Raw genomic sequence first — 113,739 nt, 5'->3', positions numbered from 1 at the left:
AACTGGTAATAATGCCGCCGAATTCGCGGCCGCTTCGCCGCGATCCCGCCGGCGTTTCAAGCCGGCGGATTGGTTCGGGAGGAAAGTGAAGAAATGTCAGAGGTTCATGTCCATCGCGTCCAGCCGGCGTGGAAGAAAAACGCGCTGATCGACAATGACACCTACCTGAAATGGTATGCCGACAGCGTCAAGAATCCGGACAAGTTCTGGGGCAAGCACGGCAAGCGCATCGACTGGTTCAAACCCTTCAGCAAGGTCAAGAACACCTCCTTTGACGGCAAGGTCTCGATCAAGTGGTTCGAGGACGGGCTGACCAACGTTTCCTACAACTGCATCGACCGGCACCTGAAGAAGCGAGGTGACCAGACCGCCATCATCTGGGAAGGCGACAATCCCTACGACGACAAGAAGATCACCTACAACGAGCTTTACGAGCATGTCTGCCGGCTCGCCAATGTGATGAAGAAGCACGGCGTCAAGAAGGGCGACCGCGTCACCATCTACATGCCGATGATCCCCGAAGCCGCCTACGCGATGCTCGCCTGTACGCGCATCGGCGCCATCCACTCGATCGTCTTCGGCGGCTTCTCGCCGGACGCGCTGGCCGGCCGCATCGACGACTGCAAGTCGACCTTCGTCATCACCGCCGACGAGGGCCTGCGTGGCGGCAAGCCGATCCCGTTGAAGGACAACACCGACAAGGCGATCGAGATCGCCGCCAAGGCCGGAACGAAAGTCGAAAAGGTGGTGGTCGTGCGCCGCACCGGCGGCAAGACCGGCTGGGTGGCAGGCCGCGACGTCTGGTATCACGACGAAGTCGCGACGGTGAAGGCCGAATGCAAGCCGGAGAAGATGAAGGCGGAGGATCCGCTGTTCATCCTCTACACCTCGGGCTCGACCGGCAAGCCGAAGGGCGTCCTCCACACCACCGCCGGCTATCTCGTCTATGCCTCGATGACGCACCAATATGTCTTCGATTACCATGATGGCGACATTTACTGGTGCACCGCCGATGTCGGTTGGGTCACTGGCCACAGCTACATCGTCTACGGGCCGCTCGCCAACGGCGCCACCACTCTGATGTTCGAAGGCGTGCCGAACTATCCGTCGCAGTCGCGCTTCTGGGAAGTCATCGACAAGCACAAGGTCAACATCTTCTACACCGCGCCGACGGCTTTGCGCGCGCTGATGGGCGCCGGCGATGCGCATGTCACCAAAACATCGCGCAAGTCGCTGCGCGTGCTGGGCTCGGTCGGCGAGCCGATCAACCCGGAAGCGTGGGAGTGGTACTTCAACGTCGTCGGCAACGGCAAGGTTCCGATCGTCGACACCTGGTGGCAGACCGAGACCGGCGGCATCCTGATCACGCCGTTGCCCGGCGCCACCGACCTCAAGGCGGGTTCGGCGACGCGGCCCTTCTTCGGCATCAAGCCGCAACTGGTCGACGGCGAAGGCAAGGTGCTGGAGGGTGCGGCCGACGGCAACCTCTGCATCACCGATTCCTGGCCTGGCCAGATGCGCACCGTCTATGGCGACCATGACCGTTTCATCCAGACCTATTTCTCGACCTACAAGGGCAAGTACTTCACCGGCGACGGCTGCCGCCGCGACGCCGATGGTTACTACTGGATCACCGGCCGCGTCGACGACGTCATCAACGTCTCCGGCCATCGCATGGGCACGGCCGAAGTCGAATCCGCGCTGGTCAGCCACGACAAGGTTTCGGAGGCCGCCGTCGTCGGCTACCCCCACGACATCAAGGGCCAGGGCATCTACTGCTATGTCACGCTGATGGCCGGCGAACAGGCGAGCGAGGAGTTGCGCAAGGAACTCGTCGCCCATGTCCGCAAGGAGATCGGCGCCATCGCTTCGCCCGACAAGCTCCAGTTCGCGCCCGGCCTGCCGAAGACACGCTCGGGCAAGATCATGCGCCGCATCCTGCGCAAGATCGCCGAGGACGATTTTTCGGCCCTCGGCGACACCTCGACGCTGGCCGATCCGGCCGTCGTCGAAGACCTGATCGCCAACCGGCAGAACAAGAAAAGCTGATGCAATCAACTGTCGCGGTCGGTTCGGTCACCGAGCTTTGGCGCTATCCGGCGAGTTCGCTCGCCGGCGAACGCCTCGACGCGATTTCGGTGGATCAGCAAAGCATCGACGGCGACCGCATGTTCGGTCTCGTTGATGTCTCCGACAACGAAATAGCGCGGCCGGACCGCGACGTGAAATGGCACAAGGTGCCGCACATCAAGACCCGGTTGTCGCCAACCCGCGAACTGGAGGTTGCCATCCCGGATGGCGACTGGCTGCCGGCACCCGGCGCCGAAAGCGATCGCGCCGTGTCCGCTTATCTCGGCTTCGCGGCCTCGATCCGGCCGTTTCGGAGGGAAAACGCGGCGCCCGGCTATTCAGGGCCGTTGACCGCCGAGCGTTACCGCAAGGCCCCGATCCACCTGCTGACAACGGCTTCGCTGGCACGGTTGAAGGCATTGCACCCAGATGGTATCGCCGACCCGCGCCGCTTCCGCCCCAACATCGTCGTCGACATGGCAGCGATCGAAGGCTCGTTTCCTGAAACGGAATGGATCGGCCGCAAGCTGGCGATCGGCGACCTGCTCCTGACCATCTCCGAGCCATGCCGCCGCTGCGGCTTCACCATCATCGCCCAGGATGGTTTCGACCACGACCCCGCCATCCTGCGCAATCTGGTCCGCCACAACGCGCACAATCTCGGCGTCTACTGCACGGTCGACCAGCCCGCCCGCGTCGAAATCGGCGCAGCGATGCGATTCGTCTGATCACCCGTACAGATCCGCCCGCGTCGGCGGCAGGCCGCTCGGTCCGCGCGCCCGTCTGGTGACGACAGTCTGGAAAATCTGCGCCGAGGCGCGTTCGAAGGTGATCGAACAGCCCGTCAGGTAAAGCAGCCACAACCGCGCCTTGGCTTCGCCGACCTCGGCAATCGCCTCGTCGAAGCGGGCATGCAGGCCTTCCGCCCACAGCCTGCAGGTACGGGCATAGTGCTCGCGCAGGTTTTCGACATCATAGACGAGGAAGCCATGCGCTTCGAAATTGCCGAGCGTCATGCCGATCGTGTCGAGTTCACCGCCGGGGAAGATGTATTTGATCAGCGCCTTGTATTCCGGTCCCTTGCGCAGGGTTTTCTTGATGTCGCCCTTGCTGCGCCTGGTGATGGCGTGGTGCAGATAGATGCCGCCCGGTTTCAGCAACCGGTGGATGGTGGAGAAGTAGGCGGCATGGTTGGCGAGCCCCAGATGCTCGAACATGCCGATCGACGATATCTTGTCGAAGCTACCGGTAAGCTCGGCGTAGGATTTTATCTCGATGGTGATCCTGTCCTCCAGTCCCTCGGCGCGAATGCGCTCCCGGGCGAGTTTCGTCTGGGCTTCCGACAGCGAGACACCGTGGCCGACGACGCCATAGTTCTTCACGGCATGGATCAGCATCGCTCCCCAGCCGCAGCCGATGTCGAGCAGTCTTTCGCCGGGCTTCAGCCGCAGCTTGCGGCAGATATGGTCGAGCTTGTCGATTTGCGCCTGATCAATGCCGTTGGCGAAATCCTTGAAGTAGCCGCAGCTGTAGACCATGCGCTCGTCAAGGAAGAGCCTATAGAAGGCGTTCGAGATGTCATAGTGATGCTGGATCGCTTCCTGGCTCGAACCGCTGACGAAGGGATTGCGCCCTGAAAGGTCGGTCCGCGCCGTCATCTGCTTCCTTGAAAACAGCACGGCAGGCAGGTCACGCAGGATCGCCAGCTTGGGCAATGCCTTGAGTTTCGACCTGAGCTTGCCTTGCGAAGGCAGGGCGTAGAAATCAAACAGCGATCCGTCTTCGACATCGACCGCCTTGGAAATCCACATCTCGATCAGCGTCGAAAATGAAGGGCGGCGAACCATCTGCCAGACAATGTCCGCGTCGTTGACGGTAAGCACAGGGCCGGTGGCCGGGCCAATCCGCTCGCCGGTCCAGAGCTTGACGGCAAAGCCCGGCTTCAGTGTCTCAACTACCGTCCGAACGATTCGCGCGGCCTTGTCGGTGGCGTCCATGCTCCCTCCCGAAGCCAGGGCAACAATGTTGTCCGTTTGCCCCTGGACTGCAAGCCGCCCGTCTGGCTGGCCTGACTGAAAAGACACACCGCCGGCTTTTTGGGAGTGATGCCTTGCCATTTGCCAAATCAGACCCCATCATCTCTGTGTTGTTCAACAAATCGAAAGGAGGTGATCCGATGTCGAGTGATTTCGTTTTCCAGAACGTGGCCTCAGCGGATTGCACTTTCGGGAAGCAGTCTTCCCGTTAAGGCGCGAGATGCGCGGCGGGTGACCTGACAGGTCGCCGCCATTGGCCGCGCCACGGACGGAAACACGGAAGGCCGCCGGCTTCGAAAGAAGCGGCGGCCTTTTCCTTTTGGGCCTATTTGGTCAGCGCCAGGGTTTCGATGTTGCGGGCAATGGTCTGAAAAGCGTTGTCGAGTTCCGCACCGGTGGCTGCTTTGTAGAAATGCTTGATCGAACCGCTGTCGGCGCTGGCACAGTCCTTCAGGGTCGCTTCGGCATTGGCTTCATTCAGATCGAAGCCGATCGTGAAGATTTCGATGCCCTTGCCTCGCATGGCGGCACAGAGCTTCTTTGCAGCTGTGCGGGTCGGTTCCTTGCCGGCGTCATTGTAGACCTCGTCAACGCTGCTGGCGTCGAAATAGGACAGGTTGAATTCGCCATCGGTCATCAGGATCGCATATTTGGCGACTCGCTTCGGGTCCATCCTGGCCGGCCGCTCGGAGGCTTTCATCACGCTGCCCCAGTTCTCCGAGAGCATGTACCAGGTCCATTGCACGCCGATATGACCGGCGGTGCCGCCCGATGCGACAAAATCCTTGATGACGTTCTTGAGTGCGTCGGCGTTGGCCGTCAACGGCACGAGCCCGGCGGCCGGGCAAGGGGCGGTACGGCTGTTTGCGGCAAAGGTCGACAACAGATAGTCGCGATTGACCATGCTGGAACCGGGGCCTGCGTCAGAATATTGATCGGCACCCTTGCGTTCGGTGGCGCAATTGTCCGGACGCACTGATGCCGAAGCAGGCTGCGCGCTGGTGTTGCCGGGCGCCTGCTTGCGCTGGCTGGCATCGGTTTCAACATAGATGCTGCTGGCGGCAAGCGCCCCTGTATTGACCGAATTGGCGTAGGGCACGATGGAAACGCGCACCCTTGGCCTGGTCGGATCCTGTTTGCCCAGGAAACTGTCCACCGCATTGCTCGCGGCCGCCTTCAGATCCTTGATCTTCTGACCTGCCATGGATCCGGTCACATCGAGCATCATTGCCACTTCGATGTTCCTGTCCGAATAGAGTGCCGTTGTGGAAGCGGTGACGCGTTTCATGTCACCCATGCTGAAGATCGGGAAATACAGGGCGACATCGACATGGGCGTCCGCCTGGACCGTGTTGGCGGTCCTGTCGACAATCAGCCTGTCCATGACGATCTGGTTGGCCTGCAGGATGCCCGCCTGGCTGTTGGCGTCGAGAAAGACCTGCACCGATTTGTTGGCATCGGCCTCCCTGGTGACACCGGTCGACAGGTCGCGTGCCGTCGACGTCACCGCGGCGTCAACCACGCCCTGCAGGCTCGATCTGGCATTGTAGAGCTGCGATACGTTGACGGAAAAGCCAACGGTCAGCGCCAGGACCGAGGCGGTAAGGCCGAACAGGACTGCGAAATTTCCACCGCGATGTCTGGCGAAAGCGCCGACCGCGTGAACAAGGCCCCCGTAATTCCGCATCCTATTGCCTCCACTCGCCTCGGCCTCGTCGCCGCGGGAAGGGCAATGCAGGATTCCAGCCGGATGACGCCTGGCACCGGGCAGACGACCAGCCATTCGCCAACAACCCGTTGTTTTTGTTTGGTTTCGAGCTGCGTGAAGGTGAATGACTGGTAAACAGAAAAACACTTTTGCGACTTTGTTTACGAGCCGCTTACCATGATCGGAGCAAAGGATTCCGCAAAGCCCGATGACGTCCTGTTGCGCTACAGGGCTTCTGTGCCGAAGCGGACCAGTTGTCCCGCAGTGCGCGAAGCGGCCGGACTAGGCCAGCATCTGCGCGCTGACCGTCCTGTCGATGCCGTGATAGGGCGGATTGAACAGATTGCCTTCCTGTTCGTAGGTCCACACCTTGAACAGGCTGAGCCGATGCGGGCCGAAACTGTGCAGCAACGGCACGTCGGTGGCGTCGCGGCCGCGCGCGATCACGACGCGGCCAATTCTTGGCGTGTTGTGGCGGGGATCGAATGTGTACCATTTGCCGTCGAGGAACACTTCCAGCCACGCCGAGAAATCCATCGGCGCCGGATCGACCGGCACGCCGATGTCGCCGAGATAGCCGTTCACGTAGCGCGCCGGAATGTTCATGCAGCGGCAGAGCGTGATCGCCAGATGGGCGAAGTCGCGGCACACGCCGACGCGCTCCTCATGCGCCTGTGCCGCAGTGCGGGTCGACCGCGCATAGCCATAGCCGAAGGACAGCCGGTTGTGGACATAGTCGACGATCGCTTGCGCCCGCGCCCAACCCGAGGGGAGATGGCCGAAAAGCTGCCACGCCAGCCCGCTCAGATGATCGGTCTCGCAATAGCGGCTGCCGAGGAGATAACCGAGCACTTCGTCGGGCAGTTCCGGCACCGGCACTTCCCTGGCCAGCGTGTTGACCGCATCGGTCTCGCCGCTGTCCTCGACGACCGCATCATATAGGATACGAAAGCCGCCGGCGGGCGCGGTGAAGCGGCGGCAGGCATTGCCATGCAGATCGTGGTAGAGCCTTGTCGGCACGGCGGGCGATGTCAGCACCCGCGTCTGCCGCTTGATGTCGGCCTGCCTGTCACTGTGGATCTCAAGCAGTGAAATCACCGGGGTGGCCGCGGTGCATTCAATGGCGATTTCGTAGCCGAGCCGGATCAGCATCGCAGTCCCCCTTCGAACGTCGTGGAAAACAGTTTTGCTCAAACGCGGAAGGAAGGGGCGAAGTTCCCTGGGGCCATCGAAAAGGTGGCGCTTGCGCCTTCCCATAAAGACGCCGCGACGTTAGGTTCGGCGATCGCCAGAAGCGCTCCCCGACTCAAGGAAAACCATGTTCGCAGGCAAGAAATTCGCTGCCTTCCTCTTCGATATGGACGGCACGCTGCTCAATTCGACCGCCGCCGCGGAGCGCGTCTGGAGCAATTGGGCGATGGGGCACGGCCTCGACGTGGCGGCTTTCCTGCCAACCATGCATGGCAGGCGGGCCATCGAGACCGTCCGCAGGCTGGCACTTCCCGGGGTCGACCCACAGCACGAGGCGAACGAGATTACACGGGCCGAGATCGCCGATGTCGAAGGGATCAATGCCATCGCCGGCGCCGCGCCGTTCTTGAGTGCGCTGCCGCCGGATCGCTGGGCCATCGTGACATCATCGCCGCGCGCGCTTGCGCTGGTGCGGATCGCAGCGGCGGGCATCCCGCGTCCGGCGACAATGGTCACGGCGGAAGACGTGGTTCACGGCAAGCCTGCCCCCGACTGCTTCCTGTTGGCGGCCGAACGGCTTGGCTTCGACGCCCACGACTGCGTGGTTTTCGAGGACGCAACGCCGGGCATCCAGGCTGGCGAGGCGGCCGGCGCCACGGTGGTGGTCGTCACAGCGACGCATCAGCACAAGATGGAAACGCCGCACGCCACCATTCTTGACTATGACAACCTGACGGCGGTCACCGACGCGCAGGGCCGGCTGGGTCTGGAGCGAACACAAAGCGCGGCGGCGTCCTGATGCATGTCGCCCAAAAGTGCACAGCGGTTTTGGAAGGAAATGCATAAAGCAAAGACCTGAAGCGCGTCGCCTGATCCCGTTCGAACGCTACGCGCTTCAGACCCTGGCAACGGCTAGAAATCGCTGGTCAGGCCCTTGACCTCCCAGTCGCCATAGCGGCCGGGCTCCTTGCCGCCACGGCCGCCGACTTCCTTCGGCGCCGCGGCTTCCTTCTCCAGATATTTCACGCGTCTTGCTTCGGCTTCCGCGAGCGCACGGCTGGCTTCCGGCGTCAACACCTTTGGCTGGACGTCATCGCCAAGCTCGGCATTGGTTTTACTGGTTTCATCGTTCATGCGATATTTCCGGCGGATTGAAACGGGGACTGGCATTTCCCATCATATAGCGATGAGCCCACAGGGATCGACCCCCCTTCACGATCAGTTGGACAGGAGCAGACGATGAACACACTTCGCACCGCCATGCTTCTTGCCGCAATGACGGCGCTGTTCATGGGCGTCGGCTTTTTGATCGGCGGAACCGGCGGCATGATGATCGCCCTGCTGATTGCGGCCGGCACCAATCTGTTCAGCTACTGGAACGCCGACAAGATGGTGCTGTCGATGAACCGCGCCGTCGAGGTCGACGAAAAGAACGCGCCCGAATATTACGCCATCGTTCAGTCACTGGCCCAACAGGCCGGCCTGCCGATGCCGAAGACCTATCTGATCGACAATCCGCAGCCGAACGCCTTCGCCACCGGCCGCAACCCGCAGAACGCCGCCGTTGCCGCCTCCACCGGCCTGCTACAGCGGCTGAGCCATGAGGAAGTCGCCGCGGTGATGGCCCACGAACTCGCCCATGTGCAGCATCGCGACACGCTGACCATGACGATCGTCGCCACCTTTGCCGGCGCCATCTCGATGCTTGGCAATTTCGCCTTCTTCCTCGGCGGCAATCGCAACAACAATCCGTTTGGCTTTGTCGGCGTGCTGGCGGCGATGATCGTCGCGCCCTTCGCGGCGATGGTCGTGCAGATGGCGGTCAGCCGCACCCGCGAATACGAGGCCGACCGGCGCGGCGCCGAAATCTGTGGACACCCGCTCTGGCTGGCGTCGGCCCTTGACAAGATCGCCCGCGGCGCCGAACGCATTCCCAACCCCGATGCCGAGCGCAATCCCGCGATGGCGCATCTCTTCATCATCAATCCTCTTTCCGGCGAGCGCATGGACAGTCTGTTTTCCACCCACCCCAGCACCGAGAACCGCATCGCCGCCCTGCAAGCGATGGCGCGCGAGATGGAAAGCGGCGGCACAGGGGTTGCACCACGCCAGGCGCCGATGCCGCAGGCAGACGAACAGCGGCCATCGGGCCCGTGGGACCAGTCAGCACGGCCCGAGCAGCCGGCAGAACCGGCCAAGCCGAAGCCCGGTCCGTGGGGGCGCAATCCGACCGGGCCCAAAGGCCGGTGGTCGTGAGCGTGTCGGACAGAGGACCTCGGCGCACCGTTTCAGGCGATCAGGAACACAAGAACGGCGGCGACTTCGTTGCCGGTCTCGCCGCCCGCAAGGCGGCGGCGCGCCTGCTTGCCGCCGTCATCGACGCCAGGACGCCGCTCGACGGACTGACCGACCACGAGAACGGCCACCCGCAATACAAGGCGCTCGACCTGCGCGACCGTAGCCTGGTCCGCGCCATCCTGGTTACAGCGCTGCGCTATCGTATGACCATCACGGGGCTGCTCGCCCGCCGGCTCGAGAAGCCGCTGCCGCCCAACGCCACCGCGCTGTCGCACATATTGCATGTCGCGGCCGCACAGATCCTGTTCCTCGACATTCCCGACAGCGCCGCCGTCGACCTGGCCGTGACCCACGCCAAGTCCGATCCGCGCACGCTGCGCTTTTCCGGCTTGGTCAATGGCGTGCTGCGCACCCTGGCGCGCGCCAAGGAAACGGAGCTGCCTGCTGCCCTTGCCGCCACCGACGAAGCGCCGAAATGGTTCTCCGATCGGCTGAAAACCGCCTATGGATCCGAGCAGGCCAGGCTGATCCTCGCCGCCCATCGGCACGAGGCGCCAGTCGATTTCTCGGTCAAGACCGACCCAAAGCTGTGGGCCGAAAAGCTCGGCGGCATCGTCCTGCCGACCGGCACAATTCGGGTGGAGAAGCTTGCCAATGCCGTCATCGAATTGCCCGGCTTCACCGAGGGCGCCTGGTGGGTCCAGGACGCCGCGGCCAGCCTGCCGGCGCGGCTGTTCGGCGATGTCAGAGGCTTGCGCGTCGCCGATCTCTGCGCCGCCCCCGGCGGCAAGACCGCTCAGTTGATTCTCGCTGGCGCCAACGTCACCGCCGTCGACACCTCGAAGAACCGGCTGGCGCGGCTGACGCAAAACCTTGAACGTCTCGGCCTGTCGGCCGACATCGTCCAGGCCGACCTGCTCAAATACCAGCCGGAAGAGCTGTTCGACGCCGTGCTCCTCGACGCCCCCTGCTCGTCGACCGGCACGGTGCGGCGGCATCCCGACGTGCCGTGGACAAAGACGGCGGCCGACGTCGAGAAGCTGGCCGACCTGCAACGGAGGTTGCTCGCCCGCGCCGTCACGCTGGTAAAACCCGGCGGCAGGATCGTCTTTTCCAACTGCTCGCTCGACCCGCTCGAGGGCGAAGACCTCTATAGCGCCTTTCTGGCCGGCACAGCGGGAGTAGCCAACGATCCGCTGCGACAAGGCGAGATCGCCGGCATCGATCCATTCCTGACGCCGCAGGGCATGCTGCGCACCACGCCCGCCGATATGGACCTCGGCGCGCCGGAACGCTCGGGTCTCGATGGCTTCTTCGCCGCGCGCATGCGTAGAGCCGGCTAAGGATTTTAACCGACCGGATTTACTGACTTTTTCAGGGAGAGTCGGGAGCAAAACCGGGTGAGCCGGGGCCGTCCGATGGAATTCGCCTTCGCACGAGTCATGCAATCATGTAAACTTGCGCCGGGGTAGAGGACGATCAGGAGGGGTTTTGGCACTCGCTGCCAGCAGCACGACGCGTCTATGGACGCTTGTCGCGAGGGAGTTCTGGCGCAAAACGCGCCGGCGCCTGCGTGCCGGGCCGATCTATCGCTGGCGCTATTCCGGACGCACGCCGGAACGTGTGCTGATCGCACCGCCGGACCTGCGCCTCGCCGACCCGCAAATCGCGCTCGAGATCTACTATGGCCGCTATCCCTTGTCGGGGCATCTGGTCGAGACCGGCGGCAAGTCGCCTTTCCAGATCAACGTGCCCAACCATGGCTGGCAGAAGACGCTGCATGGCTTTCGCTGGCTGCGCCACATGCGGGCCGCCGGCACTGAGCTCGCCGCCGCCAACGCCCGCGCCCTGGTCTCCGACTGGCTCGCCATGCACGGCAGCCATATTTCCGGTATCGCCTGGGAGTCCGGAACCACAGCCAAGCGCATCATCGCCTGGCTGCAGCACTCCTCTGTCGTGCTGCAGGGCGCCGAGTTCCCCTTCTACCGCGCCTTCCTGAAATCGCTCGCCATCCAGATCCGCTACCTCAGGTCGATGGCGCGCGAAATGCCTGACGGCAAGGACAGGCTGCGCGCCCGCATCGCGCTCGCCTTCGCCGCCCTGTCGCTGCCGGCGCCAGCATCAGCGCTGCGCGGCGCGACCCGCAACCTTGCAGACGAACTCGACCGCCAGATCCTTGCCGACGGCGGTCACATTTCGCGCAATCCGATGGCCGTCCTGGAAATCCTCGCCGACCTTTTGCCGCTGCGCCAGACCTATGCCAACCAGGCGGAAACGCCGCCGCAGGCCCTCATCGGCGCCATCGACCGCATGCTGCCGGCGCTGCGCTTCTTCCGCCACCAGGACGGCAGCCTCGCCCGCTTCAACGGCATGGGCGCCACCATCCATGACCGCATCGCCACCATCCTGCGTCACGACGATACCGCCGGCGCGCCGCTGCTGCATGCGCCGCATTCCGGCTATGAGCGCCTGTCGATGGGCGGCGCTACGATTATCGCCGACACCGGCCTGCCGCCGCCGATCGACGTGTCCAACGCCGCACATGCCAGCTGCCTGGCCTTCGAACTGTCGTCCGGCCGCCAGCATTACATCGTCAACGCCGGCATCGACACCTACGGCGCCGCCGAGTTCCGGCCGCTGGCGCGCGCCACCGCGGCGCACTCGACCGCCACCATCAACGACACCTCGTCGGCGCGTTTCAGCCATTCGCTGCGCGTCAACGACCTCCTCGGCTCGCCGCTGATCGGCGGCCCGCAGCAGGTGCAGTGCAAGCGCACCGACCAGAAGGGCGCTCAGGGTTTTATCGCCCGCCATGACGGCTATGTCCCGCGCTTCGGCTTCCTGCATGAGCGCGAGCTGAGTTTGTCGGCGAACGGCAACGTGCTGGCCGGCAGGGACCGCTTCCTGCGGCCCGGCAATGCGGAAATCCGCAACAACGGCCGCGACTTCGTCACCATACGCTTCCACGTCCATCCCGACATCAACCTGCTACAGGACGAGCACGATCGACTGGTCCTGGCCGGCGATCAGGCCGACACCTGGGTGTTCACCTCCAGCGAAGTGGTGCCGGAGGTCGAGGAATCGATCTATTTCGCCGGTCTTGGCGGCCCGCGCCGCAGCCGCCAGATCGTGCTTGCCTTCAAGGCCTCTGAAGTCGCCGAAGTCCACTGGCAGCTGACGCGTACCAGCATCGCCGGTTACCCGGAAAACAACTGACCGTATCTGCCTCGAGCATGAGGCCGAAAGTTACAGACTTTTCGGAACATCATGCGGCAAAACAAAGAGCCAACCAGCGCTTCCGGTTTGATTTCCCGATGTCATGTGCTACGGCGCGGGCATCCACCACACCAGCCGTGAAAGGCCGCCAGCCCATGGCCGTCGCCGCCAAGAACATTCCCGCACCAGACCTCGTTGCCGTGCGTCGCGCCCTGCTCTCGGTCTTCGACAAGACCGGCCTGATCGATTTCGCCAGGGCGTTGGCCTCGGCCGGCGTCGAGCTGGTCTCGACCGGCGGCACGGCAAAGGCGATAGCCGAGGCAGGCCTCGCGGTGCGCGACGTCTCCGAGCTCACCGGTTTTCCCGAGATCATGGATGGCCGCGTCAAGACCTTGCATCCGGCGGTGCATGGCGCGCTGCTCGGCGTGCGCGACGACCCGGAGCATTCGGCTGCGATGCGCAAATACGGCATCGAGCCGATCGATCTGGTCGTCTCCAATCTCTATCCGTTCGAGGAAGTCCGCCGCTCCGGCGCCGACTATGCCGCGATCGTCGAGAACATCGACATTGGCGGCCCGGCGATGATCCGCGCCTCGGCCAAGAACCATGCCTATGTCGCCATCGTCACCGACCCCGGCGACTACGCCTCGGTGCTGAACGCGCTGGAGATGAACATCGGCTCGCTGTCGCTGGATTTCCGCAAGAAGCTGGCGGCCAAGGCCTTTGCCCGCACCGCCAGCTATGACGCCGCGATCTCCGGCTGGTTCGCCGAGGCGCTCGAGATCGAACATCCGACATGGCGCGCCTTTGGCGGCAGGCTGGTCGAGGTGATGCGCTACGGCGAGAACCCGCACCAGAGCGCCGGCTTCTACGTCAATGGCGACAAGCGGCCGGGCGTCGCCACGGCGCGCCAGCTGCAAGGCAAGCAGCTGTCCTACAACAACATCAACGACACCGACGCCGCTTTCGAACTGGTCGGCGAATTCGATCCCGGTCGCTCGGCCGCGGTCGCCATCATCAAGCACGCCAACCCGTGCGGCGTCGCCGAAGGCACTTCGCTGAAGGCAGCCTACGCCAAGGCGCTCGCCTGCGATCCCGTCTCGGCCTTCGGCGGCATCGTCGCTGTGAATCGCATCCTCGATGCCGAGGCCGCGGAGGAGATCGTCAAGACCTTTACCGAAGTGATCATCGCGCCCGACGCGACTGACGAGGCAGCGGCAATCGTCGCGGCGAAGAAAAACCTGCGTCTCTTGGTCACCGGCGGCCTGCCGGACCCGCGCACGCTTGGCACGTCGGTCAAATCCGTCGCCGGTGGCATGCTCGTCCAAGGCAGGGACAATGCCGTGGTCGACGACCTCGAGCTGAAGGTGGTGACCAAGCGCGCACCGACACCGGCCGAAATGGCCGACCTCAAATTCGCCTTCCGCATCGCCAAGCACGTCAAGTCCAACGCCATCGTCTACGTCAGGGATGGCGCCACCGTCGGCATCGGGGCCGGCCAGATGAGCCGCGTCGATTCCTCACGCATCGCCGCCCGCAAGGCGCTCGACGCGGCCGAGGCTGCAGGCCTTGCCGAACCGCTGACCAGGGGTTCGGTCGTCGCCTCCGACGCCTTCTTCCCCTTCGCCGACGGATTGCTGGCGGCGATCGGAGCCGGCGCCACCGCCGTCATCCAGCCCGGCGGCTCGATGAACGACAAGGACGTCATCGCCGCCGCCGACGAACACGGCATCGCCATGGTGTTTACCGGCGTGAGACACTTCCGGCATTAGCTCCGGCATAGAGGCGTTCCGAGAATTCGCTCCGCTGAGTCGGATGGCGTGGGTTTCGAGAACCGGAGCGGAGCGGACATTCAAGTCCGTGAGCACCGGAAGCGCAGAAAACCGCGTCAGGCGGCCAGCGGAGTAGAATTATCGAACGTCTCTCACTCCACCGGCTGGTCCGCCGGATAGGGCGTCCTGATCAGGATCGCCATTCCGATGGCCAGGAACAGGATGATCACGGCCATGCCGAGCCGCGCCGAGTCGCTGACGGCGGTGATGGTCGCCACCATGAACGGCGCCAGGAAACTGGTCGCCCGTCCGGCCAGCGCGTAGATGCCGAAATAGCGGCCGGATTCTGCCGCCGTGACGCTGCGCGCCATGTAGGAGCGTGACGACGCCTGCACCGGCCCGAAGGCCAGGCCGATCAACAGGCCATACATGATGTAGGCCTTTTCGGCGGCCGTGCCGAACAGGCCGCCTGAATCGACGGTCGAAAGCTGTATCAGGCCGAGCAACGTGAAGCCCGGACCAGTCGAAACGACGCCGATCGTGGCGATCGACAGCATCACCAGCGCAATCATCACCACCGCCTTCGAGCCGAGCGCGGTGTCGAGGCGCGCCGCGACCCAGCAGCCGAAGATGGCGACGACATTGAGGATGATGCCGAACATGCCGATCTCGGTGATCGACCAGTGGAACATCGCCGCCGCAAAGGTTCCGCCCAGCGCCAGCAGCGCGTTGACGCCATCCTGATAGATCATGCGGGCGACGAGGAAGCGGAAGATGCCGCCACGCTGGCGCACCTCGGCCAGCGTCGATTTCAGTTCCGACAGGCCTTCGCGCACCGCCGGCCCGATCGGAATTCCCTTGATCGCATCCGGCGTGAAGAAGAACATCGGCAGGATGAACAGGAAGTACCAGCCCGCCGACAGCGGCCCCGTTGCCCGCGCGTCCTCGCCGAGCTTCGGGTCGAGCCCGAACAGCGGGTCGATGCCGATGATCGTCTTGCCGGTCTCCGGCGAGCCGGCCAGGCAGGTAACGACGAAGATCAGCGCGATCATGCCGCCGAGATAGCCGAGGCCCCAGGCAATGTTGGAAATCCGGCCGATTTCGCTTTTCGGCACCAGCCGCGGCATCATCGAATCGTTGAACACGGTCGAGAATTCCGCCGCCACCGACGCCAGCGAGAACAAGGCCACGATGAGGAACAGGTTCGAGCCGGGGGCGGCGAACCACAACAGGCAAAGGCTGGTGATCTTGATCGCGGCGAAAAACGCGATCCATGGTTTGCGCGGTCCGGTTTGATCGGCGATCGAGCCGAGGATCGGCGACAGCACGGCGATGACCAGCCCTGCAGCGGCGATGCCATAGCCCCAGACCGCCTGGCCGGTATTGGGATCGCTCGCCATGCGCGAAACGAAATAGGGGCCGAAGATGAAGGTGGTGACGACGGTGAAGAACGGCTGCGCCGCCCAGTCGAAGAACATCCATCCCCAGATGCCGCGCCCAGACGCACGCTGCACTGTTACCTCGGTCATGTCCCCTCCCAGCATCCGCGCGGCGCATCGCGCGCCATGTCTGCATGTTTTTCATGACGGCGCAAACGAACAAGCATGGCGCCGCCCCTCATTGCCGTTGGCTTCCTCGCCCCGGCGAAGCCGAGACGGAGGCGGGGAAATGCGCCGTCCCATGGTTCAGGTAATCGTTCAAGGAAGGGCTTCACCCTACGAAGCCCCCTCTCCGATCGCTTCTCGGCCACCTCTCCCCCGCTCTGGCGGGGGCGAAGACTCCAAGCTTGCGAGGCCTTACATCCCCGTCAGATCGCTCATCAACCCGGACGCTACCGACAGCCGCGACACGGTGATGTCGCCGCCTTCGGTCAGCGCCTGCAGCCGCTCGCGGATGCGTGCCACCCGCTCGCCGCCGGCTTCCAGCCAGGCCGCCACCGGATCGGCTGCCTTTGCATGACCGGTGAGTGCCGCGACCGCAATGCCGCGCCGTGCCGCACCGATCGTGTCGGTGGCGCGCGACAGCGCCAGCTGATCGTAGTAGTCGGAGGGCGTGATCGAGCGCGCCGCGTCTTCGACACGCGGGATGCGGAAGGCATCGCTGACCGCGAAGAACGCCTTGGCCGCGGCGACGATGTCGGCATTGGCCGTGCGGGCCGTGAGCGCAATGTCGGGGATGAGTTCCGCCACCTCGCTCAGCGCCAATTGCTCGGCCAGCCTTTCCGGCGCGCCGCTCTTGAACAGCCCGTGCCGCTTCTCCTCGATCCGCTCGCGCGAAAAGGCCGGCAGCAGCGAAACGATCTTGGGCTCCAGTGCCTTGCGTGCGTCCTGCAGTTCGGCGATGCGCAGGCCAAGCGGTGCCGTGCCGGCATCGTTCTTGAGATACCAGCCGCTGGTCACGTAGATCAGCCGGCTGACCGCCTGGTAGAGATCGAGCTGCACCTGGCCATCGATCAGGTTGTCGAGCGCGTCGATCTCGCGATAGAGCGCCGGCAGCGCAAAGCCGTCGCGCACCACGGCGAAGGTCCGCACCACCGCGGCGGCGGTGCGGCCGGTCGCCTCCTGCAGGCGGTTGACGAAGGACGGGCCGCCGCGATTGACCAGGTCATTGGCGACGACTCGGGCGATGATCTCACGACGCAGCCGGTGGCCGTGGATCTCGGCGGCGTATTTCTTCGCCATCCGGTCCGGGAAATAGCCCATCAGGTCGCGATCGAAATGCGCGTCGTCCGGCACGTCGCTGGCGACGATATCGGAAAACAGCACGATCTTGGCATAGGCGAGCAACACGCCGAGCTCGGCCCTGGTCAGCGGCTCACCGCGCGCTTCGCGCTCGGCGAGTGCTGCCGGCGACGGCAGTGTCTCGACCACGCGATCGAGCAGGCCGCGTGCCTCCAGCGCCGTCATGAAGCGGCTCTGATGCGCGATGTCGGCGAGGCCGCGCTTGCGGGCGATCGAAAGCGCCAGCGTCTGTTCGTAATTGTTGGACAGCACCAGTCCGCCAACCTCGCCAGTCATTTCGGCCAGCAGCTTGTTGCGCGCCGGGCGAGTCAACGATCCCTTGCGCATGGCGGACGCCAGCGCGATCTTGATGTTGACCTCGACGTCGGAGCAGTTGACGCCGCCCGAATTGTCGATGGCATCGGAATTGCAGCGGCCGCCATTCATGCCGAACTCGATGCGCGCCCGCTGCGTCACGCCGAGATTGGCGCCCTCGCCGATCACCTTGGCGCGCACGTCGAGCGCGGTGATGCGGATGGCATCATTGGCGCGGTCGCCGACCTCGGCGTTGGTTTCGCTGGATGCCCTCAAATACGTGCCGATGCCGCCGAACCACAAAAGGTCGACCGGCGCCTTGAGGATGGCGCTCATGATCTCGACCGGCGTGGCGGTCGTCTTGCTGAGGCCGATCGCCGCCGCCGCCGCCGCCGGCAAGGTGATCGACTTCTGGTTGCGCGACACGATGATGCCGCCTTCCGACAGTTTCGTCTTGTCGTAGTCCTGCCAGCTCGAACGCGGCAGGGCGAACATGCGCTCGCGCTCGGCCATCGAAGCGGTCATGTCGGGATCGGGATCGATGAAGATGTCGCGATGGTCGAAGGCGGCGATCAGCCGGGTCTTCGGCGACAACAGCATGCCGTTGCCGAACACGTCGCCAGACATGTCGCCGACACCGACGACGGTGAACGACGAGGTCTGGATGTCGCGGTTGATCTCACGGAAATGCCGCTTGACCGCTTCCCAGGCGCCCTTGGCGGTGATGCCCATCTTCTTGTGGTCGTAGCCGGCCGACCCGCCGCTGGCGAAGGCATCGTCGAGCCAGAAGCCGTGCTTCTCGCTGATCGCGTTGGCTGTGTCGGAGAAGGTCGCCGTGCCCTTGTCGGCGGCAACGACGAAATACGGATCGTCCGGGTCGCGGCGCACGACGCCGGCCGGCGGGATGACACCGTCGAGGCCGATATTGTCGGTGATCGACAGCAGGCTGGAGACAAAGTTCTTGTAGGCCGACGTGCCGGCCTCGAAGATCGCGTCGCGGCTGCCGCCCACCGGCAGGCGCTTGGGAAAGAAGCCGCCCTTGGCGCCGACCGGCACGATGACGGCGTTCTTGACCTGTTGCGCCTTGACCAGGCCGAGCACCTCGGTGCGGTAGTCCTGGGCGCGGTCCGACCAGCGCAGGCCGCCACGCGCCACCGGGCCAAAGCGCAGATGCAGCCCCTCGACCTCGGAGCCATAGACGAAGATCTCCCGCCACGGCCGCGGCGCCGGCAGTCCCTCGACCGCATGCGAATCGAGCTTGATCGCCAGCGACTGGCCTTTCTCTTTCGTATCGGCAACGAAATGATTGGTGCGCAGCGACGCTTCGATCAGATTGAGGTAGCGGCGGATGATGGTGTCGTCATCGATGTTCGGCACATCTTCCAGCGCATCCTTGATCTTGGCCTTGAGGTGCTTCGCCGCCACCACGCCTTCGGTCTCGGCTGTCGGGCCAAGCCGGGCGATGAACAGCGCATGCAGGCCCCGCGCGATGTCGGGATAGCGGTTGAGCGCGGCGGCGATGAAATCCTGGCTCTGCGGAATGCCGACCTGCTGCAGATAGCGGCCATAGGCGCGCAGGATGGTGATCTCGCCCGACCACAGGCCGGCGGTCTGGGCGAGGCCGTTATAGCCGTCATTGTCCACGTCGCCGCGCCAGACGGACAGGAACGCGTCCTCGAACAGCGCGCCGCCATCGCCAAGGTCGATCGGCTTGCCGTAGCTGTTCTCCAATTCCATGTCGTGGATGAAGACCATACCGGACTGGTCGTCGTCGACCTCGAAAGTGCGCTCGCTGATGACGCGGAAGCCGATGTTTTCGAGCACCGGCACCCGCCGCGACAGCGCCACCGGGCTGCCGTGGTGATAGATCTTCAACGACGCCTGATGCGGCTTCTGCTCAACATCACGATAATAGTCGATGGCGATCGGATTGCCGGCGCTGATCCTGGCAATGCGCCCGGCATCGGCCAGCGCCACCGCCGCGCTGAACGAATCGCGGTAGCTTTCCGGCAGCCGCGCGGCAATTGCCTTTAACCCCTGGTCGCCTCCAGTGGCGTCCGCCGCATCGGAAAGAGCATCCTCCCAGGTGCGCACGATGTCGCGGATCGCCGCCTCGATCGTCGCTTGCTCGACCTTTGGCGTCTTGCCGCCGGAACGGCCGATGATGAAGTGCACACGCGCCAGCCCGCCTTCGGGGAAGGCTGGGTAATAGGCCGACAGCCGGCCTTCGAACACGGTCTTGAGATAGCTGCCGATCTTCTCGCGCACCACGCTGTCGTAGCGGTCGCGCGGCACGAAGACGAGGATCGAGACGAAGCGGTCGAACTGGTCGGCGCGCACCAGCGCCCGAACGCGCGGCCGCTCGACCAGGCCGAGAATGGCGGCGGCATGCTTCCTCAGGATCGGCACAGGCACCTGGAACAATTCGTCGCGCGGATAGCTCTCCAAAACGTTGATCAGCGCCTTGCCGGAGTGGTCGTGCCGGTCGAAGCCGGACTTGGCGATGATGGTTTCGGCCTTCGACCGGAGATAGGGGATCTTCATCACCGAGCGCGTGTAGGCGGTCGAGGTGAACAGGCCGACGATGCGCAATTCGCCCGCCAGCGTGCCCTTGGGAGTGTAGGTCTTGACGCCGATGTAATCGAGATAGATGCGGCGGTGCACGGAAGACTTGGCATTGGCCTTGGTGACGATCAGCGGCTCCGGCCCGTGTAGGAAGGCGCGGATCTCCGGCGTTGTCGTCACGGCCTCCGTGCCGCGCCTCAGGACCAGCACGTCGGGATCGGCCAGGATGCCAAGACCGGGCTTGTCGGCGCGCTCCAGCGTACCGCTTTCCTCGCCGCCGGTGTATTTGAATTCGCGCATGCCGAGGAAGGTGAAATTGTCGTCGCGCAGCCATTCCAGGAAGGCGATCGCTTCGGCAACGCTCTTCTTGTCGAGCGGCACCGCGGTATAGCGGAACTCCGAGATCGCCTGGTCGAGGCGGGCCAGCATCGGCCTCCAATCATGGACGGCAGCATGAACCTGGCCGAGCATCTTGCGCAGCCGCTCGGTCAAGCCGGTCGCCTGTTCGGCGGTCAGCCGCGGGATGTGGACATGGATGACGCTCAGCCGGTCGTGATTGCCGTCGTCCTTGGCGAAATTGCCGTCGCCGAGGATTTCATCGACGCCTGTCTTGCCGTGGCGCACGGTGATCACCGGGTGGGTGACCAGGGTCGGCTCGCCGGCGCTCTCGGTGATCTCGCCGAGGATGGAATCGAACAGGAACGGCATGTTGTCATTGACGACGGTGATGATCGTCACCGGGCGACCCTCGCGGACAACGCCCGAATCGGCATCGACGGCAACGACGCACTCGCCCTTTTTGTGGCTGGCGACTGCCTGGCCGGCGAGATCGGCTGCGCGTTCGAGATCGGCCGCTTCGTAGGTTGCGATGTCTTCAGCCGGCGCGCGGGCGAGCAGATAGTCGGCAAGCCTGGCTGGTCTTTCCTCCGTTTTCGTCGCTGCCGTGGCCTTTTTCTTCGACTTGCTTGCGGATTTCACGCTGGCCATGATGCCATTCCCTCCCGTCGCATGCTTTTGCGACTATGGTAGCAGATGACCGCTGTTTGGCGACAAAGGTTTGACGGCTTGCCAAGAATTATCGCAATTCTGCGGCAATCCGCCGCCACCGAGGAGAAATGACCCATGACCGGCAAGATCACCGCGCTTGACCTTGGCCCGGGAGAGCTGAGCGAGGCGACAAAAGCCTATTTCGCCAAATGCGAGGAGAAGCTCGGCCTCGTCCCCAACGTGCTGCGCGCCTACGCCTTCGACGACAAGAAACTGCGCGCTTTCACCGACATGTACAACGACCTGATGCTGGGCGAGTCCGGCCTGTCGAAACTGGAACGCGAGATGATCGCGGTCGCCGTCTCCTCGATCAACGATTGCTATTACTGCCTGACCGCGCATGGCGCGGCGGTGCGCCAGTTGTCCGGCGACCCGGCGCTTGGCGAGATGATGGTGATGAATTTCCGCGCCGCCGACCTTTCGCCGAAGCAGACCGCAATGCTCGAATTCGCCGTCAAGCTGACCGAAGAGCCGGCCAAGATCGTCGAGGCCGATCGGGCAGCACTTCGCCAGGCCGGCTTCACCGATCGCGACATCTGGGACATCGCCTCGACCGCCGCCTTCTTCAACATGTCGAACCGGGTGGCGGCGGCAATCGACATGCGGCCGAACGACGAATACCACGCCATGGCGCGGTGAGGCTCGGCGGCTGGAACACAACCACGCCTATATTAGCTGTTTCGCATTCTCGTTGCATGTTCGCCGCTTTGGTCCGATGATCGCCAGGCGGCGTGACCGCATGCCGGTGCCATGCCGCTGATCAAGGGAGGAGAACATGGCGAAGTTTCTCTACGTCTATCACGGCTCGGGCAAGATGCCGACCGAGGAGGCCGAACGGAAAGCGGCAATGGACGCCTGGACGGACTGGTACGGCAAGCTCGGCTCGGCCGTGGTCGACGGCGGCAATCCGGTCGGCATGTCGAGGATGTTGCTGCCCGGTGGCAAGGTCGAGAACAATGGCGGCAGCAATCCAACCGCCTGACATCGACGATGCCGTCGGCAAGGCCAGGGACTGCCCTATCCTGATGGACCCGGGTTTCAGCGTCGAGATCGCACCAATCATTGAAATGATGTGACGCGGCATTTGTTTAAGCATGATCTCTCCTGCCGAAGGTCAGCGAAGCAAAAAACGGTTCCCGCTTTTAGCTGACGCAGTCCTTCGGTCCGGATTTATGCTCTGTCAACGCGCCGCGATCGCCGCGGCAGCGCCGGCGATCGTCGTGGCGCTGACGCGGTTGGCGATCTTCATGGTGAGCTTGCTCTTCAACAGCTTGCGCGCCTGCGAGGCGGCAAGCACCCAGGCGAGGTCGATGGCGACCAGCACCACGGCCATGGTCGCCGTCAATTCGACCCAGCCGACGATGCTGACCGACGCAAGGTCGATGATCGTTGGCAGCAGCGCCAGATAGAACATCATGATCTTGGGGTTGCCGAGCGTCACCGCCATGCCGGCGAAGAACAGTTTTGCGGGCGAATCCTCGCGCGGCATTTCGCCTGCGTTTGCCTCGACCGGCGCGGTCCACATCTTGAAGGCAAGATAAGCGAGATAGGCGACGCCGATCCATTTCACGACGACGAAAGCGAAGTGAAAACTCTGCGCCACGACAGCCAGACCGAACACCGCCAGCGACAGCCAGATGCCCTCGCCAATCCACATGGCGAGCAGGAACGGGAACACGTCGCGAAACCCTTTCGAGACGACGCGAGCGACGAGTGCAGCTATCGACGGGCCGGGCGAGCCGGCGGCGACGAACAAAGCGGCGGCAAAGATCAGGAGCGAGGTGAGGTGCATGGCCAGGATCTCTGTTGAAACCTTCGTTGCCCGACACTAGAGCAACTCTAGGAAAGTGCGTAACGGTTTCCGTCCGGCATTGCGTCAAAACAAAGAGATGGAGCGGTTCTGCGTTTCCATGAAACGATGAACCGCTCTAGAGAAATCGACTGAGCGGCGGTAGCACCGACAAAGATACGCTTGCCCGTCCGGCATCTCGCGGCTAGAAGAGCCGCCGCGAAACAAATTCGAGCTTCACTTTGCCTCAGTAACCGCCGGTCTCGTCAACTCCCCCGACACACTGCATGGCGCCGCAATCGCGGAGCCAGTTTTCATTTTCATGTGTTCCTCTGGGCGGCGGTTCGAGACCGGTTTGGCACTGCTGAACCGCTGTCGCGCGCCGTCCGCCCGTGACACCTGATTCCGATCATAGCTCGCTATCGCCACGCCGTGCCCGCATGGGCATCTCGACATCGCCGGCCTGATGAACTTCCCGACGGGAAGGGCTTATCGGCATGTCCGCACTATCGCGTATCCACTGGGCCATCGTGCCCAAGACCGCACCTCGACCGCTTATCAACTGCAATCGCTGCGGCACCGTGAAGGCCTATCGTTGCAGCGGCAAATTCCGCGTCAACGCCAATGGCAAGCGCATCGACGTCTGGCTGATCTACCGCTGCGTCGACTGCGACAATTCCTGGAATTTCGGCATTCTGGAGCGTTGCAACCGCCGCGACCTCGAGCCGGCGCGGCTGGCGGCGCTTGAAAGCAACGATCCGGCGCTCGCCAAGCGCCATGCTTTCGATGTCGTTGCGCTACGCAACCGGGTGGGGCGTGTCGAAGAGTTTCCCGATGTCGCCGTCCACAAGCAGAGGCTTGGCGACACGAGGGAAAGCGCAACCGGATTGGAACTCCAGCTCCGGCTCGAAATGCCGACATCGCTGCGGCTGGACCGCTTGCTTGCCAACGAACTCGGCGTCTCGCGATCGCGGCTTCAGGCGCTGGAAGAGCGGCGATTGTTGATCGTTGATCCGGAAGGCGCCAAAGCCTTGCGCAAACCGGCCCGGCAGGGAACGACGATCCGGATCGACCTGGCTGGCGAGCCGGATCGGGAGCACATCATCTTGGCTGCCGGTGGATAAACGAAGAGGGGCGAAGCATGCTTCGCCCCTCTCGACTTTGGGAAGAGGATTAGGCCGCGCCGACCGCCTTGGCCGACTTCTCGAAGCGCTTGCGCTCATTGGGGTCGAGATAGAGCTTGCGCAGCCGGATGGTCTTCGGCGTCACCTCGACCAGTTCGTCGTCCTGGATCCAGGCCAGCGCGCGCTCCAGCGTCATGCGGATCGGCGGCGTCAGCTTGACCGCCTCGTCCTTGCCGGCGGCGCGGATGTTGGTGAGCTTCTTGCCCTTCAGCACGTTCACTTCCAGGTCGTTGTCTCTGGAGTGGATGCCGATGATCATGCCCTGATAGACTTTGACGCCGGGATCGATGACCATCGGGCCACGGTCTTCCAGGTTCCACATGGCGTAGGCCACCGCCTCGCCCTGCTCGTTGGAGATCAGCACGCCATTGGTGCGGCCCGGCAATTCGCCCCTGTAGGGCTCATAGGCATGGAACAGCCGGTTCATCACGGCGGTGCCGCGCGTGTCGGTCAACAGTTCCGACTGGTAGCCGATCAGGCCGCGCGTCGGCGCGTGGAAGACGATGCGCTGGCGGTTGCCGCCCGACGGGCGCAGCTCGACCATCTCGGCCTTGCGCTCCGACATCTTCTGCACGACGATGCCGGCATGCTCCTCGTCGACGTCGATGACTACTTCCTCGACCGGCTCCAGCAATTCGCCGTTCTCGCCCTTCTGCATGACGACACGCGGACGCGACACGGCGATCTCGAAACCTTCGCGGCGCATCGTCTCGATCAGCACGGCCAGCTGCAGTTCGCCGCGGCCGGAGACGAAGAACGAATCCTTGTCGGGCGATTCCTCGATCTTCAGCGCGACATTGCCTTCGGCCTCGCGCAGCAGGCGGTCACGGATGACACGGCTGGTCACTTTGTCGCCTTCGGTGCCGGCCAGCGGGCTGTCGTTGACCAGGAAGGACATGGTCACGGTCGGCGGATCGATCGGCTGCGCATGCAGCGGTTCGGTCACCGCCGGATCGCAGAACGTATCGGCGACGGTGCCCTTCGACAGGCCGGCGATGGCGACGATGTCGCCCGCTTGGGCTTCCTCGATCGGCTGGCGCTCGAGGCCACGGAAAGCCAGGATCTTGGAGATACGGCCGGTCTCGACCAGCGTGCCGTCATGGTGCAGCACCTTGACCGGCTGGTTGGACTTCAGCGTGCCGCTCTCGATGCGGCCGGTGATGATGCGGCCAAGGAACGGATTGGCTTCCAGGATGGTGCCGATCATGCGGAACGGACCGGGATGCACGGTCGGCGCCGGCACATGCTTGATGACGAGATCGAACAGCGGCGCCAGGCCCTGGTCCTTGGGGCCTTCCGGATTTTCGGAAACCCAGCCGTCGCGGCCTGAACCGTAGAGGATCGGGAAGTCGAGCTGCTCGTCGGTGGCGTCGAGCGCCGCGAACAGGTCGAACACCTCGTTGACCACTTCGACATGGCGCGCGTCCGGACGGTCGATCTTGTTGATGACGACGATCGGCTTCAGGCCGACCTTGAGCGCCTTGCCGACGACGAACTTGGTCTGCGGCATCGGTCCCTCGGCGGCGTCGACCAGCACGATGGCCGAATCCACCATCGACAGGATGCGCTCGACCTCCCCGCCGAAATCGGCGTGGCCGGGGGTGTCGACGATGTTGATGCGGGTGTCCTTCCAGTCGACCGAGGTCGCCTTGGCCAGGATAGTGATGCCGCGTTCCTTTTCGAGGTCGTTGGAATCCATGGCGCGTTCGGCGACGCGCTGATTGTCGCGGAACGACCCGGATTGCCGGAGCAATTGGTCGACGAGGGTGGTTTTTCCATGGTCGACGTGCGCGATGATCGCGATATTACGAATTTTCATGTTCTGGTCTCGGAAGCGTTGCGGGCAGCAGGCCAAAAGGCGCTGCCTCTTTCGGTTGCGCGGCTCATACAGGGTTTTTCGCAGTTGCGAAAGAGGCGGCGCGACACCAAATACTCATCAAATCTTAAGCATCTGCGTGTGAGATGATTTTGTTAACCAAGGCGGGAACCTTTCGGGTCCCGGACAGTTCGAACGTCATGACCGATAAACTCAACCGATTTTGGCCGCTCATCGCGTCCGCTGCCTTTGCCGTCCTGCTGGCGGTCAACGCCGCGCAGTCGGCTGCGGCGCTGAAAGAGGCACGGCCTGCCTTGCCGTCCGATGCGCCGTCTGCCGAGCAGGTTTTCGCCGACGCCCCCGACGGCGTCGACCCGATGGTGACCGGGCCGGTCAGCGCCTCCTTCAAGCAGAGGCAGGACGCCGCCAACTGCGACAGCGCCGTCTGGCCCAACATCCCGATGGTTTGCTACCCCGATTGACGACCGCCGGCAGCGGTCGTCATTGCAGAGATGACGAAGGTCGGCTTAGGCAGACCGCACAGGGTCGAGCGTGACCTTGTAGAGTTCATTGTCGTCGCGATCCATCAGCCGCACCGTCATCTGCTCGCTGGCGCCGTTGATATCGACCAGCCCGAAGAATTGCAGGCCGGCCGACGGCGGCAGGTTCTGGCCTTGCTCGGCGGTCGGCGCCTTGATGAACTTCAGCTCCGGACCGAAGGTCATGTCGAAATCGTTCGGGCCGAACGTGCCGGCATGGATCGGACCCGAGACGAACTCCCAGAACGGATTGAAATCCTGGAACTGCGCCTTGTCGGGATTGTAGTAATGCGCGGCGGTGTAATGCACGTCGGCGGTCAGCCAGACAGTGTTGCTGATGCCGGCGTTCTTGATGAAGCGCAGCAGGTCGGCGATCTCCAGTTCGCGCCCCTTGGCCGGGCCGTTGTCGCCGTTGCTGACCGCTTCCGCGCCGGCCTTCTTGGTGGCATCGTCCCAGACGACGAGGCCGAGCGGCATGTCGGCGGCGATGATTTTCCAGGTTGCCTTCGAGTTGGCCAGTTCGCGCTTCAGCCACTTCGTCTGCTGTTCGCCCAGCATCCGCGATTGCGGCGTCATTTCGGTCTGCATGTCCGGACCGTTGGGGCCGCGATAGGACCGCATGTCGAGGAAGAACACGTCGAGCAGCGGCCCGTAAGCAATCTTGCGATAGACGCGGCCGGGCTCGGACGGTTCGTAGCGGATCGTCGTCATTTCATGGAAGGCGCGCGCCGCACGTGCCGCCAGCACATGGATGGATTTCTCGGTGTAGCGGGTGTCGGCGCTGAGATCCTTCGAGTCCGACCAGTTGTTGAGCACCTCGTGGTCGTCCCACTGGTAGAAGGTCGGGCAGATGGCGCTCAGGCCGAGCACGTTCCTGTCCATCATGTTGTATTTCCACTGGTCCCGGTATTCGTCCAGCGTCTCGGCGACCTTGCGCTTGCCATCGATCAGCACGACGTTCTTCCACTTGCCACCGCCGGGTAGTTCGACCTCGTCCTTCATGGCGCCGTCGGCATAGATGGTGTCGCCCGAGTGCAGAAAGAAATCAGGCGTGTGCTTGCCGATCGTGGCGTAGGTCTTCATGCCGGTCTCGTCGATGCCCCAGCCCTGGCCGGCGGTATCGCCCGACCATGCGAACTTGATGTCGCGCCTGGAGGCGGGCGCGGTGCGGAAACGGCCGGTGATCGGTTCGGAGAGGGCGTTGATATCGGCAAGATCGGCGGCCGTCATGCGGTAGAAGATGTCCTGGTCGGAAGCGAGGTCGGTGAGCAGCCGCTTGGCCGTATAGTCGCTGGCCGGCGAGGTATCGAGCGGCGCCAGGCGGACGGCATCGGTGAAACTTTCGGTCGATGACACTTCGAACATGACGCGCGATGGGCGATCGGTACGCGTCCACACCATGCCGCTGGTGGCATCGACATCGCCTGACTGGACGCCATGGGTAAAGCCCGGGCGCTGGTTGGCGCGTGAATAGTAAGGCAGCGCCAGGCTGGAAGCACCGACCAGGCCAACGGCGCTGGCGGAGGTGACGAAAGCGCGACGGGTCATCGAGAGCTTGTTCATGGCTGTCTCCTGGATGGCTTGAAAATTGCCACCAAAGTCCAGCGTCAATGTTTCAGGCGCATCTCGAAATCATGAAAGTTTTCTGACGATCAACAGCGCGTGGTGGCTCGCCCGGACGGCGAAGCTCCGATCCCCCACGTGGGGGAGATCGGCAGCTTGACCGATAGCACCTACGCCGTTTGCGGTTCCGGATCGAACGCCGGGCGGCTGGTGTTGATCAGCAGTGAGATACAGGCAGCGGCGATCGCCGTCATGCCGGCGATCAGGAAGGCCAGCTCATAATTGCCCTGCAGCTCGCGCATCGTGCCGCCGAAGGCAGCCGCGGTGGCTGCACCGATCTGGTGGCCGGCGACGATCCAGCCGAACACGATCGGCCCGCTACGGTCGCCGAACGCCTCGTTGGCGAGCCTCAGCGTCGGCGGCACGGTCGCGATCCAGTCGAGGCCGTAGAGCACGGCGAAGATGATCAGGCTGGTCGCCGAGAAGCCGGAATAGGGCAGGTAGATCAGCGACAGGCCACGGATGCCATAATAGACGCCGAGCAGCTTGCGCGGATCGAAACGGTCGGTGAGCCAGCCCGACAGCGTTGTGCCGATCAAGTCGAAAATGCCCATCATCGACAGCAGGCCGGCCGCCTCCACCTCGCCGATGCCCATGTCGCCGCAAAACGCGATCAGATGCGTGCCGACCAGTCCGTTGGTGGTGAAGCCGCAGACGAAGAAGGTGGCGAACAGGTACCAGAACACCCGTGTGCCGGCGGCGCGGCGCAGCGTCGAGAACGTATGCGCGAGGAAATTGCCTTGCGATGCTGGCGGCGTCGGCGGCTTGTCGTCGGCCTCGGCGCCATAGCGCACCATGCCGATCGAAGCCGGCCGCTCCGGCACCAGCAGCCAGACCAGCGGTATCAGCGCCGCTGTGGCGATCGCAACCGCGATGGCGACCGGCTGCCAGCCACCCGACTGCGCCAGCGCGGCGATCAGCGGCAGGAACACCAGCATGCCTGAGGCACTGGAGGCTGACATCAACCCCATGACAAGACCGCGATTGGTCTTGAACCATCGATTGACGATAGTGGCCCCAAGCACGCTGGCGACGGCGCCGGAACCAATGCCCGAGAACACGCCCCACGTGATGAACAGATGCCAGGGCTTGGTCATCAAGAGGCTGAGCGCGGTCGAGCCCGACATCACCACCAGCGAGGCAAGCAACGTGCGGCGCAACCCGATGCGCTCCATCAGGGCTGCGGCAAATGGACCGGTGAGGCCGTAGAGCAGGATGCCGACGCCGGCGGCCAGCGAGATGATGTCGCGCCGCCAGCCGAAACTGTTCTCCAGCGGCAGCATCATGACGGCAGGCGCCGAGCGCAAGCCGGCCGCGACCAGCAAACAAAGAAAGATGACGCCGACCACGACAAAGGCGTAGCGCTGGCCAAAGGGACGGAATTGAGCTATCATGTTACTGACCGGTACGTTGCAGGGGTGTGAACATCAATACGTACCGATCGGTAACACGTCAATCGAGTTCCATGATGCCAACGGACAAAAATATTGAACTGACCATCAGCGACGGTCATGCATCGGCGCCGCCGAAAGCCGCCAAGAAGATCCTCGATGTCGCCTACGACCTGTTCTACCGGCGCGGCATCCGGGCGATCGGCGTCGACGAGATCGTCCGGCGCGCGGGCGTCACCAAGCCCAGCCTCTATCGCAGCTTTCCGTCCAAGGATGAGCTGGCGGCCTCCTATCTCAGGCAATACGACCAGGAATACTGGGAGCGTTTCGATGAGGCGGTCGCCGCTCATCCCGGCGACCCGCGCGCCCAGATCAAGGCTTTCCTGACCCGCATCGGCAAACGCACGCAGATGGCGGAATATCGCGGCTGCGGCATGACCAATGCGGCGGTCGAATATCCCGAACACGGCCATCCGGCCCGTGTGGTCAGCGAGGCCAACAAGCAGGAGCTGCGCCGACGGCTGCGCGCCATGGCGGTTGTGATGGGAGCGCAAGACCCTGACACGCTGGGCGACGGCCTGCTGCTCCTGATCGAAGGCGCCTATATCAGCGGCCAGTTGTTCGGGCTCGGCGGCCCGGCGCAGTCGGTCGCCCGCAACGCCGACCTGCTGATCGAAGCGAGCTTGAAGAAATAGCGTTTGGCGCTACGCTGCGTTGGCTTGCAACGGAGATCGGCCGCCATGCGTGCCATTCTGATCGCGCTTGCCCTCGCCGGCCTGTGTCAGGCGGCTCATGCCGACGGCATTGCGAGCGCCTACACCGATCTCGACTGGAAGAAGGACTGCGTGACCTACGCGCAGGCCGAGGAAGGCGACGGCGACTGGGCCGATCTCGCCTGTTCCGGCTATCGCGGCTATCCCGTGCTGGTCGCCTATGACGACGCCCGTGAATCGCTTTTCTATGGGTTTCCGCCGGGCGGCGACTTGACATCCGTCTGGGAGAGTTTTTCCGGCTTCAATTCCTCCGGAGCCAAGGTCGAGTGGCGCATCGAGACCAACGGCGACAAGGCTGTGCCGTTTGCCGCCATCCACCGCCGCTCGATCAGCAATCCCGAGGACCAGAACAAGCCGACCGAGGTGCTGCTCGTCGCCAAGGTCGGCCAGATGGAGGCCCGCGACGGCTGCACGGTCGGCCTGGTGCTCGCCACCGGCAATCCCGCCGCCAACGATCAGGCGCGCAAACTCGCCGACGAGAAAGCCCGCACGTTCGCCTGCGGCAAGGACAAGCACACCGTCATCGGCGACGTGCCGGCTTTCGGCCGCGTCGATAACTGACCAGTCGGGCTACTTGCTCGCCTTGGCCCGCTCGATCGCGTCGACGATCATCTTCTTGGCATATTTGGAATCGTGCCAGCCTTCGATCTTGACCCATTTGCCGGGCTCGAGATCCTTGTAGTGCTCGAAGAAGTGCTGCACCTGCTGGCGCGTGATGTCGGGCAGCTGGGTGTATTCGGTGACGTTCTCGTAGCGCAGCGTCAGCTTCGGCGACGGCACGGCAATGATCTTTTCGTCCTGGCCGGCATTGTCTTCCATGATCAGCACGCCGATCGGCCTGACATTGATGACGCAGCCCGGCACCAGCGCGCGCGTATTGCAGATCAGCACGTCTATGGGATCGCCATCTCCCGACAGCGTGTGCGGCACGAAGCCGTAATTGCCGGGGTAGCGCATCGAGGTGTGCAGGAAGCGATCGACGAACAGCGTGCCGGCCTCCTTGTCCATCTCGTACTTGATCGGCTCGCCACCGATCGGCACCTCGATGATGACGTTGACGTCCTCTGGCGGATTCTTTCCGCTGGCTATGGCTTCAATGCGCATGGCTTTGTCCCTCTTATCGATGAAACGATCGATAGCGGGCGCTGCGGCGCTGCGCAATGCGGCGAATGGTGCTGGATACGGTCGACGAACGCAGTGGCCGGAAGGCCGGGCTGTCACTCCCAGACGAAAGCGACCTTCTTCAGCGCCTTCTGCTCGAAGATTTCGACACCCTCGGCAACATCACGGCCGCCGGCGCCAGCATAGAAGGCGAGCGCGTTCTGGTTGTCTTCCAGCGCCCATACCACCATGCCCTTCAGCCCGTGATCGGCCAGACGCGCCCTGGCTGCCGCGAACAAACGGCTGCCGAGCCCGATGCCCTGATATTCCGGGCGCAGGTACAATTCGTAGATTTCGCCTTGCTGCCGCAGTTCCCGGGCGCGGTTCTTGCCGATCGTCGCATAGCCGGCGATCTGGCCGCCGATCTCGACGACCAGAACGGTGGCGGCGCGGCGAATGGCATTCGCCCACCAGTCGGCGCCGCGGCGGTTGATCATCGACGTCAGGGTACGGTGCGGAATGATGCCTGAATAGGCGCCGCGCCAAGCCTGCAGGTGCACCTCGGCGATGTCACCAGCGTCGCGCGGCTCGGCCTTCCGGATGTCGATCGTGAGCGTATTCATGATTTGTTAACCATAAACCCGCATCGCCCGATTGCAAGAGTCAGGGCGACCTGCCGATCGCTTTCTCACAGGCGATCATCGCCTCAATGAGGTGCCTTCGATGCCGTCTTGGAAAGGCTCATATCTCGACGAGATGGTCGTCGAGCTCGTTGGCGTCGCCCGATGTGACCGGGAAATGCTCGGCCAGCACCGCCCCCACCGAGTCGACCGCCTTGACGAAGCCATCGGCAAGCCGGTCGTCGCCGGCATGCGCGGTCAAGTCGCGGACGACACCATCCCAGACATGCTGGCCGACCTTGGCATCGATGCCCGAGTCGGCGACCACCTCGGCGTAGCGCTCCGCGATCGAGACGAAGACCAGCACGCCGGTGCGCGCCGTGGTGCGGTGGACGTTGCGGGCAAGGAACTGCTTGATCGCATTGGCGTGCGCCGACTGATAGCGCAGCCGCCTCGGCACCAGATGGATGCGCAGGCCGGGCAGCGCCCACAACAACGCCAGCACGCAGACCAGCGCCAGCAGCTGGGCGATGACGAAATGCGGCAGCCGGATCGACAGCCACCAGGCCTCCAGTCCGTAGCCGACGGCAAGGCTGACGATCAGCATGCCTGCAGTCGCCATGAAGGCGGCCGGGAAGAAGAAGCCGTCGCTGGCATGCGCCACGACGCAATAGATCTCGCCATCGGTCCCGGCTTCGGCAGCGCGGATCGCCGCGGCGATGCGCTCATGGTCTTGCGGGCTGATCGGTCGTGTCACCATGATCTTGTCTCACCAGCTTCCTGAGGAACCACCACCACCGGACGAACCGCCGCCGCCGGAAAACCCGCCGCCACTGCCGCTCGAACCCGACCAGCCACTGCCCGAACTGCCCGACGACCACCCGCTGCCCGACGAAGAACCCGTCGTCCAACCGCTGCCCGACGATCCGCTTGGTCCGCGGCCGTAACGGAATGTCATGCCCAGCCATTTGTACACCCCCGGCGACAGCTTCGTGCCGAACATCGGCGGCAGGAACGCCATTGCCAAGCCGCCGAAGAACATCGTCCCCCACAGGATCAGGAACACCGCGACGATGGGGTCGATAGGAGTGCTGTTATCAGTGGGATTGCGGTGACCGCGCGCTTCCAGCTCCTCCGGATTGCCTTCCAGCACCATGACCATGTCGTCGACGGCCTTGCTGATGCCACCGGAGAAATCACCGGCGCGGAACGCCGGCACCATGTCGTTTTCGATGATCAGCTTGGTGTGCAGGTCGGTCAGCGTGCCTTCCAGCCCGTAACCGACCTCGATGCGCATCTTGCGGTCGTTCTTGGCCACCAGCAGCAGGACGCCGTTGTTCTCGCCGGCCTGGCCGAGTTTCCAGAAGCGGAACAGCCGGTTGGCGTAGGGTTCGATCTCTTCGCCGTCGAGGCTATTGATGGTGGCGACGACGATCTGGTCGGAGCCCTTGGTCTCGAAATCGGCGAGTTTTTGCGTCAGCGCCGCCTTGGTGGCGGGGTCGATGATGCCGGCATTGTCGACGACACGGCCCGTCAGCGCCGGCAGTTCGGCGGCAAAGGCCGTGAGGCAGCACAACAGCACGGCAGCCAATACGATCAAGGCAGCGCCGATCGCCGCTGCCGGACGGCAGGGTGTCGTGGGATCGATGCTGCGTATCGTCATGCCGTCACCAGCTTCCCGACGAGCCGCCACCGCCGGACGAACCTCCGCCGCCGGAAAAGCCGCCACCGCCGCCACCCGAAGACCAGCCACCGCCGGAACTTCCCGACGACCAGCCGCCACCGGACGACCGCCGGTGTGGTTCGAAGGTCATGCCGAGCCAGCGATAGCGGCCGGGACCAAGCTTCTGGCCGAAGATCGGCGGTAGGACGGAAACCGCCATGCTGCCGAAGAAGATGATCGCCCAGATGCCGATGAACACCGCAAAGAACAGATCGTCGGTGTTAAAGGGCGGCTGCTGGTTGCGCTCACCCCGCGCCACCAGCTCCTCCGGATTGCCTTCCAGCACCATGACCATGTCGTCGACGGCTTTACTGATGCCACCGGAGAAATCGCCGGCGCGGAACGCCGGCACCATGTCATTTTCGATGATCAGCTTGGTGTGCAGGTCGGTCAGCGTGCCTTCCAGCCCATAGCCGACTTCGATGCGCATCTTGCGGTCGTTCTTCGCCACCAGCAGCAGCACGCCGTTGTTTTCCTTCGCCTGGCCAAGTTTCCAGAAGCGGAACAGCCGGTTGGCGTAGGGCTCGATCTCCTCGCCGTCGAGGCTGGGAATCGTCGCGACGACGATCTGGTCGGAACCCTTGGTCTCGAAATCGGCGAGCTTTTGCGTCAGCGCCGCCTTGGTGGCGGGGTCGATGATGCCGGCATTGTCGACGACACGGCCCGTCAGCGCCGGCAGTTCGGCGGCGAAGGCGAGCGGCAGCAAGAGAAAGCTTAGAATGGCATACAGCAAGGCAAGGTTGGCGATCCGTCGCGCCCCCCAAGATTGGCGAAAGCGGATGCGACAGCCAATCTCCCCCCTTGAGGGGGAGATGTCCGGCAGGACAGAGGGGGGTGTGGACACGCCTGCGGTCCGTCTCGTCAGGATGCGATACTAGGAGATTCGCCGGCTTCGCCGCTCACCCGCCCTGCTTCGTGCCGAAATCGACCTTCGGCGTCTGCAGCTTGTCGTCGTCGATGGTGAAGTTGGCGAACGGCTGATTGCTGCGGAACCAGAAAGTCGCCCACAGCACCGAGGGGAAGGTCCTCAGCGTCAGATTGTAGTCCTTCACCGCCTGGATGTAATCGCGCCGCGCCACCGCGATGCGGTTTTCGGTGCCCTCGAGCTGCGCCTGCAGCGCCAGGAAATTCTGGTTGGCCTTGAGATCCGGATAGGCTTCCGACACCGCGATAAGCCGCGACAATGCGCTTGTCAGCCCCGCCTGGGCATCCTGGAACTTCTTAAGGGCTTCCGGGTCTTTCAGCGTTTCCGGCGTCACCGTTATCTGCGTTGCCTTGGCGCGCGCCTCGACCACCGCGTCGAGCGTGTCCTTCTCATGCGCGGCATAGCCCTTGACCGTCTCGACCAGGTTGGGGATGAGGTCGGCGCGGCGCTGATACTGGTTCAGCACCTCGCTCCATGCCGCCTTGGCGTTTTCCTCCGCCGTCGGGATGGTGTTGTAGCCGCAGCCGGCAAGCAGCGGCAGCACGATCGCCATCATCAGGAAGGCGGGCAGCGTGCGGAACATGGTCGGTGGAGCAAGGCGCTGGGCAAACATGATGGGTCCCTCGGTAGAAGTTGCATGCGAAGCATTACCACAATCGGCGCGCAAGAAAACGGCCTCGGCCGCGCAGCCCACCTGGCATGCCGCATACCATCGCAAGGCCCTGTGATTGGCCGCGCGAACGCGATAAGGTCCGAGTAAAACAGGACATCATCATGGCGGAACGCCAGGACAGCGATAGGGAATCGCGACGTATCCTCGAGCGCATCGCGCGAGAGACGGATCCGGCCGGCAATTCGTTTGTGGCGCGAGCCACGAAGGGCGTGCGCGACCACGTCACCGCGACCGATGCCGACCGTGCCGACCCGATCGAAATTTGGGGCACGCGCATTGGCCGGACAATCGGCCTGCTCCTGGTGCTGGGCCTGATGGTCTGGCTCGTGCTTTACCTCATCCGGGGCAACTAGGAATCAACGAACAATGAGCGCCGAACAAACCGACGCGCCGCGTGCGGTCATCGTCATTTCCAGCCATGTCGCGCGCGGCTCGGTCGGCAACCGTGCCGCTGTCTTTGCGCTGGAGACGCTGGGCTTTCCGGTATGGGCCGTACCCACGGTCATCCTGCCCTGGCACCCCGGCCATGGGCGGGCAACCCGGATCGTGCCGCCGCTCGACCAGTTCAAGGCGCTGATGGCCGATCTCGAGCGCGCGCCATGGCTGGGCGAAGTCGGCGCCGTGCTCTCAGGTTATCTCGGCGAGGCCGGCCAGGCCGAGGCCGTTGCTTCCTTGGTTGCCGCCGTGAAAGCAAGGACGCCTGATGCCGTCTATATTTGTGATCCGGTGATGGGCGATTCGGGTGGCCTCTACGTGCCGGAACCGACTGCTGCTGCCCTGCGCGACCGGCTGATGCCGATTGCCGACATCGCCACGCCCAACCGCTATGAACTGGAATGGATGGCCGGCGCCCCTTTGCCGGACCTCAAATCGGTGATCGCGGCGGCGCTCCACGCCGGCCCATCGACCATGCTGGTCACCTCGGCGCCGTCGATGATGACCGGCGGCACCGGCAATCTTCTGCTCGACGGCAACCAGGTACTGCTGGCCGAGCACCGCCTGATCGACAAGCCGCCGAATGGTCTCGGCGACCTGACGGCCGCCGTCTATCTGGCGCGCATCCTCTCCGGCCAGCCGCCGATCAAGGCACTGCAGTCGACGACGGCGGCGGTCTACGAGATCCTGGCGCGCACCGCCAAGCGCGGCGGCGACGAACTGCAGCTCGAAACCGATGCGCAGAGCCTGTCGCACCCGATGGCGATGGTACAGCTTCGCCACCTCACGCATCCGGGGCGGGACCGCCGGGCGTGACTCCAGCCGCGGCCGCCGTGCTTGTCGGCGTCGATGGCTGCAAGGCCGGCTGGATTGTGGTGCGGCGCGATACCGGTTCGACACCTCGTAACCCCGGCTCGATACCTCGAAGCCCTGGCTCGATACCTCGTAGCCCCGGCATGCCACCTTCCGTCTCCGTCTTTGCAAGCTTCGCCGCGCTGCTTGCCGCACTTCCCGACGATTCGGTCATCGCTGTCGACATGCCGATCGGCCTGCCCGAGTTTTCGAGCAAGGGCGGACGCGGGCCGGAGGCGCTGGTGCGGCCACTGCTCGGGCAACGTCAATCCAGCGTCTTCTCGATCCCGTCCCGCGCCGCGCTTTATGCCGACACCAACGACTTCACCACCGTCGAAGCGTGGTACGCCGCGCATCGCCGGGCAAGCGAGGTGGCCAAAATCACATCCGACCCGCCGCGCGGCGTTTCGATCCAGGCGTTCGGCATTTTTGCCAAGATCCGCGAGATCGACGCGCTGCTGGTCGCGCAGCCTGCGTTGCGCAGCCGCGTCTTCGAATCGCATCCGGAAGTCGCTTTCTGCCGGCTGAACGGCGATCAGGCCATGCAGCTGCCCAAGAAGATCAAGGGTAGCATCAATCCGGCCGGCATGGCGGAACGCAAGGCGCTGCTAGGCCGGCACGGCTATGAGATGGGCTTTCTCGATCAGGCGCTGCCGCGCGGTGCCGCCGCCGACGATTTTCTTGACGCAGCAGCGATGATGCTGATTGCCGGTCGCATCGCCAACGGTGAGGCACGGCCTTTTCCCGACCCGCCGGGCAGCGACAGTTTTGGCATCCCCGTCGCCATCTGGGCGTGAGCAAGTCCAGGACGAGTGTGAGACGGTTTTCCGTCGGGTGTTGCGTCAAAGAAGTCCAACGATGCATCTTGCATGGCGATTGCCGGGCAGCCATCTGCAATTCGGCATTGCCCGCAACAGGCTTTTGCCGTTAGAGCCTCTTTGGAGCAATTCTAGGAAAAGTGTGAAACGGTTTTCCGTCCGGAATTGCGTCAAGCAAACAGATAGAGCGGTTCGGCTTTTCCGTGAAACGGTGAACCGCTCTACACCGCAACGAGCTGCCGCATCCAACCCGGAAAGGCTCCAGACGCCGCCCATGCCTCATCTCCCCGACCACCTTCTCGCCGGCTACCGCAATTTCATGACCGGCCGCTATCTCACCGAGAGCGGACGCTATCGCGAGCTTGCCCGCGAAGGCCAGGCGCCGGAAACGATGATCGTCGCCTGTTGCGACTCCCGCACGGCCCCCGAGGCGATCTTCGACGCCGGGCCCGGCGAACTCTTCGTGCTGCGCAATGTCGGCAATCTGGTGCCGCCCTACGCGCCGGACGGGGAGTTCCATTCAACCTCTGCCGCACTCGAATTCGCCGTGCAGAGTCTCAAGGTGAAGAACATCGTCGTCATGGGCCATGGTCGCTGCGGGGGCATCCGCGCCGCGCTCGACACCAATTCCGCACCGCTGTCTCCCGGCGACTTCATCGGCAAATGGATGAGCCTGATCGCGCCAGCGGCCGAGACCGTGTCCTCCAGCACCTTCATGACGGCGTCGGAGCGCCAGACCGCGCTGGAGCGCATTTCGATCCGCTATTCCATCGCGAATCTCAGGACCTTTCCTTGCGTCTCGATCCTCGAAGGCAAGGGGCGGTTGTCGCTGCACGGCGCCTGGTTCGACATCTCGACCGGCGAACTCTGGGTGATGAACAAGGAGACCGGCGATTTCGAACGGCCGGAGATGACATAGACGATGATCCCCAGCCGAAGGACCGCGCCGGCGAAAAGCGGGGACCGGTTTTTCGGGAAAGATCACGGTCAAACGGGAAGATGGAGGCACATGATGGGAGATCGCCGTTCGGTCACTTTCGTCGCGGCAGCGTTGCTGTTTTCCATCATTCCTGTCCGCGCCGACGATGGCGCCCTCATCAGCCGCTGGTATTCGGCACTACTGGTCGCCGACCGAACCGAACTGTCCGACCTGCTCGCCGATGATGTCCGCATAAAGCTCGAAGACCTCGGCATCGTGCAAAGCAAGCAGGAATTCATCGCCTCGATCGACGAATGGCAGGGCGCCGTCGCGGGTGCGGAGATCCGGCACCGGATCGAAAAGAGCGAAGGCGGCGTCACCACCGTGATCGCCTGCTACGACTTCCCCAACAACGACATGCTGATGCAGGAAACCTTCGCGGTGACTGACAACCGCATCACCGCCAGCTCGCAGGCGGCGATCGCCGAAAATTGCGACGGCTATTGACGAAAACCTGACCGGCAGCCCTGTTGCGCGCGGCAACCCTGCGCCCTACATCGGGAACGCCCCGCCCTTTCCTTCGCCGCCAACATTCGAAAGACTGTCCATGCCTTCCACGAAAGCCGTCGACCTCGCCGCCCATCCGCTGACCGCGTGGCAAGGACCGCTGGATCTGCCCGATTTCACCCGCATCGGCGACGACGACTTCTCCCCGGTCTTCGACGCGGCACTAAAGGCACATGAAGCCGAAATCGAAGCGATTGCCGGCAACAAGGATGCGCCGACCGTCGAAAACACCCTGCAGGCGCTGGAACTCGGCGGCGAAGCGCTCGATCGTGTCTCGTCGATCTTCTGGTGCCGCGCCGGCGCCTACACCAATGAGACGATCCAGGCGCTGGAGCGCGACATCTCGCCAAAGATGTCCAGGCATTTCTCGGCGATCTCGATGAACGAGAGGCTGTTCGCCCGCATCGACGATCTCTACCAGCGCCGCGACAGCCTGAAACTCGACGCCGAGACGCTGCGGGTGCTGGAGAAGACCTGGAAGGGGTTCGTCCGTTCCGGCGCCAAGCTTGACGCCGACGGCAAGAAGCGGCTGGCAAAGATCAGCGAGGACCTGTCTTCGCTTGGCACGACTTTCGGCCAGAATGTCCTTGCCGACGAGCGCGACTGGGCGCTGTTCCTCGACGAGGCCGACCTCACCGGCCTGCCGGGCTTCCTGAAGAGCTCGATGGCCGAGGCCGCCGAGATGCGTGGCCACAAGGGGCGCTATGCCGTCACTTTGTCGCGCTCGATCTACGAGCCGTTCTCGACCTTTTCCGAACGCCGCGACCTGCGCGAGGTCGCCTTCCGCGCCTTCACCATGCGCGGCCAGAACGGTGGCGCCTCCGACAATACATCCGTGGTGCGCGACATGCTGAAGCTGCGCGCCGAAAAGGCAAAACTGCTCGGGTACGGCTCCTTCGCAGCTTTGAAGCTCGACGACACCATGGCCAAGACGCCGAAGGCGGTGCATGCGTTGCTTGATCCGGTCTGGGAAAAGGCGCTGGAAAAGGCGGCGGCCGACCAGACCGAACTGCAGCGGCTGGCGACGGAAGCCGGCAGCAATGAAAAATTCGCCGCCTGGGACTGGCGCTTCTACCAGGAGAAACTGCGCGCCGAAAAATTCGCCTTCGACGAGGCCGAACTGAAGCCTTACCTGCAGCTCGACCGGATCATCGAAGCCTGCTTCGACGTGGCAACCAAACTGTTCGGCGTCACCTTCGAGGAGAAAAAGGGCATTGCCGTATGGCATCCCGACGCGCGCGTGTTCGTGGTGAAAAATGCCGACGGCAGCGAGCGCGGCCTGTTCCTCGCCGACTATTTCGCACGGCCGTCCAAGCGCTCCGGCGCCTGGATGAGCGCGCTCAAGTCCGGCTACAAGCTTGGCCACGGCTCGAAGCCGGTGATCTACAACGTCATGAACTTCGCCAAGCCACCGGCGGGCGAGCCGGCTCTGCTGTCGGTCGATGAGGCAAAAACACTGTTCCACGAGTTCGGCCATGCTCTGCACGGCATGCTGACCGACGTCACCTGGCCATCGGTTTCCGGCACTTCGGTGAGCCGCGATTTCGTCGAACTGCCCTCGCAGCTCTACGAACACTGGCTGACCGTACCGGCGGTGCTGGAAAAGCATGCGCTGCATGTCAAGACCGGCAAGCCGATGCCGAAGGCGTTGCTCGACAAGATGCTGGCGGCGCGGACTTTCGGCGCCGGCTTCGCCACGGTCGAATTCACCGCTTCGGCGCTGATCGACATGGCCTATCACGCGCGGCCGGATGCACCAGAAGCGCCACTTCGTTTCGAAGCCGAAACGCTTGAAAAGCTCGACATGCCGGACACCATCGCGATGCGCCATCGCACCCCGCATTTCGGCCATGTGTTTTCCGGCGACGGCTATTCGGCCGGCTACTACTCCTACATGTGGTCGGAAGTGCTCGACGCCGACGCCTTCGCCGCCTTCGAGGAGACCGGCGACCCCTTCAACCCGGCGCTGGCAGAGCGGCTGCGCAAGAACATCTACGCCGCCGGTGGCTCGAAGGACCCGGAAGAGCTCTACACCGCCTTCCGTGGCAAGATGCCTTCGCCGGAAGCGATGATGGTCAAGCGCGGGCTGGTGTAATCCAGCCTCACACCTTCCACGGATCAGCCACCCGCGGCCAGATCGGCCGCGTCAGCTTGGTGTAATTGGTCACCGCCGGATTGCTCGGATATGAACTCGGCGCCGAGACATAGATGATCTCGGCGGCGATCGGCTCGAAGCCGGCGTAGAAATGATTGGTCGACTTGATCAGCAGCACGTCCTTGCTCATCGGATCGATGCCGATATTGGAAAAGATATCCGGTTCGAAGGTCTGCGTGCGATTGGTGTTGAGGATGATGTCGACCTCGGTGCCTTCGATGCGCACCTGCGCTGTTGGCCCGAGTGTTACCCGGCTCGGCCCGAAACTCTGCCAGCCCTCGGCAACAGCCTTCAACACCCGCACGCGGGCGTCGATCGGCTCGCCGGCCTGAGGGCCGGCCTTGCCGCCGAAGCGCAGGTCGATGACGGCGCCCTCGCCTGCCGCCAGGCAGAAGGTGACCGCGATCGGATCCCAGATCGTCGCAACGCCGATAGTGTTCAGGCCGCGCGCCAGCATCTGGCGCAGCACAACGGTGCCGTCGCCGGGCACGCCGCCGCCGGGATTGTCCCAGATATCGGCGATGACCACCGGCTTGCCCGGATTGTCGGCGCGCACGGCGAGCGCCCGATCAATGCCGTCGGCGGCACTCAGCATCGTCATCGCCGTCTTTTCGCGCAGCGCGTAGAGTTCCCGCCCCAGCCGCTCCGCCAGCGCATCGCCCTTGGCCTTGTCGTCGTCGGTGACGACCAGGATGCGCGTGCCCATTTCGGCCACGTCGGCCGCCATGAAGCCATGGATGACCGAGATCGACAGCACGCCGTCCTTGCCGTGCAGCGCCTTGATGCGGTCGACAAAGGAGCGCATCGGCTCGCGGCTGGTCGGCAGCACCTGGATCATGCGGCAGTCGAAGGTCGAGATGACAGGCTTGATCTCACCACGGGCCGCGGCGAGGCCAAGCGCGACGACATGTTCACCGCGTTCGTAGAAATCGGTGTGCGGGAACTCGAGGAAGTAGGCCATGATGTCTGACGCCGCCACACGCTTCGGCGTCAGATGGCTGTGCGGATCGAATTCCGACGCGATGACGACCTTCGGGCCGACCATCTCGCGGACGCGCGCGAGCAGGTCGCCTTCGCAATCGTCATAGCCTTGCGCCACCATGGCGCCGTGCAGGCCGAGGATGACGGCGTCGACCGGCAGCGCCGCCTTGAGCTGGCCGAGTATCTCGTCGCGCAGCGCCTCATAGGTCTGCCGCTGCACCAGGCCGCCTGGCTCCGCCCAGGTGGCGGTGCCCTCGATGACGGTCAGGCCTTCGGCCGCCGCGCGCCGGCGCAGGGCGACCATCGGCGACGAGCACAGCGTCGGCGTTTCCGGATGTTTGCCGGGTCCGGCATAGAAGGCCATTTCGAACGAGGCCCGGTCGGTCGGCACCGGCGAGAAGGTGTTGGTTTCCGTCGCCAGCGAGGCGGTGAAGATGCGCATGAAAGCTCCGTGGGCCTAGAGCAATTCCAGGAAAAGTGTGAAGCGGTTTTCCGTCCAGAATTGCGTCAAAACAAAGAGATAGAGCGGCTATTTGACCGCCCCGAGCGCCAGCCCCCTGACGAGGTAGCGCTGCAGCCAGATGAACAGGATGGCCACCGGCAAGGTCGCCAGCAGCGTCGCCGCCATGACGTGGTGCCATTCGATGGTGTAGCGGCCGGCGACAAGCGAAAACACCTGGATCGGCAGCGTGTAGCTTTCCTGGCTGCGCAGCATGGTCAGCGCCACGACGAATTCGTTCCAGGCATTGATGAAGGTGAAGATCGCGGTCACCGCGATTGCCGGCAGGCAGAGCGGCAGGAACACCTTGCGCAGGGTCAGCCAGCGGCCGGCACCCTCCATCCAGGCCGCCTCTTCGAGATCACGCGGGATGGTGTCGAAATAGCTCTGCAGCATCCACACCGTGAAGGCGACGTTGAAGGCCATGTAGATCAAGCCGAGCGCCGTGGTGCTCTCGACCAGGCCCCAGGCCGCCATCAGCCGAAACAGGCCAAGCACCAGCACGATCGGCGAGATCATCTGCGAGATCAGCAGAAACTGGCGCAAGGCGCCGTAGCCGGCAAATCGGAAGCGCGACATCGCATAGGCGGCCGGAACCGAGATCAGGATGGCGCCGACGGTGGCAATGACAGACACGTAGAGCGAATTGAGCAGTGCCCGGCCGAAGCCGGTCGCCACCCACATGTCGGAAAAATTCGACCAGCGGAATTCGCTCGGCCACCAGGTTGGCGACAGCACTTCCTGCCTTGGCTTGACCGCTGTCAGGAACATCACCGCGAAGGGAAAGATCGTCACCACGATCAGCGGCGCCAGCAGCAGCCATGCAATGATCGAACGCCTCAGCTTACTCGTCATGCGCGTTGCTCCCTCATTGCCAGCCGCACATAGATCATGGTGAAGACCAGCAATATGGCGAACATCACCAGCGACACCGCCGATGCCTCGCCCAGTTTGCCGATGCGAAAGGCCAGCTTGTAGAGGTGGGTGACCAGGATGTCGGTCGAATTGGCCGGCCCGCCCTGCGTCATCACCCAAATGATCGGGAAGGAATTGAAGACGTAGATGGTGTTGAGCACGATGGCGATGTTGATGAACGGCTTCAGCAGCGGAAAGGTGATCTCGCGGAACTGCTGCAGCGGTGTCGCGCCTTCGAGCGCCGCGGCCTCGTAGAGGTCGTCCGGGATCGACGACAGGCCGCCGAGGAAGATCGTCGTCGTGAACGGCACCGTCACAAGGATGCCGATCAGCACCTGCATCGGAAAGGCGGTCTCCGCGCTCGCCAGCCACTGGATGTTGTGGTCGATGAGGCCGAGGCCGATCAGCGCCGAATTCAACATGCCGCTTTCGCCGCTCAGTGCCCAGCGCCAGACCACAGCGGTCATGGTCAGCGACACCGCCCAGGGCAGCATGATGATGACACGGGCAATGCCGCGGCCATAGAAATCGCTGTTGAGGATCATCGCCACCGGAATTGACAGCAGCAGCGCGCCGCCGACGACCAGCACCGTCCACTGGCCGGTGCGCCAGAGCGCGGCCATGAAGTCGGGATCGGCAAGCAGTGCCGCGAAATTGGCAAAGTCGTTGAATTCGCGAAGCTGGCCGAAGCGGCTGACTTCATGCGTCGAGATCTGGATCAGGTCCCAAACCGGCCAGAAGATGACGACAGCCGCCAGGAACAGGCTGGGCAAGGTCAGGACATAGGGCAAGAAGCGATTTTGCATCGGCTGACCTGCGCCTCGGCGCGGTGGATCTGAAGGTTCTGCTTGAGCGACGCCGCTATCGGCCGCTCTAAAGCATGATGCCGAAAAGTGTGAAGCGGTTTTCGGACGACATCATGCTCTATCTCTTGATTTAGAGGCGGATTCAGATTTCAGGTCGATTCGATCTGAAATCATCCCGCGCCAGGCGGAAATCAAGGTGTGGCGCGCCCCGCCTGAGTGGGGCGCGCCACGGGCGCAGGGAGATACGCCCTATTTCTTGAGCACGGCATTGGCCTTGGCCGCCGCGTCTTTCAACCCCGCCTCGGGGTCGCCGCCGAGATAGATCTTCTGCATGGCGTCGGAGGTGATCTGGGCGACTTCTTCCCAGCCGGGGATGATCGGCGCAAAGCGGGCGTCGGGCAGCAGCGCGGTGAACGCCGCCAGATCGGCGTTGTTCACATAATAGTCCATTTTGGCTTCTTCCTTGTTCACCGGCAGGAAGCCTTCGCCTTGCGTGAACTTGGCGCGCTGCTCGGTGGTGAACAGGAAATCGAGCAACTTCCAGGCCTCGTCCTTGTTCTTGGAATTCTTGAACATGATGATGGAATCGGTGACGCCATACGTGCCGCGCGCACCGGTCGGTCCGGCCGGAATGGCCGCCACGCCATATTTCAGGTTCGGCGCCTCGTCCTTGATCTGGTTCGACAGGAACGGTGCGGTGATCATCATGCCGACCTTGCCCTGCTTGAACAGGTTCTGCACATCCTCGCGGTTGTTGGAAGTGACGCCAGGCTCGGTGAGGCCTTCGTCGATCATCGACTTGTAGAGCTTGGCGGCTTCAAGCGCGCCCGGCGTGCCGAGGCCGGAGGTGCCGTCCTTGTTGAGGATCTCGGTGCCCTGGGACCACATCGCATAATAGTAGTAGACGTCGGTCTCGATCTCCTTGCCCTGCAGGCCGAAACCGAAGGTGCCGGACCCGAGCGCCTTGATCTTGCGCGCGTCTTCCTGCAGCTCGGTCCAGTTGGCCGGTGGATTGGCGATCCCGGCCTTCTCGAACAGCTCCTTGTTGTAGTACAGCGCGCGCGCCGAGGCCGCGATCGGCAGGCCGTAGGTCTTGCCCTCCATGATCGAGGGCGACAGGAAGGTGTCGATGAAGCGGCCCTTGAAGTCCGGCGTGATGTAGCTGTCGAGCGGCTCGGCGACATCCTGCTGGACGAAGTCGATCAGCCAGCGCGTGCCGATGATGGACAGGTCGGCATTGGTGCCGGCGGTGATGTCGGTGGTCAGCTTCTGCAGCAGCACCTCCCACGGCACGACTTCGAATTTGACGGTGATGCCGGGGTTGGCCGCCTCGAATTCCTTCTTGACGCTTTCGAAATATGGGCCAGTCTTGGCGCTGTACTCGGCGACGGTGACGCGCACCTCGCCCGCATTCGCCTGCGCCGCCAATGCCAACATGCTCATTCCGGCCATCAGGCCGACAGTCCATTTTGCAAGGCTCATTTGATGTCTCCCATTTTGATTTTGCGCTTGCGCGCCTCTTCGCGACCAGCGCAGAAGATTTATGTGACTTTCCTACATTATCGATGATTTGAAGCCTTGCAAGCAGATTATTCTGTTGCTTAATTACATTTCGTGGACTAGGCCTGATACGGCAGTCAGAGCTCCCGGAGGATGACGCACGGTGGTTTCGCGACCCAAGTTCGAAGGCAGGGCCGAGTTCGAAGGCAAGACCGTCGTGGTGACCGGTGCCGGCGGCGGCCTCGGCACGGCCATCGTGGCGCTGATGGCGCAGAGGGGCGCCAGGGTCATCGGCTGCGACCAGTCCAGCGAAGCGCTGAAGAGCCCGCATCTTGCCTCCCGCCACGTCTTCGACCTTCTCGACCGGGCTTCGATAGACGCGGCAATCGCAGCGATCCTCGACAGGGATGGCGTGCCCGACATCCTTATCAACAATGCCGGCTGGACACGCGCCGAGACGCTTTCCGCCCTCAATCCCGACAAGATCGAACACGAACTCGACCTCAACCTGACCGGCGTGATGACTTTCGCCGATCCGCTGGTCAAGGCGATGGCTGACCAAGGCTCCGGCAGCGTCGTCTTCATCTCGTCGGTCAATGCCATCGCGCATTTCGGCAATCCCGCCTATGCGGCGGCCAAGGCGGGAATCAACGCCTATGCCAAGGCTATCGCCGTCGAGCTCGGCCGCAGCGGCCTGCGCGCCAATGTCGTCTGCCCCGGATCGATCCGCACCGCCGCCTGGGATCACCGCCTTGCCAAGGATCCAGAAATCCTCGGCAAGCTGCAACGGCTCTATCCGCTCGGCCGCATCGTCAACGCTTCGGAAGTGGCCGAAGCCGTCGCCTTCCTTGCCTCCGATCGCGCATCGGGCGTAACAGGCGTGGTGATGCCGGTGGACGCTGGCCTGACGGCCGGTTGCCTGCCATTCATCGACGACATATTGGGAGCGTGACCATGACCGACGTCGAGTTCCGCGACCTGTCGAAATCCTTCGGGCAGCACAAGATCCTCGAAAACATCAGCCTCGACATCAAGAGCGGTGAGTTCGTCGTGCTGGTCGGGCCATCCGGCTGCGGCAAGTCGACCCTGCTGCGCATGCTGGCTGGGCTGGAGACAATCACCTCCGGCGACCTGTTGATCGGCGGCGTGCGCGCCAACGCGCTGCCACCGCAGCAGCGCAACATCGCCATGGTGTTCCAGTCCTATGCCCTGTTCCCGCATCTGAAGGCATCGGACAATATCGGCTTTGGCCCAAAGATCCGCGGCGAAGCGCGCGCCACGGTCGACGCAAAGGTCAAGAAGGCGTCGGGCGTCCTCAATCTGTTCTCCTATCTCGACCGCTATCCCCGCCAGCTGTCGGGCGGCCAGCGCCAGCGCGTCGCCATGGGCCGCGCCATCGTGCGCGAACCGTCGGTGTTCCTGTTCGACGAGCCCTTGTCCAACCTCGACGCGCAATTGCGCGTGCAGATGCGCGTCGAGATCAAGGCGCTGCACCAGCGGCTGAAATCGACGATCGTCTATGTTACCCACGACCAGATCGAAGCCATGACCATGGCCGACCGCATCGTGGTGATGGACCGCGGCAGGATCCAGCAGGTCGGCGCGCCGCTGGAGCTCTATGACCGGCCGGCCAACAAGTTCGTCGCCAGCTTCCTCGGTTCGCCGTCGATGAGTTTTGTTTCCGGTTCTGTAAAGGCAACGCCTGAGAAGACCTGGTTCGAGTCGGCCGGCGGCGGGCGGCTTGTGCTTGCCGCCAAACAGGTGTCGTCGGGCAGCGCTGTAGAAGCCGGCATCCGGCCCGAACATTTTGTGATCGGCGAGGCTGCCGACGCGATGACGATCAAGGTGGATGTCGTCGAGCCAACCGGCTCCGAAACCCATGTCTATGGCGCCATCGGCACCGACACGGTGCGCGCCGTGTTCCGCGACAGGGTGCCGGTCAGGCCGGGCGACGTGCTCCCGGTGAGCGTCGATCCCGGCAACATCCACCTGTTCGACAAGGCGACGGGCCTGCCCGTATGAAAACACGGATATGAAGACGCCGGCCGACATCATCACGCGCCTGCAACTGATGTCGCAGGACGGCACCAAGTCGGATCGCAAGCTGGCAGCCTTCGTGCTGGCCGACCTCGATCTCGTCTCCAAGGCGGCGATTTCGGAAATTGCCGCGCGCGTCGGTGTCAGCGAGCCGACGGTGACGCGGTTCTGTCGCAATCTCGGTTGCGAGGGCCTGCGCGATTTCAAATTCTATCTGGCGCAGGCGATCGCCATCGGCGGCCAGTATCTGTCGCCGGAGCCGTTGAGCCGCGACGCCCGCGAACAGCGCATCGCTTCCGCCATCACCGAAGCGGCAATAACCGCCATCCAGCGCGCCAGCGAAAACCTCGACATGACGACTCTGGTCGCCGTCGCCGCGCGGATCGCCGTTTCCGGCAATGTCCTGTGCATCGGGTCGGGCGGCATTTCGTCGATGATGGCGACCGAAATGCAGAACCGGCTGTTCAGGTTGGGCGTGTCGGTGTTGGCACAGATCGACGGACAGCTGCAGCGCATGTATGCCGCAGTTGCCACTACAGACACCACGCTGGTCGCCTTTTCGGTTTCCGGCTATGCGCGATCGGTCATCGATGCGGTGCAGGTCGCCCAGCAATATGGCGCCACCACCATCGCCATCACCCCGCCGGACTCGGCACTCGCCAAAGCCGCAGACACGGTCATCCATTTCCAGTCGCTAGAGGATGGCAACATCTACAAGCCGACATCGTCGCGCTATGCGCTGCTGTCGATCGTCGACATGATCGTCACATCGGTCGCCGAAACGCGCGGACCAAAGGTTCTCGAAAACCTGCGCCGCATCAAGCAGAGCGTGAACACGTTGAAGGTCGACGATCCCCGCCTGCCGCTGGGGGATTGAACCTCCATCGAAGACATCAGGACTGCTGGTCGAGCGCCTCGATGCCTTTCGCCAGCATCGCCGGATCGCCTGCAACGCGCACGGTCTTCAGCCGGGCGGTGCCACCGGCGACAATCGACACGGCGGACGCCGGCACGCCTAGCGCCTTGGCGATCAGCTTTTCGAGCGCTTTGTTGGCTGCTCCGTTTTCCGGCACGGCGCGGACGCGGGCCTTCAGGTGACTTCGCCCGTCTGCAGCGGTTTCGACGCCTTCGAGCCTGTCCAGCGCAGCCTTTGGCGTCAGCCGCACAAACAGATCGACGCCGTTTTCGCGCGGGCGAAACGGCGCGCTCACAGGTTGGCTGCCTCAGACGACCAGCGACAGCACGGTGGTGAGCAGGAACTGCCGAAGGAAAAACAGGATCAGCAGCAGGATGATCGGCGAAATGTCGATGCCGCCAAGGTCCGGCATGAAACGGCGAATCGGCCGCAACGCCGGCTCGGTCAGCCGGTAGAGCATGTTGCCGATGCTGCCGACGAACTGATTGCGCGAGTTGACGACGTTGAAGGCGTAGAGCCAGGAGAAGATCGCCGAGGCGATGATGACCCACCAGTAGAGGTCAAGCGCCATGACGATTGTTTGAATGAGGGCGATCATGCCGGTCTCCGATTGTTGCCGACATGTAGCCATTGCGGGCTAAACCGGCAAGGGCCGCCGTCCTGCGCGCGCCGGCCCGACGTCTGGCGACCACGGATTTCGGCAAAACGCCGCCTTGACAGGAAAGCGCGGCGCCCGATAAATGCGCCCATCCGCTGGACGGGGCTGTAGCTCAGCTGGGAGAGCGCGTCGTTCGCAATGACGAGGTCAGGAGTTCGATCCTCCTCAGCTCCACCAGTGGAATAATCGATTATCTGCTCTCCACGCCAAGAGGAAAGCGCGACGTTCGCCAAGGCTCGCCTGCGGGCAATATTTGTTGTGCCAGCGCGCCTTCGAATGCCGCGGCGCAATACTGCACCCTTGTCTGGCGTTATCCGGCGAAAACTGTTGTCAATTGGACTTATGGCCGAAGCCGCCCGGCGATTGTTTTCATTTTCTTTGGAAGCTGCCCCATTAGATTGACGTTACCAAATCAGTTTTTCTGTGCGTTGCGACAAGGGCGTTTCGGCGGGGGCGACCGAAGACGCTATATGGATTTTCGAATCGAAATGAAAATTCGCCTGCGGAAGCAAAGACGTGTCAATTCGCGAGAATCTCGCTGCCAACCTTAGACGCCTCTGCAAGGACCATGCCTCGGTAAGTGCGGTATGTCGTGAGCTGGGCATCAACCGCACGCAATTTGAACGCTACCTGCAAGGGCAGACGGTCCCGAACAAGGCGACCGCCAAGCTCATATGCCACTACTTCCGGATCGACGAAGCCGAATTGTACCGTGATCCCGGTGTTCCCGAACCCAGGGGGCGCGGGTTGCCGCCGGTTTCCGAGAGTCTGTTCAACCAGATGATCCGCCCTCCAAGTCCATCGATCGCGGGAGGCACCTATTTCACCTATTTTTCAATCCCGGACCGCCCCGATCTGCTGATGCGATCGGTGACCTTCGTGCGGCGCGAAGCCGAGTTGGTCACATTCAGAAGGGTCACCGGCTGGTCGGAACGGCGGGGATCGACCTGGGCGCGGGCGCGCGGCAACCACTATGGAGTGGCGATCTCGCGTCTGAACTGGATCTATTTCAGCGGCATCAATCGCCGCCAGACCGGCGAGCCGTCGCTGATCTCCGTGCAATGGGCTCCCATCTCCGAACCGGTGCTGACAGGCAAGGCCATGCTTCTGACGGAAGCCGGGCCGGCATTCGTGTCCGTCATCATGCGGCGCGACATTACCAACATCCGCCCCAGGGATGCCATCGGCATGGCACATGTCATCAGGCTCGACGATCCTGATGTCGACCAACTGGTGATCAGCCTCACCCGGGACGGGCTGGGCTAACCCCCTTGGCCATGGGCCCGCTTACGCTAAATAAGAATAAGAATATACCGAAAGAGCGTATGACAACGATTGTCTACTCCGTATATGATTAAAATCGATATTTTACACTTTAGCGTCAGGAAAGATAATCCACCAGGCCGCCTTTAGAAGGCAGATTTACTACAATTTTAACAAAGCATTAACTCTTTCGACCTTACCTTTCTTGTCGTGGATCCCGTTTTTGGGGGTCTTTAAACGGATCCCGATGGGGTCAGGAAAGGGATGAAATATGGCCAAGAAAGCGAACACCGCTCCGAAGCTGACGATTGCCGCCGGCACGCAGACCGTCTTCTTTTCGCAGGGCATGCACTACAACAAGCGCTGAAATCGTTCCGCGTCGGCGAGCGGTTCGCTTGTCGGCGCCTCGGCTCCCCAGGCGGCATTCAGCATCATGAAAATGCGCTCTTCAAAAACGCTCGTTTTCTACCCCGGACCGAACAAGGTCACGGCATGCAACTTCCTGACCAGAAGCGTGTTTGAATGCAGCCCCGAGGTGATCGGTCTTCTCGCATCGTGGGACAAATGGGCCTCGACGGCGGATATCGCCCGCGCCCAAGGACGGTCGAAGTCCGAACTGAAGGCTATCGTTCCGCAGTTGCTCGATTTTTCCGCCCTGGTGACCGCAGGATCGCCGCTCGCCGAACAGGAGGAGCAGTTTTCCGGACAATGGAAGTGGGGCCTTCCGACCGCGCTGATGCATTTCTGCGTCCAGGACAGCGAGTTCATGACCATCGAGCAAGCCGAAGAGCGGCAGACCGAACGCGCCGGTCATACGCCGCAGCCTGACCTCCTGCTCAAGAACTCTCCGGGCGCCATTCAGTTGCCGAACGCACTGGAAGACAATGAGCTTCTCGCCCTGATGGCGCGGCGCCGCACCAACCGCACGACGGCCAAGCCCGGCATCACGGCGAAGCAGCTTTCCGATTGCCTGTTCGCCGGCATGGGCATTACCGGCGAGACCACCAACTGCGTCGGCGCCCTGCCGCTTGGCATGACCCCTTCGGGCGGCGCTCGAAATCCTTATGAAGCCTATGTGGTCGCGCTTGCCGTCGATGGCCTCGAGCCCGGCGTCTATCACTATTCCGCCGCCGATCACGACCTTGGCCGGATTTCCGCAAACCATCTGCCGAAAATCTCCGAACTGGTCGGCGGGCAGGAATGGGCGGACGCCATGCCGTGCCTAGTCCTGCTTTGCGCGAAGCTCGATCGCACGATGTGGAAATACGAGGATGCCAATGCCTATCGTGTCGTGCTGATCGAAGCCGGCCATATCGGCCAGAACATCATGCTGGCGGCCACCAACCATGGCCTGTCCGCATGCCCCACCGCCGCACTCAGCCATTCGGCGATCAAGCGCCTGCTTGGTCTCGATCGCCTCACCGATGCGCCGATCTATGCCTTGACCATCTCAACCCCGCAAACAAGCCCGTCTTCGGCGGGCCAATCGATCAATTAGTCGGCTCAGCATGTTCAGTAACGCCTTTCTTGGGGCCAACCAGAAGACAGGAGCAGCACGTGCCAAATCAATCCTTACGTCAGTCCGAGATCGATAGCCTTCAATACATTTCGTCGATGACCAATGAGCTCGTGCAGATGGCCGAAGCAAGCCGTTTTCCCATGATCTCCTATCTGCTGGGCATGGCCTATGCCGAAGCCTTCGACGTCCTTCGCGGCGCACGGCCGGCCAGGCATGCGCAGCTCAGCGGCAATCCGCTGCACCCCAAGACGCAGGCGAAAGACCATCGCGCTCATGCGAGGAGAGCGTAGCGACATGCAATCGTCAGCCGCATACGCGGCTGCAGGCTCGACCTTCCGGCCAAACCGCTGGGAGACACTGTGCGCGTTGCAAAGCCTGCTGCCGCTGCTGAAAAAGGCCGCCACGGATCTTGGCCGCCCCGACATGGTCTACTGGTTCGAACAGGCCGATGCCGAGGTCGCCAACATCATCAAGGGCAGGCCGTCCGATACGACCGCCATTCCGGCCTTGATCACATCCTGCCCGCAGGACCGGCATCCGGTCGCATAGGCCCAAGGCGTTAGGTTTGATTGGATCGCCGGACTCGCTCTAACCGTTTGTTTTTACGCAATTTCAGGCGGAAAACCGCCACGCACTTTTTCCGGCAATTGCCCGAGGGGGACCTTGCAATGAACATGATCGCCAACATCAAGAGCGTCGACGCCAGGGAAAGCCTTTTCAGCCGACTCGACACCTTGATTGCAAGGCGACCGTCCTCGCCTGACACCGCGCGGGTCGAGGCCCGCCAGCTCGTCTCGATGGCGATTGCCGACAGCTGCCAGGCCGACAGTCTATGGGGCGCTGTGGATGCCTTTCACGCTCACTTCGATTTCATGATGCAGACCATCGAGATCAACGGCGCCGATGATCCGAACCTCAGGATCCTGCGCACGAAATGCCGATTCTATCTCGATGAGGTCGAGGCTCTGTGCCAGTCGCTGAGTTATTGATGGACCGAGTCTGCTCCAAGGTCTGTTCAGATTCAGGCCGAGCCGAGAATGGCGGGTTCCGAGAAGGGGGCGGAGCGTGCTTTTGGGTACGTGAGCACCGGAAGCGCAGGTATCAGCCGTTCGTAGGCCGGCCTCTCCTGAATCTGAACAGACTTAGTTGCGCAGGCTGAACACGAATGGTGCCGTGCGGCTTTGGCGCGCGCCGAGTTCCGGCGGCGGTGCCGGTACGGTGGCACCTTGCAGCACGGCCAGTGCCGCATGATCGAGGTCCGCATCCCCGGAGGAACGAGTGAGCCTGGCAGACAGGACCCGGCCGGACGAGTCGACCGTGAAGGCGACATACGGCTTGCCTTCCACGCCTCGAGCCTTGGCCGAACTGGGATAGCGCGTGTGCCGCTTGATCCAGGCCCCCAGACGGGAATCCCATTTGCTGGAGTCGCCGGATCGCGACGTCGATTCCGCCGACTTCGGCGCGGCCGTCTTCACAGCCGGCTTTGCATCGGTGCTGGCAACGCTAGCCGTCTTCGGCGGCGCTGCCTTCTCCTTCTTGGGCCGCGGCTTGGGCTTGTCGACAGGCTTCTTCGCCTTGGCTTCGACCGGTTTCCTGTCCTTGGGCGGCTCGACTGGTTTCGACTGCGGCAACGGAATGACCACGTCGGGTGCAACAGCCTTGACAATATCCGGGACGACCTCGTCCGGCGGCGGCTGGTCGACCTGTTGAGCCATCTCGGTCCGGGTGGGTTCGGTCTCGTCAGGTGGGACGGCTTCCGGCAGGTCGACAACCGGCTCCGCCTTCTCGACTTGGTCTTCGGGCGTCGGCTCGGTCGCCGGTATCGGCTCGATCTGATCTGATGTCATCGCGTCCAGGGTGGCAACCTGTTCCTGGACGGCCGGCATCACCATCATCGGCGCCATCTCGATCACCTGGGCCGGCGGCGGGCCGCCGTCGGCTTCGTTGACCATGCTGAAGTTCTGCACGGCATAGGCGACCGCGACATGCGCTCCAAGGACCAGCGCTGCCGCACCCGCCCACAAGCCGAGATCGCGCCGGCTGAAGCGCGACAACTCGGCTGAGGGCAAGGCGGCTGCCGGCGTCATGGTGCCGCCGCTCCGCTGGTGGCGGGCGCCGGAGCATCTGCGGCAGGAACCGTCTCGAGGCCAACCAGCGCGATCTTCAGATAGCCCGCACCGCGCAGCAGGTTCATCGCCTCCATCAGGTCGCCATAGGCCACGGCCTTGTCGGCGCGCAGGAAGATGCGCGTCTGCTTGTCGCCCTTTGTCCTGCCGTCCAGCGTCGCGGCAAAAATCGGGCGTGGCACCGTATCGTTGCCGATTGCCAGCGTCAGATCGTCCTTCAGCGTCAGGAACAACGGTGTCTCCGGCCGCGGCGCGGGCGTTGCGGTCGAGCCCGGAAGATCGACATTGACATCCACCGTCGCCAGCGGTGCGGCGACCATGAAGATGATCAGCAGCACCAGGATGACATCGATGAACGGTGTGACGTTGATCTCGTGGCTTTCCTCGAGATCGTCGTCCATGGTCTGTCGGATTCTGCTTGCCATGGCCTTGCTCCGCTAGTCCGCCGCCATTATTCCGCGGCCATCGCCGTTGCCGGCGCGACGGTGCGGAAGTCGAGGTCACGGCTGACCAGCCGCTCGACGCCCGCCGAGGCATCGGCGAGGATCTGCCGGTAGCCGGCTATCGAGCGGGCAAAGACGTTGTAGATGACGACAGCCGGTATCGCCGCGACAAGGCCCATCGCCGTGGCAAGCAGTGCTTCGGCGATGCCAGGCGCCACCACGGCGAGATTGGTGGTCTGCGCCTGCGAGATGCCGATAAAGGCGTTCATGATGCCCCAGACGGTGCCGAACAGGCCGACGAAGGGCGCGGTCGAGCCGATCGTTGCCAGCACGCCGGTGCCGCGCGACATCCGCCGCGACGCCCCCGCCTCGATGCGTGACAGGCGCGAGGTGACCCTCTCCTTCAGCCCGTCGCCCGAGACATGATCGAGCGCTCCGGCTGAAAGTGCGGTCTCCTCCTCGGCCGCCCGCACCAGAAGCGCGCCAGGGCCGCCGCTGCGGTCGAGCGCACGGCTGGCCTGCTTCAGCGTGGCGGCATCGCCGATCGCGTGCACGGCGCGACGGATGCGCAACTTGCCAGCGAAAATCTCCAGCGATTTGGCCAGCCATATCGTCCAGGTGACGAGGGAGGCGAAGGCCAGTCCGATCATCACCGCCTTGACGATGATATCGGCCGCCATGAACATGCCCCACGGCGACAGATCATGTGGCAAGGTCAGTTCCATCGCCCTCGAAGGTCCGGCCTCGGCCGGCGCTGTCGTGTTCGGCTGGGTGCCGGGTTGCTGTTGCGCGGGCGGGGCGACTGCCGGCGCGGCGGGAGCAGCGGGTGCCGACATGGCGGGCGCGGCACCGGTTGGTTGCTCCTGGGCCGTCGCACTGCCGGCCGACAGGATCACGGATGCGACCAACGCCGCCAACAAACCATTTCTCGACAACAGCTTTTTCCTTGTTCTCACAGCGGCCAGCCGCTTCTATTCCCCGCCACATCTCGTCACTGCACATAGCCGACGGGTTGGCCGGTGACGGGGTGCGCGAACACGCCCATCTCCACGCCGAAAATGCCTTTCAGTACATCGCTGCGCATGATTTCGCCGGGCGTGCCGCGTGTCAGCAGCTTGCCGTCCTTCAGCGCGATTAGCTCGTCGCAATAGCGCGCAGCCATGTTGGGATCGTGCAGCACAACGACGACGCAAAGGTCACGCTTGCGGCTGAGATCTCTGACCAGCCCGAGCACCTCGACCTGATGGGCGATGTCGAGTGCCGAGATCGGCTCGTCGAGCAGCATGACGCCGGCGTTCTGCGCCACCAGCATGGCGAGCCAGGCGCGCTGGCGCTCGCCGCCGGACAATTCATCCACCAGCCTGTCCGCGAAACCCTCCATGTCGGTCAGGACCAGCGCCTCATCGACATGCTGCCTGTCCTCCGCGCGGAAACGGCCAAGCGCGCCATGCCAGGGATAGCGCCCGAGCGTCGCCAGTTCGCGCACCGTAAGACCGGTCGCTGCCGGTGTCGTCTGCGGCAGATAGGCCAGCGCACGGGCGAGTTCGCGGGCGCCCCATTGCAGCAGCGGGCGCTTGGCGAAGGTGATGGCGCCAGAGCTTGCCGGTTGCTGGCGCGCCATCAGCTTGATCAGCGTCGACTTGCCCGATCCGTTATGGCCGATCAGCCCGTAGACGCGCGAGCGCTCCAGTTCGAGCGAAACCGGACCGAGCAGCGTCCGCTCGCCGACGGCAAAGCGCGCCGCTTCGATATGGAAGGCAGTCTGGGCATCAACTCCCGCCGCGGTCATGGCTTCTCTCCAGTGCGGCCGCTCGTATTTCCAGATTCTGGTTCCGGCAGCCCGATGCCCGGTTGACTATGAAACATGACCTTAATAGTCAACATTGAAGATGACTGCAATAATCAACAATTAGTCGCGGCGGCCAATATCGGCGCGACATTCGGATCCGCGCCGCGGCATATACTGGCGGCTGCACGACGCCCAGCATCTGGGGTCGTCGCGTTGATGCAAAGTGGCTGGAGCAATTCCAGGAAAAGTGTGAAACGGTTTTCCCGGGAAAAGCGCACGGCGCTTTCCCTAGGAAATTGCGTCAGGCAAACTCGACTGCCGGTCGAGAACTGGGAGCCAAAGATGATCAAGGCGACGCCCTTCGACTTTCCCTATGACGGCAGGCTGGTGGCCGAAAACACCGCGCTTGTCGTCATCGACCTGCAGCAGGATTTCCTGTCGACGACGGGCTATTTCGCCAGGCAGGGATATGACCCCTCGCCGCTGAGGGCGATCCTGCCGACCGTGGGCCGGCTGATCGCCGCCGCGCGCAAGGCCGGCATCAGGATCATCCACACAAGGCAGGGCTATCGGGCCGACATGGCCGACATGACGCCTTACGAGAAATGGCGCCGCAAGCGCGCCGGTCTCGAAGGCACCGAAATCCTGCTTCGCTCGGGCCCTGGGTTTCAGATCGTTCCGGAGATCGATGTCGCGCCGCAGGACATCATCGTCGACAAGACCTGCAACAGCGCCTTCACCTATACGGATTTCGAGCTTGTCCTGCGCGCGCAAGGCATCACGCATCTGCTGTTTTCCGGATGCACGACCGATGTCTGCGTCCACACCACGCTGCGCGAGGCCTGCGACCGCAACTTTCAGTGCCTGACGATTTCCGATGCCTGTGCCAGCGGTGACAGACAAGCGCACGAGGCGGCGCTGCACATGGTGACGGTCGAGGAGGGCGTGTTCGGCACATTGGCCGAGTCCGCCGCCGTCATCGAAGCCCTGTCGCGGCTTGGCGACATGCCGGAAACAGCAAAAGGCTGACGGAACCTCAGCCCGCGGCGCGCGTCTCCAGACCCGAGCGAGATGCAAACGCCCCGGGCTGGAAAGCGTCGGTTTCGCGACGCGCCAGCGAATTGCGCAGCAGGGCGATCGTTTCACGGCCGACGGTCGCGATCTCGCGCGGCGAGTCGACGCCGACAATCATGAATTCATCGATCCCGAGAGCCGCATAGGCAAGCAGCGAGAGGGCGGCCTGGGCCGGCGGTCCGGCAACATCGACCGCCTTGTGGCTGGTGGCGGAAGCACCCTGGTGGATCCTGACCGGAAGCGCAAAGCGCAGCTTGCCGGCCCGGCCGTGTTCGGCGGCAGCGCCGCGCACCCGCTCCATCAGCTGCCGGACCTCGTCGATCGAGCCTGGCGCCAGTTCGAAGATATCGGCATGCCGGCCGGCCACCTTGAGTGCCGTTCCAGACTGCCCGCCCATGCGGATGACCAGGTCGGCGCCGTGCGGACCCTTGCGCGGCACATAGCCGCCCTTGATGCTGTAGAACGCGCCTTCATGGTCGAACGGCCGGTCGTTCGACCACAACCGCTTCAGCAGCACCAGATATTCATCGATGCGCTGCCAGATGACGGTGTGCCCGACCGGGCGCGTTTCGGCATCGTCGTCGTTCAGCGGTTCGCTGATCATCCTGAGCGCCAGCCGTCCACCGCTTTTCCTGTCGATCGACGCCAATTGGCGGGCCGCCACCGTCGGTTCGATCACGCCGGCCCAGTGGGTAAGCACGACTTCCAGCGACGAGGTGCGGTCGAGCACCTGGGCAGCGAGATCCATATTGGTCAGCAGCCCGGCCGTATCGTCGACGACGATCTTGCGGAAGCCGCCATCCTCGATCAGCCCGAGCTTGGTCGCGGTCTCGGCAAAGTCGTAGAAAAAGGGAACGGCGGCCCCAGCGGGATGAGTCTTTCCGGGAACATGCGTGAACTCGATCGGCATTGCCATCTCCTCCATCACTGGAATCATTGATGCGGTGAAATTCGGATCACCAGCCGCGCGCAAGCGCACCGGCGGTCCGGTTCATTCAACTCCGATTACCTGAAAGCTGCGCGCGCTAACCCCGGTCGATCTGACGACTCAGGGAATGAGGCCCAGAACAACTGCCCCGGTGAACACGAACGCAAGGGCAAAGACGAGATAGGCGAAGGCACCGGCATAGGCCGGGCGGAAGGCCTGGGCATTGGCCAGCTTCTGGCCGCTGCGATCCGTCTGGGCGTTCTGGATATAGGACATATCGACCTCCGTCTCGCTGGTTAATCTATAAAACTTGTAGACTTTGTCGATTGCTATTTTTAAGCGATAGGCAGAAAGATTTTCTGACATCGAGCCGAAAATTGGCAACAGATTGCTTAGGTGGCGTGTCTTGGCCACCGATCCACATGGCCTGCCCACGTTGCTCCCGGCCTTCAATGGACCTGTGGCCTTGTGCCCGCTGCACCCAATTCGTGCATTGGCCGGCCGGAGCGGGCGGGATAGCATCGCCCCTGAGCGCATCCAAAATCGTCCAACAGGGAAGCAGAAAAATGGGCACGAGACTGGCCGGCAAGGTTGCCATCATTTCAGGCGGTGCAACGGGAATGGGCGGCGCGGCCTCGGAGCTGTTCGCCGCGGAAGGCGCCAAAGTGGCGATCGTCGACCGCAATGAGGAAGCAGCCGCCGCAACCGCGGCGGCGATCCGCGCGCGGGGACACATAGCCGAACATTGGGTGGCCGACGTGTCCGACGAAGCCCAGGTCGAGGCCGCAGTGAAGGGCGCGACCGAAAAACTCGGCCCGGTCACCGTGCTGTTCAATCATGCCGGCACCATCGTCATCAAACCCTTCCTGGAGACGACGGTGCAGGAATGGGACTGGCTGCATGCCGTCAATGTGCGTTCGATGTTCCTGATGACGCGCGCCGTGCTGCCCGGCATGATATCGGCCGGCGGCGGTTCGATCGTCTGCACCTCGTCGATCTCGGCGGTGGCGGCGACGCCGATGGAGGTGCTCTACGACACCACCAAGGGCGCCTGCCACATGTTCGCCCGCGCCATCGCCGTCGAGTTCCGCGACCGCAACATCCGCTGCAATGCGGTCTGCCCGGGCTTCATCCGCACGCCGCACGGCCTGCGCGAGGTTGCCGATCTCGGCCGGCTCGGCGTCGACGTCTCCGACGCGGCACTGGCGGCGCAGCAGGGCCGCATCGGCGAGCCGGAAGAGGTGGCCAAGGCAGCGCTCTACCTGGCCAGCGACGAGGCCAGCTTCGTCAATGGCACGCATCTGTTCGTCGACAATGGCTTTACCGCGATGTGATCATCGGGACGCTGACAGCCCTGGCCGTCAGCGCTCCTCGCGTCGAAACGGCTTGAGCAGCGCTGATGGCGCCACCGCATTGCGCGACATCACGGCCATGGCGACTATGGTGAAGATGAAGGGCAGCATCAGGAACGCCTCGTAGGGGATGTGGCCGAGCCCGCTCGCCTGCATCCGCAACTGCAGGGCATCGACAAAGGCGAACAGCAGCGCCGCCCCAGCCGAGCGCCACGGATCCCAGCGGCCGAAGACGACCAGCGCGATCGCCACCCAGCCGCGGCCGGACACCACGCCGAAGGTGAAGGCATTGAACTGCGCCATCGACAGGAAGGCGCCGGCCAGCCCCATCAGTGCACCGCCGAGGATCACCGCCTGGAAGCGGGTCGCGATGACGCTGACGCCGGCTGAATCGGCGGCGCGCGGATTCTCGCCGACTATGCGCACCGACAGGCCCCATGGCGTGCGGTAGAGGACGAAGGCTGCCAGCGGAATGGCCAGGATCGCCATGTAGACCAGCGCAAACTGGTTGAACACCGACGGCCCCAGCACCGGAATGCTGGAGAGGACCGGGATCGGCAGCGTCTCGAACCCCTTGATGCTAGGCGGCACCGATTGCTGGCCGAAGATCAGGCGGTAGAGAAAATAGGCGAGCCCCGACGAGAACAGCGTGACACCAATGCCGCAGACATGCTGGCTGAGGCCCAGCGCCACCGTGAACAGCGCGTGCAGCCCGCCCATCAGCATGCCGGTCAGCACCGCCGCCAGCACGCCGAGCCACAGGCTGCCGCTGAGGCTGGTGGCGGTGAAGCCGGTCATCGCCGAGAGCAGCATGATGCCTTCGATGCCGAGATTGAGCACGCCGGCCCGCTCGGAGAACATTTCGCCGAGCGTCGCAAACGCCAGCGGCGTGGCGATGCGGATGATGGCAGCCAGGAAGCCGACCTGAAATATCTGTTCGAACACCGCGCTCATCGGGCGGCTCCGACCCGGCGGATGCGATAGGCGGTGAACAGCAGCCCCACCAGCATGGCGAGCAGCGCCGTGCCCTGGATGACATCGCTGAGGAAGGCCGGAACGCCGGTCGCCCGCGACATCGCCTCGGCGCCGGTCATCACCGCGGCGAGGAAGACCGCCGCCGGCACCACACCAAGCGGATTGAGACGCGCCAGCATGGCGACGACGATGCCGGAATAGCCGTAGCCCGGCGAGATGTCGCTCATCACCTGGAAATGCACGCCGCCGACTTCGCCGACCCCGGCCAGCCCGGCCAGCGCCCCGGACAGCAGCGCGGTCGAGATCAGCACGCGCTCGACATGGATACCGCCATATCTAGCGGCTTCGGGATTCTCACCGGTGACCCTGATCCGGAAGCCGAGCGTCGTGCGCACGATCAGGAACCAGATGACCGGTGCTGCGATCAGCGCCACGACCACGCCGAGATGCAGGCGCGTGCCTTCGAGCAGCACCGGGAAATTGGCCGAATCCTCGATCGGTGGCGAGATCGGATAGCCGCTGAAACTGTCTTTCCACGGCCCTTCGATCAGCGCCATCAGCGCATAGTAGATGACCGAGTTGAGCAGCAGCGAGCTGACCACGTCATCGACCTTGAATTTGACCCGCAGCGTTGCTGGCACCAGAGCGACGGCAGCGCCTGCGGCGGCCCCGGCCACCGCCATCAACAGCATGGCGAGCGGCCCCGGCATCGGGATCGCGCCGACGAAGCAGCTGGCCACCGCCCCTGCCAGCAACTGTCCCTCGGCGCCGATGTTCCAGAATTTTGCCCGGAAGGCGACGGCCACCGCCAGCCCGGTGAAGATCATCGGCGCGGCACGCACCATCGTTTCGGTGATGGCGTAGCTGTCGCCGAGCGAAGCGGTGAACATCACACCATAGGCTTCGAGGACGCCGGCCCCGGCCAGCGCGATCAGGCCGCTGCACAGGACAAGCGTCGCCGCGATCGCCAGCAGCGGCAAGGCCAGATTGAACCAGGCGGGCGTCGAGGTGCGGACTTCCAGGCGGAACATCAGCTGTGGCCCTCCGCGCCCGTCATCATCAGCCCGAGCCGTGCCACCGTCGCATCGGCGCTGTCGAGCGTGCCGGCGATGCGGCCCTCATACATCACCGCGATGCGGTCGCAGAGCACCAGCAGCTCTTCGAGATCCTCGCCGATGACGATGATGCCGCAGCCCTTGGCGCGCATGTCGAGGAACTTTTCGTGGATGAAGCGGGCAGCGCCGATGTCGAGCCCGCGCGTCGGCTGAGACACGATCAGCACCTTCGGATCGAAAGCCAGCTCGCGCGCCAGCAGCGCCTTCTGCAGATTGCCGCCGGACAGCGCCCCGGCGCGGGTCATCGGCCCGGGGCAGCGAATGTCATAGGCCTTGATCTGCGCCTCGGCGAAGGCGCGGATCGCATCCGGCTTGAGCAGGCCCTTGCTGCTGAACGCCGCCGTGCCGATGCGCGGCAGCACCATCGAATCGGCGAGCGGCAGGTTGGTGACCAGACCCGTCGTCATCCGGTCTTCCGGAATGCGTCCGAGGCCGAGCGCCTGAACCTCGCGTGGCGAAAACCGCGACACTTTTAGGCCGGCGATCGTCATCCGGCCGGCATCGGGCACACGCGTGCCCGAGATCACCTCGGCAAGCGCCCGCTGGCCATTGCCCGAGACACCGGCAATGCCGAGGATCTCGCCGGCGCGGACGGAAAGCGACACGTCGCGCAGCGCCGTGCCCGAATGCTGCGACGTCGAAATGCCATCGAGCGTCAACACCGCCGCGCCGGGTGTCGATGGCCCCCTTGCCGGCGGCACGATCTCGTGGCCGCACATCAGTTGCGCCATTGCGGCCGACGTCGTGTTGGCCGGGTCGTCGACACGACCGGCGACGCGGCCGAGCCGCAGCACCGTGCAGCGATGCGTCAGCGCCCGCACTTCGTTGAGCTTGTGCGAGATGAAGATGATGCCGAGACCCTGCGCCGCCATCGACCGCAAAGCCGAAAACAGTCCTTCGACTTCGCTCGGCGCCAGTACCGCCGTCGGCTCGTCGAGGATCAAGAGCCTGGCACCGCGAAACAGCGCCTTGACGATCTCAAGCCGCTGCTGCTCGCCAACCGACAGCGCCGATACCGGCAAGTCGGGATCGAGCGTCAGCCCATGTTGGCGGCCGATTTCCAACAGCCGGACCAGCCCGCCGGCCCGGTCGATCCGCCCCGATCTACCGGGAATGCCGATGAGCAGGTTCTCCAGCACCGTCAGCCTTGGCGCCAGATGGAAATGCTGGTGCACCATGCCGATGCCGGCGGCCAGCGCATCGGCCGAACTGGTGATCCGCACCGGCTGGCCCTGGATGAGAATCTCACCGGCATCGGGCGCATAGGCACCGAACAACACGTTCATCAGCGTCGTCTTGCCGGCGCCATTCTCGCCCAGCAGGCCGAGGATCTCGCCCGGCGCGACGGTAAGATCGACAGCCTCGTTCGCCTTGACGGCGCCGAAGCTCTTGGTGATGCCGCGCATTTCGATGAGTGGGGCGGGCAAGGCGGGATCCTGGTGAGGTTGCGTCGGCGCGGCTCTTCACGCTCCCCCTTGTCGGGTGAGAAGCGATCCGCGCAGCGGACGAAAAGCCAATTGCTTGGCTTTTCGAGCTTCGAACGCCCTTAGCCTGCGAAGGGCCGGGCGGTGAGTTGCCGGGTCCACGCTGGTTCGCAGCGTCCCGGCGTTCACTGGCCTTTCATCGTGCCCCGGCACGATGAATTCGCATGCGGCGAACCGGCTGCTCACCCCCGCAAGGGGGAGGGTTAAAGAACTCAATCCGAAACCGGCGTGTTCTCGTCGACATCGACGCGGAAATTGCCTTCGAGGATTTCGGCTTTCTTCTTCTCGACCAGATCCTTGACGTCGGCCGGCAACGTCTTGTCGAACTTGTGGTAGGGCGCGAGATGCGAGCCGCCCTTGGCCATGCGCGAGAAATCGCCATAGTCCTGCGCCGTGAAGACGCCGGCCTTGACCAGCTTGATCGCCTGTTCGACCGTCGGATACATGTCCCAGACCGGGCCGGTGATGACCGTGTCGGGGCCGAGGCTCGACTGGTCGGACATGTTGGAGATGGCGAGGATCTTCTTGTCCACCGCCGCTTCGATGACGCCGAAACGTTCGGCATAGATGACGTCGACACCGGCGTCGATCTGGGCGACGGCCGCTTCCTTGGCCTTCGGCGGATCGAAGAACGAGCCGATGAAGGCGACCTTCTTCTTGATGTTGGGGTTGACCTCCTTTGCGCCGGCAAAGAAGGCGTTGACCAGCCGGTTCACTTCCGGAATGCCCATCGCCGCGACGGCGCCGATCGTGCCCGACTTCGACATCTTGCCGGCGATCATGCCGGACAGATAGGCCGGTTCGTGGATCCAGTTGTCGAAGACGCCGAAATTGGGTTCTGCCGGACCGGCGCCGGAGCCGAACAGGAAGGCGGTCTTCGGGAACTGCTTGGCGGTGCGGCGCGATTCACGCTCGGCCGCGAAGGCATCGCCCAGCACCAGTTGGTAGCCGCCTTGCGCATATTCGCGCATGACGCGGCTGAAATCGGCGGTCTGCACTTTTTCCGACCATTTGTATTCGATGCCGAGTTCCTTCTCGGCCTTCTGCAACGCGACATGGATCTGGTTGTCCCATGGCTCCTCGATCGGCGTGGCGAAGATCGCCGCCACCTTCAGCTTCTTGTCCTTGGCGAAGGCGGCGCCCGGCAACATCGCTGCAGCCAGGCCGAGCGCGCCCAGTTCCAGCACGTTGCGTCGCGAAAGCCCTTCGCGTTTTATCTGGAATCTATTCTTCGGATTTTCCATTGCATTCCCCTCTGTTCGACGGCCGTGTCGAGCCGGCCATTCGTGAAAATGTCAGACAGGAAACTATGGAACGGGTCCGGACTTTTGTCCACACGGTCAAATTTGACCGCGCCAGAATCAGCGTCGATCTTAGCCGCCAAGAAGGCCTGCCGATCAGGCCCTTTCGAGGGCGATCGCTATGCCCTGGCCGACGCCGATGCACATGGTCGCCAGCGCATAGCGGCCGCCGCGCTCGCGAAGCTCCAGCGCCGCGGTGCCGGATATGCGGGCGCCCGACATGCCGAGTGGATGGCCGAGCGCGATGGCGCCGCCATTCGGATTAACGTGTTCAGCATCCTCGGCAATGCCAAGCTGGCGCAGCACGGCGATGCCTTGCGAGGCAAAGGCTTCGTTGAGTTCGATGACCTCGAACTGTTTTGGGGTCAGGCCAAGCCGCGCGCAGAGCCTCTGCGTCGCCGGCGCCGGGCCGATGCCCATGATGCGCGGCGCCACTCCGGCGGCAGCCCCGCCAAGAATGCGGGCGATTGGCGTCAGGCCATATTTCTTGACGGCCGCTTCAGAAGCAACGATCAACGCCGCCGCCCCGTCATTGACGCCAGAGGCATTGCCGGCCGTCACCGTGCCGCCTTGCCGGAACGGCGTCGGCAATTTGGCCAGCGCCTCGATTGTGGTGCCGGCGCGAGGATGCTCATCCTTGGAGACGACCACCGGATCGCCTTTGCGCTGCGGGATCGTCACCGGCGTGATTTCCTTGGCCAGCCGGCCATTGGCTTGTGCCGCGACGGCCTTGTCCTGGCTGCGCACGGCAAAGGCATCCTGGTCGGCGCGTGACACCGAAAAATCCGCGGCGACGTTCTCGCCGGTCTCCGGCATCGAATCGACGCCATACTGCGTCTTCATCAGCGGATTGACGAAACGCCAGCCGATGGTGGTGTCATAAATCTCGGCGTTGCGCGAAAACGCGGTGTCGGCCTTGGGCATGACGAAGGGCGCGCGGCTCATCGATTCGACGCCGCCGGCGACCATCAGTTCCGTTTCGCCGGCCTTGATCGCCCGCGCTGCGATCGTCAGCGCATCCATTCCGGAGCCGCACAGGCGATTGACGGTCGAGCCCGGAATCTCCTTCGGCAGGCCGGCCAGCAGCAGCGCCATGCGCGCCACGTTGCGATTGTCTTCGCCGGCCTGGTTGGCGCAGCCATAGACGACATCGTCGACCGCCTGCCAGTCGATGCCGGGATTGCGCTCGACCAGCGTCTTCAGGGGGATCGCGCCGAGATCATCGGCGCGCACCGAAGACAGCGAACCGCCGAATCGGCCGATCGGCGTGCGGACGTAATCGCAGATATAGGCCTGGGCCATGTCATGCAGCCTTTGCTTTTCCGGTTCCCTCATGCGCCGCCTTGGTGCGGGCCTGCAGGTCGCGCAATGTCGTGAGTTCGAGTTCGCTTGGCGCCGGGGTTTCGTCAAGCGCCTCCGCGAACTTTACGATCCAGCCACAGGTGTCCTGCACCTGCTGGCGCGTGACACCTGGATGCAGCGACACCACCGTGAATTCCTTGGTCACCGGGTCCGGCTTCCAGATGGCGAGGTCGGTGATCAGCAAGGTTGGGCCAGCGGTGTCGATGCCAAGCCGCTGGCGATGGTCACCACCGTCGCCATGGCCGAAGGAGGTGAAGAAGTCGATCTTCTCGACCATGCCGCGCCTGGTCTGCGCCATGGTGATGTAGATCTCCCTCGACGACGTTGCGATCTCCGGCGCGCCACCGCCGCCGGGCAGCCGGGTCTTGGGGTGGAGATAATCGCCGATGACGGTGGTGTTGATGTTGCCGAATTTGTCGAGTTGGGCTGCGCCGAGGAAGCCGATCGAGATGCGACCGCCCTGCAGCCAGTAGCGGAACATCTCCGGCACCGCGACAGTGGTGATCGCCGTTTCGCACAATTCGCCATCGCCGATCGACAGCGGCAGCACGTCTGGCGCGGTGCCGATCGTGCCGCTCTCGTAGATCAGCGTGATGTCAGGCGCATGCGTCAGCCGCGCCACATTGCAGGCGGCCGACGGCGCGCCTATGCCGACGAAGCAGACATCGTCATTCCCCAGCGCACGGCTGGCGGCGATGGTCATCATCTCGTTGGGGGTGAAGCCCGGATTGTCGCTCATGCCGCTTTCCTCAGATGTTCGACGCGGCCTGCGAAGTCGTCGGCACTCCTCTCGATGACGTTCGCCTGCATCCACGCCTGGAATTTTTCCCGGTCGGCGGCGATCTCGTCCCATTCCAGATAAGCCGCATTGTCCCGCGCATAGTAGCCATGCGCGTAGGACGGGTGCGACCCGCCGGGCACGACGGAGATCGCTGCGATGGTCCAGCGCGGCAGCACGGTCAAATTGGGGTGCAAATCGTCTAAATTGTCGACCACTTCCTCCACCGTCACCACTGCGCGCTTTGCCGCCAGTACCGCTTCCTTCTGGATGCCGATAATGCCTTCGACCAGCACATTGCCTTTCCTGTCCGCCTTCTGCGCATGAATGAAGGTGACGTCAGGTCGGATCGAGGGGACGGCCGCCAGCACCTCGCCGGTGAACGGACAGGTCACCGATTTGATGTTCGGATTGACCGCCGCCAGCCCAGCGCCGCGATAGCCACGAAAAACCGCGCAGGGCAGGCCAGCCGCACCCGCCTCATAGGCATTGGCCATGCCGGCATGGCTGTGTTCCTCGATCTCGATCGATCTGGGAAAGCCGTTCTCGATGGCGTCGCGGGCCCGCCGCAGCAGGCCAACGCCTGGATTGCCGACATAGGAGAAGACGATCTTCTTCGCCATGCCCATGCCGATCATCTGGTCGTAGATCAGGTCCGGCGTCATACGGATCAAGGTCAGGTCGCGAAACCCCTGGCGGATTGCCTCATGCGCCGCCGCAGTCGGAATCAGGTGGGTGAAGCCCTCGAAGGCGACCGAGTCACCATCGTTCAGATTTTCGGCCACGGCCTGTTTGAGCGGCAGGAACTTGACCATCGCTTGGGCTCCGGGTCCAAAATGTTCGTATTGCGAACATATGTTTTGTATGCGATACTTATTACGCCGAGTGATGGCGTCGAGTCAATCCGGGCGCCGATGACCCCCGTGGAGGTGAGATGGACGAAGAGGCCGCTTCCCGCGACCATGTCGGCTCGCTCGAGCGCGGCCTTGCCGTGATGGAGATCCTGGCACGGCACCCCTCAGGCATGACGCTGACCGAAATGGCCGAGCAAGCGGGACTGACCCGCGCCGGCGCCCGTCGATTCCTGCTGACACTTGTCGCCACCGGCTACGCGACCCAAGCCGGGCGCGTGTTCTCCCTGTCGCCGCGCCTGCTGACGGTCGCCCGCACCTGGCTCGGCGGCGCCTCGCTGTGGAGCTTCGCTGCCCCCATCATGCGTGCCGTGGCGACGCAATTGAACGAGGCCTGCTCGGCGGCGATCCTGTCGGGGCAGGATGTCGTCTATGTCGCCCGCATTCCCGGCCGGCGCATCCTCAGCGTATCGCTCGATGTCGGCACCCGTCTGCCGGCCTATTGCACCTCGATGGGGCGCATCCTGCTTGCCGGCCTGACACCTGAAGAACTCGACACATTTCTCGGCCAGGCGACGATCGAGAGACGGACGCTGAAGACGATCACCGACCGGCATCTGCTAACTGACGCCATCGGCAAGGCGAAGACGGACGGCTTTGCCATCGTCGACGAGGAGCTGGAACTCGGCCTGCGCTCGATCGCCGTGCCGATTCGCGACCGGGCGGAGCGCACGGTCGCGGCCATCAACGTCTCGACCCAGTCGGCCCGCTTCACCGTCGAGGAGATGGAACGGGAAATCCTGCCGGCGCTGCTTGAGGCCAGGCAGCGCATCGAGGATTTCTTCGTCGTCTAATTCATCGGGGTTGCATCTCGCACTCTCAATGCTTGATGCGGTCGCGCATCGCGTACCAGAGCATGCCGAGCACATAGAGCGGACCCCGCAGCGCCGTGCCGCCGGGGAACGGCATGGGCGTCAGCGTCGAGAACAGGTCGAGCCGCGCGGCGTCGCCGGTGATCGCCTCGGCCAGGAGCTTGCCCGACAGCGTCGAAAGAATCACGCCCTTGCCGGAATAGCCATGCGCGAAATAGACCTCGCCATAGTGCCCGACATGCGGCAGGCGCGACGTCGTCACCGACACCAGCCCGCCCCAGGCGTGATCGATGCGGCAGCCCCGAAGTTGCGGAAAGGTCTTTTCCAAATGCGGCCGCACGAAGCCGGCAATGTCGGCCGGCGGCGACGGCGTGTAGCGCTCGCCGCCGCCGAAGAGCAGGCGTCCGTCCGCCGACATCCGGTAATAGTTGACGACGAAGCGGGTGTCGGACACCGCGACATTCGCCGGGATGACATTGCGTTTGCCTCCCAGCGGCTCGGTGGCGACGATGTAGTTGCCGACCGGCATGATGCGGCTGTTGACACGCGGCTCCAGCCCGTTGAGCAGTGCATCGCCCGCCAGCACGACATGCTTTGCCCGGACCGACCCCTTGGCCGTCGAGACCTTGATCGAAGGCTCCCGCTCCAGCCGCACGGCAATCGAATTCTCGTGGATGACAACGCCCGCCGCGACCGCGGCGCGCGCAAGGCCGAGCGTGTAATTCAGCGGATGCAAGTGGCCGCCAAGCGGCTCGTACATCGCGCCGTGATAGGGCGTATCGACCTTGGAGCGGGCGTCCGCCGCCGACAGGATTTCGGCATGCGGGAACTTCATCACTGCGGCCAGGCACTCGGCTTCTTCCTCAAGATCCTTGAGATCGGAGCCGTTGACCGCGCCGACCAGATGTCCGGTCAGCCGGAGATCGCAATCGATGGCATGACGCTCGATGATGTCGAGCACCAGCCCGCGCGCCTCGAAGGCGAGGTCGAACAACGCCTTCGCCCGTTCAGGTCCGTAGAGCTTGACCAGGCCTTTGGCGCCCTTGCGCAGGCCGGGGATCATCTGGCCGCCATTGCGCCCCGATGCGCCCCAGCCGATCTTGCCGCCTTCGAGCAGCACCACCTTCAACCCGCGTTCGGCGGCGTGAAGGGCCGCCGACAGGCCGGTACAGCCGCCGCCGACCACCACCAGGTCGGTGTCGACATCGCCCTGCAGGGCGGGATGGTCCGGCGACGGATTAGCCGTCGCGACATAGTAGGATTTGCCGATATCCAGGCCGGAATTGAAGCCCTCGGAATTGAAGCCCATCATCACACCTTCAGCAGCAGGTGGTCGCGTTCCCAGCTCGTCACCACGCCCTGGAACAGGTCGAGTTCGACGCTCTTGACGCGCAGATAGGTCTGGAAGAAGTCCTCGCCGAGCAGTATCCGCACCGGCTCGCAAGCGGTGAAACGATCCAGCGCCTCCTCCATGGTTTTCGGCAGCGTGCTCTTGATCTTGTAGGCATTGCCCGACGCCTCGGCCGAGCGCGCGAGTTTCTGCTCGACACCGAGGTAGCCTGCGAGAAGCGAGCCGGCGATCGCCAGATAGGGATTGGAATCGGCACCCGGCAAGCGGTTCTCGATCCGCCGCGCGGCGCGACCACCGGCCGGCACGCGCAGGCCGCAGGAGCGGTTGTCGTGCGACCATTCGATGTTGGCAGGCGCGCTGTGGTTTGGGCGGATGCGGCGGAACGAGTTCACGTTCGGCGCAAACAGCGGCATGATCTCGGGGACATATGTCTGCAGGCCGCCGATGAAATGGCCGAACATCTCGGTGTCGGCATCATCAGTGCCGGCAAACAGCGTCTTGCCGGCCTCGTCGATGACCGACACGTGCAGATGCATCGAGCTTCCCGCTTGTGCCGCGATCGGCTTGGCCATGAAGGTGGCGTGCATGCCGCTTTGCTGCGCGGCTTGGCGCGTCAGCCGCTTGAACAGCAGCACCTTGTCGGCCAGCGGCAGCGCATCGCCGTGCAGGAAATTGATCTCCAGCTGCGCCGTGCCCGATTCATGGATCAGCGTGTCGAGCGGCAGCCCCGCTGCTGCGGCATAGTCATAGATGCGGCGGATCACCGGCTCGAATTCCTCGAGCGCGGCCATGTCATAGGGATGCTGCACAGTCTCCGTGCGGCCATTGCCGCCAACCGGTGCGGTCAGCGGCCGGTCGGGGTCGGGATTGGGCGCGGTCAGATAGAATTCAAGCTCCGGCGCCACCACCGCCCGCCAGCCGCGCTGGCGATAGAGGTCGAGCACTGCCCGCAAGACATGACGTGGCGAGGCCATCCATGGCCGGTCGTCCATGTGGAAGGCATCGGCAAACACATAGGCCTTGCCAGCGGCCGCGCCAGGCGCCAGGCAGAGCGTCGAAACGTCAGGCACCATGCGCATATCGGGGTCCTGATAGGCAAAACCCTCGTCGATCGAGCCGGAATAGCGGCCGTCGATGCTGACCAGAAAAGCGCTGCTCGGCAGATAGAGCGCGCGGTCTTCCAGTGCTTTGAGGAACTTGGCCGTTGGCAGCGCCTTGCCGCGCAGGACGCCGTTCATGTCGGGCACCAGGCACTCGACCTCGTTGATGCAGTACTGGGCCAGCCAGGCCTTGGGGTCGCTGGCGCCGGAGAGCGAGGTATTCGTGTTCTTGTCAGGCATTTCGTTCATGTCCGTATCAGAGAGAGTATGGCTTGCGCGGCCACGTCCGTTCCAGGGGTCAGCGCCATATGGGCTGCATTGTCCCTGAGGCGGGCGCGCATTGCGTCATCGGCCAGCAGGCCGAGAATGGCGCTTTCCAGTACTCCTTCGGTCCAGCCGTCACGGCCGATATGATTGCCGACGCCGGTCTCCTCGGCGCGCCGCGCATTGTCATGCCCGTCCCAGCAATAGGGCATGATCAGCGACGGCACGCCGAATCGCAGCGCCTCGCAAAAACTGTTGTTGCCGCCATGGTGGATGAACAGGTCCGACTTCGCCACCACCGAGGGCTGCGGAAACCAGGCATCGAGATAGACATTGTCCGGCACCGCGCGATAGGCGTCGCGCAAGCCGCCGGCATTGACGATGAACCGCGCCGGCAGCCTGTCGAACACAGCCAGCATACGCTCGATCAGCCCGACATCCATGGCCCCTAAGCTGCCGAAGCTGACATAGACCAGCGGTCCGCCATTGCGCGGAAACACCGGCACCTGGAACGGGCCTTCCGAACGCACGCAGCCTTCGAGATAGACGAAGCGGGCTGGATCGAGCGGCTCGGCGCGCTCGCGGCGCACGATCGTCGGCGTCAGCAGCAGGTTGAGGTCAGGCGAGGCTTCGAGGAACAAGCCCTTCGGCAGCGGCGCCAGGCCGGCATCCGCCCGGAAGCGGTTGAAGCGGTCATGCGCGGGCGCCGAGGCCTTGAGATAGCGGGCCTCGAACGCCGCGCGTTGCGGGTCGTCAGCGCCCAGCCCCGACAGATAGGGCGGCACGGCAGCGTCCGGAAGCTCGGTCTCGGCGCAGGAAACGACACGCACCCACGGGCAGCCGGCCGCGGCGATCGCTGGGAACATGATGACATTGTCGAGCACCACCGCGTCCGGTTTCAGACGCGCCAACAATTGCCGCAGCGGCGCCTCGGCATTGACCGCGGTGTCGACGATCGCTTGCCAGGTCGGCGCTACATAGGTTTCGAGCTGGTCGATCGGGCTCAGCCTGAAATGCGGCAGATGCCTGCGCACGAAAGCCTGCCAGTAGCTCTGGCGCTCGCTGTCGCTCAGCGGCTCGTCGGTCGGCAGCTGATATTCCTGAAAACCATAGTCGGCAAAGACACCGGAAAAGCCGGCATGGCAGATGAAGACAGGCCGGGCGCCTTTCGCCCGCAGCGCCTGCGCAATGCCGACGCAATTCAACGCCGCGCCGAAACTGGCTTCGGGAAACAGCGCGATGGTCGGGCTGGCTTTACGCGTCAATCAATCCTCGTCATTCCGGCCGGCTGATCATGCCGAACAGGGCGGGAGCCCCGCGACTGGCCGCTTGCGGTCGCTGGTTGCGGGAGAGCCGCAGGTGAATGCGAAGCAGATCGGCAGCCACCTCATACTGCCGGCTTTCAAGATGGTCGAGTATATTCAGGTGTTCGCGCAGCGACTGCCGCAGCCGGAAGACGTTGACGCCGGCATAGATGCCTGGCAGCCGGCGCAGCCTGAGGTGATCGGCCAGCGCGTCGGCCACGAAGCGGTTGGCGCAGCCCTCGGCCAGCATGCCGTGAAAATCGATGTCCAGCCGCTGGAACTCGCGTGTGTCGAAGGCGGCGTCCGCCAGTGCCGACAGCGCTTCCATGCTCTGGCGCAATGCCGCGGCACGTGCGCCGTCCAGCCGGAAGCCGGGCGTCAGGATGGCGGCCGGTTCCAGCAGCAAGCGGAACTCATAGCTTTCGCCTTGTGCCTCCGGATCGTCTGGCGCACGCCTGAAAAGCCAGGACTGCCCCGGCGCACGGTCCAGAAGATTCTCTTCCGTCAGTTTGTTGAGCGCTTTTAGTACCGTCTTTCGTTCAGCATCGTACCGCCGCATCAGTCCCGCGACGGTTACTGTCTGGTCCAGCCGCCGCGCCGACCGGTCGCGCAGGATCGCCTCGGCAAGCTCGTCCTCCTCGGTGACAGGCAGTTCCGTGGCAACAGTCGCCTGCGCGGTGAGGTCGATGGCCAGATGATAGCCCGATGCTGCCTCCCAACGCACAACGCCCTGTTCCGCAAGCAGGCTGAGCGCCGCCCGCACCGGCGTGCGCGAAACATTGCACAGCGACGCGATCTGCTGCTCCGGCAGGCGTGCGCCGGGCTCGAAGCCGCGCTGCCGCGCCACATCCAGGATGCGCTGCGCCAGATCGAGGTGGTTGGTGCGGGGTCGTCGGGCTGCGGCTTGCATGACAATGCTCGTGAACGGACGTGGCCTATACGCTTTGACCGATCGGCCTCGCGGACGCAATCGGCCAGATTCCTCGGTCGCTTGGCAAATTATGGATTGACGTACTTTTTTCTGCAATAGTACTGTCAGGACAATCGGCCAAAAAAGACCGAGGGAACAGGATCGAGGCGGCGGCACGGGTCGCAGGCGTTGGTCCGGCGAATGAATTCGACGATCAACCAGAATGGGGAACCTGTCATGACCGCCACGACCTTTCTGCGGCACCGTTCGCTGAAGATGCCGTCAATCGCACTCGGCCTTGCCTTGGCGCTGTCGGCGCCGGCTATGGCTGCCGACCTCGTCATTTCCAACTGGGACGGCTACATGGCCCCCGACGCCATGGCCGCCTTCAAGACCGCGACCGGGGTTTCTGGCGAGGTGGTTGTTCATGCCACCAATGAAGAGATCATGGGCAAGCTCATCGCCGCCGGCGGCAAAGGCTATGACGTGGTCTTCGTCTCCTCGCCCTTCGCCGAAGTGTTGAACAAGCTCGGCCTGACCGAGCCCATCGACCACGCCAAGGTCCCCAACCTCGCCAACCTCTATCCGGAAGCGACAAAGCTTCCGCACGATGTCGGCAACACGTTTTCCGTGCCTTACACCTGGGGCACGACAGGCCTCTGCTATCGCTCCGACCTGATGAAGGTCGCGCCCACGAGTTGGAGCGACCTGCTCGCCCCCTCCGATGAGCTGAAGGGCAAGACCACCATGCTGGCGACCGATCGCTGGCTGCTGGCCGCCGGCCAGCTCGACAAGGGCTTTTCCGTCAACGAGACCGATCCGGCCAAGATGGCCGAGGTCAAGGACCTGCTGATCTCGGCCAAGAAGACGCTGCTCGCCTATGACGACACCACCTTCTATTCCAAGCTGGTTTCCGGCGAGGCGCTGATGGTGCAGGCATGGGACGGCTGGTGCAATTACGGCATCGCCGAGAAGCCCGAGATCAAGTACGTCATCCCCAAGGAAGGCTCCGATCTGTGGGTCGACACGATGGTGGTGATGAAGGCCTCGGCCAACAAGGACGCCGCCTTCCAGTTCATCAATTTCATGCTCGACGCCAAGAACCACGCCTGGGCGGCGCAGAACATCGACTACAAGGTGCCGAACAAGCCGGCCATGGAAAGCCTGCCGGCCGATTTCCTGGCAAAATTCCCCAACATGGCGATGCCGGTGGCCGACCTCGTCAAGTTCGAGCAACTGCGGGATGTCGGCGACGCCCAGCGCGACTATTCGAAGATCGTCAGCGAGATCAAGGCCGCGCAGTAAACGGCCTCAAATCAGACATCACGGCTGGCGGCGCTTCTGCCGCCGGCCCTGAGCGGTACCCGAAAATTGTCCCAGACCCGACTTCGCTCCTCCTTGCTGATGGCCCCTGCGCTGGTCTGGTTGACCGCGCTGATGGTGGTGCCGTGCGCGCTGGTGCTGGCGCTCGCCTTCTTCCGGCGCGGCATCTATGGCGGCATCGAATACACTTTTACGCTGGAGAATTTCGGGCTGGTCTTCGACCCGCTCTATGCCGGCATCTTCCTCAACTCGGCACGCATCGCCGGCACAGCGACGCTCGTCGCGGTGGTGATCGGTTATGCCGCCGCCTATGCCATATCAGCCGCACCGCGCCGGTTGCAGCCGGTGTTCCTGTTCTTCGCCGTGCTGCCGTTCTGGTCCAACTACCTGATCCGCACCTATGCCTGGATCGTGCTGCTCAACCGCGAAGGGCTGATCACCCAGCTCTTGCGCTGGTTTGGCTACACCGGCGAGCCACCGTCGATGCTCTATACGGAAGGCGCCGTCATCGCCGGCCTGGTCTACAACTACCTGCCGTTCGTCATCCTCGCCTGCTACGCGCCACTGTCGCGGCTCAATCCGGAACTCGCCGAAGCCTCGCGTGACCTCGGCGCGTCGGCGATGACCACCTTTCGCCGGGTCATCCTGCCGCTGACCGTGCCGGGCATCGCCGCCGGTGCGGTCTTCGTCTTCGTGCTGTCGATCGGCAATTTCGTCACGCCGGCGCTGCTCGGCGGTGGCCGCTTCCAGATGATCGGCAATCTCGTCTACGACCAGTTCCTAACCGCGAATGACTGGCCGTTCGGCGCAGCACTGGCCATGGCGCTGATCGCGATCATGCTTCTGGTGCTGATGGCGCAGGCCTTGGCCGCCGACCGCGCCTCGGGCCGGACCGCGCAAGTGAGCGGTGGCGCCGATGGCTGAGCGCTCTCCCACCACGCGGCGCGCACTCTGGCTGCTACTGAGCCTCGTCTTCGCCTTCCTCTACATTCCGATTGCCGTGCTGGTGGCGCTGTCCTTCAACGAAGGTGGACTGCCGACGGCATGGTCCGGCTTTTCGCTGAAATGGTACATCTCGCTGGCCGGCAATTCCGCCATCCTCTCCGCCGCGCTCAATACGCTGATCGTGGCGCTGGTCTCGACGGCCATCGCCACACTGCTCGGCACGCTGCTGGCGATCGGCGTTGAGATGCGCCGGCAGTATGGCAAGGGCCTCGAGGCGCTGATCTTCGCGCCGATGATCATCCCCGACATCGTGCTGGCCATCGCGCTGCTCTCGTTTTTCTCCATGCTCAACCTGACCATGGGCCTGCACACCATCATCCTGGCTCATGTCGTCTTCAACCTCGCCTTCGTCTGCTCGGTGGTGCGCGCAAGGTTGAAGAGTTTCGACTGGTCGATTGTCGAAGCGTCAGCCGACCTTGGCGCCTCCGCCGTCACCACCTTCCGGCGGGTGACATTGCCGGTCATCCTGCCGGCGGTGATCGCCGGCGCGCTGCTTGCCTTCACGCTGTCGGTCGACGAGTTCATCATCGCCTTTTTCACCGCCGGCGCCGGCCGCGCCTCGACCACGCTGCCGATGCAGATCTATGCGATGATCCGCTTCGGCATCACGCCGGAGATCAACGCCCTGGCGACCATCGTCATGGCGGTCAGCATCACCGCGCTGACCCTGTCGCAGCGTCTCAACCGCGGGATTATCGGCCAATGAGCGAACCACGCACGCTGCTGGCCATCGACAAGGTGTCGAAGAATTTCGGCCGCGTTACCGCCGTCGACGGCATTTCGCTCGACATCCGCGAGAACGAGTTTTTCGCCCTGCTCGGCCCTTCCGGCTGCGGCAAGACCACGCTGCTGCGCATGCTGGCCGGCTTCGAGACGCCCAGTGGCGGACGGATCCTGCTCGATGGGCGCGATATCGCCAGGACCCCGCCCAACAAACGGCCGGTCAATCTGATGTTCCAGTCCTACGCGCTGTTTCCGCATATGAGCGTCCGGGCCAATGTGTCCTATGGGCTGGAGATGGAGCGCTTGCCGGCTAGCGAAATCCGCTCCCGCGTCGATGCCATCCTGGCGACAACCGAACTCGTCCCCTTCGCCGACCGCAAGCCGGAGCAATTGTCGGGCGGCCAGAAGCAGCGCGTCGCGCTCGCCCGGGCGCTGGTCAAGCGGCCCCGGCTGCTGTTGCTCGACGAGCCGCTCGGCGCGCTCGACAAGAAACTGCGCGGCGCCATGCAGTTGGAATTGAAACGCCTGCAGCACGAGGTCGGCATCACCTTCGTCATCGTCACCCACGACCAGGAAGAATCGCTTGTCATGGCCGACCGCATGGCGGTGCTGAAGGACGGCAGATTGCTGCAATGCGACACCCCGCACGCGATCTACGAACATCCCGGCGACCGTTTCGTCGCCGACTTCATCGGTGTGATGAACTTCGTGTCGGGCAAGGCCGCCGCCGTTGGCGTCATGGCGGGCAATGGCACCCGGATCGCCGGCAAGGTTCCCGCCTCGCTTTCGCCCGGTGCGTCCGCTGTCGCGTCGGTGCGGCCCGAGCGCATCCGGCTGTTCCCCTCGGGTGAGACCGCCAACCGCACCACCGGCACGGTCGAGGCGATGGCCTATCAGGGGCTCGACCTGCAGCTGCATGTGCGCACCCCCCTGTCACCGAAGCCGTTCCTCGTTCGGGTCACCGCCGATGCCGCCGACCGCCGGCCAGTCTCGTCGGGCGACCAGGTCGAACTCGGCTGGGACGCCGCCGATGTCAGAATTTTCGCAGATTGAAGGAGAAGCCTGATGGCGCAGAAGACGATCGCGTTTTTTCCCGAAGCCGCCTACGGCCCGGCGCTCAATTCCGTCGGCATTGCCCAGGCGGTCGAGGCGCGTGGACACAAGGCCGTGTTCCTGTCCGATCCCGGCTTCGTCGATGTCTACAAGGGCTACGGCTTCGAGGCCCATCCGGTGAATCTGTCCGAGCCGATGCCGCCGGAGCAGATGGCCAAGTTCTGGGAGGATTTCATCAACGGCCACATCCCGAACTTCCGCAAATCGCCCTACGACCAGGTCGACAATTACGTGAAGGATTGCTGGACGGCGATCGTCGACAGCGCCAAATGGGCGCAGAAGGACCTGCCGCGAGTTCTGGCCAGCATCAAACCGGACGTGATCTGCGTCGACAACGTCATCCTGTTTCCGGCGATCAAGCAGTTCGGCAAGCCGTGGGTGCGCGTCATCTCCTGCTCGGAAAACGAGATCGAGGATGAGGACATTCCGCCGCATCTCTCCGGCTGCGGCGAGAACGACCATGCCGGACACCAGCGCTACCGCGACCATTTCAACGCGGTGATCAAGCCGATCCATGACGACTTCAACACCTTCCTCACCGCCAACAACGAGGCGCCCTATCCGATCGGCCAGTTCTTCGAGGCCTCGCCCTATCTAAACCTGCTGCTTTATCCCGAGGCGGCGAAGTTCAAGCGCCGCCATCCGCTCGACCCGGCAAAATTCCAGTATCTCGAAGGCTGCGTGCGTCAGGAAAAGCCCTACACGGTGCCGACCTTCGCTGAGAACAATGACGGGCCGCTGCTCTATGTTTCCTTCGGCAGCCTGGGCGCCGGCGATGTCGACCTGTTGAAGCGCATCATCGCGACATTGGGCAAGACGCGCTACCGCGCGCTGGTCAATGTCGGCGGCTACAAGGACCAGTACACGGACGTGCCCGGCAATATCATCGTCGAGAGCTGGTTCCCGCAGCCTTCGGTCATCCCGCAGGTCGATGCGGTGATCCACCATGGCGGCAACAACTCGTTCACCGAGTGCCTCTATTTCGGCAAGCCGGCGATCATCATGCCCTATGTCTGGGACGGTCACGACAACGCCACCCGCGTCGAGGAAACCGGCCACGGCTTCGGCATGCCGCGCTACGACTGGAGCGATGCCGATCTGATCGCGAAGATCGAAGCCTGCCTGACGGAACCAGCGATGAAAGCCAAGCTGGCGAAGACCTCGGCACAGATGCACGCGCAGAACGGCCCGGAAAAGGCTGCTGGGTTGCTGGAGAGATTGCTGTGACCTCCTCCGCCCCACACCTCCACCAGGCCTCGACCCGCACTGATCTCGTCGCCTGGGGCGCTCAGCCGGATGCGCTGGAAGGCGCGTCGCATTCCACCGGCCGGCTGGTGCACAAGGGGCCGAACAACCAGCCGGAATCGGGCATCTGGGTCTGCACGCCCGGGCGCTGGCGGCTGGCGATCCCGCGCGACGAATTGTGCCATTTTGTCGCCGGCCGCGCGACCTACCGGTCGGATGTCGGCGAAGTGATAGAAGTCTCCGCCGGAACCGTGGTCATGTTCCCAGCCGGCTGGGCGGGTGAGTGCACGGTCCATGAGACCATGCGCAACGTCTACATGCTGGCCTGAAAGCATGATCCCGAACCGAAGGACCGCGCCAGCGAAAAGTGGGAACCGGCTTTCGGACGAGATCATCCTCAAGCAAATGTACACGGAGTTTGATGACGTGCTGACACCGCATTGGCCGAAGGCCTCGACCGTGGACCTGGAGGACTGGGGCGCTGGTAGCAACACGCTTGCCGGCTCGCCACGCGCCTCTGGCAAGATCCTGTCGCAGAACCCGGACGGATCGAGTGAATGCGGCCTCTGGTCATGCACGTCAGGCACGCGAAAAGTCACCTTCCCTGCCGACGAGTTCTGTCATTTCCTGTCGGGACGCGGCAGCTATGTCCATGAGAATGGCGAGCAGATTCCGGTCGAGGCCGGCACGCTTGTGTTCTTCCCCGCCGGCTGGACCGGCATCTCCATCATCACCGAAACGCTGACCAAGGCCTTCATGTGCCGGTGAGCGCCCATTCCAAGGAAATCGACATGACCACGCCCATCATGAAATCCCCACTCACTATTACCGACCTCGTCGACTGGGGCGTCATCCCGACAATGATCGAGGGCGAATCCCGCACCTCGGGCAAGCTTCTGTACAAGGGGCCGGAAGGTCGCTCCGAGTGCGGCCTATGGGTCTGCACGCCGGGCAAATGGCATTGCCACGTCACCCGCGACGAGTTCTGCCACTTCCTCGAAGGCCGCTGCACCTACGTCCATGAGTCCGGCGAAATCATCGAGATCGAGCCGGACACGGCAGCGTTTTTTCCACAGGATTGGAAAGGCGTCTGCACCGTCCATGAGACGATCAAGAAGGTCTACATGATCCGTTGAGCGGGTCCGAGAGGATGTCCATGCATTTCTCCCCTGACCGGCCGGCTTTCTTCGTCAACCCGGATTACCGGCCGATGGCCGGCCCGAACAAACCGGTGATCGATCCGGCGACGATGGAAACGGTCGGCGTCATCGCGCCCGCCGGCGACGGCGAGATCGATGCCGTGCTCACTGCGGCCACCAAGGCGCAGGCCGCCTGGAAGAAACTCGACGCCAAGAGCCGGGCCAAGCATCTGCATGCCGTCGCCAACGCCATCGAGGCGGCCGACTTCACGCGCTGCGCCGAACTGATGGTGCGTGAGATGGGCAAGCCTTATCCGGAAGCGATCGGCGAGATCGCCAACTGCGCGCCGATCTTCCGCTACTATGCCGAGATGGCGCGCGACGACGCCGGCAAGATCGCCGGCACAACGCAGGCCGGTTCGTTCCAGTATGCGCGCTACGAGCCCTATGGCGTGTCGGTGCACATCATGCCCTACAACTTCCCGATCCTGCTGATGTGCTGGACCGTCGCCGCCTCGCTGGCCGCCGGCAATGCCTGCGTCATCAAGCCGGCCGAAGCGACGACGCTGTCGACGCTCGACTACATGACCGTGTTCCGCTCGCTGCCGGAAGGACTGGTCTCTTGCCTGCCCGGCGGTGCCGCCACCGCGCAGGCGCTGATCGCCTCGGAGCGCACCCATGCCGTCGCCTTCACCGGCTCGGTCGCCGCCGGCAAGGCGGTGGCCGTGGCCTGCGCCGAACGCATGAAGCCTTGCGTCATCGAGGCCGGCGGCAGCGATCCGCTGATCATCAGCAAACACGCCCCGATCGAGATCGCGGCTGCCGGCAGCGTCACCGCCGCCTTCCATCTCACTGGCCAGGTCTGCACCTCGGCCGAACGCTTCTTCGTCGTCGACGCCGTGCATGACCGCTTTGTCGACCTGTTCGCCGAAAGGACGCGCGCGCTGCGCATCGGCAACGGGCTGGACAAGACCGAGATCGGCCCGCTGGTCAGCGAAGGCGCGCGGGCCAAGGTCATGCGCCTGGTGGACGACGCTATTGCCAACGGCGCCGTTGCAGTCACCGGCGGCCGCATTCCGCCAGCGCACAACACAGGCTGGTTCTACGAGCCGACCATCCTCACCGGCGTCACCCCTGACATGGCGATCGTGCGCGAAGAGTGTTTTGGCCCGGTTGCCGCGATCTGCCGGGTCAAGGATTTCGACGAGGCGATACGACTTGCCAATGACAGCCCGTTCGGGCTCGGCGCCTCGGTGTTCACCACCGATCTCGCCGAGGCGCATGAGGCGGCCGAGCGGCTCGAGGCCGGCATGGTCTGGGTCAACAATCCGCTGATCGACAATGACGCCTTGCCCTTCGGCGGCTGGAAAGCGTCAGGCCTCGGCCGTGAGCTTGGCCGCCAGGGGCTCGATGCCTTCCGCCGCTCGAAGATGGTCATCATCGACCATAGACCGGCTATCCAGGACTGGTGGTATCCCTACCCTGACAGCTGGTTCCGCGAAACCGGCGGCCGCAAGCACGTCTGAAATGAGCCGCGCGGCAGCGCCGCGCCGCCCGATAGGCCGATCTTACGCCTCGATCGCTTCGACCAATGCCCGTGAGACAGAGGCAATCACCGCGTTGCGCTTGGCCAGGCTCTGTTTCGTGCCGGTCAAATAGACCGACATCACAATCGGATTGCCGGAAGTCGGCCAGATCACGGCCGCGTCATTGGTGCTGCCGCGCGCGCCGGTTCCGGTCTTGTCGCCGCATGTCCAGCCTTTCGGCAGTGCTGCCCGGATGCGCTCGTCGCCGGTTTTGTTGGCCACCAGCCACTCGACAAGCTGCGCCCGACCCTTGTCCGACAGGCTGTTGCCGATCGTCAGCCGTTCAAAATTGTTGGCCATGGCCAGCGGTGAGGTCGTGTCGCGCGCGTCGCCCGGCAGCGACTCGTTCAGCTCCGGCTCGATCCGGTCCAGCCTGGTCACCTTGTCGCCGATCGAACGCAGATAGGACGTCAGTTGCGCCGGCCCGCCAAAGGACTCCAGCAAGAGATTGGCCGCCCCGTTGTCGCTGACTGTCACGGCGGCCTCGCAGAGCTGCGCTACCGTCATTTCGCCGCCAGCATGTTTCTTGGTCGTCGGAGAATTCGCGATGACAGCGTCGTGCGGGATCTTGACGTTGCGGTCGAGCTGCTCGATGCCGCCATCGACGCGATGCAACACGAACGCAGCTGCGAGGGCCTTGAAGGTGCTGCACATCGGAAACAGCTCGTTCTCGCGATAGCCGAATTGTGCCGTCGTTCCGGAGAGTCGGCAGGCCACGCCGAGCCGACCACCGCTTTTCGCCTCGATCCGCCTTATTTTCGGCAAGACCTCATCAAATTTTGTCGGGCTCGTTGCCGCCTTCGCGATTGCGCCAAGGGTGACGGGGGCCGTCAAGACCACCGCGAGACCACCGATGAAACTGCGTCTGCTTGTCATGTCCACACTCTCTGTTGCCCCGCACGGCAGAACTGGACCGGATCCGACGCCGTCGCAAACGAGTAAACATCGCCCCCGACATAAGAAAAACTAGGGCTGGGGATTGATGAAGCGATCGCACCTCCCGCTGAATGGCTTGCGCGCCTTCGAGGCCTCCGCAAGGCATCTCAGCTTCACCGGCGCCGGCCTCGAGCTGCGCGTCACCCAGGCCGCCGTCAGCCATCAGATCAAGGGCCTTGAAGAGGTCCTTGGCGTCAGGCTCTTTCGCCGATTGCCGCACGGCCTCGCCTTGAGCGAGGAAGGCGAAGCCCTGCTGCCCGTGCTGAGCGATGCCTTCAACAGGATCAGCGACACGCTCGACCGCTTCGAGGGCGGCCGCTTCAACGACATCGTCACCGTCGGTGTCGTCGGCACTTTCGCCTCGGGCTGGCTGATCCCCAGATTGCCGGCATTTCACCAGGCCTATCCGGACATCGAATTGCGCATTTCGACCAACAACAACCGGGTCAATCTCGCCGCCGACGGTCTCGATTTCGCCATCCGCTTCGGCGACGGCTCCTGGCAAGGCACCGAGAACACGCCCCTGCTGCCGGGCGGCTTCTCGCCGGCCTGCACGCCAGACATCGCGGCGCGTCTGCGCGACCCCTCGGACCTCGCGCGCGAAACGCTGCTGTGCTCCTACCGGGAAGACGAATGGTTGCGCTGGTTCGAGGCGGCGGGATGCCATTGCCCGCCGATCAAAGGCATCGTCTTCGACTCGTCGGTCACCATGGCGAACGCTGCTGTCCAGGGCGCCGGCGTGGCACTGCTGCCGGTTTCCATGTTCAGCCGCGAGCTCCGCTCGGCCCAGTTGATGCAGCCTTTCGACTGCACGGTCGATGTCGGCCGATACTGGCTCTCAGTGCGGCGCAGGCGCCAGAACTCGCAGGCAATGACGATCTTCGCCGACTGGCTGAAGGCCGAGACTGAGTGCAATTCAAGGAAAAATGTATAGCGATTTTCCGTCCGGAATTGCGCCGACAAACAGATCGGCTCAGCCGATGCTTTCGCCGCCGTCGATCACCAGCGCCTGGCCGGTCATGAAGGATGAGCGGTCGGAGACGAGGAACAGGATCGCCTCGGCGATCTCTTCAGCGCTCGCCCAGCGTCCCATCGGAATCTTGGTGCGGACGTAGTTTTCGATCGCCTGGCGCCCGCCCATCTGGGCGATGAACGGCTCGTTGAACGGCGTATCGACCCAGCCCGGGCAGAGCGCGTTGACGCGGACATTGTGCCTTGCATAGTCGAGCGACATCTGCCGCGTCATCGCCACAACGGCATGTTTGGAGGTGGCATAGGCGATCATTTCACGGTCGTAGAACACGCCCGAATTGGAGGCCGTGTTGAGGATGACGCCGCCGCCCTGTGCGATCATCGACGGCATCACCAGCCTGGCTGCCAGGAACTGGGCCCGCACATTGACCCGCCACGAGGCGTCCATGCCGCCGACCTCGACCTCGGTCAGCGCGCCGCCGACCTGGATGCCGGCGTGATTGTGCAGGATGTCGATCCGTCCATGCCTGTCGAGCGTACCAGCAATGAGCTCCTCTACTGCCGCATCTTCCGCGACATCGGTGGGGATTGCCTCGGCCCGGCCCCCCGCCGCACGAATGTCCGCAGCTGTTGCCTCCCCGCCGGCCTGATCCCTGTCGGCGATGACGACCATCGCGCCTTGCCCGCCCATGATCATGGCACCGGCGCGCCCGATGCCGGAGCCGGCGCCCGTCACCACGGCGATGCGGTCTTTGAGGATCATGATGCGACTTTCAGTTCAGCGGTTTGCGTTGGCGCAGCTGCCATTGGGCAAGCACCACAAGCACGACGGAGGCGACGAGCACGATCGTCGCGATGGCATTGATTTCCGGCGTCACACCACGCCGGATCGACGCGAAGACGTAGATCGGCAGCGTCGTCTGCGCGCCGGCGACGAAGAACGCGACGATGAAATCGTCGAAGGAAAACGTGAAGGCGAGCAGGAATCCGGCAACCACCGCCGGCATGATCTGCGGCAGGACGATGCTACGGAACGTCGTCAACGGCGTGGCGTAGAGATCGCTTGAGGCCTCGACCAGATTGCGGTCGAGGCTGCCGAGACGCGTGCCGACGATCATCGTCACCAGCGCCATCGAGAACAGGCCATGCGCCGCGATGATCGAGCCATAACCGAGCGACAGCCGCGGCGGCTGGTCATCAGGCCAGATCGAGGCGAGGAACGGGTTGACGACCGCGAACAGCTGGACGAGCGCGACCAGCGTCGAGATACCGATGACCACGCCTGGAACCACGATCGCGGCACCCAGAAGCGCATCGAAGACGGCGCGGGTCCGTACGCCGACGCGCGCCAGGCCAAGGGCGGCCGCGGTGCCGCACAGCGCCGCCAGCAGGGCACTGGTGGTGGCGATGAACAGGCTGTTCTTCAGCGCTTCGACCAGGAACGGGTTCGCCAGCGCCTTGCCGTACCATTGTACCGAAAAACCGGTGAACTCGCTCGCGTGGTGGCCCGCGTTGAAGGAGAACAGCACCACCAGCGCGATTGGCAGATAGAGGAAAGCGAAGACGACGATGACGAAGGCGCGCATCAGATCAGATCCACCCGGCGCGCGCCCGAAACCCGGGTCGAGATGCGGTTGGCGGCAATCAGCACCACCACCGAGACCAGCACCAGCGTGATCGCGATGGCCGATCCGAAGGGCCAGTTGCGCGACTGCAGGAACAGATCGACCAGCGCATTGCCGATGAAGAACACCTTGCCGCCGCCAAGCAGCGTCGGGATCAGATATTCGCCGAGCAGCAGGATCATCACCAGCGAGAAGCCGGTCATCACCCCCGGCAGCGACAGTTTCAGTGTCACCCCCAGGAAGGTGGAAACCGGTGTCGCGCCGAGATCGGCGGAGGCTTCCAGCAGCCGGCGGTCGAGCCGCTCAAGGCTGACATAGATCGGCAGGATCATCAGCGGCAGGTAGCCATAGACGATGCCGAGCAGGACGGCGCCCGGTGTGTTGATCAGCCTGATATCCTCGAAGCCGATATAGGCGAGCAGCGCCGGAATGCCGCGCCCGCCCAGCACATACATCCAGGCATAGGTCCGCATCAGAAGGCTGGTCCAGAACGGAATGACGACGAGCGCCAGCAGGATCAGCCGCCAGCGCTGCGGCGCTTGCAGGGCAAGGTAATAGGCGACCGGATAGGCGACGAGAAGACAGGCCAGCGCCCCCACCGGCGCCAGCAGCATCGTGTTCCAGAAGGCGGTCGCCCGCGCCGGAAGATTGGCATATTGCGCGAGCGTAAAGGCGGCCTGGTAGCCGCCTTCCGGTGCCCGCTCGCCGACGCTGAAGACGGCGATGGCGATGAACGGCAGCACCAGGAACACCACCAGCCACGCCGCCGCTGGACCGAGCAGCAAGGTGGTCATCAGATTGTGACGAAATTTGTTGCCGTGCATGAAACCGCCCCGGTGCCGGCGGACACACGCCCGCCGGTCAGTTGTCTGCGTCAGGCCGGCACTCAGGCCGACTTGAAACGGGCCATCAGTTCGGCTCGGCCAGGATCGGTCAGCGTTGCCGCCGCGCCGAATTCGAGCGGCGTCAACAGGTCGGCCGCCGGATAGAGGATCGGATTGTCGAGCACCTCCTTCGGCAGCAGCTTGTTGACCCGCGCATCGGTCGAGGGGGCACCATTGGCCAGGTGCTCCTTGACCGCGACCTGCGGGTTCATCAGATAGTTGAGCAGGGCGTAGCCGGCGGGCTTGTTCGGGGCGTCCTTGGGAATGGCATAGAAATCGGTCCAGATCTCGCCGCCTTCCTTGCCCAGCACATAGGCGATCTCCGGAATGTCGCGATGCAGCTGCGCGCCGTCATTGGTCCAGCACATCGTCATCCAGGCGTCACCGGCACGCATTCCCGGCTGGTAGTCGGATGAGACCGCGAACAGATGCGGCTTGACCTTGAGCAGCAATTCCTCCGCCTTGGCGAGCTCGTCCGGCTTCAGCGAGTTGAACGAGTAGCCGTGATATTTCAGCGCATTGCCGATCGTGGTCAGCTGGTAGTCGTGCACCATGGTGCGGCCATCGCCCTCCGCCATCGCGGTATCCCAGAACTCCTTCCAGCTCGTCATCGGCTTGGTCAGCTTCTTGGTGTTGACGGCAATACCGGTGGTGCCCCAGTTCTTCGGCACGGCGTAGGTCGTCCCGTCGATCGTGCCTTCCGAGGTGAAGCGCGGGTCTTCCTGCGAGCCGTCGAAATTCGGCAGCTTCGCCATATCGAGTGCTTCGATGATGCCGAGCTTCTTGTAGGTCGAGATCGTGTAGTTCGTCGGCACGAACAGGCTCCAGCCCGAGGCGCCGGCCTGCAGCTTGGCCAGCATCTCCTCGTTGGAACCGAACACGTTGACCTCGACGGCGACGCCGGTGTCCTTCTTGAAATTCTCGAACGTCGCCGGATCATGATAGTTCGGCCAGGTGGCGATCGACATGCGGTCGCCAAGGCTCTCGGCGGCGAAGGCCGACGTCGGCATGATGCCGATCTCGCGCGCCATCACAGCCGTTGCGATACCGAGGCCCGTGAGGCCGAGGAAATCGCGGCGGCCAATCGAGCCGCGCTTGAGGCGCATCAGCTGGTCGACAAAATTCTCAGGGCTTGTCGGCAGTCCATCACGATATGATTTCGACATGTTTGGTTACCCTCTGGTTGGTCCCGTTGTTCTTGGGGTCCGGAAACGCCAGCGGCGTTCCGGCGGCAAAGCCGATGGCGACGGGTTCACCCGGCTTGAAGAGATTGCCGTGGCCGATCAGGTGGTCGGCCTTGGCCAGCAGCGTTCCGATGCCCTGGACCTCGATCGCGTATTCCGCGGTCGAGCCCAGAAAAATCCGGTTGCGGACGATGCCCTTGAACCGGCCGCTTTCCGGAGCGCCGAGACTGAGCGATTCCGGACGCAGGCTGACGGATACGATCTCGCCCTGTTGCAAGGCGGTCCGTTTGCGCGCCGCGATGACGCTGCCGTCGGCGAGCGCCACCTCCACCAGCTCGCCCGAATGCCCGGCGACTTTACCGCTCAGCAAATTGGTCTTGCCGACGAAATCGGCGACGAACAGGTCGGCCGGCTCGTCATAGATCTCGCTCGGCTGACCGAGCTGGACGATGCGGCCGCCATTCATGACGCAGACGAAATCGCTCATCGACAGCGCTTCCTCCTGGTCGTGGGTGACCAGCACGAAGGTAATGCCGATCTCGCGCTGCAGGTTTTGCAGCTCGATCTGCATGTCGGTGCGCAGCTTCTTGTCCAGTGCGGCCAGCGGCTCATCGAGCAACAGCACGGCCGGCTTGTTGACCAGCGCGCGTGCCAGCGCGACACGCTGCTGCTGGCCGCCGGACAATTCGTGGATCTTGCGGCGGCCATAGCCGGCGAGCCGCACCATGGCGAGCGCCTCGCCTGCCCGTGAGGTGATTTCGCGCGACGACAGCCGCGGCCGTGCCTGGCGCAACCCGTAGGCGACGTTGTCCTCGACATCGAGATGCGGAAACAGCGCGTATTGCTGGAACACCATGTTGACCGGCCGCCGGTAGGGCGGCGTGCCGGCCATGTCCTGGCCGCGAATGAACACCTGGCCTTCGCTCGGCTGTTCGAAGCCGCCGATCATCCGCAGGCAGGTCGTCTTGCCGCAGCCGGACGGTCCCAGCAAAGCGACAAAGGCGGAAGGCGGCACGGCGAGATCGATGCCGCTCACCGCGGTCACGCTGCCATAGCGCTTGGTGACGCCGCGAAACTCGATGTCGGGCACTGCGGTCAAGGCTGCTGGCTCCAGCGACAGGGCAATTTCGGAACGCTACCAGAGCCAATGGCGGCTAGTATATACCTCGCAGGTGGTATATCTGACCTATTTTCTCGTTTAAGGGGGTATGGATTGTCCCGCAGCGACGAATACAGCCAGCTCGCCGCGCTTGTCGCGGCGACGCGCGAGACGAGCGGCGACCTGTTCGGCAAGGCGATGGTCGATTGGCTAAGGCAGCGCGTCAGCTTCGACCACTGCGTGATCTTCGGCTACCGGGGTGCCGCGCGCCCGCCGCTGCTGTTCGAGACCTTCTCGCCGGCTGAAAGCCATGTCTTCGTCGCCCTCTATCAGGAAGGCCCGTATCTGCTCGACCCGTTCCACCATGCGGCGGTCGAACGCAAGGAAGGTTTCTGGCGCATGCGCGAACTCGCGCCGGACCGCTTCTACGCCAGCGAGTATTTCCGCTCTTACTACAGCCAGACCAGACTGGCCGAGGAGGTCGGCTTCTTCGTGCCGTTGCCGGGAAAGGACGCGCTGGTGCTGTCGCTGATGCGGTTGCGCGCTTCGGGTCCGTTCGGAACCGCCGATGCCAGGCTGCTGCGCGACATGGCGCCGGCGGTGATCGGCTTCGCCAGGCTGCGCTGGGCCGCCCTTCCGGCCGACGAACAGGCAGAGGCGAAGCCGGACGAGACGATCGCCCCGGTCAACGAGTTCGATCGCGCCCATATCTGGCAGAGCCTGTCGCTGACGCCGCGCGAAAAGCATGTCGTCGACCTGGTGCTCCAGGGTCATTCGACGGAATCGATCGCCAGAGCCATGCGCATCGTGCCGGGAACCGTGAAGGTTCACCGCCGCAACATCTACCGCAAGCTCAAGATCAAGTCGCAGGCCGGCCTGTTCGCGCGCTTCGTCGAGATCATCGATGCGCGGATACGGTAGGGGTTACGCCCCCCAGACCACCGCTTGCTCGTGGCGCTTGATCAGGTGCTTGAGATTGTCGAAACCCAGGCGGACGTGCTTGGCAAAGGCGTCGACGGCCGGTGCGCGTGGCGTATCGGCGAGCCGCAGCAGCCCGAGCGCCCGCTCGGGGTGCGGGATCGCCACCGGCAGCGCCGTGATCGCCTTGTCCTTGCGAAAGGCAAAGACCACGCTGTGCGGCAGCACGGTTAGCGCGTCGGTTTGCTTCATGTAGTTGACGGCGCTGGTCAGCGAACCGCCGGAATAGCGGATCTTTATCTCGGTGGCACCCAGTGACAGAAGCAGGCTGCGCAGATCGTCCAGCAGCGGGCTGCCGGGCGGCGGTGCGATCCAGGGATAGTCGAGCAGGTCGCTGGTCCTGAGCTTGCGCCGCAGCAGCAACGGATGCGTGGCGCGGCAGGCGACGACATTGCGCCCCGGCAGGATCTCGCGGAACTCCATGCCCGATCCCTCTTCGAGAATGTCGATCGGACAGACGGCAAGGTCGATGCGGTCGGCGTTGATGGCGGCGCGCAGGTCGGAGAGGTAGCCATAGCTCTGGTCAACGCGCACATCCGGATAGGCATTCTGGAAATCGGCGATCATACCGGAGATCAGCGCGTCCATGAAGAACGGCGTGCCGCCGACCCGTACCACGCCGGAGCGCCCTTGGCTGAAATTGGCGACGATATCCGAGGCCTTGCGCGACGCCGCCAGCATGACCTGGCCATGATCGGCCAGTGCCCGGCCGAGCGGCGTCGGCTGCAACGGCCGGCGCCCCTTCAGGAACAGCGGCTCGCCCAGCCGTTTCTCCAGCATCGACAGCGTGCGCGAGACGGCTGGCTGCGACAGGCCTACCAGCGCGGCACCCTCGGTGACGCCGCCGGCCTGCACCACGGCCGCCAGCTGGATCAAATGCCTTTCGTCGAGCTTCATATCAATATGGTATATTAAACCAGGCAGAAATCATCATCTTTGTGTCCGGCCTGCGCTAATGTTCCCGGTGAGATGAAACCGGGGAGGAACATGTCACAGACCGGCAGACCGTCGTTCAACGAGACCAACTCCGCGGAGATGGTCGCCCATCGCCTGTTGAAGGCCAAGGCCGGGCCCTTGCCGCGTTTCCTCGCGACCGTCGTCGACCATCTCCACCAGATCATCCGGGAGACCCGCCCGACAGCGGCGGACTGGCGCCAGGCGATCGCCTTCCTCACCGAAATCGGCCATGCAAGCGACGACAAGAGGCAGGAATGGGTTCTGTTGTCCGACCTGCTCGGCGTCACCGCGCTGGTCGAGGACATCAACTCCCGCCGTCCGACCGGCGCCACGCCCAACACCGGGCGCGGCCCGTTCTATCGCAACGACGCGCCAAGGCTGCCGCTCGGCGCCGACATTTCGCTCGATGGCGTCGGCACACCCCTCACCGTGTCCGGGTGGGTCACCGATCTCGACGGCATGCCGATAGCGGGAGCGACGGTCGAAACCTGGCAAGCGAACACACAAGGTTATTACGAGAACCAGCAGCCCGACCTGCAGCCGGAATTCAACCTTCGCGGCGTCTTCACCACCGACAGAGATGGGCGCTTCCACTACCGTACGGTCAAGCCGGCCGGCTACGGCGTACCCAGTGACGGCCCGGTCGGGCAGATGCTTGGCCGGCTAAACTATCCGCTCGACCGTCCGGCACATCTGCATTTCCTCATCCGCGCCGACAATTTCGAGACGCTGACCACACAAGTATTCGATCGCGGTGACCCGCGCCTCGACGAGGACGCACTGTTCGGCGTCAAGCCGGAGCTGGTCGGTGACTTCAAGCACTTGAGCGGCGGCGACGGCTGGTCGCTCGATTTCAATTTCGTCATGGCGATGGCGCGCAAGGGGAGCCGGGCGGCATGACGAGGCAATTCACCTATTCCGGCAGCCCGGCGCATATCGTCTTCGGCAACGGCGCCTCGTCCGAGGTCGGCGCCTGGGTCGAAAGGCTCGGCTGCAGACGCGCGCTGGTGCTGTCGACGCCACACCAGGCAGCCGACGGTGACGCGCTGGCGAAAACGCTCGGCACTCTGGCGGCCGGCACATTTTCCGGTGCGGCCATGCACACGCCCGTCGAGGTCACCGAGGCGGCACTGGCCAAGGCGCATGAAGTCAATGCCGACTGTGTCGTCGCGCTCGGCGGCGGCTCGACCACCGGACTGGGCAAGGCGATCGCCTATCGCACCGACCTGCCGCAGATCGTCATCCCGACCACCTATGCCGGCTCGGAAGTGACGCCGATCCTCGGCCAGACCGAGAACGGCGTGAAGACCACCGTGCGTGATGCAAAAATCCTGCCGGAAGTGGTGATCTACGATCCGGAACTGACCGTCGGACTGCCGGTGACGATGAGCGTCACCTCGGGCCTCAACGCCATGGCGCATGCGGCGGAAGCGCTCTACGCGCAGGACCGCAACCCGATCTCGACGCTGATGGCTACCGAGGGGCTCCGGGCCCTAAGCCAAGCGCTTCCCGTCCTGATTGAGGCGCCCAGGAATCTCGCCGCACGCGGCGACGCGCTTTATGGCGCCTGGCTGTGCGGCACCGTGCTCGGCACCGTCGGCATGGCGCTGCACCATAAGATCTGCCACACGCTGGGCGGCTCCTTCGACATGCCGCATGCCGAGACCCACGCGGTGATGCTGCCGCACACGATCGGCTTCAACGCCGTCGCCGTGCCCGAATTGCTCAAACCGGTTGCCGACATATTTGGTGGCAGCGCCGGTCGCGGCCTCCACGATTTTGCCAAATCCACCAATGCGCCGCTGACGCTGAGGGAACTTGGCCTCAAGCTGGCCGATCTCGATCGCGCCGCCGAGATCGCCACGCAAAATCCATACTGGAATCCGCGGCCCTTCGACCGCGCCGCAATCCGCGCCCTGTTGCAGGACGCGTGGGAGGGAAGACGTCCACAGGACTGACGGCAACAGAGGGAGGAACACCAATGATTACCAGACGCGAATTCATCCGCAACACCGCGGCCACCGGCCTGCTTGCCGGCGGCTTGCCCATGCCGGCGATCGCCCAGAATGCGCCGATCAAGCTCGGCTATGTCAGCCCGCAGTCCGGTCCGCTGGCGGCTTTCGCCGAGGCCGACAAGTTCATCATCGACGGTTTCCTCACAGCCACCAAGGCCGCCGGCCTCAACTACGAGGTCGTGGTCAAGGACAGCCAGTCCAACCCCAACCGGGCTGCGGAAGTCGCCAAGGAGCTGATCGTCAACGACAAGGTCAATTTGATGCTTGTCGCCTCGACGCCGGAGACCACGAACCCGGTCGCCACCACGTGTGAGGCCGAAGAAGTGCCCTGCCTGTCGACGGTGGCGCCCTGGCAGCCCTGGTTCATCGGCCAGCAAGGCAATCCCGGCGACCCGGCCTCGTGGAAGCCGTTCAATTACGCCTACCATTTCTTCTGGGGGCTGGAGGACGTCATCGCCGTCTTCACCAACATGTGGGCGCAGGTCGAGACCAACAAGAAGGTCGGCGGCCTGTTCCCCAATGACGGCGACGGCAATGCCTGGGGCGACGGCACGGTCGGCTTCCCGCCGGTGCTGGACAAGGGCGGCTACGGACTGACCGACACCGGCCGCTACCAGAACCTGACTGATGATTTCTCGGCACAGATCAACGCCTTCAAGGGCGCATCCTGCGAGATCATCACCGGCGTGATGATCCCGCCCGACTTCACCACCTTCTGGAACCAGGCTAAGCAGCAGGGTTTCACACCCAAGGTGGCGTCGATCGGCAAGGCCTTGCTGTTCCCGCAATCCGTCGAGGCGCTCGGCAAATCCGGCCACAATCTGTCGTCGGAAGTCTGGTGGACGCCGAACCACCCGTTCAAATCGTCGCTGACCGGCGAAAGCTCGGCGCAGGTCGCCGAAGGTTTCACCAAGGCCACGGGCCGGCAATGGACGCAGCCGATCGGCTTTGTCCACGCGCTGTTCGAGATCGCCGTGGATGTCATGAAGCGGGCCGGCGAAGCCGGCGACGGCGACAAGGTGGCGGCGGCAATCGCCGCGACCAAGCTCGACACGCTGGTCGGGCCGATCGCCTGGGACGGTGCCAAGCTGCCGCCTTTCGCCGCCAAGAACATCGCCAAGACACCGCTGGTCGGTGGCCAGTGGCGGCTGAAGGATGCTGGCGGCTACGATCTCGTCATCACCGACAACAAGACGGCACCTGAAATTCCGACCGGCGGCAAGATGGAAGCCATTGGCTAGCCATGTCCATGCTCGCGCTCTCCAACGTTTCGAAACGCTTCGGCGCCCTCACGGTCGCCGATGCGGTTTCGTTCGAACTACGGCAGGGCGAGGCGCTCGGCATCATCGGCCCGAACGGCGCCGGCAAATCGACGCTGTTCAACCTGGTCACCGGTAACATCGCCGTCGATGCCGGCACCATCATCTTCGATGGCCGGGACGTGACACGGCTGCCGCCGATGCAGCGTTGCTTTGCCGGCGTCGGACGCTCGTTCCAGATCCCGCAACCGTTCGAGAAATTGACCGTTTTCGAGAACCTGCTGGTCGCCGGCTCCTTCGGGGCAAGAAAGACGGAAGCCGAGGTCGGCGACCGCTGCGCCGAAATCCTGGTCGAGACCGGGCTGATCGACCGCGCCAACCACCCGGCCGGCGGCCTGAGCCTGCTGCAGCGCAAGCGTCTGGAGCTTGCCCGCGCCCTGGCAACCGACCCCAGGCTGCTGCTGCTGGACGAGATCGCCGGCGGACTGACCGAGGGCGAATGCGGCATGCTGGTCGACACTATCCGCGCCATTCACAAGGGCGGCATGTCGATCATCTGGATCGAGCACGTGCTGCATGCGCTGAACTCGGTGGTCGAGCGGCTGCTGGTGCTCAATTTCGGCAAGGTCATCGGCATGGGCGCGCCCGCCACCGTCATGGCGTCGCGCGAGGTTCGCGAGATCTATCTCGGGATCGAAGTCTGATGGCGCTGCTCGAGACAAAAGGCCTGACCGCCCGCTACGGCGACTTCCAGGCGTTGTTCGGCGTCGACATCGCGCTGGGCCAGGGCGAGACCATAGCCATCATCGGCGCCAACGGCGCCGGCAAGACGACGCTGATGCGCTCGATCTCAGGCATTTTGGCCAACAAGCCAGAAGCAGTGCTGTTCGATGGCGAAGAGATCGGCGCTTTGCCGGCTCCCGACATCGTCGCCCGCGGCATTGCCATGGTGCCCGAAGGGCGAAAGCTGTTCGCGTCGCTCAGTGTCGAGGAGAACCTGCTGATCGGTCGCTACGGCCGCGCCGTTGCCGGACACTGGAGCCTATGAGCTGTTCCCTATCCTGAAGGAGCGGCGCGCCAATCCGGGCACGGCACTGTCCGGCGGCCAGCAGCAGATGGTGGCGATCGGCCGGGCGCTGATGTCCAATCCGCGCGTGCTGCTGTGCGACGAGATCAGTCTTGGGCTGGCGCCGGTCGTCATCAAGGATATCTACGCCGCCTTTCCACGTATCCGTGCGGCCGGCGCTTCGATCGTCGTGGTCGAGCAGGACATCGGGCAGGCGCTGAAGGTCAGTGATCGCGTCTATTGCATGATGGAGGGCCGCGTCACGCTCTCTGGCGCGCCATCGGATCTGACGCGCGAGAAGATCCACGCCGCGTATTTCGGGGTGGCCTGACATGGCGTGGCTCGACACCATCATCCAGGGCATTCTGCTCGGCGGTCTTTATGCGCTGTTCGCGGCAGGCTTGAGCCTCGTCTTCGGGATCATGCGGCTGGTCAATCTGGCGCATGGCGACCTCATCGTGCTCGCCGCCTTCCTGATCCTGGCGCTGGTTACCGCCCTTGGCCTCAACCCATTCATCGCGGCGCTGGTGGCAATGCCGCTGATGTTCGCCATCGGCTGGGCGTTGCAATTCTTTCTTCTCAACAGAACGCTAGGCACCGACATATTGCCGCCGCTGCTGGTCACATTTGGCCTGTCGATCGTCATCCAGAATGGTCTGCTTGAAGGCTTTTCAGCCGACAGCCGGCGCATCTCGGTCGGTGGGCTGGAAACCGCGTCGGTGGCGCTTGGGCCGATCAATGTCGGTGTCATGCCGCTGCTGACCCTGGCCTCGGCCGTCGCGGTGATCATCGGCCTCAACCAGCTGTTCTACCGCACATCGCTCGGCCGCGCCTTTCGCGCCACCTCGGACGATCCGGTCACAGCCGGGCTGATGGGCATCCAGCCGAAGCGGATTTTTGCCACCGCCACGGGCATCGCCATGGTGGTGGTGACGATCGCGGCACTCTATCTCGGCACGCGCGCCAATTTCGACCCGACCATCGGACCGGCGCGGCTGATCTACGCCTTCGAGGCGGTCATCATCGGCGGCCTCGGCTCGCTGTGGGGAACGCTGTTCGGCGGCATCGTCATCGGCATCGCCCAGACCTTTGGCGCCGCGATCAATCCGGAATGGCAGATCCTGGCCGGACATCTGGCCTTCCTGGTGGTGCTTCTGGTCAGGCCGCGTGGGCTGTTTCCGCGGGCGGTGGATTGAGCGCCATGACCGACATCACACTCGGCCGCTGGAAAGTCGAAACGCGAACCAGGGCATCTGCGACCTTCGCCATCGTCGCCGCGCTCGTCATCGTGTTCGCCTTCGCCGCACCACTGTTCGTCTCGCGCAGCGTGCTGCAGGACCTGTTCTTCATCCTCACCATGCTGGTGCTGGCGCAGAACTGGAACCTGCTCGCCGGCTATGCCGGGTTGGTCTCGGTCGGCCAGCAGGCCTTTGTCGGCTTCGGCGCGTATGCCATGTTCGCCCTCGTCATCCTCGCCGGGCTCGACCCGCTGGTCGCGATCCTGCTTGCCGGCATCGCCAGCGCTCTGCTCGCCATCCCGACCGCCTTCTTCCTGTTTCGCCTGCAGGGCGCCTATTTCGCCATCGGCAGCTGGGTCATCGCCGAAGTGGTGCGGCTGGCGCTGGCGCAATGGAAGATGCTGGGCGGCGGCACCGGCACCTCGCTGCCGCGCGAGGCGATCCGCGACATGCCTGCACTGAAGCTGGTCGGCGAGCTGTTCGGTGTCAAATCGTCGGGCGCTGGTGACATCCTGACCTACTGGTTGGCGCTATTGCTGGCCATCGCCACCATCGGCCTTGTCTACCGGCTGCTGCGCTCGAAACAGGGGCTGGGTCTGGCGGCCGTGCGCGACAACCAGGAAGCGGCGCGCTCGGTCGGCGTCGACGCCCGCCGCATGAAGACGCTGGTCTATCTGGCAGCAGCTTTCGGCACCGGCCTCGCCGGTGCGCTGATCTATGTGCAGAAGGCCCGCATCTCGCCGGACGCCGCCTTCTCCGTCGTCGACTGGACTGCCTATGTCATCTTCATCGTCGTCATCGGTGGCATCGGCACCATCGAAGGTCCGATCGTCGGCGTCATCGTCTTCTACATCTTGCAGAACCTGCTGGCCGATTACGGTTCCTGGTATCTTCTGATCCTCGGGCTGATCGGCATCCTCATCATGCTGTTTGCGCCGCGCGGCCTGTGGGGCCTGTTTGCCGAGCGCACCGGCATCCAGCTTTTCCCGGTCCGTCGCCGGCTGACCGGTGGACCGTTTAAACCAAGCAAAAAGGGAGGGCCGCATGGCTGACATCACCACCGACGTGCTGACCATCGGCACCGGGCCTGCCGGCTCGGCGACGGCAGCGCTGCTTTCGACCTATGGCATCGAGAACATGGTCATCAACCGCTATCGCTGGCTGGCCGCGACGCCGCGCGCGCACATCACCAACCAGCGCACCATGGAAGTGCTGCGCGACCTCGGCTGGGAGGTCGAGGCAGAAGCGTATATGCACGCCACCGAACAGGATCTGATGGGCGAGAACGTGTTCTGCACCTCGCTGGCCGGCGAGGAGATCGGCCGCATGCGCAGCTGGGGCAAGCATCCGCTTTCCCGCGCCGAGCATCTTTTGTCCTCACCCTCGCACATGAACGACCTGCCGCAGACCTTCATGGAGCCGCTGCTGTTCAAGACCGCTTGTTCGCGCGGCACGCAATCGCGCATGTCGACCGAATACCTCTCGCATGTCCAGGACGCCGACGGCGTCACCACCACCTGCCGCGACCGGTTGACCGGCAAGGATATCACCATCCGTTCAAAGTATCTGGTCGGCGCCGATGGCGGCAACTCGCTGGTCGCCGAACATGCCGGCCTGCCCTTCGAAGGCAAGATGGGCGTCGGCGGCTCGATGAACATCCTGTTCAAGGCCGACCTGTCGAAATACGTCGCCCACCGCCCCTCGGTGCTCTACTGGGTGGTGCAGCCGGGAGCTGATGTCGGTGGCATCGGCATGGGTCTGGTGCGCATGATCCGGCCGTGGAACGAATGGCTGATCGTCTGGGGCTACGACATCAACCAGCCCGCGCCCAAGGTCGACGACGCCTTCGCCAGGAAGGTCACGCGCGACCTCGTCGGTGACCCCGAGCTTGAGATCGACATCCAGTCGGTCTCGACCTGGACCGTCAACAACATGTACGCCACGCAGACGTCCAAGGGCCGCGTGTTCTGCATGGGCGACGCCATCCATCGCCACCCGCCGTCAAATGGGCTCGGCTCCAACACCTCGATCCAGGACGGCTTCAACCTCGCCTGGAAGCTTGCCTATGTCATCAAGGGCAAGGCCGGCTCAAAGCTGCTCGACAGCTACTCGCAGGAGCGCGCGCCGGTCGCCAGGCAGATCGTCACCCGCGCCAACAAGTCGATCGAGGAATTCGGACCGATCTTCAAGGCGCTTGGCCTGCTCGATTCCATCGACCCGGTGAAGATGCAGTCGAACATGGATGCGCGCTGTGACGACACGCCGGCGGCCGAGGCGCAGCGCACCAAGATTCGCGAGACCATCGCCTCCAAGGTCTACGAATTCGACGCCCATGGCGTCGAGATGAACCAGCGCTACAGGTCGAACGCCATCGTCAGTGATGGCCAGAAGGAACCGGCCTTCACCAAAGATGCCGAGTTGCACTATCAGCCGACCTCCTGGCCGGGCGCTCGTCTGCCGCATGTCTGGGTGCATTCGGAACGCGGCGACAAGGTCTCGACGCTCGACCTGACCGGCCACGGCAAATTCACCGTGCTGACCGGCATCGGCGGGCAAGGCTGGCTCGATGCGGCCAAGGCGGTCGGCAAGGAACTCGGCATCGATATTGCTGGCCATCTGATCGGCCCGCGCCAGCCCTGGCAGGATTTTTCCGGCGACTGGGCGCGCGCCCGCGAAGTGCGCGACAGCGGCATCCTGCTTGTGCGCCCGGACCAGCATGTCGGCTGGCGCGCGGACGCGACAGGCGGCAATCCGGTAGCGGATCTGCGCCGCGCCCTGACGGCAATTCTGGACAGGTGAGGACAGAGATGGAAGCGCACGAAAAGGGCTTCTTCACCGAAGAGAATTCGGTCGAGGTCGTTACCGGCCGCAACGCCAACGCCAAAAGCGAACGGCTGAGGACGGTGATGGAGGTCATCACCCGCAAGCTGCACGAGGCGGTCAAGGAGATCGAGCCGACGCAGGACGAATGGTTCGACGCCATCCTGTTCCTGACCAGGACCGGCCAGCTGTCGACTGAATGGCGGCAGGAGTTCATCCTGCTGTCGGATGTGCTCGGCGTCTCGATGCTGGTCGACGCCATCAACAACCGCAAACCCTCGGGCGCTTCGGAATCGACGGTGCTCGGCCCGTTCCATCTCGCCGACGCGCCGGAACTGCCGATGGGCGCCAACATCTGCCTCGACCAGAAGGGCGAGGACATGTTCATCCATGGCCGCATCCTCGACACCGACGGCAAGCCGATCGCCAATGCAGTGCTCGACGTCTGGCAGGCCAATGATGAAGGCTTCTACGACGTGCAGCAGAAGGGCATCCAGCCCGACTTCAATCTGCGCGGCGTCTTCCGCACCGGCGCCGATGGCCACTACTGGTTCCGCGCGGTGAAGCCAAAATTCTATCCGATCCCTGACGACGGCACGGTCGGCAAGCTGCTGCACGCTCTGGGCCGACATCCCTATCGTCCAGCGCATTTGCACTACATCCTCAAGGCCGACGGCTTCGAGGCGCTGACCACCCACATCTTCGATCCGGACGATCCCTACATCAATTCGGACGCCGTCTTCGGCGTGAAGGAGAGTCTGTTGGCGCAGTTCAAGCGCATCGACGATCCGGCACGCGCCAAGGGCCTCGAATTCGCCGGCTCCTTCTGGGAGGTCGAGCACGATTTCGTGCTGGCGAGACACCAGGGATAAGCGGCCCTATATGGCGCGATCAGGCTGCGGCGGCTTCCCATGAACCGCTCTCGGCCATTCGCCTGAGCAATGGCGCCACCTTGAACACATCCTTGCCGGTTCGCTGATGCCAATATTCGAGCCGCTCGATGATCTTGCCCGCCCCCTCAAGTCCGGCCCAGAACATCGGGCCGCCCTTGCCGATGGGAAAGCCGTAGCCATTGACCCAGACGACATCGATGTCGGAGGCGCGGACCGCGATCCCTTCCTCCAGGATCTTGGCACCCTCGTTGACCAGGGGATAGAGCGTGCGCTCGATGATTTCTTCCGCCTCGATCGCGCGTGGCGCGATGCCCTGCTCGGCGGCCTTGTCGCGGATCAGCGCCTCCACTTGCGGGTCCGGAACCGGCGTTCGCGCGCCGGCCTCGTAGAGATAGTAGCCACGGCCGGTCTTCTGGCCGAAACGCCCTTGTTCGCACAGCGTATCCGCGATCACGGCCGTCTGGCCGCGCGCCTTGCGGTTGCGCCAGCCAATGTCGAGGCCGGCGAGATCGCCCATCTGGAACGGCCCCATCGGCCAGCCGAAATCGGTGAACGCCTGGTCGATCTGGCGCGGTGTCGCACCCTCGAGCAGAAGCGCCTCGGATTCCGAGCCGCGCGCCGCCAGCATGCGGTTGCCGACGAAGCCGTGGCAGACGCCGACAACGACAGCCACCTTGCCGATCCGCCGCGCCAGGTCGACGACGCTCGCCAGCGCATCGGGCGCGGTCTTCTCGGCCCGGACGATCTCCAGCAGCTTCATGACATTGGCCGGCGAGAAGAAATGCAGGCCGAGCACATCCTGCGGCCGCGAGGTCGAGGCGGCGATTTCGTTGATGTCGAGATAGGAGGTGTTCGTGGCGAGAACGGCCCCCGGCTTGGCCACCGTGTCGAGCTTGCCGAAGACCTCCTTCTTGACCGCCATGTCCTCGAACACCGCCTCGACGATCAGGTCGCAATCGGCGAGATCGGCATAGTCGGTGGAACCCGTGAACTGGGCGAGCCGCTGCCGCTTCGCATCTTCGGTCAATGAGCCCCGCATGACGGAGACGGCATAGTTCTTGTCGATGGTCGCCAGCCCGCGTTGCAACGCCTCCGAGCTTGTCTCCAGCAAGGTGACGGGATAGCCGCCATTGGCGAAGGCCATGGCGATGCCGCCGCCCATTGTGCCGGCGCCGATGACGCCGACGCGAGCGATCCTGCGCTTGACGAGATCTTTGTCTGGACTCTTTGCCGCCTCGCGTTCGGCGAAAAACAGATGCCGCTGCGCGCGCGACTGATCGCTGGCAACAAGCTTCACGAATAACGCGCGTTCCGCCGCCAGCGCCTCATCGAAGTGCAGCGTGACGGCATTGCGCACCGCCTGCGCGCACGCGATCGGCGCCTCGAGGCCGCGCGCCTTCTTGGCGAGGTCCGCCGCCGCGGCGTCGAAAGTCACGAAGTCAGTTTCCTTGAGCCCTTCATCGCGATCGCGCACCGGCGTGAAGGGACCACCCTTGCGGGCTATTTCCCTGGCGAAGTTCACGGCATGCGCGGTCAGATCGCCTTCGAAGACGGCATCGACCAGACCGGTGGCATGCGCCTCTTCAGCACCGATCGGCGCCCCGGAAACGATGATCTTGAGTGCCTTCACCGCGCCGACGAGGCGCGGCAGTCGCACCGTGCCGCCGCCGCCCGGCAAGAGGCCGAGCTTTACTTCCGGCAGGCCGAGTCTTGCGCCGGCGTCAGCGACGCGGAAATGGCAGCCGAGCGCCAGCTCCAGGCCGCCGCCAAGCGCCGTGCCATGGATGGCAGCGACGGTCGGCTTGGCTATGGTTTCCAACGCCGCGATGATCGCGCGCAGCTCGGGCTGTTGCACCGGCTTCCCGAACTCCGTGATGTCGGCCCCGGCAACGAAAGTCCGGCCGGCGCAGGTGATGACGATGGCCACAACCAACGGATCATCCCGCAACTCAACGAGAGCCTGCATCAGCGGCTCGCGAACGTGGAAGCTCAACGCATTGACCGGCGGGTTGTCGATGATGACGATGGCGACATCGCCGTCGCGGCTGACCTTCAGGAAATCGGACACGCAAACCTCCCAGCAATGGCGAGCGGCTTCGGGCCGCGCGAACGGGATTTACAGCGCCAGGAGGCGGATGGGAACCGGATGCCGGCCTGGCACAATGATTACCGGCCTTGAAGGGCCTGGCGTTGGCCGGCAGCTCCGCCGCCATCATCTCTCTGGAATCGCGGCGTAGTCGTTACCGCAGCGCCTTCTGTCCGCCCGCGGCCGTGATCACCCCAACGATGATCAGCCCTGTCAGCAGCAGCCGCACGCCGGCACTGACGCCGAATGTGTTGAGCATGGTCAAAAGCAACACCAGGAACAGCGCCGCACCCCAGACACCGGGGACATTGGCCTTGCCGCCGGCCACCGACGTGCCGCCGATGACGACGACGGCGATCGAGGCCAGCAGATACTCGTTGCCGATATCGACATTGGCGCCCCGGAAATAACCGGCGAGCAGCGCGCCGTCGATGCCGCCGAGCGCGCCCGACAGCGTATAGGTGAGGAAGCGGATGCGGCCGACATTGACACCGGCGAGCCACGCCGCACGGATGTTCTGGCCGATCGCCAGCACCGAGCGGCCATAGATCATGCGCTGCAGCGCGATGGCCGCACCGATGGTGAACAGCACGGTGAGGATCGCCATCACCGGAATGCCCAGCACCTGCCAGTTGGCGAAATCGGCAAAGCCGGGCGGCGGCTTGATCTGCAGCCCGCGCCCATAGCTGATGTCGATCGACTGGATGATGAAGCTGGCCGACAGCGTGGCGATGATCGGCGGAATGCGCAGCGCCCAGATCAGCAGATAGTTGGCGGCACCGATCGCCGCGCCCGTGGCGATCGCCGCCAAAAGCCCGACGACGATCATGGAATCGTTGCCGTCCATCACCTTCATGGCGACGGCGCTGGCAAGGCCGATATTGGCCGGCAGCGACAGGTCGACATTGCCCGGACCGAGCGTGATGACGAACATCTGGCCGACGCCGACAATGACGGTGAACACCGCAAGCGACAGCGCCGCCGTGACCATGCCGCCGGCGCCATAGCCACCGGTGAAGGCGATCGTCGCCAGCCACACCAGCAAGGCGCCGAGGAACGACCAGATCCAGGGTTTGGCAAGCAGTGGTTTCAACGCGGCCATGGCTACCTTTCCCTGCGGCTGATCAGGACGCGGGCCGCCAGCACGATGATCAGAATGGCGCCGTTGGCGGCCACCTGCCAGTCGGGCGGAATGTGCATGAAGGTGAGCAGCGGCGATGCGGCCAGCGCCAACGTCAGTGCGCCGATCACCGCGCCGACCGGCGACACCCGGCCGCCGACGAACTCGCCGCCGCCAAGGATGACACCGGCGATCGCCAGCAGCGTGTAGCCATTGCCGATATTGGCATCGGCCGAGGTGGTGATGCCAATCAGCGCCATGCCGGACAGCACGCCGAACAGGCCGGCCAGCGAAAACAGCACGATCTTGGTCTTGAGCAGCGACCAGCCGGCGCGGCCAAGCGCCGCCGGATTGCCGCCGGAGCCGCGCAGGATCACGCCATAGGAGGTGCGCATCAGGGCGAAGTGAACGATGAGACCGATCAGCAGTGCCGCGATGATCGGGAATGGCACGAAAGGCGGCTTGAAGGCCATGAACGCCAGCAGCCAGTCCGGCGCCTTGCCACCCGGTTTGGGCAGGACGAGGATGGCCAAGCCCTGCCAGACGAAGCTCATGCCCAGCGTCACCACGATCGAAGGCAGGTTGCGCAGATGGATCAGCGCACCGAGCAGCGCATAGACGCCGATCGATCCCAGCAGGATGGTCACGCCGATCAGCGGCGCGTCCTTGAGCCACGTCGCGGTGACGCAGCCGACAAAGCCGACGAAAGTGCCGATCGACAGGTCCAGCTCGTTGCCGGCGATGACGAACATCTGCGCGATGGTCGCCAGCGCGATCGGGATCGCCAGGTTCAGCATCAGGCTGAAGCCGAAATAGCTGATGGCGCGCGGATTGAGCCAGGCGATCGCGATCAGCACCAGCGCCAGCGACAGCGCCGGCAGCAGTCCGCGCAGCAGGCGGCCACGGGCCAGCGCGCCACGCTCGGCGGTACTCCTGGCGGCGGTCTCGAGGCTGGCGGCCGTCATCTCAGGCCGCATCGCCGAACGAGGACTGGATGATCTTCTCTTCGGTCAATTCGTCGCGGCGCAGATTGGCGACGATGCGACCGTTCTTGAAGACATAGATGTGATCGCAATTGTCGAGCTCTTCGGTTTCCGTGGTGTACCAGAGGAAGGTGCGGCCATTCCTGGCCTCTTCGCGCACGAGGTCGTAGACCTCCAGCTTGGTGCCGATATCGACGCCGCGCATCGGGTCGTCCATCAGCACGATCTGCGCGTCGGAGCCGAGCGCGCGGGCAAACAGCGCCTTCTGCTGATTGCCGCCCGACAGCGAGAAAATGTTGTTGTTCATGTCTGGCGTACGGATGCCGATCTTCTTTTGCCAAAATGCAGCGAGCTCGGCCTCGCGCTGCGGCGAGATCAACAGCCCGTTGCGCAAACGCGCCAGCGAGCGGATCCCGATATTCTGCGCAATCGACCATTGCGGGAAGATGCCGTCCGACTGGCGGTCGCCGGCCACCAGCGCCACCGGCGCGGTCACCTCGATACCGGCCTTGGTGCGCGATGCGGCCTCGAAGATCGCCAGCAACAGGTCGGTCTGGCCATGGCCCGCCAGCCCGGCAAGGCCAATGATCTCGCCGGCACAGGCAACAAGGTCGGTGCCGTCCTTCTGCACGGCAGGTCGCGCCCGCACCCGCAACGGACTGGCCACCGGCTTGGCGGCAGCGGCCTGCGCCGCGATCTTCTGGCGCGCTTCCGCTCCGCCCATCGCTGTCACCAGCCGGTCGCGGTCGAACGCACCAGCGGTGTCGGCGACAACCACCTTGCCATCGCGCATCACCACAATGCGGTCGGCATTCCGCAGCACCTCGCCCAGCACATGCGAGATCAGGATGCAGCTTTTGCCGCTGGCCACGAAGCGGCGCACGAAGGCCAGCAGTTGGCCGGCCGTATGGGCGTCGAGCGACGACGTCGGCTCATCGAGGATGACGAGGTCAAGCCGGTCCTGCGTCACCGTGAAGGCGCGCGCCACCTCGACCATCTGGCGCCGGCCGATCGACAGGTCGCCGACAATGTCGCCCGCCGAGATGCTGTGCCCAGGAAAAATCTCGTCGAGCTTGGCGGCGATCAGATCCGCTGCCTTGCGCCGCCAGCCGAAGCCGCGCAGCGAAGCGTGGTTGATGCGCGTGTTCTCGGCGACGCTGAGATTGGGGCAAAGCGACAGTTCCTGGAACACGCAGCGTATGCCGAGCTGCTGCGCCCGCGACACCGAGTAAGTCTCCTCGATGCCGCCATGGACGCGGATCTGGCCGCTGTCGGGCATCAGCGTGCCCGCCACCATATGCATCAGGGTCGACTTGCCGGCGCCATTATGGCCGACGAGGCCGACGCACTCGCCGGGGCCGACGTGGAAATCCACGCCGCCCAGTGCGCGAACGGCGCCGAAATGCTTTTCGGCGCCGTTCAGTCTGATGATGTCGGCGTTCCCTTCAGGCATGCTCAACGATATCCGCTCGATCATCCGGGAGGCAACGCTTGTCCGACGCTCACTTGATGTTGGCTTTGATGGCCGCGATCGCGTCTTCCTGCGTGTATTCGTGGCTGGCGACGCCGCCTTTGACGATTTTCGGCAACTCGGCCTCGAAATCGTCCTGGGTGAAGGCGAGATACGGCACCAGCAGATCGTGCGGGATATCCGTGCGGCCATCGAGCACCTGCTGCGCCACCCAGAAGGCGAGCGACGACACGCCGGGCGCGATCGACGCCGACCAGGTCTGGTAGCCGTCCTTGTCCTTCTGTTCCTTCCACCACTGCAACTCGTCCTGGCGGTTGCCCATGATGATGGTTGGGCGCGGCTTGCCGGCGGCGGCGAAGGCCTGTGCCGCGCCGTAGCCATCGCCACCCTGGTCGACGATGCCGACGATATCGGGCAGCGACGGCAGGATGGTCGCCACCGCCTTCTGCGCCGTCGTCTGGTCCCAGTCGCCGGTCACCGAGCCGACGATCTTGAACTCGGGATGGGCGGCGACGCCTTCGAGGATGCCGGCATGGATGGCATCGTCGATCGAGGTGCCGGCCAGGCCACGGATTTCCAGCAGATTGCCGCCCTTGGGCTGGAACTTGGCCATCTGTTCCACTTCCTGCTTACCCATGTCCTTGAAGTCGACGACGACACGGTAGGCGCAAGGTTCGGTGACGGTGCCATCGAACGAGACGACAACAATGCCGGCGTCGCAGGCCTGCTTGATGGCGCCGTTGAGCGCGTCCGGCGAAGCGGCGTTGATGACGATGGCGTCATAGCCCTGCAGGATCAGGTTCTGCACCTGGGCTGCCTGCGTCGGCACTTCCTTGTCGGCGGTGGTGAAGATATCGGCTGCGCCGACAACCTTGTCGGCGACCGCCTTCTTGGTGACGATGCCATAGCTGTCGAGCATCGCCTGCCGCCACGAATTGCCGGCGTAGTTGTTGGAAAAGGCGATCTTCTTGCCACTGGTGTCGGCCAGTGCCGTGCCCGACGCGAGCATCGCGGCAAAGGCGCCCAAGACGAACAGTTTCTTCATGTCTTAATCCTCCCAGATGTTGACTGCTACAGTTCCTGCCGGCTTTGACCCCGGCCTCACTCCCAATCTGATTTGAGCACGGATAATCCCAGTCTCAAAACAGTCTCAATCCCGGCACGCGCACCCGCAGCCGGTACAGCGACGTCGACGCGGCGATGTAGAGGCTCCTCAGATCGTCGTCTCCGAAGGTAAAATTCGCGCAGTCTTCCGGCGTCCGGATGACGCCCAGAATGGCACCTGACGCGTCGAACACGTGGATGCCGCCGGGGCCGGTGCAATAGACATTGCCGCGGCTGTCGATCTTCATGCCGTCGGGCGCTCCCGGCCCCTCGCCCTCGGTCACGGCCCACACCGCACCGCCGTTCAAATCACCATCCGCCTCGACGCCGAACACTCTGATATGGCCTCGCTCGGTGTCGTTGATGAACAGCCGCGACTCGTCCAGCGAGAAGCAAAGCCCGTTTGGCTGGGCGAAATCGTCAGCCAACAATGTCAGTTGAGCGCCGTCACCATCGATGCGGTAGACGCCCTGGAACGACAGTTCCTGTGGGCGCGGCACGCCATAGAACTCCACCCTGCCATAGCCCGGATCGGTGAAGTAGATCGATCCGCCGGTGGCAACGACGATGTCGTTCGGGCTGTTGAGTTGCTTGTCCTGGTGGTGCGTGGCGAGCACGGTTACGCTGCCATTGGGCTCGGCCCGGGTCACCCGGCTTGTCGCGTGCTCGCAGGTGACAAGCCGCCCCTGCCGGTCCAGCGTGTTGCCATTGGCCTTGTGGCTCTGCTCGCGGAACAGCTCGATCTCGCCGGCGGTACTGCGGCGATACATGCGGCTTTCCGGAATGTCGGAAAAGACCAGCCATTTCTCGTAAGGATGCCACACCGGTCCTTCGAGGAAGCCGAAGCCGCTCGCCAGCGTTTCGATGGTCCCATCGCCGACGACGTCGTCGAAGCCGGAATGGCGGGCGCGCGCCGACACCGACATCACTGGCTCCCGGCGACGCGAACAGCCGTGCGAATCCGCAATGTGACGAATGGCATGAGCGCTTCCCCGATATGGTCTTTTTATGGGTCGAGCGTAGTTGCGGCGCGGGCGCGGCGATACGGGTCAAAGCGCACGGCCGACTGTGCATTTGCACAGTCCGCCAGACGGGATCAGGGATTGGGCGACACCTGTGCCAGCCAGGCGTCGAGCCGGTCCTGCTCGCGGCGCAGCGCGTCGATGTTGATCAGGCCGCGCGCCATGGCGAGATAGATCGCCCGCGTCCGCGAGTTGAACACGGAAGCATCGCCGGCGCCGTCCTCCGCCGGCACGATGCCGAGCTTGTCATAGACATGCTTGATGCGGCTCTGCGCACCGCGGATCGACAGGCCGCGGCGTGCTGCAATGGCCCGGTCGGTCAGGCCGAGCGCGATGTCGATCAGGCTTTCGTATTCACCGTCGGTGATGCCCTCGAACTTGTCCTGGACGCGGTGCTGGATGCCGCGGATCTCGCGGTCGATGATGCAATGGCCTTCGCGGAAAACGCCGCGCAGGGCCGAGCGCATACCCTCCTCCGTCGCCGATTTGAGCACATAGCCATAGACCGAGCCCGGCGGCACGATGCGTGCCACGCCGCGCACATAGGCCTCATCGGCGAAATTGGACCAGAACAGGATGTGGGTGCCGGCGCGGCGGTTCCAGATCGCCCTGGCAACCTCGATCCCGGTCGCCTTCGGCATCTGCAGGTCGAGCACGACATGCGGCGGCTCGCGCTCGGCCGCCAGGTTGATGGCATCCTCGCCGTCGCTCGCCTCGATCACCTCGACGTCGCCAGGCCACAATTGCTCGACGGTGCGGCGCGCGAATGTGCGGTGCAGCCCGTCATTCTCGGCGATCATCACAAGCATTACATGGCCTCCGACACGGCGAGCTGACCCGGTCCCGTTGCAGCCGCCGTATCCGGCAAATCCCGGGACGGCTGGCGGTCAATCTCTACGACGACACGGGTGCCGCCGCTCTTGCGGCCGGCTTGCCCGATGCGCAGCCGCGCTCCGATCAGCGCGGCCCGCGTATGCATATGGCCAATGCCGCCATGAGCGGCCGGATCGACGGTGCCGCAACCCTGGCCGTCATCGGTGACGATCACCCGCAGCACGCTCGCGGTCGACGCCAGCAGCACATCGATGCGGCGCGGCGCGGCGTGGCGAACCGCATTGTTGATCGCTTCCTGGACGATCCGGTAGAGCGCGGTGCGGACAGGCTCCGGCAGGCTGTCGGCGCTGCCGTCGCTGGTGTCGGCAATGCGCACGGCGATCGGCGGCTTGGCTCTGGCGACGCTGCGGTTGAGATGCGCCTCGACCGCGTCGCGCAGGCCGAACAGTTCGAGCACGCTCGGCCGCATGTCGTCGACGATGTGGCGCAGTTCCGTCAGGCAGCCGGCGACCTCCTGTTCGAGATCGGCAAGCTGCGCCGCCCGCGCCACACCCTGGCCGCGCAAGGCCGAAAGCTGGCGCGCGATGCGGGCGAGGTCGGCAAGCGTCTGGTCGTGCAAGTCCATCGCCATACGCCGGCGTTCGCGTTCCATGCCTTCGGTCAGCTGCGAGGCGCCGACCCGCAACAGTTCGACGCGGTTGCGCGCCTCGCTCTCGGCAAGCATTGCGCGGCGCGCCTCCTCGGTCTGGATCAGCGCGAAGATATAGGGCGCGATCAGATCGGCGCATTGCTGGGCGACCGCGACATCGGCAAGCGTGTAGCAGCCAACCTCGTGCCGGCTGATGTTGAGGGCGCCGATGATGCCGCCGCGCGCCCTGAGCGGCACGACGATGCGGCTGCGCAGCCTGGCGGCGAAGATCGGTCCGTCGATGGCCGTGGCGAAATGGAAGCGCTGGTCACCCAGCGCATCATCGGCAAGCAGATAAGGCACCTCGCCCCACAGCACCGAGCGGATCGGGCTGACTTCGGTCGGCAGCGGATGCTGGGCAAGCTCGCTCCAGCTGGTGTGGAAGCCGGCTTCATAACAGGCATGCCTGCGCCCGTCATGCGACAGTACCGCCAGATCCATGTGATCGTGTGGAATCAGCGTGCCGATCTCGATGGCTGTCGCGCGGAACGCCGTGCCGGGATCGATATGGCCGGCAAGCGCCGCCGAAATCGCCAGCAACCGGTCGATCAGGACCAGGGACACCTCCGGCATGGCTTCGCGATCCTCCCGTGCCGGGAATAGTGGACGCAGGCCGGCGCCGCTGTCAACGACAGCTCCATTGACGGGTCCGATCAACTTGCGGTGCAATGATTGAAAAGGGTTCGCGTCCTGGTCTAGGGAAGGGGCCAGGAGACCGCAACAGAATGCCAGTGACGCCAACCGTTGCTCCGGGCGCCCCGGGAATTCCGGCTCGCTGGACGTCAAGCGCCAAGAGCGGCGTCGGAACGTCCCTTTCGCCAACCGGCCAGATCTGGTTCACGATCAGCCATGGCATCCTCAACGAGATCTACTATCCGCGCCTGGACAGTGCCTGCACGCGCGACCTCGGCCTGATCGTCACCGGCCACGACGGCTATTTCTCCGAAGAGAAGCGCGACGCAGTGCACGCCATTGAACCGTTCGAGGAGGGCGTACCTGCCTACAGGCTGGTCAACACGGCCGCCGACGGCACCTACCGGATCGAGAAACGCATCCTCGCCGACCCGGCCCGGCCCACGCTGCTGCAGGAGATCACCTTCACGGCGCTCAAGGGCGCCGCCAGCGACTACCGCGTCTACGCCTTGCTGGCGCCGCACCTGGTCAATGCCGGCATGGGCAACACCGCCTGGGTTGGCGACCACAAGGGAAGGCCTGTTCTGTTCGCCGCGGGGCGGGGCACCTGCCTGGCGCTGGCCTCGTCACTGCCCTGGCGAAGTTGCTCGGCCGGATATGTCGGCGTCTCCGACGGTTGGCAGCAACTCCACAACACCGGCGGGCTCGATCCAGCCTGCCAACGGGCCGAAGACGGCAATGTCGCGCTGACCGGCGAGATTGGCTTCTCCGCCGCCAAGACAAAGGCTCTGCTCGCGCTGGGCTTTGGCGCGACGCCCGACGAGGCGGCCGAAAATGCCTTCGCCAGCCTGAAGCGGGGTTTTGAACCCGCGGCGAAATCCTACATCGAGACATGGCGCAAGTGGCAAAAGGGCCTGCTGCCGCTGGACCGGCATGGCGCATCGGGGATCAACTCCTATCGCGTCTCGACCGCGGTCCTGGCGACGCACCGGTCGATCGCCATACCTGGCGCTGCGGTCGCCAGCCTGTCGATCCCGTGGGGCTTCAACAAGGGCGACGACGACCTCGGCGGCTACCATCTGGTCTGGCCGCGCGATCTGGTCGAGACGGCCGGTGGTTTTCTCGCCGCCGGCGATGCTGCGTCAGCTCTGCAAATCCTCGACTATCTCCGCTCCATTCAGCAGCCCGACGGCCACTGGCCGCAGAACGCCTGGCTCAACGGGTCAGCCTATTGGCCCGGCATCCAGATGGACGAATGCGCTTTCCCGCTGCTGCTGGCCGACGCGTTGCACCGCGCAGGCCACCTGCCGCGCGCCAGGCTATCCGCCTTCCAGCCGATGATCGAGCGCGCCGCCAGCTATGTCGTGCGCAACGGACCCGTCACCGGCGAGGACCGCTGGGAGGAAGATGCCGGCTACAGCCCGTTCACGCTGGCCGTCGAGATCGCGGCCCTGCTTGCCGCGGCAGACCTGCTCGACGCCTGCGGCAGGCAGGACGCAGTGACCTATCTGCGCGAGACCGCCGATGTCTGGAACGACCAGGTCGAGCGCTGGACCTATGTCACCGGCACGGCACTCTGTGCGGGAAACGGCGTCGAGGGCTACTACGTCCGCATCGCGGCGCCCGACAGTGCTGAGGCCGGCTCGCCGAAGGACGGCTACGTGCCGATCAAGAACCGGCCGCCCGGCGACGCCGACCGGCCCGCCGAGGCAATCGTCAGCCCGGACGCGCTGGCGCTCGTCCGCTTCGGCCTGAGGGCCGCGGACTATCCGCGCATCGTCGACACGGTCAAGGTCATCGATGCGCAATTGCGCTGCGACCTGCCGCAAGGGCCGCTCTGGTATCGCTACAATGGCGATGGCTATGGCGAGCACGTGGATGGCGCGCCCTTCGACGGCACCGGCCAGGGCCGGCCCTGGCCGCTGCTGGCCGGCGAACGCGCCCATTACGAGCTGGCGGCGGGACGCAAGGACAAGGCGGCCAGCCTGCTGGCGGCGCTCGAAGGCTCGGCCGGACCAGGCGGCCTGCTGCCCGAGCAGGTCTGGGACGGCGCCGACCTGGCCGAGCATGAACTGCTGCATGGCGGCCCCTCGGGCAGCGCCATGCCGCTGGTCTGGGCTCATTCGGAGCATATCAAGCTGTTGCGCTCGCTGCGTGACGGCGCGGTCTTCGACATGCCGCCGCAAGGCGTCAAGCGCTACATCGAGGACAAGACGGTATCGCCGTTCAGGACGTGGCGGTTCAACAACAAGATCCGCACGCTGCCGCCCGGCAAGACGCTGCGTGTCGAACTGCTGGCCCCGGCGACGATCCGCTGGAGCGCCGACAACTGGGCGACCGCCGTCGACAGCCAGACAGAGGAGAACGCTTTCGGCATCCATCTCGCCGATCTGCCCACGGCTAGCCTCCCCGGCGGAAGCACGCTGATCTTCACTTTTTTCTGGTCCGGGACCGGCGATTGGGAGAATGTCGACTTCTCCGTCATATCAGGCGAGCAGGATAGTCAGTAGATCCTTCCTCGACAAACCCAGCAAATCTCTAGGAAACAGGGAAGAAACCATGCAGATCGGAATGATGGGACTGGGCCGGATGGGCGCCAACATGGTCCGGCGCCTGATGCGCGACGGCCACCAATGCGTCGTCTACGACATCAACCCCGCCAGCGTCGCCGCACTCGTTACCGACGGTGCGTCCGGAACCGCATCCCTGGCGGAATTCGTCAGCAAGCTGGCCAAGCCGCGCTGTGTGTGGCTGATGCTGCCGGCGGCGATCACCGGCAAGATCGTCGACCAGGTGGCAGCCCTGATGGAGCCCGGCGACATCATCATCGACGGCGGCAATTCCTACTACCATGACGATGTCGACCGGGCGGCAAAGCTCAAGGACAAGGGCCTCAGCTATGTCGATGTCGGCACCAGCGGCGGCGTATGGGGCCTCGACCGCGGCTACTGCCTGATGATTGGCGGACCTGACGAAGCGGTCCAGCATCTCGATTCGATCTTCGCCACGCTCGCGCCCGGCGCCGATGCCGGCGCCCCTGCCCCTGACAAGGCCGCTGCTGGCACGGCACCGTTCGGCTATCTGCATTGCGGCCCGAGCGGTGCTGGCCATTTCGTCAAGATGATCCACAACGGCATCGAATACGGCGTCATGGCGGCCTATGCCGAGGGCATGAACATCCTCAAGGCCGGCAATGCCGGCAAGGTCAAGCGCGCCGCCGATGCCGAGACCAGCCCGTTGCAGAACCCCGAATACTACCAATTCGACATCGACCTCGCCAATGTCGCCGAGGTCTGGCGGCATGGCAGCGTCATCGGCTCCTGGCTGCTCGACTTGACTGCCGGCGCGCTCAAGTCCGACGCCTCGCTGGCGAGTTTCGGTGGCCGCGTCTCGGATTCCGGCGAAGGCCGCTGGACGCTGAAGGCCGCGATCGACACCGGCGTGCCGGCGCCGGTGCTGTCCTCAGCCTTGTTCGACCGCTTCTCCTCGCAAGGCGAATCCGAATTCGCCGACAAGCTTCTGTCCGCCATGCGCTATGCCTTCGGCGGCCATGTCGAGAAGCCGAAGGCCGGCTCGTGACGGCGGCAAGGGAGACAGTTTGATGAGCCAGGAACGCTCGGACACGCTGGTGCTCTTCGGGGCCACCGGCGACCTCGCCCACAAGAAGATATTTCCAGCGCTTTACCAGATGGTCGCCAAGGGGACGCTCACCGAACCGGTGATCGGCGTCGCGTTCGATGCCTGGGACCTCAAGCAATTGCAGGCGCGTGCCCGCGACGGCATCGTCAGTGCGCTCGGCAAGATCGACGAAAAGGTGTTCGCCAAGTTCGCGTCCCTGCTGCGCTACGTCAGCGGCGACTACCGCGATCCGGCGACGTTCGAGAAACTGAAAACCGCGCTCGGCACGGCTCAGCGGCCGTTGCACTACATGGCGGTGCCACCGACGATGTTCGAGACCGTCGTCCAGGGGCTTGAGCAATCGGGCACGGCGCAGGGCGCACGGCTGATGGTGGAAAAGCCCTTCGGCCACGATCTGCAATCGGCGCGCTGGCTGAACCGGGTGCTGCATCTTGTGTTCGACGAACAGTCGATCTTCCGCATCGATCACTATCTCGGCAAGGAAGCGATCCAGAACCTGCTCTATTTCCGCTTCGCCAATTCCTTCCTCGAGCCGATCTGGAACCGCAACTTCGTCGAGAGCGTGCAGATCACCATGGCCGAGGATTTCGGCGTCGAGGGGCGTGGCCGCTTCTATGACGATGTCGGCTGCATCAGGGACGTCATCGAGAACCACCTGCTCAACATCCTGTTGCTGCTTGCCATGGAGCCGCCTGTCGGCCGTTCGGCCGACGACCTGATCGACGAGAAGGTGCAGGTGCTGCGGGCGATCCGCACTTTGACGAAAGACGATGTCGTGCGCGGCC

104 protein-coding genes, 1 tRNA gene and 4 pseudogenes (1 of these 109 only partly in view) are annotated in these 113,739 nt (G+C 64.0%); 54 read left to right on the top strand and 55 right to left on the bottom strand.

All coding sequences use genetic code 11. From position 1 onward, the window contains the following. The first annotated feature begins 93 nt into the window (after window positions 1-93). The gene (gene acs / locus AC1RZR_RS07100; protein ID WP_481828084.1) at window positions 94-2,049 is read left to right on the top strand and encodes an acetate--CoA ligase; all 1,956 of its coding nucleotides are present in this window, start codon (window positions 94-96) and stop codon (window positions 2,047-2,049) included. Beyond that, a complete protein-coding gene (locus tag AC1RZR_RS07095; RefSeq protein ID WP_477269037.1) occupies window positions 2,049-2,798 on the top strand; it encodes an MOSC domain-containing protein in 750 nt (249 codons plus the stop codon). The genes acs and AC1RZR_RS07095 overlap by 1 nt, the downstream gene beginning before the upstream one ends. Here AC1RZR_RS07095 and AC1RZR_RS07090 read toward each other — a convergent pair whose 3' ends face one another. From AC1RZR_RS07090 to AC1RZR_RS07080, 3 genes are all read right to left on the bottom strand, one after another. Then, a complete protein-coding gene (locus AC1RZR_RS07090) occupies window positions 2,799-4,067 on the bottom strand; it encodes a class I SAM-dependent methyltransferase (RefSeq protein ID WP_481828083.1) in 1,269 nt (422 codons plus the stop codon). It abuts the gene before it with no gap. A gap of 364 nt (window positions 4,068-4,431) precedes the next feature. Beyond that, window positions 4,432-5,793 (bottom strand): pilus assembly protein TadG-related protein, encoded by a 1,362-nt coding sequence (locus AC1RZR_RS07085; RefSeq protein WP_481828082.1) that lies wholly within the window; start codon window positions 5,791-5,793, stop codon window positions 4,432-4,434. 303 nt (window positions 5,794-6,096) lie between these two features. Further along, a complete protein-coding gene (locus AC1RZR_RS07080) occupies window positions 6,097-6,966 on the bottom strand; it encodes a transglutaminase-like domain-containing protein (RefSeq protein ID WP_481828081.1) in 870 nt (289 codons plus the stop codon). A gap of 166 nt (window positions 6,967-7,132) precedes the next feature. On the opposite strand from AC1RZR_RS07080, the gene AC1RZR_RS07075 reads away from it, so the two are divergent. Then, window positions 7,133-7,804 carry an HAD family hydrolase gene (locus tag AC1RZR_RS07075; RefSeq protein ID WP_481828080.1) on the top strand — a complete coding sequence of 224 codons (672 nt, stop codon included), beginning with the start codon at window positions 7,133-7,135 and terminating at the stop codon, window positions 7,802-7,804. Window positions 7,805-7,917: 113 nt separating this feature from the next. Here AC1RZR_RS07075 and AC1RZR_RS07070 read toward each other — a convergent pair whose 3' ends face one another. Next, window positions 7,918-8,139 carry a DUF1674 domain-containing protein gene (locus tag AC1RZR_RS07070; protein WP_477269032.1) on the bottom strand — a complete coding sequence of 74 codons (222 nt, stop codon included), beginning with the start codon at window positions 8,137-8,139 and terminating at the stop codon, window positions 7,918-7,920. A 105-nt stretch (window positions 8,140-8,244) separates the two neighbouring features. Between AC1RZR_RS07070 and htpX the strand changes: the two genes are divergently transcribed. From htpX to purH, 4 genes are all read left to right on the top strand, one after another. Next, entirely contained in the window at window positions 8,245-9,261 is a 1,017-nt protein-coding gene (htpX, locus tag AC1RZR_RS07065) for a zinc metalloprotease HtpX (protein ID WP_481828079.1), read from the top strand. After that, window positions 9,258-10,646, top strand: coding sequence for an RsmB/NOP family class I SAM-dependent RNA methyltransferase (locus AC1RZR_RS07060; RefSeq protein ID WP_481828078.1), 1,389 nt, complete (start codon window positions 9,258-9,260; stop codon window positions 10,644-10,646). Before htpX ends, AC1RZR_RS07060 begins: the two co-directional genes overlap by 4 nt. 148 nt (window positions 10,647-10,794) lie before the next feature. Next, a complete protein-coding gene (locus AC1RZR_RS07055) occupies window positions 10,795-12,519 on the top strand; it encodes a heparinase II/III family protein (RefSeq protein ID WP_481828077.1) in 1,725 nt (574 codons plus the stop codon). Window positions 12,520-12,674: 155 nt separating this feature from the next. Next, window positions 12,675-14,291: a bifunctional phosphoribosylaminoimidazolecarboxamide formyltransferase/IMP cyclohydrolase gene (gene purH, locus AC1RZR_RS07050; RefSeq protein ID WP_477269028.1), complete on the top strand. Its 1,617-nt coding sequence runs from the start codon at window positions 12,675-12,677 to the stop codon at window positions 14,289-14,291. 152 nt (window positions 14,292-14,443) lie between these two features. On the opposite strand, the gene AC1RZR_RS07045 is transcribed toward purH, so the two are convergent. Together AC1RZR_RS07045 and AC1RZR_RS07040 are read right to left on the bottom strand one after the other, a co-directional pair. Further along, window positions 14,444-15,820: an MFS transporter gene (locus tag AC1RZR_RS07045; RefSeq protein ID WP_481828076.1), complete on the bottom strand. Its 1,377-nt coding sequence runs from the start codon at window positions 15,818-15,820 to the stop codon at window positions 14,444-14,446. 267 nt (window positions 15,821-16,087) lie between these two features. Further along, the gene (locus tag AC1RZR_RS07040) at window positions 16,088-20,878 is read right to left on the bottom strand and encodes an NAD-glutamate dehydrogenase (RefSeq protein WP_481828075.1); all 4,791 of its coding nucleotides are present in this window, start codon (window positions 20,876-20,878) and stop codon (window positions 16,088-16,090) included. A gap of 135 nt (window positions 20,879-21,013) precedes the next feature. On the opposite strand from AC1RZR_RS07040, the gene AC1RZR_RS07035 reads away from it, so the two are divergent. Both AC1RZR_RS07035 and AC1RZR_RS07030 read left to right on the top strand, forming a co-directional pair. Then, the gene (locus AC1RZR_RS07035) at window positions 21,014-21,577 is read left to right on the top strand and encodes a peroxidase-related enzyme (protein WP_477269025.1); all 564 of its coding nucleotides are present in this window, start codon (window positions 21,014-21,016) and stop codon (window positions 21,575-21,577) included. Window positions 21,578-21,713: 136 nt separating this feature from the next. Further along, window positions 21,714-22,014 (top strand): annotated as a pseudogene (locus AC1RZR_RS07030) (hypothetical protein). A gap of 104 nt (window positions 22,015-22,118) precedes the next feature. Here AC1RZR_RS07030 and AC1RZR_RS07025 read toward each other — a convergent pair. Next, entirely contained in the window at window positions 22,119-22,730 is a 612-nt protein-coding gene (locus AC1RZR_RS07025) for a LysE family translocator (RefSeq protein WP_481828074.1), read from the bottom strand. A 494-nt stretch (window positions 22,731-23,224) separates the two neighbouring features. Between AC1RZR_RS07025 and AC1RZR_RS07020 the strand changes: the two genes are divergently transcribed. Further along, entirely contained in the window at window positions 23,225-23,851 is a 627-nt protein-coding gene (locus AC1RZR_RS07020; protein WP_481828073.1) for a DUF1062 domain-containing protein, read from the top strand. Between the two features lie 49 nt (window positions 23,852-23,900). Here the strand turns inward: AC1RZR_RS07020 and typA are convergent, their stop codons facing one another. Further along, the gene (gene typA, locus AC1RZR_RS07015; RefSeq protein WP_379094853.1) at window positions 23,901-25,730 is read right to left on the bottom strand and encodes a translational GTPase TypA; all 1,830 of its coding nucleotides are present in this window, start codon (window positions 25,728-25,730) and stop codon (window positions 23,901-23,903) included. Between the two features lie 197 nt (window positions 25,731-25,927). On the opposite strand from typA, the gene AC1RZR_RS07010 reads away from it, so the two are divergent. Next, complete coding sequence (locus tag AC1RZR_RS07010) at window positions 25,928-26,209, top strand: hypothetical protein (RefSeq protein ID WP_477269022.1); 282 nt, start codon at window positions 25,928-25,930, stop codon at window positions 26,207-26,209. A 45-nt stretch (window positions 26,210-26,254) separates the two neighbouring features. Here the strand turns inward: AC1RZR_RS07010 and AC1RZR_RS07005 are convergent, their stop codons facing one another. Then, a complete protein-coding gene (locus tag AC1RZR_RS07005; protein WP_481828072.1) occupies window positions 26,255-27,829 on the bottom strand; it encodes an alkaline phosphatase D family protein in 1,575 nt (524 codons plus the stop codon). Between the two features lie 170 nt (window positions 27,830-27,999). Next, window positions 28,000-29,283, bottom strand: coding sequence for an MFS transporter (locus AC1RZR_RS07000; protein ID WP_481828071.1), 1,284 nt, complete (start codon window positions 29,281-29,283; stop codon window positions 28,000-28,002). Between the two features lie 74 nt (window positions 29,284-29,357). On the opposite strand from AC1RZR_RS07000, the gene AC1RZR_RS06995 reads away from it, so the two are divergent. Then, window positions 29,358-29,975 carry a TetR/AcrR family transcriptional regulator gene (locus AC1RZR_RS06995; protein ID WP_477269019.1) on the top strand — a complete coding sequence of 206 codons (618 nt, stop codon included), beginning with the start codon at window positions 29,358-29,360 and terminating at the stop codon, window positions 29,973-29,975. A 45-nt stretch (window positions 29,976-30,020) separates the two neighbouring features. After that, complete coding sequence (locus AC1RZR_RS06990; protein WP_481828070.1) at window positions 30,021-30,614, top strand: hypothetical protein; 594 nt, start codon at window positions 30,021-30,023, stop codon at window positions 30,612-30,614. A 9-nt stretch (window positions 30,615-30,623) separates the two neighbouring features. Here AC1RZR_RS06990 and ppa read toward each other — a convergent pair whose 3' ends face one another. From ppa to AC1RZR_RS06960, 6 genes are all read right to left on the bottom strand, one after another. Continuing rightward, window positions 30,624-31,157, bottom strand: a complete 534-nt coding sequence (ppa, locus tag AC1RZR_RS06985; protein ID WP_379094837.1) for an inorganic diphosphatase — start codon at window positions 31,155-31,157, stop codon at window positions 30,624-30,626. Between the two features lie 113 nt (window positions 31,158-31,270). Further along, complete coding sequence (locus AC1RZR_RS06980; RefSeq protein WP_379094834.1) at window positions 31,271-31,777, bottom strand: GNAT family N-acetyltransferase; 507 nt, start codon at window positions 31,775-31,777, stop codon at window positions 31,271-31,273. A gap of 118 nt (window positions 31,778-31,895) precedes the next feature. Then, window positions 31,896-32,534: a TPM domain-containing protein gene (locus AC1RZR_RS06975; protein ID WP_481828069.1), complete on the bottom strand. Its 639-nt coding sequence runs from the start codon at window positions 32,532-32,534 to the stop codon at window positions 31,896-31,898. 9 nt (window positions 32,535-32,543) lie between these two features. Beyond that, complete coding sequence (locus AC1RZR_RS06970; protein WP_481829036.1) at window positions 32,544-33,437, bottom strand: TPM domain-containing protein; 894 nt, start codon at window positions 33,435-33,437, stop codon at window positions 32,544-32,546. A gap of 4 nt (window positions 33,438-33,441) precedes the next feature. Then, window positions 33,442-34,278: a TPM domain-containing protein gene (locus tag AC1RZR_RS06965; RefSeq protein ID WP_481829035.1), complete on the bottom strand. Its 837-nt coding sequence runs from the start codon at window positions 34,276-34,278 to the stop codon at window positions 33,442-33,444. Window positions 34,279-34,396: 118 nt separating this feature from the next. Next, entirely contained in the window at window positions 34,397-35,035 is a 639-nt protein-coding gene (locus AC1RZR_RS06960; protein WP_477269015.1) for a LemA family protein, read from the bottom strand. Window positions 35,036-35,196: 161 nt separating this feature from the next. Between AC1RZR_RS06960 and AC1RZR_RS06955 the strand changes: the two genes are divergently transcribed. From AC1RZR_RS06955 to AC1RZR_RS06930, 6 genes are all read left to right on the top strand, one after another. Further along, entirely contained in the window at window positions 35,197-35,448 is a 252-nt protein-coding gene (locus tag AC1RZR_RS06955; protein WP_477269014.1) for a hypothetical protein, read from the top strand. A gap of 13 nt (window positions 35,449-35,461) precedes the next feature. After that, window positions 35,462-36,346 (top strand): pyridoxal kinase PdxY, encoded by an 885-nt coding sequence (gene pdxY / locus AC1RZR_RS06950; protein ID WP_477269013.1) that lies wholly within the window; start codon window positions 35,462-35,464, stop codon window positions 36,344-36,346. Further along, a complete protein-coding gene (locus AC1RZR_RS06945; RefSeq protein ID WP_481828068.1) occupies window positions 36,343-37,179 on the top strand; it encodes a DUF429 domain-containing protein in 837 nt (278 codons plus the stop codon). Before pdxY ends, AC1RZR_RS06945 begins: the two co-directional genes overlap by 4 nt. Window positions 37,180-37,474: 295 nt before the next feature. Further along, the gene (locus AC1RZR_RS06940; protein WP_477269011.1) at window positions 37,475-38,119 is read left to right on the top strand and encodes a carbonic anhydrase; all 645 of its coding nucleotides are present in this window, start codon (window positions 37,475-37,477) and stop codon (window positions 38,117-38,119) included. A gap of 93 nt (window positions 38,120-38,212) precedes the next feature. Next, the gene (locus AC1RZR_RS06935) at window positions 38,213-38,626 is read left to right on the top strand and encodes a nuclear transport factor 2 family protein (RefSeq protein ID WP_481828067.1); all 414 of its coding nucleotides are present in this window, start codon (window positions 38,213-38,215) and stop codon (window positions 38,624-38,626) included. 100 nt (window positions 38,627-38,726) lie between these two features. Next, on the top strand, window positions 38,727-40,781 hold the full coding sequence (locus AC1RZR_RS06930; RefSeq protein ID WP_481828066.1) for a M3 family metallopeptidase: 2,055 nt from the start codon (window positions 38,727-38,729) through the stop codon (window positions 40,779-40,781). Window positions 40,782-40,788: 7 nt separating this feature from the next. Here the strand turns inward: AC1RZR_RS06930 and AC1RZR_RS06925 are convergent, their stop codons facing one another. From AC1RZR_RS06925 to AC1RZR_RS06910, 4 genes are all read right to left on the bottom strand, one after another. Then, window positions 40,789-42,264, bottom strand: coding sequence for a M81 family metallopeptidase (locus tag AC1RZR_RS06925; protein WP_481828065.1), 1,476 nt, complete (start codon window positions 42,262-42,264; stop codon window positions 40,789-40,791). Window positions 42,265-42,351: 87 nt separating this feature from the next. Next, complete coding sequence (locus AC1RZR_RS06920) at window positions 42,352-43,176, bottom strand: carbohydrate ABC transporter permease (RefSeq protein ID WP_481828064.1); 825 nt, start codon at window positions 43,174-43,176, stop codon at window positions 42,352-42,354. Further along, a complete protein-coding gene (locus tag AC1RZR_RS06915; protein WP_481828063.1) occupies window positions 43,173-44,042 on the bottom strand; it encodes a carbohydrate ABC transporter permease in 870 nt (289 codons plus the stop codon). Before AC1RZR_RS06915 ends, AC1RZR_RS06920 begins: the two co-directional genes overlap by 4 nt. Before the next feature lie 249 nt (window positions 44,043-44,291). Then, window positions 44,292-45,524, bottom strand: a complete 1,233-nt coding sequence (locus tag AC1RZR_RS06910; RefSeq protein WP_481828062.1) for an ABC transporter substrate-binding protein — start codon at window positions 45,522-45,524, stop codon at window positions 44,292-44,294. Between the two features lie 181 nt (window positions 45,525-45,705). On the opposite strand from AC1RZR_RS06910, the gene AC1RZR_RS06905 reads away from it, so the two are divergent. Genes AC1RZR_RS06905 through AC1RZR_RS06895 form a run of 3 tightly spaced genes read left to right on the top strand, consistent with a single transcriptional unit; the run spans window position 45,706 to window position 48,456 of the window. Then, window positions 45,706-46,494: an SDR family oxidoreductase gene (locus AC1RZR_RS06905; RefSeq protein ID WP_481828061.1), complete on the top strand. Its 789-nt coding sequence runs from the start codon at window positions 45,706-45,708 to the stop codon at window positions 46,492-46,494. 2 nt (window positions 46,495-46,496) lie between these two features. Beyond that, window positions 46,497-47,564 (top strand): ABC transporter ATP-binding protein, encoded by a 1,068-nt coding sequence (locus AC1RZR_RS06900; protein ID WP_481828060.1) that lies wholly within the window; start codon window positions 46,497-46,499, stop codon window positions 47,562-47,564. Between the two features lie 10 nt (window positions 47,565-47,574). Then, complete coding sequence (locus AC1RZR_RS06895; RefSeq protein WP_481828059.1) at window positions 47,575-48,456, top strand: MurR/RpiR family transcriptional regulator; 882 nt, start codon at window positions 47,575-47,577, stop codon at window positions 48,454-48,456. A 16-nt stretch (window positions 48,457-48,472) separates the two neighbouring features. Here AC1RZR_RS06895 and AC1RZR_RS06890 read toward each other — a convergent pair whose 3' ends face one another. Continuing rightward, the gene (locus AC1RZR_RS06890) at window positions 48,473-48,790 is read right to left on the bottom strand and encodes a DUF167 family protein (RefSeq protein ID WP_477269002.1); all 318 of its coding nucleotides are present in this window, start codon (window positions 48,788-48,790) and stop codon (window positions 48,473-48,475) included. Window positions 48,791-48,802: 12 nt separating this feature from the next. Then, window positions 48,803-49,093, bottom strand: coding sequence for a YggT family protein (locus AC1RZR_RS06885; RefSeq protein WP_091576245.1), 291 nt, complete (start codon window positions 49,091-49,093; stop codon window positions 48,803-48,805). Between the two features lie 161 nt (window positions 49,094-49,254). Here AC1RZR_RS06885 and AC1RZR_RS06880 point away from each other — a divergent pair. The 6 genes from AC1RZR_RS06880 (at window position 49,255) to AC1RZR_RS06855 (ending at window position 52,924) form a co-directional block, all read left to right on the top strand. Continuing rightward, window positions 49,255-49,330: transfer RNA gene (locus AC1RZR_RS06880), tRNA-Ala, on the top strand. 339 nt (window positions 49,331-49,669) lie between these two features. Then, window positions 49,670-50,419, top strand: coding sequence for a helix-turn-helix domain-containing protein (locus AC1RZR_RS06875; protein WP_477269001.1), 750 nt, complete (start codon window positions 49,670-49,672; stop codon window positions 50,417-50,419). A 436-nt stretch (window positions 50,420-50,855) separates the two neighbouring features. After that, a complete protein-coding gene (locus tag AC1RZR_RS06870) occupies window positions 50,856-51,914 on the top strand; it encodes a SagB/ThcOx family dehydrogenase (protein WP_477269000.1) in 1,059 nt (352 codons plus the stop codon). A gap of 59 nt (window positions 51,915-51,973) precedes the next feature. Beyond that, window positions 51,974-52,225 carry a hypothetical protein gene (locus AC1RZR_RS06865; RefSeq protein ID WP_379094777.1) on the top strand — a complete coding sequence of 84 codons (252 nt, stop codon included), beginning with the start codon at window positions 51,974-51,976 and terminating at the stop codon, window positions 52,223-52,225. Between the two features lie 4 nt (window positions 52,226-52,229). After that, on the top strand, window positions 52,230-52,484 hold the full coding sequence (locus AC1RZR_RS06860) for a hypothetical protein (RefSeq protein ID WP_477268999.1): 255 nt from the start codon (window positions 52,230-52,232) through the stop codon (window positions 52,482-52,484). 119 nt (window positions 52,485-52,603) lie between these two features. Next, window positions 52,604-52,924 (top strand): hypothetical protein, encoded by a 321-nt coding sequence (locus AC1RZR_RS06855; protein ID WP_477268998.1) that lies wholly within the window; start codon window positions 52,604-52,606, stop codon window positions 52,922-52,924. A 153-nt stretch (window positions 52,925-53,077) separates the two neighbouring features. Here the strand turns inward: AC1RZR_RS06855 and AC1RZR_RS06850 are convergent, their stop codons facing one another. Genes AC1RZR_RS06850 through AC1RZR_RS06835 form a run of 4 tightly spaced genes read right to left on the bottom strand, consistent with a single transcriptional unit; the run spans window position 53,078 to window position 56,293 of the window. Beyond that, entirely contained in the window at window positions 53,078-54,022 is a 945-nt protein-coding gene (locus tag AC1RZR_RS06850) for an energy transducer TonB family protein (RefSeq protein WP_477268997.1), read from the bottom strand. After that, window positions 54,019-54,486 carry a TonB system transport protein ExbD gene (gene exbD / locus AC1RZR_RS06845; protein ID WP_477268996.1) on the bottom strand — a complete coding sequence of 156 codons (468 nt, stop codon included), beginning with the start codon at window positions 54,484-54,486 and terminating at the stop codon, window positions 54,019-54,021. Before exbD ends, AC1RZR_RS06850 begins: the two co-directional genes overlap by 4 nt. A gap of 26 nt (window positions 54,487-54,512) precedes the next feature. Beyond that, complete coding sequence (gene exbB, locus AC1RZR_RS06840; RefSeq protein ID WP_481828058.1) at window positions 54,513-55,439, bottom strand: tonB-system energizer ExbB; 927 nt, start codon at window positions 55,437-55,439, stop codon at window positions 54,513-54,515. 56 nt (window positions 55,440-55,495) lie between these two features. Continuing rightward, window positions 55,496-56,293, bottom strand: a complete 798-nt coding sequence (locus AC1RZR_RS06835) for an ATP-binding cassette domain-containing protein (protein WP_481828057.1) — start codon at window positions 56,291-56,293, stop codon at window positions 55,496-55,498. Window positions 56,294-56,635: 342 nt separating this feature from the next. On the opposite strand from AC1RZR_RS06835, the gene AC1RZR_RS06830 reads away from it, so the two are divergent. Beyond that, window positions 56,636-57,322 carry a cysteine hydrolase family protein gene (locus tag AC1RZR_RS06830; RefSeq protein WP_481828056.1) on the top strand — a complete coding sequence of 229 codons (687 nt, stop codon included), beginning with the start codon at window positions 56,636-56,638 and terminating at the stop codon, window positions 57,320-57,322. Window positions 57,323-57,329: 7 nt separating this feature from the next. On the opposite strand, the gene AC1RZR_RS06825 is transcribed toward AC1RZR_RS06830, so the two are convergent. Both AC1RZR_RS06825 and AC1RZR_RS06820 read right to left on the bottom strand, forming a co-directional pair. Next, complete coding sequence (locus tag AC1RZR_RS06825; RefSeq protein ID WP_481828055.1) at window positions 57,330-58,277, bottom strand: LLM class flavin-dependent oxidoreductase; 948 nt, start codon at window positions 58,275-58,277, stop codon at window positions 57,330-57,332. A gap of 138 nt (window positions 58,278-58,415) precedes the next feature. Next, window positions 58,416-58,709 carry a hypothetical protein gene (locus AC1RZR_RS06820; RefSeq protein ID WP_481828054.1) on the bottom strand — a complete coding sequence of 98 codons (294 nt, stop codon included), beginning with the start codon at window positions 58,707-58,709 and terminating at the stop codon, window positions 58,416-58,418. A 152-nt stretch (window positions 58,710-58,861) separates the two neighbouring features. Between AC1RZR_RS06820 and AC1RZR_RS06815 the strand changes: the two genes are divergently transcribed. Then, entirely contained in the window at window positions 58,862-59,629 is a 768-nt protein-coding gene (locus AC1RZR_RS06815) for an SDR family NAD(P)-dependent oxidoreductase (protein WP_481828053.1), read from the top strand. Window positions 59,630-59,656: 27 nt separating this feature from the next. Here the strand turns inward: AC1RZR_RS06815 and AC1RZR_RS06810 are convergent, their stop codons facing one another. The 7 genes from AC1RZR_RS06810 to AC1RZR_RS06780 all read right to left on the bottom strand — a co-directional run bounded on the left by AC1RZR_RS06810 (window position 59,657) and on the right by AC1RZR_RS06780 (window position 67,477). Then, window positions 59,657-60,601 (bottom strand): ABC transporter permease, encoded by a 945-nt coding sequence (locus AC1RZR_RS06810; RefSeq protein ID WP_481828052.1) that lies wholly within the window; start codon window positions 60,599-60,601, stop codon window positions 59,657-59,659. Next, entirely contained in the window at window positions 60,598-61,653 is a 1,056-nt protein-coding gene (locus tag AC1RZR_RS06805; RefSeq protein WP_481828051.1) for an ABC transporter permease, read from the bottom strand. The genes AC1RZR_RS06810 and AC1RZR_RS06805 overlap by 4 nt, the downstream gene beginning before the upstream one ends. Then, the gene (locus tag AC1RZR_RS06800; protein WP_481828050.1) at window positions 61,653-63,164 is read right to left on the bottom strand and encodes an ABC transporter ATP-binding protein; all 1,512 of its coding nucleotides are present in this window, start codon (window positions 63,162-63,164) and stop codon (window positions 61,653-61,655) included. The genes AC1RZR_RS06805 and AC1RZR_RS06800 overlap by 1 nt, the downstream gene beginning before the upstream one ends. 269 nt (window positions 63,165-63,433) lie before the next feature. Continuing rightward, window positions 63,434-64,465 carry a BMP family protein gene (locus AC1RZR_RS06795; protein ID WP_481828049.1) on the bottom strand — a complete coding sequence of 344 codons (1,032 nt, stop codon included), beginning with the start codon at window positions 64,463-64,465 and terminating at the stop codon, window positions 63,434-63,436. Between the two features lie 153 nt (window positions 64,466-64,618). Then, the gene (pcaF, locus tag AC1RZR_RS06790; protein WP_481828048.1) at window positions 64,619-65,824 is read right to left on the bottom strand and encodes a 3-oxoadipyl-CoA thiolase; all 1,206 of its coding nucleotides are present in this window, start codon (window positions 65,822-65,824) and stop codon (window positions 64,619-64,621) included. Between the two features lies 1 nt (window position 65,825). Next, a complete protein-coding gene (locus AC1RZR_RS06785) occupies window positions 65,826-66,623 on the bottom strand; it encodes a CoA-transferase subunit beta (RefSeq protein WP_481828047.1) in 798 nt (265 codons plus the stop codon). Continuing rightward, the gene (locus tag AC1RZR_RS06780) at window positions 66,620-67,477 is read right to left on the bottom strand and encodes a CoA transferase subunit A (protein ID WP_481828046.1); all 858 of its coding nucleotides are present in this window, start codon (window positions 67,475-67,477) and stop codon (window positions 66,620-66,622) included. Before AC1RZR_RS06780 ends, AC1RZR_RS06785 begins: the two co-directional genes overlap by 4 nt. A gap of 119 nt (window positions 67,478-67,596) precedes the next feature. Between AC1RZR_RS06780 and AC1RZR_RS06775 the strand changes: the two genes are divergently transcribed. Next, entirely contained in the window at window positions 67,597-68,367 is a 771-nt protein-coding gene (locus AC1RZR_RS06775; protein WP_481828045.1) for an IclR family transcriptional regulator domain-containing protein, read from the top strand. A gap of 25 nt (window positions 68,368-68,392) precedes the next feature. Here the strand turns inward: AC1RZR_RS06775 and AC1RZR_RS06770 are convergent, their stop codons facing one another. The 4 genes from AC1RZR_RS06770 to AC1RZR_RS06755 are packed head-to-tail and all read right to left on the bottom strand — an operon-like array spanning window position 68,393 to window position 73,314. Next, the gene (locus AC1RZR_RS06770) at window positions 68,393-69,694 is read right to left on the bottom strand and encodes an NAD(P)/FAD-dependent oxidoreductase (RefSeq protein WP_481828044.1); all 1,302 of its coding nucleotides are present in this window, start codon (window positions 69,692-69,694) and stop codon (window positions 68,393-68,395) included. Between the two features lie 2 nt (window positions 69,695-69,696). Beyond that, window positions 69,697-71,076: a glutamine synthetase family protein gene (locus AC1RZR_RS06765; protein WP_481829034.1), complete on the bottom strand. Its 1,380-nt coding sequence runs from the start codon at window positions 71,074-71,076 to the stop codon at window positions 69,697-69,699. A 5-nt stretch (window positions 71,077-71,081) separates the two neighbouring features. Continuing rightward, window positions 71,082-72,365: a nucleotide disphospho-sugar-binding domain-containing protein gene (locus tag AC1RZR_RS06760; protein WP_481828043.1), complete on the bottom strand. Its 1,284-nt coding sequence runs from the start codon at window positions 72,363-72,365 to the stop codon at window positions 71,082-71,084. 10 nt (window positions 72,366-72,375) lie between these two features. After that, window positions 72,376-73,314, bottom strand: a complete 939-nt coding sequence (locus tag AC1RZR_RS06755) for a GntR family transcriptional regulator (protein WP_477268981.1) — start codon at window positions 73,312-73,314, stop codon at window positions 72,376-72,378. Window positions 73,315-73,551: 237 nt separating this feature from the next. Between AC1RZR_RS06755 and AC1RZR_RS06750 the strand changes: the two genes are divergently transcribed. The 9 genes from AC1RZR_RS06750 to AC1RZR_RS06710 all read left to right on the top strand — a co-directional run bounded on the left by AC1RZR_RS06750 (window position 73,552) and on the right by AC1RZR_RS06710 (window position 81,388). After that, window positions 73,552-74,619 (top strand): polyamine ABC transporter substrate-binding protein, encoded by a 1,068-nt coding sequence (locus tag AC1RZR_RS06750; RefSeq protein ID WP_477268980.1) that lies wholly within the window; start codon window positions 73,552-73,554, stop codon window positions 74,617-74,619. A gap of 99 nt (window positions 74,620-74,718) precedes the next feature. Beyond that, on the top strand, window positions 74,719-75,561 hold the full coding sequence (locus AC1RZR_RS06745; protein WP_481829033.1) for an ABC transporter permease: 843 nt from the start codon (window positions 74,719-74,721) through the stop codon (window positions 75,559-75,561). Further along, entirely contained in the window at window positions 75,554-76,348 is a 795-nt protein-coding gene (locus tag AC1RZR_RS06740) for an ABC transporter permease (RefSeq protein WP_481828042.1), read from the top strand. Before AC1RZR_RS06745 ends, AC1RZR_RS06740 begins: the two co-directional genes overlap by 8 nt. After that, a complete protein-coding gene (locus AC1RZR_RS06735) occupies window positions 76,345-77,418 on the top strand; it encodes an ABC transporter ATP-binding protein (RefSeq protein ID WP_481828041.1) in 1,074 nt (357 codons plus the stop codon). The genes AC1RZR_RS06740 and AC1RZR_RS06735 overlap by 4 nt, the downstream gene beginning before the upstream one ends. A 12-nt stretch (window positions 77,419-77,430) precedes the next feature. Beyond that, window positions 77,431-78,705, top strand: a complete 1,275-nt coding sequence (locus AC1RZR_RS06730) for a glycosyltransferase (protein ID WP_477268977.1) — start codon at window positions 77,431-77,433, stop codon at window positions 78,703-78,705. Continuing rightward, window positions 78,702-79,052, top strand: coding sequence for a cupin domain-containing protein (locus AC1RZR_RS06725; RefSeq protein WP_481828040.1), 351 nt, complete (start codon window positions 78,702-78,704; stop codon window positions 79,050-79,052). The genes AC1RZR_RS06730 and AC1RZR_RS06725 overlap by 4 nt, the downstream gene beginning before the upstream one ends. Before the next feature lie 76 nt (window positions 79,053-79,128). Next, complete coding sequence (locus AC1RZR_RS06720; RefSeq protein WP_481828039.1) at window positions 79,129-79,491, top strand: cupin domain-containing protein; 363 nt, start codon at window positions 79,129-79,131, stop codon at window positions 79,489-79,491. 23 nt (window positions 79,492-79,514) lie between these two features. After that, window positions 79,515-79,859, top strand: coding sequence for a cupin domain-containing protein (locus tag AC1RZR_RS06715; protein ID WP_477268974.1), 345 nt, complete (start codon window positions 79,515-79,517; stop codon window positions 79,857-79,859). Window positions 79,860-79,879: 20 nt separating this feature from the next. Next, window positions 79,880-81,388: an aldehyde dehydrogenase family protein gene (locus AC1RZR_RS06710; RefSeq protein ID WP_481828038.1), complete on the top strand. Its 1,509-nt coding sequence runs from the start codon at window positions 79,880-79,882 to the stop codon at window positions 81,386-81,388. 42 nt (window positions 81,389-81,430) lie between these two features. Here AC1RZR_RS06710 and bla read toward each other — a convergent pair whose 3' ends face one another. Further along, window positions 81,431-82,324: a class A beta-lactamase gene (bla, locus tag AC1RZR_RS06705; RefSeq protein ID WP_481828037.1), complete on the bottom strand. Its 894-nt coding sequence runs from the start codon at window positions 82,322-82,324 to the stop codon at window positions 81,431-81,433. A gap of 106 nt (window positions 82,325-82,430) precedes the next feature. Here bla and AC1RZR_RS06700 point away from each other — a divergent pair, with 106 nt between their 5' ends. Beyond that, window positions 82,431-83,318 (top strand): LysR family transcriptional regulator, encoded by an 888-nt coding sequence (locus AC1RZR_RS06700; protein ID WP_481828036.1) that lies wholly within the window; start codon window positions 82,431-82,433, stop codon window positions 83,316-83,318. Between the two features lie 39 nt (window positions 83,319-83,357). Here the strand turns inward: AC1RZR_RS06700 and AC1RZR_RS06695 are convergent, their stop codons facing one another. From AC1RZR_RS06695 to AC1RZR_RS06675, 5 genes are all read right to left on the bottom strand, one after another. After that, a complete protein-coding gene (locus AC1RZR_RS06695; protein WP_477268970.1) occupies window positions 83,358-84,119 on the bottom strand; it encodes an SDR family NAD(P)-dependent oxidoreductase in 762 nt (253 codons plus the stop codon). A gap of 10 nt (window positions 84,120-84,129) precedes the next feature. Continuing rightward, window positions 84,130-84,942 (bottom strand): ABC transporter permease, encoded by an 813-nt coding sequence (locus AC1RZR_RS06690; RefSeq protein ID WP_481828035.1) that lies wholly within the window; start codon window positions 84,940-84,942, stop codon window positions 84,130-84,132. After that, entirely contained in the window at window positions 84,942-85,805 is an 864-nt protein-coding gene (locus AC1RZR_RS06685; RefSeq protein WP_481828034.1) for an ABC transporter permease, read from the bottom strand. Before AC1RZR_RS06685 ends, AC1RZR_RS06690 begins: the two co-directional genes overlap by 1 nt. A gap of 62 nt (window positions 85,806-85,867) precedes the next feature. Next, window positions 85,868-87,031 (bottom strand): ABC transporter substrate-binding protein, encoded by a 1,164-nt coding sequence (locus tag AC1RZR_RS06680; protein WP_481828033.1) that lies wholly within the window; start codon window positions 87,029-87,031, stop codon window positions 85,868-85,870. After that, window positions 87,012-88,148 carry an ABC transporter ATP-binding protein gene (locus tag AC1RZR_RS06675; RefSeq protein ID WP_481828032.1) on the bottom strand — a complete coding sequence of 379 codons (1,137 nt, stop codon included), beginning with the start codon at window positions 88,146-88,148 and terminating at the stop codon, window positions 87,012-87,014. The genes AC1RZR_RS06680 and AC1RZR_RS06675 overlap by 20 nt, the downstream gene beginning before the upstream one ends. Before the next feature lie 114 nt (window positions 88,149-88,262). Between AC1RZR_RS06675 and AC1RZR_RS06670 the strand changes: the two genes are divergently transcribed. Next, on the top strand, window positions 88,263-89,069 hold the full coding sequence (locus AC1RZR_RS06670; protein ID WP_481828031.1) for a response regulator transcription factor: 807 nt from the start codon (window positions 88,263-88,265) through the stop codon (window positions 89,067-89,069). A gap of 3 nt (window positions 89,070-89,072) precedes the next feature. Here the strand turns inward: AC1RZR_RS06670 and AC1RZR_RS06665 are convergent, their stop codons facing one another. Further along, window positions 89,073-90,023: a LysR family transcriptional regulator gene (locus AC1RZR_RS06665; protein ID WP_481828030.1), complete on the bottom strand. Its 951-nt coding sequence runs from the start codon at window positions 90,021-90,023 to the stop codon at window positions 89,073-89,075. Between the two features lie 90 nt (window positions 90,024-90,113). Between AC1RZR_RS06665 and AC1RZR_RS06660 the strand changes: the two genes are divergently transcribed. From AC1RZR_RS06660 to AC1RZR_RS06615, 9 genes and pseudogenes are all read left to right on the top strand, one after another. Further along, complete coding sequence (locus tag AC1RZR_RS06660; protein ID WP_481828029.1) at window positions 90,114-90,983, top strand: dioxygenase family protein; 870 nt, start codon at window positions 90,114-90,116, stop codon at window positions 90,981-90,983. Continuing rightward, window positions 90,980-92,041 (top strand): maleylacetate reductase, encoded by a 1,062-nt coding sequence (locus AC1RZR_RS06655; protein ID WP_481828028.1) that lies wholly within the window; start codon window positions 90,980-90,982, stop codon window positions 92,039-92,041. Before AC1RZR_RS06660 ends, AC1RZR_RS06655 begins: the two co-directional genes overlap by 4 nt. Window positions 92,042-92,064: 23 nt before the next feature. Continuing rightward, a complete protein-coding gene (locus AC1RZR_RS06650; protein WP_477268961.1) occupies window positions 92,065-93,339 on the top strand; it encodes an ABC transporter substrate-binding protein in 1,275 nt (424 codons plus the stop codon). A gap of 2 nt (window positions 93,340-93,341) precedes the next feature. Beyond that, window positions 93,342-94,061, top strand: a complete 720-nt coding sequence (locus tag AC1RZR_RS06645; protein WP_481828027.1) for an ABC transporter ATP-binding protein — start codon at window positions 93,342-93,344, stop codon at window positions 94,059-94,061. Further along, window positions 94,061-94,754 (top strand): annotated as a pseudogene (locus AC1RZR_RS37910) (ABC transporter ATP-binding protein). The gene AC1RZR_RS06645 and the pseudogene AC1RZR_RS37910 overlap by 1 nt, the downstream one beginning before the upstream one ends. A 1-nt stretch (window position 94,755) precedes the next feature. Beyond that, window positions 94,756-95,619: a branched-chain amino acid ABC transporter permease gene (locus AC1RZR_RS06630; RefSeq protein WP_477268958.1), complete on the top strand. Its 864-nt coding sequence runs from the start codon at window positions 94,756-94,758 to the stop codon at window positions 95,617-95,619. 5 nt (window positions 95,620-95,624) lie between these two features. Beyond that, on the top strand, window positions 95,625-96,713 hold the full coding sequence (locus AC1RZR_RS06625) for a branched-chain amino acid ABC transporter permease (protein ID WP_477268957.1): 1,089 nt from the start codon (window positions 95,625-95,627) through the stop codon (window positions 96,711-96,713). After that, complete coding sequence (locus AC1RZR_RS06620; protein ID WP_481828025.1) at window positions 96,706-98,460, top strand: FAD-dependent oxidoreductase; 1,755 nt, start codon at window positions 96,706-96,708, stop codon at window positions 98,458-98,460. The genes AC1RZR_RS06625 and AC1RZR_RS06620 overlap by 8 nt, the downstream gene beginning before the upstream one ends. Window positions 98,461-98,468: 8 nt before the next feature. Further along, entirely contained in the window at window positions 98,469-99,353 is an 885-nt protein-coding gene (locus tag AC1RZR_RS06615; RefSeq protein ID WP_481828024.1) for an intradiol ring-cleavage dioxygenase, read from the top strand. A gap of 19 nt (window positions 99,354-99,372) precedes the next feature. On the opposite strand, the pseudogene AC1RZR_RS06610 reads toward AC1RZR_RS06615, so the two are convergent. The 9 genes and pseudogenes from AC1RZR_RS06610 to AC1RZR_RS06570 all read right to left on the bottom strand — a co-directional run. Further along, window positions 99,373-99,642, bottom strand: a pseudogene (locus tag AC1RZR_RS06610) (3-hydroxyacyl-CoA dehydrogenase family protein); the annotation flags it as partial. A 177-nt stretch (window positions 99,643-99,819) separates the two neighbouring features. Then, window positions 99,820-101,442: pseudogene (locus AC1RZR_RS06605) on the bottom strand (3-hydroxyacyl-CoA dehydrogenase NAD-binding domain-containing protein); the annotation flags it as partial. Between the two features lie 172 nt (window positions 101,443-101,614). Continuing rightward, window positions 101,615-102,562, bottom strand: a complete 948-nt coding sequence (locus tag AC1RZR_RS06600; RefSeq protein WP_481828023.1) for an ABC transporter permease — start codon at window positions 102,560-102,562, stop codon at window positions 101,615-101,617. Window positions 102,563-102,564: 2 nt separating this feature from the next. Continuing rightward, complete coding sequence (locus tag AC1RZR_RS06595; protein WP_481828022.1) at window positions 102,565-103,545, bottom strand: ABC transporter permease; 981 nt, start codon at window positions 103,543-103,545, stop codon at window positions 102,565-102,567. A gap of 1 nt (window position 103,546) precedes the next feature. Continuing rightward, on the bottom strand, window positions 103,547-105,016 hold the full coding sequence (locus AC1RZR_RS06590; protein ID WP_481828021.1) for a sugar ABC transporter ATP-binding protein: 1,470 nt from the start codon (window positions 105,014-105,016) through the stop codon (window positions 103,547-103,549). A gap of 49 nt (window positions 105,017-105,065) precedes the next feature. After that, window positions 105,066-106,079, bottom strand: coding sequence for a substrate-binding domain-containing protein (locus AC1RZR_RS06585; protein WP_379094666.1), 1,014 nt, complete (start codon window positions 106,077-106,079; stop codon window positions 105,066-105,068). A 94-nt stretch (window positions 106,080-106,173) separates the two neighbouring features. Then, on the bottom strand, window positions 106,174-107,064 hold the full coding sequence (locus tag AC1RZR_RS06580; protein ID WP_481828020.1) for an SMP-30/gluconolactonase/LRE family protein: 891 nt from the start codon (window positions 107,062-107,064) through the stop codon (window positions 106,174-106,176). Between the two features lie 170 nt (window positions 107,065-107,234). Further along, window positions 107,235-107,969: a response regulator gene (locus AC1RZR_RS06575; protein ID WP_477268948.1), complete on the bottom strand. Its 735-nt coding sequence runs from the start codon at window positions 107,967-107,969 to the stop codon at window positions 107,235-107,237. Continuing rightward, window positions 107,969-109,255, bottom strand: coding sequence for a sensor histidine kinase (locus AC1RZR_RS06570; RefSeq protein ID WP_481828019.1), 1,287 nt, complete (start codon window positions 109,253-109,255; stop codon window positions 107,969-107,971). The genes AC1RZR_RS06575 and AC1RZR_RS06570 overlap by 1 nt, the downstream gene beginning before the upstream one ends. Before the next feature lie 152 nt (window positions 109,256-109,407). On the opposite strand from AC1RZR_RS06570, the gene AC1RZR_RS06565 reads away from it, so the two are divergent. The 3 genes in view from AC1RZR_RS06565 to zwf are tightly spaced (at most 49 nt apart) and all read left to right on the top strand, a layout consistent with a single transcriptional unit that may run on beyond the window. Further along, window positions 109,408-111,825: a glucan 1,4-alpha-glucosidase gene (locus AC1RZR_RS06565; RefSeq protein WP_481828018.1), complete on the top strand. Its 2,418-nt coding sequence runs from the start codon at window positions 109,408-109,410 to the stop codon at window positions 111,823-111,825. Between the two features lie 49 nt (window positions 111,826-111,874). Then, window positions 111,875-112,894 (top strand): phosphogluconate dehydrogenase (NAD(+)-dependent, decarboxylating), encoded by a 1,020-nt coding sequence (gene gnd / locus AC1RZR_RS06560; RefSeq protein WP_481828017.1) that lies wholly within the window; start codon window positions 111,875-111,877, stop codon window positions 112,892-112,894. 22 nt (window positions 112,895-112,916) lie between these two features. Next, window positions 112,917-113,739, top strand: the 5' portion of a protein-coding gene (gene zwf / locus AC1RZR_RS06555; RefSeq protein ID WP_481828016.1) for a glucose-6-phosphate dehydrogenase. It continues 554 nt past the right edge of the window; only the first 823 of its 1,377 coding nucleotides appear in the window; it begins with the start codon at window positions 112,917-112,919; its stop codon lies beyond the right edge, outside the window.

The sequence above is a fragment of the Mesorhizobium bavaricum genome, from assembly GCF_056781655.1.
This window is presented reverse-complemented; position numbering and strand designations above follow the sequence as displayed.

Excerpts from the sequence above, each read along its gene's own strand:
- acs (WP_481828084.1), top strand. The coding sequence starts at position 94 with ATGTCAGAGGTTCATGTCCATCGCGTCCAGCCGGCGTGGAAGAAAAAC.
- AC1RZR_RS07095 (WP_477269037.1), top strand. The coding sequence starts at position 2,049 with ATGCAATCAACTGTCGCGGTCGGTTCGGTCACCGAGCTTTGGCGCTAT.
- AC1RZR_RS07090 (WP_481828083.1), bottom strand. The coding sequence starts at position 4,067 with ATGGACGCCACCGACAAGGCCGCGCGAATCGTTCGGACGGTAGTTGAG.
- AC1RZR_RS07085 (WP_481828082.1), bottom strand. The coding sequence starts at position 5,793 with ATGCGGAATTACGGGGGCCTTGTTCACGCGGTCGGCGCTTTCGCCAGA.
- AC1RZR_RS07080 (WP_481828081.1), bottom strand. The coding sequence starts at position 6,966 with ATGCTGATCCGGCTCGGCTACGAAATCGCCATTGAATGCACCGCGGCC.
- AC1RZR_RS07075 (WP_481828080.1), top strand. The coding sequence starts at position 7,133 with ATGTTCGCAGGCAAGAAATTCGCTGCCTTCCTCTTCGATATGGACGGC.
- AC1RZR_RS07070 (WP_477269032.1), bottom strand. The coding sequence starts at position 8,139 with ATGAACGATGAAACCAGTAAAACCAATGCCGAGCTTGGCGATGACGTC.
- htpX (WP_481828079.1), top strand. The coding sequence starts at position 8,245 with ATGAACACACTTCGCACCGCCATGCTTCTTGCCGCAATGACGGCGCTG.
- purH (WP_477269028.1), top strand. The coding sequence starts at position 12,675 with ATGGCCGTCGCCGCCAAGAACATTCCCGCACCAGACCTCGTTGCCGTG.
- AC1RZR_RS07045 (WP_481828076.1), bottom strand. The coding sequence starts at position 15,820 with ATGACCGAGGTAACAGTGCAGCGTGCGTCTGGGCGCGGCATCTGGGGA.
- AC1RZR_RS07040 (WP_481828075.1), bottom strand. The coding sequence starts at position 20,878 with ATGGCCAGCGTGAAATCCGCAAGCAAGTCGAAGAAAAAGGCCACGGCA.
- AC1RZR_RS07035 (WP_477269025.1), top strand. The coding sequence starts at position 21,014 with ATGACCGGCAAGATCACCGCGCTTGACCTTGGCCCGGGAGAGCTGAGC.
- AC1RZR_RS07025 (WP_481828074.1), bottom strand. The coding sequence starts at position 22,730 with ATGCACCTCACCTCGCTCCTGATCTTTGCCGCCGCTTTGTTCGTCGCC.
- AC1RZR_RS07020 (WP_481828073.1), top strand. The coding sequence starts at position 23,225 with ATGTCCGCACTATCGCGTATCCACTGGGCCATCGTGCCCAAGACCGCA.
- typA (WP_379094853.1), bottom strand. The coding sequence starts at position 25,730 with ATGAAAATTCGTAATATCGCGATCATCGCGCACGTCGACCATGGAAAA.
- AC1RZR_RS07010 (WP_477269022.1), top strand. The coding sequence starts at position 25,928 with ATGACCGATAAACTCAACCGATTTTGGCCGCTCATCGCGTCCGCTGCC.
- AC1RZR_RS07005 (WP_481828072.1), bottom strand. The coding sequence starts at position 27,829 with ATGAACAAGCTCTCGATGACCCGTCGCGCTTTCGTCACCTCCGCCAGC.
- AC1RZR_RS07000 (WP_481828071.1), bottom strand. The coding sequence starts at position 29,283 with ATGATAGCTCAATTCCGTCCCTTTGGCCAGCGCTACGCCTTTGTCGTG.
- AC1RZR_RS06995 (WP_477269019.1), top strand. The coding sequence starts at position 29,358 with ATGCCAACGGACAAAAATATTGAACTGACCATCAGCGACGGTCATGCA.
- AC1RZR_RS06990 (WP_481828070.1), top strand. The coding sequence starts at position 30,021 with ATGCGTGCCATTCTGATCGCGCTTGCCCTCGCCGGCCTGTGTCAGGCG.
- ppa (WP_379094837.1), bottom strand. The coding sequence starts at position 31,157 with ATGCGCATTGAAGCCATAGCCAGCGGAAAGAATCCGCCAGAGGACGTC.
- AC1RZR_RS06980 (WP_379094834.1), bottom strand. The coding sequence starts at position 31,777 with ATGAATACGCTCACGATCGACATCCGGAAGGCCGAGCCGCGCGACGCT.
- AC1RZR_RS06975 (WP_481828069.1), bottom strand. The coding sequence starts at position 32,534 with ATGGTGACACGACCGATCAGCCCGCAAGACCATGAGCGCATCGCCGCG.
- AC1RZR_RS06970 (WP_481829036.1), bottom strand. The coding sequence starts at position 33,437 with ATGACGATACGCAGCATCGATCCCACGACACCCTGCCGTCCGGCAGCG.
- AC1RZR_RS06960 (WP_477269015.1), bottom strand. The coding sequence starts at position 35,035 with ATGTTTGCCCAGCGCCTTGCTCCACCGACCATGTTCCGCACGCTGCCC.
- AC1RZR_RS06955 (WP_477269014.1), top strand. The coding sequence starts at position 35,197 with ATGGCGGAACGCCAGGACAGCGATAGGGAATCGCGACGTATCCTCGAG.
- pdxY (WP_477269013.1), top strand. The coding sequence starts at position 35,462 with ATGAGCGCCGAACAAACCGACGCGCCGCGTGCGGTCATCGTCATTTCC.
- AC1RZR_RS06940 (WP_477269011.1), top strand. The coding sequence starts at position 37,475 with ATGCCTCATCTCCCCGACCACCTTCTCGCCGGCTACCGCAATTTCATG.
- AC1RZR_RS06935 (WP_481828067.1), top strand. The coding sequence starts at position 38,213 with ATGGGAGATCGCCGTTCGGTCACTTTCGTCGCGGCAGCGTTGCTGTTT.
- AC1RZR_RS06930 (WP_481828066.1), top strand. The coding sequence starts at position 38,727 with ATGCCTTCCACGAAAGCCGTCGACCTCGCCGCCCATCCGCTGACCGCG.
- AC1RZR_RS06925 (WP_481828065.1), bottom strand. The coding sequence starts at position 42,264 with ATGCGCATCTTCACCGCCTCGCTGGCGACGGAAACCAACACCTTCTCG.
- AC1RZR_RS06920 (WP_481828064.1), bottom strand. The coding sequence starts at position 43,176 with ATGACGAGTAAGCTGAGGCGTTCGATCATTGCATGGCTGCTGCTGGCG.
- AC1RZR_RS06915 (WP_481828063.1), bottom strand. The coding sequence starts at position 44,042 with ATGCAAAATCGCTTCTTGCCCTATGTCCTGACCTTGCCCAGCCTGTTC.
- AC1RZR_RS06910 (WP_481828062.1), bottom strand. The coding sequence starts at position 45,524 with ATGAGCCTTGCAAAATGGACTGTCGGCCTGATGGCCGGAATGAGCATG.
- AC1RZR_RS06900 (WP_481828060.1), top strand. The coding sequence starts at position 46,497 with ATGACCGACGTCGAGTTCCGCGACCTGTCGAAATCCTTCGGGCAGCAC.
- AC1RZR_RS06895 (WP_481828059.1), top strand. The coding sequence starts at position 47,575 with ATGAAGACGCCGGCCGACATCATCACGCGCCTGCAACTGATGTCGCAG.
- AC1RZR_RS06885 (WP_091576245.1), bottom strand. The coding sequence starts at position 49,093 with ATGATCGCCCTCATTCAAACAATCGTCATGGCGCTTGACCTCTACTGG.
- AC1RZR_RS06870 (WP_477269000.1), top strand. The coding sequence starts at position 50,856 with ATGCGCTCTTCAAAAACGCTCGTTTTCTACCCCGGACCGAACAAGGTC.
- AC1RZR_RS06860 (WP_477268999.1), top strand. The coding sequence starts at position 52,230 with ATGCAATCGTCAGCCGCATACGCGGCTGCAGGCTCGACCTTCCGGCCA.
- AC1RZR_RS06855 (WP_477268998.1), top strand. The coding sequence starts at position 52,604 with ATGAACATGATCGCCAACATCAAGAGCGTCGACGCCAGGGAAAGCCTT.
- AC1RZR_RS06850 (WP_477268997.1), bottom strand. The coding sequence starts at position 54,022 with ATGACGCCGGCAGCCGCCTTGCCCTCAGCCGAGTTGTCGCGCTTCAGC.
- exbD (WP_477268996.1), bottom strand. The coding sequence starts at position 54,486 with ATGGCAAGCAGAATCCGACAGACCATGGACGACGATCTCGAGGAAAGC.
- AC1RZR_RS06835 (WP_481828057.1), bottom strand. The coding sequence starts at position 56,293 with ATGACCGCGGCGGGAGTTGATGCCCAGACTGCCTTCCATATCGAAGCG.
- AC1RZR_RS06830 (WP_481828056.1), top strand. The coding sequence starts at position 56,636 with ATGATCAAGGCGACGCCCTTCGACTTTCCCTATGACGGCAGGCTGGTG.
- AC1RZR_RS06825 (WP_481828055.1), bottom strand. The coding sequence starts at position 58,277 with ATGCCGATCGAGTTCACGCATGTTCCCGGAAAGACTCATCCCGCTGGG.
- AC1RZR_RS06815 (WP_481828053.1), top strand. The coding sequence starts at position 58,862 with ATGGGCACGAGACTGGCCGGCAAGGTTGCCATCATTTCAGGCGGTGCA.
- AC1RZR_RS06810 (WP_481828052.1), bottom strand. The coding sequence starts at position 60,601 with ATGAGCGCGGTGTTCGAACAGATATTTCAGGTCGGCTTCCTGGCTGCC.
- AC1RZR_RS06805 (WP_481828051.1), bottom strand. The coding sequence starts at position 61,653 with ATGTTCCGCCTGGAAGTCCGCACCTCGACGCCCGCCTGGTTCAATCTG.
- AC1RZR_RS06795 (WP_481828049.1), bottom strand. The coding sequence starts at position 64,465 with ATGGAAAATCCGAAGAATAGATTCCAGATAAAACGCGAAGGGCTTTCG.
- pcaF (WP_481828048.1), bottom strand. The coding sequence starts at position 65,824 with ATGGCCCAGGCCTATATCTGCGATTACGTCCGCACGCCGATCGGCCGA.
- AC1RZR_RS06785 (WP_481828047.1), bottom strand. The coding sequence starts at position 66,623 with ATGAGCGACAATCCGGGCTTCACCCCCAACGAGATGATGACCATCGCC.
- AC1RZR_RS06780 (WP_481828046.1), bottom strand. The coding sequence starts at position 67,477 with ATGGTCAAGTTCCTGCCGCTCAAACAGGCCGTGGCCGAAAATCTGAAC.
- AC1RZR_RS06775 (WP_481828045.1), top strand. The coding sequence starts at position 67,597 with ATGGACGAAGAGGCCGCTTCCCGCGACCATGTCGGCTCGCTCGAGCGC.
- AC1RZR_RS06770 (WP_481828044.1), bottom strand. The coding sequence starts at position 69,694 with ATGGGCTTCAATTCCGAGGGCTTCAATTCCGGCCTGGATATCGGCAAA.
- AC1RZR_RS06765 (WP_481829034.1), bottom strand. The coding sequence starts at position 71,076 with ATGCCTGACAAGAACACGAATACCTCGCTCTCCGGCGCCAGCGACCCC.
- AC1RZR_RS06755 (WP_477268981.1), bottom strand. The coding sequence starts at position 73,314 with ATGCAAGCCGCAGCCCGACGACCCCGCACCAACCACCTCGATCTGGCG.
- AC1RZR_RS06750 (WP_477268980.1), top strand. The coding sequence starts at position 73,552 with ATGACCGCCACGACCTTTCTGCGGCACCGTTCGCTGAAGATGCCGTCA.
- AC1RZR_RS06745 (WP_481829033.1), top strand. The coding sequence starts at position 74,719 with ATGGCCCCTGCGCTGGTCTGGTTGACCGCGCTGATGGTGGTGCCGTGC.
- AC1RZR_RS06740 (WP_481828042.1), top strand. The coding sequence starts at position 75,554 with ATGGCTGAGCGCTCTCCCACCACGCGGCGCGCACTCTGGCTGCTACTG.
- AC1RZR_RS06735 (WP_481828041.1), top strand. The coding sequence starts at position 76,345 with ATGAGCGAACCACGCACGCTGCTGGCCATCGACAAGGTGTCGAAGAAT.
- AC1RZR_RS06730 (WP_477268977.1), top strand. The coding sequence starts at position 77,431 with ATGGCGCAGAAGACGATCGCGTTTTTTCCCGAAGCCGCCTACGGCCCG.
- AC1RZR_RS06720 (WP_481828039.1), top strand. The coding sequence starts at position 79,129 with ATGTACACGGAGTTTGATGACGTGCTGACACCGCATTGGCCGAAGGCC.
- AC1RZR_RS06715 (WP_477268974.1), top strand. The coding sequence starts at position 79,515 with ATGACCACGCCCATCATGAAATCCCCACTCACTATTACCGACCTCGTC.
- AC1RZR_RS06710 (WP_481828038.1), top strand. The coding sequence starts at position 79,880 with ATGCATTTCTCCCCTGACCGGCCGGCTTTCTTCGTCAACCCGGATTAC.
- bla (WP_481828037.1), bottom strand. The coding sequence starts at position 82,324 with ATGACAAGCAGACGCAGTTTCATCGGTGGTCTCGCGGTGGTCTTGACG.
- AC1RZR_RS06700 (WP_481828036.1), top strand. The coding sequence starts at position 82,431 with ATGAAGCGATCGCACCTCCCGCTGAATGGCTTGCGCGCCTTCGAGGCC.
- AC1RZR_RS06695 (WP_477268970.1), bottom strand. The coding sequence starts at position 84,119 with ATGATCCTCAAAGACCGCATCGCCGTGGTGACGGGCGCCGGCTCCGGC.
- AC1RZR_RS06690 (WP_481828035.1), bottom strand. The coding sequence starts at position 84,942 with ATGCGCGCCTTCGTCATCGTCGTCTTCGCTTTCCTCTATCTGCCAATC.
- AC1RZR_RS06685 (WP_481828034.1), bottom strand. The coding sequence starts at position 85,805 with ATGCACGGCAACAAATTTCGTCACAATCTGATGACCACCTTGCTGCTC.
- AC1RZR_RS06680 (WP_481828033.1), bottom strand. The coding sequence starts at position 87,031 with ATGTCGAAATCATATCGTGATGGACTGCCGACAAGCCCTGAGAATTTT.
- AC1RZR_RS06665 (WP_481828030.1), bottom strand. The coding sequence starts at position 90,023 with ATGAAGCTCGACGAAAGGCATTTGATCCAGCTGGCGGCCGTGGTGCAG.
- AC1RZR_RS06660 (WP_481828029.1), top strand. The coding sequence starts at position 90,114 with ATGTCACAGACCGGCAGACCGTCGTTCAACGAGACCAACTCCGCGGAG.
- AC1RZR_RS06655 (WP_481828028.1), top strand. The coding sequence starts at position 90,980 with ATGACGAGGCAATTCACCTATTCCGGCAGCCCGGCGCATATCGTCTTC.
- AC1RZR_RS06650 (WP_477268961.1), top strand. The coding sequence starts at position 92,065 with ATGATTACCAGACGCGAATTCATCCGCAACACCGCGGCCACCGGCCTG.
- AC1RZR_RS06645 (WP_481828027.1), top strand. The coding sequence starts at position 93,342 with ATGTCCATGCTCGCGCTCTCCAACGTTTCGAAACGCTTCGGCGCCCTC.
- AC1RZR_RS06630 (WP_477268958.1), top strand. The coding sequence starts at position 94,756 with ATGGCGTGGCTCGACACCATCATCCAGGGCATTCTGCTCGGCGGTCTT.
- AC1RZR_RS06625 (WP_477268957.1), top strand. The coding sequence starts at position 95,625 with ATGACCGACATCACACTCGGCCGCTGGAAAGTCGAAACGCGAACCAGG.
- AC1RZR_RS06620 (WP_481828025.1), top strand. The coding sequence starts at position 96,706 with ATGGCTGACATCACCACCGACGTGCTGACCATCGGCACCGGGCCTGCC.
- AC1RZR_RS06615 (WP_481828024.1), top strand. The coding sequence starts at position 98,469 with ATGGAAGCGCACGAAAAGGGCTTCTTCACCGAAGAGAATTCGGTCGAG.
- AC1RZR_RS06600 (WP_481828023.1), bottom strand. The coding sequence starts at position 102,562 with ATGGCCGCGTTGAAACCACTGCTTGCCAAACCCTGGATCTGGTCGTTC.
- AC1RZR_RS06595 (WP_481828022.1), bottom strand. The coding sequence starts at position 103,545 with ATGACGGCCGCCAGCCTCGAGACCGCCGCCAGGAGTACCGCCGAGCGT.
- AC1RZR_RS06590 (WP_481828021.1), bottom strand. The coding sequence starts at position 105,016 with ATGCCTGAAGGGAACGCCGACATCATCAGACTGAACGGCGCCGAAAAG.
- AC1RZR_RS06585 (WP_379094666.1), bottom strand. The coding sequence starts at position 106,079 with ATGAAGAAACTGTTCGTCTTGGGCGCCTTTGCCGCGATGCTCGCGTCG.
- AC1RZR_RS06580 (WP_481828020.1), bottom strand. The coding sequence starts at position 107,064 with ATGTCGGTGTCGGCGCGCGCCCGCCATTCCGGCTTCGACGACGTCGTC.
- AC1RZR_RS06575 (WP_477268948.1), bottom strand. The coding sequence starts at position 107,969 with ATGCTTGTGATGATCGCCGAGAATGACGGGCTGCACCGCACATTCGCG.
- AC1RZR_RS06570 (WP_481828019.1), bottom strand. The coding sequence starts at position 109,255 with ATGCCGGAGGTGTCCCTGGTCCTGATCGACCGGTTGCTGGCGATTTCG.
- AC1RZR_RS06565 (WP_481828018.1), top strand. The coding sequence starts at position 109,408 with ATGCCAGTGACGCCAACCGTTGCTCCGGGCGCCCCGGGAATTCCGGCT.
- gnd (WP_481828017.1), top strand. The coding sequence starts at position 111,875 with ATGCAGATCGGAATGATGGGACTGGGCCGGATGGGCGCCAACATGGTC.